Annotated in this window: 97 protein-coding genes, 1 other RNA gene, 3 pseudogenes and 1 riboswitch (2 of these 102 cut by a window edge); of the genes and pseudogenes, 27 read left to right on the plus strand and 74 right to left on the minus strand. The window is 52.8% G+C overall.

Annotated elements, in window-relative coordinates; translation table 11 throughout:
* The 7 genes from cobI to CHM34_RS03195 form a co-directional block, all read right to left on the minus strand.
* On the minus strand, positions 1-668 hold the 5' portion of the coding sequence (cobI, locus tag CHM34_RS03160; RefSeq protein WP_094263155.1) for a precorrin-2 C(20)-methyltransferase. It extends 103 nt beyond the left edge of the window; the window shows 668 of its 771 coding nt (coding positions 1-668); its start codon is at positions 666-668; the stop codon falls past the left edge of the window.
* A 5-nt stretch (positions 669-673) separates the two neighbouring features.
* Positions 674-1,930, minus strand: a complete 1,257-nt coding sequence (gene cbiE, locus CHM34_RS03165) for a precorrin-6y C5,15-methyltransferase (decarboxylating) subunit CbiE (RefSeq protein ID WP_169713560.1) — start codon at positions 1,928-1,930, stop codon at positions 674-676.
* A gap of 143 nt (positions 1,931-2,073) precedes the next feature.
* Entirely contained in the window at positions 2,074-2,724 is a 651-nt protein-coding gene (locus CHM34_RS03170) for a precorrin-8X methylmutase (RefSeq protein WP_094263157.1), read from the minus strand.
* Positions 2,724-3,377: an urease accessory protein UreH domain-containing protein gene (locus CHM34_RS03175; protein WP_094263158.1), complete on the minus strand. Its 654-nt coding sequence runs from the start codon at positions 3,375-3,377 to the stop codon at positions 2,724-2,726. Before CHM34_RS03175 ends, CHM34_RS03170 begins: the two co-directional genes overlap by 1 nt.
* Before the next feature lie 73 nt (positions 3,378-3,450).
* Complete coding sequence (locus CHM34_RS03180; protein ID WP_094263159.1) at positions 3,451-4,857, minus strand: cobyrinic acid a,c-diamide synthase CobB; 1,407 nt, start codon at positions 4,855-4,857, stop codon at positions 3,451-3,453.
* Entirely contained in the window at positions 4,854-5,756 is a 903-nt protein-coding gene (cobA, locus tag CHM34_RS03185; RefSeq protein ID WP_094263160.1) for a uroporphyrinogen-III C-methyltransferase, read from the minus strand. The genes CHM34_RS03180 and cobA overlap by 4 nt, the downstream gene beginning before the upstream one ends.
* A 362-nt stretch (positions 5,757-6,118) precedes the next feature.
* Positions 6,119-6,481, minus strand: coding sequence for a (2Fe-2S) ferredoxin domain-containing protein (locus CHM34_RS03195; RefSeq protein ID WP_094263162.1), 363 nt, complete (start codon positions 6,479-6,481; stop codon positions 6,119-6,121).
* 156 nt (positions 6,482-6,637) lie between these two features.
* A riboswitch (cobalamin riboswitch) is annotated at positions 6,638-6,828 on the minus strand.
* Positions 6,829-7,052: 224 nt separating this feature from the next.
* Here CHM34_RS03195 and CHM34_RS03200 point away from each other — a divergent pair.
* Positions 7,053-8,201: an aminotransferase class I/II-fold pyridoxal phosphate-dependent enzyme gene (locus tag CHM34_RS03200; protein WP_094263163.1), complete on the plus strand. Its 1,149-nt coding sequence runs from the start codon at positions 7,053-7,055 to the stop codon at positions 8,199-8,201.
* A 179-nt stretch (positions 8,202-8,380) separates the two neighbouring features.
* Here the strand turns inward: CHM34_RS03200 and CHM34_RS03210 are convergent.
* The 15 genes and pseudogenes from CHM34_RS03210 to CHM34_RS03280 all read right to left on the minus strand — a co-directional run bounded on the left by CHM34_RS03210 (position 8,381) and on the right by CHM34_RS03280 (position 28,797).
* A pseudogene (locus CHM34_RS03210) lies at positions 8,381-10,266 on the minus strand (fructose-specific PTS transporter subunit EIIC).
* A 16-nt stretch (positions 10,267-10,282) separates the two neighbouring features.
* A complete protein-coding gene (locus CHM34_RS03215; protein WP_094263166.1) occupies positions 10,283-12,241 on the minus strand; it encodes a BglG family transcription antiterminator in 1,959 nt (652 codons plus the stop codon).
* A 264-nt stretch (positions 12,242-12,505) separates the two neighbouring features.
* Entirely contained in the window at positions 12,506-12,817 is a 312-nt protein-coding gene (locus CHM34_RS03220) for a tyrosine-type recombinase/integrase (protein WP_240511848.1), read from the minus strand.
* A gap of 264 nt (positions 12,818-13,081) precedes the next feature.
* On the minus strand, positions 13,082-14,065 hold the full coding sequence (locus CHM34_RS03225) for a hypothetical protein (protein WP_141201623.1): 984 nt from the start codon (positions 14,063-14,065) through the stop codon (positions 13,082-13,084).
* 670 nt (positions 14,066-14,735) lie between these two features.
* Entirely contained in the window at positions 14,736-15,374 is a 639-nt protein-coding gene (locus CHM34_RS03230) for a tyrosine-type recombinase/integrase (protein ID WP_240511849.1), read from the minus strand.
* Positions 15,375-15,467: 93 nt separating this feature from the next.
* Positions 15,468-18,432 (minus strand): annotated as a pseudogene (locus tag CHM34_RS03235) (Tn3 family transposase).
* Between the two features lie 758 nt (positions 18,433-19,190).
* A complete protein-coding gene (locus tag CHM34_RS03240) occupies positions 19,191-19,379 on the minus strand; it encodes a hypothetical protein (RefSeq protein WP_094263168.1) in 189 nt (62 codons plus the stop codon).
* Positions 19,380-19,481: 102 nt separating this feature from the next.
* A complete protein-coding gene (locus tag CHM34_RS03245) occupies positions 19,482-20,486 on the minus strand; it encodes a sensor histidine kinase (protein WP_094263169.1) in 1,005 nt (334 codons plus the stop codon).
* Positions 20,483-21,184 (minus strand): response regulator transcription factor, encoded by a 702-nt coding sequence (locus CHM34_RS03250; RefSeq protein ID WP_094263170.1) that lies wholly within the window; start codon positions 21,182-21,184, stop codon positions 20,483-20,485. The genes CHM34_RS03245 and CHM34_RS03250 overlap by 4 nt, the downstream gene beginning before the upstream one ends.
* 229 nt (positions 21,185-21,413) lie before the next feature.
* Complete coding sequence (locus CHM34_RS03255) at positions 21,414-22,856, minus strand: aldehyde dehydrogenase family protein (protein WP_094263171.1); 1,443 nt, start codon at positions 22,854-22,856, stop codon at positions 21,414-21,416.
* A gap of 39 nt (positions 22,857-22,895) precedes the next feature.
* Complete coding sequence (locus CHM34_RS03260; RefSeq protein ID WP_094263502.1) at positions 22,896-23,933, minus strand: homoserine dehydrogenase; 1,038 nt, start codon at positions 23,931-23,933, stop codon at positions 22,896-22,898.
* On the minus strand, positions 23,930-25,099 hold the full coding sequence (locus tag CHM34_RS03265) for a M20 metallopeptidase family protein (protein ID WP_240511850.1): 1,170 nt from the start codon (positions 25,097-25,099) through the stop codon (positions 23,930-23,932). The genes CHM34_RS03260 and CHM34_RS03265 overlap by 4 nt, the downstream gene beginning before the upstream one ends.
* 272 nt (positions 25,100-25,371) lie before the next feature.
* Positions 25,372-26,592: a cystathionine gamma-synthase family protein gene (locus tag CHM34_RS03270; protein WP_094263172.1), complete on the minus strand. Its 1,221-nt coding sequence runs from the start codon at positions 26,590-26,592 to the stop codon at positions 25,372-25,374.
* A gap of 22 nt (positions 26,593-26,614) precedes the next feature.
* Positions 26,615-27,586 carry a cyclodeaminase gene (locus CHM34_RS03275; protein ID WP_094263173.1) on the minus strand — a complete coding sequence of 324 codons (972 nt, stop codon included), beginning with the start codon at positions 27,584-27,586 and terminating at the stop codon, positions 26,615-26,617.
* Between the two features lie 2 nt (positions 27,587-27,588).
* Positions 27,589-28,797: a M24 family metallopeptidase gene (locus CHM34_RS03280; RefSeq protein WP_094263504.1), complete on the minus strand. Its 1,209-nt coding sequence runs from the start codon at positions 28,795-28,797 to the stop codon at positions 27,589-27,591.
* 278 nt (positions 28,798-29,075) lie between these two features.
* On the opposite strand from CHM34_RS03280, the gene eutB reads away from it, so the two are divergent.
* Positions 29,076-30,077 (plus strand): hydroxyectoine utilization dehydratase EutB, encoded by a 1,002-nt coding sequence (gene eutB, locus CHM34_RS03285; RefSeq protein WP_240511851.1) that lies wholly within the window; start codon positions 29,076-29,078, stop codon positions 30,075-30,077.
* 22 nt (positions 30,078-30,099) lie between these two features.
* Complete coding sequence (locus CHM34_RS03290) at positions 30,100-31,755, plus strand: PucR family transcriptional regulator (protein ID WP_094263175.1); 1,656 nt, start codon at positions 30,100-30,102, stop codon at positions 31,753-31,755.
* Positions 31,756-31,800: 45 nt separating this feature from the next.
* On the opposite strand, the gene CHM34_RS03295 is transcribed toward CHM34_RS03290, so the two are convergent.
* From CHM34_RS03295 to ehuB, 5 genes are all read right to left on the minus strand, one after another.
* Complete coding sequence (locus CHM34_RS03295) at positions 31,801-32,973, minus strand: glycosyl hydrolase family 18 protein (protein WP_094263176.1); 1,173 nt, start codon at positions 32,971-32,973, stop codon at positions 31,801-31,803.
* A gap of 180 nt (positions 32,974-33,153) precedes the next feature.
* Positions 33,154-33,984, minus strand: a complete 831-nt coding sequence (ehuA, locus tag CHM34_RS03300; RefSeq protein WP_276207679.1) for an ectoine/hydroxyectoine ABC transporter ATP-binding protein EhuA — start codon at positions 33,982-33,984, stop codon at positions 33,154-33,156.
* A 54-nt stretch (positions 33,985-34,038) separates the two neighbouring features.
* Positions 34,039-34,701 (minus strand): ectoine/hydroxyectoine ABC transporter permease subunit EhuD, encoded by a 663-nt coding sequence (gene ehuD, locus CHM34_RS03305; protein WP_094263178.1) that lies wholly within the window; start codon positions 34,699-34,701, stop codon positions 34,039-34,041.
* A 3-nt stretch (positions 34,702-34,704) separates the two neighbouring features.
* The gene (ehuC, locus tag CHM34_RS03310; protein WP_240511852.1) at positions 34,705-35,364 is read right to left on the minus strand and encodes an ectoine/hydroxyectoine ABC transporter permease subunit EhuC; all 660 of its coding nucleotides are present in this window, start codon (positions 35,362-35,364) and stop codon (positions 34,705-34,707) included.
* Positions 35,365-35,440: 76 nt separating this feature from the next.
* The gene (gene ehuB, locus CHM34_RS03315) at positions 35,441-36,307 is read right to left on the minus strand and encodes an ectoine/hydroxyectoine ABC transporter substrate-binding protein EhuB (protein WP_240511853.1); all 867 of its coding nucleotides are present in this window, start codon (positions 36,305-36,307) and stop codon (positions 35,441-35,443) included.
* Positions 36,308-37,264: 957 nt separating this feature from the next.
* On the opposite strand from ehuB, the gene ectA reads away from it, so the two are divergent.
* The 4 genes from ectA (at position 37,265) to thpD (ending at position 40,431) form a co-directional block, all read left to right on the plus strand.
* Complete coding sequence (ectA, locus tag CHM34_RS03325) at positions 37,265-37,687, plus strand: diaminobutyrate acetyltransferase (protein WP_338048644.1); 423 nt, start codon at positions 37,265-37,267, stop codon at positions 37,685-37,687.
* A 62-nt stretch (positions 37,688-37,749) separates the two neighbouring features.
* Positions 37,750-39,009, plus strand: coding sequence for a diaminobutyrate--2-oxoglutarate transaminase (ectB, locus tag CHM34_RS03330; protein ID WP_094263507.1), 1,260 nt, complete (start codon positions 37,750-37,752; stop codon positions 39,007-39,009).
* A 39-nt stretch (positions 39,010-39,048) separates the two neighbouring features.
* The gene (locus tag CHM34_RS03335; RefSeq protein ID WP_094263181.1) at positions 39,049-39,435 is read left to right on the plus strand and encodes an ectoine synthase; all 387 of its coding nucleotides are present in this window, start codon (positions 39,049-39,051) and stop codon (positions 39,433-39,435) included.
* 99 nt (positions 39,436-39,534) lie between these two features.
* On the plus strand, positions 39,535-40,431 hold the full coding sequence (gene thpD / locus CHM34_RS03340) for an ectoine hydroxylase (protein ID WP_094263182.1): 897 nt from the start codon (positions 39,535-39,537) through the stop codon (positions 40,429-40,431).
* 76 nt (positions 40,432-40,507) lie between these two features.
* Here thpD and CHM34_RS03345 read toward each other — a convergent pair whose 3' ends face one another.
* Positions 40,508-42,289, minus strand: a complete 1,782-nt coding sequence (locus CHM34_RS03345; RefSeq protein ID WP_094263183.1) for a peptidoglycan D,D-transpeptidase FtsI family protein — start codon at positions 42,287-42,289, stop codon at positions 40,508-40,510.
* A gap of 143 nt (positions 42,290-42,432) precedes the next feature.
* Between CHM34_RS03345 and CHM34_RS03350 the strand changes: the two genes are divergently transcribed.
* Positions 42,433-43,011: a YitT family protein gene (locus CHM34_RS03350; protein ID WP_094263184.1), complete on the plus strand. Its 579-nt coding sequence runs from the start codon at positions 42,433-42,435 to the stop codon at positions 43,009-43,011.
* Positions 43,012-43,036: 25 nt separating this feature from the next.
* Here the strand turns inward: CHM34_RS03350 and CHM34_RS03355 are convergent, their stop codons facing one another.
* Together CHM34_RS03355 and CHM34_RS03360 are read right to left on the minus strand one after the other, a co-directional pair.
* Positions 43,037-43,249 carry a twin-arginine translocase TatA/TatE family subunit gene (locus tag CHM34_RS03355; RefSeq protein WP_094263185.1) on the minus strand — a complete coding sequence of 71 codons (213 nt, stop codon included), beginning with the start codon at positions 43,247-43,249 and terminating at the stop codon, positions 43,037-43,039.
* Positions 43,246-44,844, minus strand: coding sequence for a PhoX family protein (locus CHM34_RS03360; protein ID WP_094263186.1), 1,599 nt, complete (start codon positions 44,842-44,844; stop codon positions 43,246-43,248). Before CHM34_RS03360 ends, CHM34_RS03355 begins: the two co-directional genes overlap by 4 nt.
* 252 nt (positions 44,845-45,096) lie before the next feature.
* Here CHM34_RS03360 and CHM34_RS03365 point away from each other — a divergent pair, with 252 nt between their 5' ends.
* Positions 45,097-45,849 (plus strand): pyridoxamine 5'-phosphate oxidase family protein, encoded by a 753-nt coding sequence (locus tag CHM34_RS03365; RefSeq protein ID WP_094263187.1) that lies wholly within the window; start codon positions 45,097-45,099, stop codon positions 45,847-45,849.
* Between the two features lie 126 nt (positions 45,850-45,975).
* Here the strand turns inward: CHM34_RS03365 and mltG (CHM34_RS03370) are convergent, their stop codons facing one another.
* The 12 genes from mltG (CHM34_RS03370) to recD2 all read right to left on the minus strand — a co-directional run bounded on the left by mltG (CHM34_RS03370) (position 45,976) and on the right by recD2 (position 57,567).
* Positions 45,976-47,016, minus strand: coding sequence for an endolytic transglycosylase MltG (mltG, locus tag CHM34_RS03370; protein WP_094263188.1), 1,041 nt, complete (start codon positions 47,014-47,016; stop codon positions 45,976-45,978).
* A 171-nt stretch (positions 47,017-47,187) separates the two neighbouring features.
* A complete protein-coding gene (mltG, locus tag CHM34_RS03375) occupies positions 47,188-48,231 on the minus strand; it encodes an endolytic transglycosylase MltG (protein WP_169713561.1) in 1,044 nt (347 codons plus the stop codon).
* Between the two features lie 87 nt (positions 48,232-48,318).
* Complete coding sequence (locus CHM34_RS03380) at positions 48,319-48,624, minus strand: DUF1292 domain-containing protein (protein WP_169713562.1); 306 nt, start codon at positions 48,622-48,624, stop codon at positions 48,319-48,321.
* 2 nt (positions 48,625-48,626) lie between these two features.
* The gene (locus CHM34_RS03385) at positions 48,627-48,944 is read right to left on the minus strand and encodes a DUF1292 domain-containing protein (RefSeq protein WP_094263191.1); all 318 of its coding nucleotides are present in this window, start codon (positions 48,942-48,944) and stop codon (positions 48,627-48,629) included.
* Entirely contained in the window at positions 48,937-49,362 is a 426-nt protein-coding gene (gene ruvX / locus CHM34_RS03390) for a Holliday junction resolvase RuvX (RefSeq protein ID WP_094263192.1), read from the minus strand. The genes CHM34_RS03385 and ruvX overlap by 8 nt, the downstream gene beginning before the upstream one ends.
* Before the next feature lie 68 nt (positions 49,363-49,430).
* The gene (locus CHM34_RS03395) at positions 49,431-49,691 is read right to left on the minus strand and encodes an IreB family regulatory phosphoprotein (RefSeq protein ID WP_094263193.1); all 261 of its coding nucleotides are present in this window, start codon (positions 49,689-49,691) and stop codon (positions 49,431-49,433) included.
* Between the two features lie 93 nt (positions 49,692-49,784).
* Positions 49,785-52,418 (minus strand): alanine--tRNA ligase, encoded by a 2,634-nt coding sequence (gene alaS, locus CHM34_RS03400; RefSeq protein ID WP_094263508.1) that lies wholly within the window; start codon positions 52,416-52,418, stop codon positions 49,785-49,787.
* Positions 52,419-52,787: 369 nt separating this feature from the next.
* A complete protein-coding gene (locus CHM34_RS03405; RefSeq protein WP_094263194.1) occupies positions 52,788-53,855 on the minus strand; it encodes an AI-2E family transporter in 1,068 nt (355 codons plus the stop codon).
* Positions 53,856-54,269: 414 nt separating this feature from the next.
* Positions 54,270-54,503: a hypothetical protein gene (locus tag CHM34_RS03410; RefSeq protein WP_094263195.1), complete on the minus strand. Its 234-nt coding sequence runs from the start codon at positions 54,501-54,503 to the stop codon at positions 54,270-54,272.
* A 23-nt stretch (positions 54,504-54,526) separates the two neighbouring features.
* Positions 54,527-54,727: a YrzR-like zinc ribbon domain gene (locus CHM34_RS03415; protein WP_094263196.1), complete on the minus strand. Its 201-nt coding sequence runs from the start codon at positions 54,725-54,727 to the stop codon at positions 54,527-54,529.
* Between the two features lie 16 nt (positions 54,728-54,743).
* Positions 54,744-55,247 carry a PRC-barrel domain-containing protein gene (locus tag CHM34_RS03420; protein ID WP_094263197.1) on the minus strand — a complete coding sequence of 168 codons (504 nt, stop codon included), beginning with the start codon at positions 55,245-55,247 and terminating at the stop codon, positions 54,744-54,746.
* A gap of 64 nt (positions 55,248-55,311) precedes the next feature.
* A complete protein-coding gene (recD2, locus tag CHM34_RS03425; RefSeq protein WP_094263198.1) occupies positions 55,312-57,567 on the minus strand; it encodes an SF1B family DNA helicase RecD2 in 2,256 nt (751 codons plus the stop codon).
* A gap of 232 nt (positions 57,568-57,799) precedes the next feature.
* Between recD2 and CHM34_RS03430 the strand changes: the two genes are divergently transcribed.
* The 3 genes from CHM34_RS03430 (at position 57,800) to clpP (ending at position 59,346) form a co-directional block, all read left to right on the plus strand.
* Positions 57,800-58,411, plus strand: a complete 612-nt coding sequence (locus CHM34_RS03430; protein ID WP_094263199.1) for an ArsR/SmtB family transcription factor — start codon at positions 57,800-57,802, stop codon at positions 58,409-58,411.
* Positions 58,401-58,616, plus strand: a complete 216-nt coding sequence (locus CHM34_RS03435; protein ID WP_094263200.1) for a hypothetical protein — start codon at positions 58,401-58,403, stop codon at positions 58,614-58,616. The genes CHM34_RS03430 and CHM34_RS03435 overlap by 11 nt, the downstream gene beginning before the upstream one ends.
* Before the next feature lie 148 nt (positions 58,617-58,764).
* Positions 58,765-59,346 (plus strand): ATP-dependent Clp endopeptidase proteolytic subunit ClpP, encoded by a 582-nt coding sequence (gene clpP, locus CHM34_RS03440; protein WP_094263201.1) that lies wholly within the window; start codon positions 58,765-58,767, stop codon positions 59,344-59,346.
* A gap of 82 nt (positions 59,347-59,428) precedes the next feature.
* Here the strand turns inward: clpP and CHM34_RS03445 are convergent, their stop codons facing one another.
* From CHM34_RS03445 to CHM34_RS03465, 5 genes are all read right to left on the minus strand, one after another.
* Positions 59,429-60,298, minus strand: a complete 870-nt coding sequence (locus tag CHM34_RS03445; RefSeq protein WP_094263202.1) for a transglycosylase domain-containing protein — start codon at positions 60,296-60,298, stop codon at positions 59,429-59,431.
* A 231-nt stretch (positions 60,299-60,529) separates the two neighbouring features.
* Positions 60,530-61,669, minus strand: coding sequence for a cysteine desulfurase family protein (locus CHM34_RS03450; RefSeq protein WP_094263509.1), 1,140 nt, complete (start codon positions 61,667-61,669; stop codon positions 60,530-60,532).
* A gap of 15 nt (positions 61,670-61,684) precedes the next feature.
* Positions 61,685-62,104 carry a cysteine metabolism transcriptional regulator CymR gene (cymR, locus tag CHM34_RS03455; RefSeq protein ID WP_094263203.1) on the minus strand — a complete coding sequence of 140 codons (420 nt, stop codon included), beginning with the start codon at positions 62,102-62,104 and terminating at the stop codon, positions 61,685-61,687.
* Positions 62,034-62,786, minus strand: a complete 753-nt coding sequence (locus CHM34_RS03460; RefSeq protein WP_240511854.1) for a YczE/YyaS/YitT family protein — start codon at positions 62,784-62,786, stop codon at positions 62,034-62,036. Before CHM34_RS03460 ends, cymR begins: the two co-directional genes overlap by 71 nt.
* A 166-nt stretch (positions 62,787-62,952) precedes the next feature.
* A complete protein-coding gene (locus CHM34_RS03465) occupies positions 62,953-64,305 on the minus strand; it encodes a S8 family serine peptidase (protein WP_094263204.1) in 1,353 nt (450 codons plus the stop codon).
* A gap of 215 nt (positions 64,306-64,520) precedes the next feature.
* Between CHM34_RS03465 and CHM34_RS03470 the strand changes: the two genes are divergently transcribed.
* Positions 64,521-65,843: an AAA family ATPase gene (locus CHM34_RS03470; RefSeq protein ID WP_094263205.1), complete on the plus strand. Its 1,323-nt coding sequence runs from the start codon at positions 64,521-64,523 to the stop codon at positions 65,841-65,843.
* A 122-nt stretch (positions 65,844-65,965) separates the two neighbouring features.
* Here the strand turns inward: CHM34_RS03470 and CHM34_RS03475 are convergent, their stop codons facing one another.
* The 4 genes from CHM34_RS03475 to hisS form a co-directional block, all read right to left on the minus strand.
* Entirely contained in the window at positions 65,966-66,547 is a 582-nt protein-coding gene (locus CHM34_RS03475) for a 5' nucleotidase, NT5C type (protein WP_094263206.1), read from the minus strand.
* 94 nt (positions 66,548-66,641) lie between these two features.
* A non-coding RNA gene (ssrS, locus tag CHM34_RS03480) (6S RNA) lies at positions 66,642-66,818 on the minus strand.
* 74 nt (positions 66,819-66,892) lie between these two features.
* Positions 66,893-68,677 (minus strand): aspartate--tRNA ligase, encoded by a 1,785-nt coding sequence (gene aspS, locus CHM34_RS03485; protein WP_094263207.1) that lies wholly within the window; start codon positions 68,675-68,677, stop codon positions 66,893-66,895.
* A 10-nt stretch (positions 68,678-68,687) separates the two neighbouring features.
* Positions 68,688-69,947: a histidine--tRNA ligase gene (hisS, locus tag CHM34_RS03490; protein ID WP_094263208.1), complete on the minus strand. Its 1,260-nt coding sequence runs from the start codon at positions 69,945-69,947 to the stop codon at positions 68,688-68,690.
* Positions 69,948-70,018: 71 nt separating this feature from the next.
* Between hisS and CHM34_RS03495 the strand changes: the two genes are divergently transcribed.
* From CHM34_RS03495 to CHM34_RS03505, 4 genes and pseudogenes are all read left to right on the plus strand, one after another.
* A complete protein-coding gene (locus CHM34_RS03495; protein WP_094263209.1) occupies positions 70,019-70,225 on the plus strand; it encodes a hypothetical protein in 207 nt (68 codons plus the stop codon).
* A gap of 392 nt (positions 70,226-70,617) precedes the next feature.
* Positions 70,618-70,755, plus strand: coding sequence for a hypothetical protein (locus tag CHM34_RS19195; protein WP_169713563.1), 138 nt, complete (start codon positions 70,618-70,620; stop codon positions 70,753-70,755).
* A 178-nt stretch (positions 70,756-70,933) separates the two neighbouring features.
* Positions 70,934-71,294 (plus strand): annotated as a pseudogene (locus CHM34_RS03500) (aconitase family protein); the annotation flags it as partial.
* 156 nt (positions 71,295-71,450) lie between these two features.
* Positions 71,451-72,341, plus strand: a complete 891-nt coding sequence (locus CHM34_RS03505; RefSeq protein ID WP_240511855.1) for a glycerophosphodiester phosphodiesterase — start codon at positions 71,451-71,453, stop codon at positions 72,339-72,341.
* A gap of 516 nt (positions 72,342-72,857) precedes the next feature.
* On the opposite strand, the gene CHM34_RS03510 is transcribed toward CHM34_RS03505, so the two are convergent.
* Positions 72,858-74,015, minus strand: a complete 1,158-nt coding sequence (locus tag CHM34_RS03510) for a cation:proton antiporter (protein ID WP_240511881.1) — start codon at positions 74,013-74,015, stop codon at positions 72,858-72,860.
* 395 nt (positions 74,016-74,410) lie between these two features.
* Here CHM34_RS03510 and CHM34_RS03515 point away from each other — a divergent pair, with 395 nt between their 5' ends.
* Positions 74,411-74,884, plus strand: coding sequence for a macro domain-containing protein (locus CHM34_RS03515; protein WP_169713564.1), 474 nt, complete (start codon positions 74,411-74,413; stop codon positions 74,882-74,884).
* Positions 74,885-75,023: 139 nt separating this feature from the next.
* Here the strand turns inward: CHM34_RS03515 and CHM34_RS03520 are convergent, their stop codons facing one another.
* Together CHM34_RS03520 and CHM34_RS03525 are read right to left on the minus strand one after the other, a co-directional pair.
* Positions 75,024-76,523: a coproporphyrinogen III oxidase gene (locus tag CHM34_RS03520; RefSeq protein WP_094263212.1), complete on the minus strand. Its 1,500-nt coding sequence runs from the start codon at positions 76,521-76,523 to the stop codon at positions 75,024-75,026.
* Between the two features lie 62 nt (positions 76,524-76,585).
* Positions 76,586-76,768, minus strand: a complete 183-nt coding sequence (locus CHM34_RS03525) for a hypothetical protein (protein ID WP_094263213.1) — start codon at positions 76,766-76,768, stop codon at positions 76,586-76,588.
* Positions 76,769-76,873: 105 nt separating this feature from the next.
* Between CHM34_RS03525 and CHM34_RS19200 the strand changes: the two genes are divergently transcribed.
* The gene (locus CHM34_RS19200; protein ID WP_169713565.1) at positions 76,874-77,518 is read left to right on the plus strand and encodes a hypothetical protein; all 645 of its coding nucleotides are present in this window, start codon (positions 76,874-76,876) and stop codon (positions 77,516-77,518) included.
* A gap of 364 nt (positions 77,519-77,882) precedes the next feature.
* Positions 77,883-79,040 carry an LPXTG cell wall anchor domain-containing protein gene (locus CHM34_RS03535; protein ID WP_094263215.1) on the plus strand — a complete coding sequence of 386 codons (1,158 nt, stop codon included), beginning with the start codon at positions 77,883-77,885 and terminating at the stop codon, positions 79,038-79,040.
* Between the two features lie 89 nt (positions 79,041-79,129).
* Here CHM34_RS03535 and tkt read toward each other — a convergent pair whose 3' ends face one another.
* The 6 genes from tkt to CHM34_RS03570 all read right to left on the minus strand — a co-directional run bounded on the left by tkt (position 79,130) and on the right by CHM34_RS03570 (position 91,609).
* Complete coding sequence (gene tkt / locus CHM34_RS03540) at positions 79,130-81,148, minus strand: transketolase (protein WP_094263216.1); 2,019 nt, start codon at positions 81,146-81,148, stop codon at positions 79,130-79,132.
* Positions 81,149-81,258: 110 nt separating this feature from the next.
* Positions 81,259-81,699 (minus strand): D-aminoacyl-tRNA deacylase, encoded by a 441-nt coding sequence (gene dtd / locus CHM34_RS03545; protein ID WP_094263217.1) that lies wholly within the window; start codon positions 81,697-81,699, stop codon positions 81,259-81,261.
* Between the two features lie 16 nt (positions 81,700-81,715).
* Positions 81,716-83,872 carry a RelA/SpoT family protein gene (locus tag CHM34_RS03550; RefSeq protein WP_094263218.1) on the minus strand — a complete coding sequence of 719 codons (2,157 nt, stop codon included), beginning with the start codon at positions 83,870-83,872 and terminating at the stop codon, positions 81,716-81,718.
* A gap of 140 nt (positions 83,873-84,012) precedes the next feature.
* On the minus strand, positions 84,013-84,360 hold the full coding sequence (locus CHM34_RS03555) for a hypothetical protein (RefSeq protein WP_094263219.1): 348 nt from the start codon (positions 84,358-84,360) through the stop codon (positions 84,013-84,015).
* A gap of 361 nt (positions 84,361-84,721) precedes the next feature.
* A complete protein-coding gene (locus CHM34_RS03565; protein WP_094263221.1) occupies positions 84,722-88,315 on the minus strand; it encodes a UvrD-helicase domain-containing protein in 3,594 nt (1,197 codons plus the stop codon).
* 45 nt (positions 88,316-88,360) lie between these two features.
* Positions 88,361-91,609: a PD-(D/E)XK nuclease family protein gene (locus tag CHM34_RS03570; protein WP_094263222.1), complete on the minus strand. Its 3,249-nt coding sequence runs from the start codon at positions 91,607-91,609 to the stop codon at positions 88,361-88,363.
* Positions 91,610-91,708: 99 nt separating this feature from the next.
* On the opposite strand from CHM34_RS03570, the gene CHM34_RS03575 reads away from it, so the two are divergent.
* The 3 genes from CHM34_RS03575 to mnmH all read left to right on the plus strand — a co-directional run bounded on the left by CHM34_RS03575 (position 91,709) and on the right by mnmH (position 94,009).
* Complete coding sequence (locus CHM34_RS03575; protein ID WP_094263223.1) at positions 91,709-91,903, plus strand: hypothetical protein; 195 nt, start codon at positions 91,709-91,711, stop codon at positions 91,901-91,903.
* A gap of 425 nt (positions 91,904-92,328) precedes the next feature.
* Complete coding sequence (locus CHM34_RS03580; protein ID WP_169713566.1) at positions 92,329-92,694, plus strand: group I truncated hemoglobin; 366 nt, start codon at positions 92,329-92,331, stop codon at positions 92,692-92,694.
* Positions 92,695-92,932: 238 nt separating this feature from the next.
* Complete coding sequence (gene mnmH, locus CHM34_RS03590) at positions 92,933-94,009, plus strand: tRNA 2-selenouridine(34) synthase MnmH (protein ID WP_240511856.1); 1,077 nt, start codon at positions 92,933-92,935, stop codon at positions 94,007-94,009.
* Positions 94,010-94,020: 11 nt separating this feature from the next.
* On the opposite strand, the gene CHM34_RS03595 is transcribed toward mnmH, so the two are convergent.
* Genes CHM34_RS03595 through CHM34_RS03605 form a run of 3 tightly spaced genes read right to left on the minus strand, consistent with a single transcriptional unit; the run spans position 94,021 to position 98,559 of the window.
* Positions 94,021-94,455 carry an NUDIX hydrolase gene (locus CHM34_RS03595; protein ID WP_206093743.1) on the minus strand — a complete coding sequence of 145 codons (435 nt, stop codon included), beginning with the start codon at positions 94,453-94,455 and terminating at the stop codon, positions 94,021-94,023.
* Between the two features lie 52 nt (positions 94,456-94,507).
* A complete protein-coding gene (locus tag CHM34_RS03600; protein ID WP_094263226.1) occupies positions 94,508-97,426 on the minus strand; it encodes an AAA family ATPase in 2,919 nt (972 codons plus the stop codon).
* Positions 97,423-98,559, minus strand: a complete 1,137-nt coding sequence (locus CHM34_RS03605) for a metallophosphoesterase family protein (RefSeq protein ID WP_094263227.1) — start codon at positions 98,557-98,559, stop codon at positions 97,423-97,425. Before CHM34_RS03605 ends, CHM34_RS03600 begins: the two co-directional genes overlap by 4 nt.
* Positions 98,560-98,844: 285 nt before the next feature.
* On the opposite strand from CHM34_RS03605, the gene CHM34_RS03610 reads away from it, so the two are divergent.
* Entirely contained in the window at positions 98,845-99,324 is a 480-nt protein-coding gene (locus CHM34_RS03610) for a hypothetical protein (protein WP_094263228.1), read from the plus strand.
* Positions 99,325-99,370: 46 nt separating this feature from the next.
* On the opposite strand, the gene CHM34_RS03615 is transcribed toward CHM34_RS03610, so the two are convergent.
* The 4 genes from CHM34_RS03615 to greA all read right to left on the minus strand — a co-directional run bounded on the left by CHM34_RS03615 (position 99,371) and on the right by greA (position 102,636).
* Complete coding sequence (locus tag CHM34_RS03615) at positions 99,371-99,841, minus strand: hypothetical protein (protein WP_094263229.1); 471 nt, start codon at positions 99,839-99,841, stop codon at positions 99,371-99,373.
* 74 nt (positions 99,842-99,915) lie between these two features.
* The gene (locus CHM34_RS03620) at positions 99,916-101,289 is read right to left on the minus strand and encodes a vWA domain-containing protein (protein ID WP_169713567.1); all 1,374 of its coding nucleotides are present in this window, start codon (positions 101,287-101,289) and stop codon (positions 99,916-99,918) included.
* A 251-nt stretch (positions 101,290-101,540) separates the two neighbouring features.
* A complete protein-coding gene (locus CHM34_RS03625; RefSeq protein ID WP_094263231.1) occupies positions 101,541-101,930 on the minus strand; it encodes a hypothetical protein in 390 nt (129 codons plus the stop codon).
* A 226-nt stretch (positions 101,931-102,156) separates the two neighbouring features.
* Entirely contained in the window at positions 102,157-102,636 is a 480-nt protein-coding gene (greA, locus tag CHM34_RS03630; protein ID WP_094263232.1) for a transcription elongation factor GreA, read from the minus strand.
* Between the two features lie 511 nt (positions 102,637-103,147).
* Between greA and CHM34_RS03635 the strand changes: the two genes are divergently transcribed.
* Positions 103,148-103,957, plus strand: a complete 810-nt coding sequence (locus CHM34_RS03635) for a CPBP family intramembrane glutamic endopeptidase (RefSeq protein ID WP_094263233.1) — start codon at positions 103,148-103,150, stop codon at positions 103,955-103,957.
* On the opposite strand, the gene CHM34_RS03640 is transcribed toward CHM34_RS03635, so the two are convergent.
* The 5 genes from CHM34_RS03640 to asd all read right to left on the minus strand — a co-directional run bounded on the left by CHM34_RS03640 (position 103,954) and on the right by asd (position 110,434).
* On the minus strand, positions 103,954-104,940 hold the full coding sequence (locus tag CHM34_RS03640) for a 2-hydroxyacid dehydrogenase (protein WP_240511857.1): 987 nt from the start codon (positions 104,938-104,940) through the stop codon (positions 103,954-103,956). The two genes, CHM34_RS03635 and CHM34_RS03640, sit on opposite strands and share 4 nt — an antisense overlap.
* A 120-nt stretch (positions 104,941-105,060) precedes the next feature.
* Positions 105,061-107,400, minus strand: a complete 2,340-nt coding sequence (locus CHM34_RS03645) for a DUF2339 domain-containing protein (RefSeq protein WP_094263234.1) — start codon at positions 107,398-107,400, stop codon at positions 105,061-105,063.
* A 240-nt stretch (positions 107,401-107,640) separates the two neighbouring features.
* Positions 107,641-108,855: an MFS transporter gene (locus CHM34_RS03650; protein ID WP_094263235.1), complete on the minus strand. Its 1,215-nt coding sequence runs from the start codon at positions 108,853-108,855 to the stop codon at positions 107,641-107,643.
* 87 nt (positions 108,856-108,942) lie between these two features.
* The gene (locus tag CHM34_RS03655) at positions 108,943-109,542 is read right to left on the minus strand and encodes a rhomboid family intramembrane serine protease (RefSeq protein ID WP_094263236.1); all 600 of its coding nucleotides are present in this window, start codon (positions 109,540-109,542) and stop codon (positions 108,943-108,945) included.
* Complete coding sequence (gene asd, locus CHM34_RS03660; RefSeq protein WP_094263237.1) at positions 109,535-110,434, minus strand: archaetidylserine decarboxylase; 900 nt, start codon at positions 110,432-110,434, stop codon at positions 109,535-109,537. The genes CHM34_RS03655 and asd overlap by 8 nt, the downstream gene beginning before the upstream one ends.
* Before the next feature lie 87 nt (positions 110,435-110,521).
* Here asd and CHM34_RS03665 point away from each other — a divergent pair, with 87 nt between their 5' ends.
* Positions 110,522-110,905, plus strand: coding sequence for a gamma-type small acid-soluble spore protein (locus tag CHM34_RS03665; RefSeq protein WP_094263238.1), 384 nt, complete (start codon positions 110,522-110,524; stop codon positions 110,903-110,905).
* A gap of 52 nt (positions 110,906-110,957) precedes the next feature.
* Here the strand turns inward: CHM34_RS03665 and CHM34_RS03670 are convergent, their stop codons facing one another.
* On the minus strand, positions 110,958-112,898 hold the full coding sequence (locus CHM34_RS03670) for a peptidoglycan D,D-transpeptidase FtsI family protein (RefSeq protein ID WP_169713568.1): 1,941 nt from the start codon (positions 112,896-112,898) through the stop codon (positions 110,958-110,960).
* A gap of 248 nt (positions 112,899-113,146) precedes the next feature.
* Here CHM34_RS03670 and CHM34_RS03675 point away from each other — a divergent pair, with 248 nt between their 5' ends.
* Positions 113,147-114,448 carry a S8 family peptidase gene (locus CHM34_RS03675; protein WP_094263240.1) on the plus strand — a complete coding sequence of 434 codons (1,302 nt, stop codon included), beginning with the start codon at positions 113,147-113,149 and terminating at the stop codon, positions 114,446-114,448.
* On the opposite strand, the gene CHM34_RS03680 is transcribed toward CHM34_RS03675, so the two are convergent.
* Positions 114,438-115,343: the 3' portion of a S8 family peptidase gene (locus tag CHM34_RS03680; RefSeq protein ID WP_094263241.1), read on the minus strand. Its footprint extends 231 nt past the window's final position; 906 of the gene's 1,137 nt are visible here — the last part of the coding sequence; its start codon lies off the right edge, out of view; it ends in the stop codon at positions 114,438-114,440. The genes CHM34_RS03675 and CHM34_RS03680 overlap by 11 nt on opposite strands.

Consider the following 115,343-nt stretch of genomic DNA (forward strand, 5'->3'; position numbering starts at 1 on the left):
TTCAGTTCTGATAGATCGTGGCAAACCACCTCCTCCCGGGTGGAAACCCGGGTCATCACGCAGGCCTTTTCCAACCAGCCCTTCTGAGAAAGAACATCGATCAGAGAATCCAACACCTTGGCCACTTTCAATAAAACCACGGTATCATGGGTCCGCATCCACTCTTCCAGCTCTTCTGCCCGCGCCGGCGCCGGAAGGATCGCTATTTTTTCCTCCCCTTCAGCCAAGGGGAGTTGCAAACAGGCCGCCGCTCCGTGAACCGAAGAGACCCCGGGGATCACTCGAATCGGGACCTCTTCCCCTTGGGCTTTGATCCCCGTCATGACATGAATGAAAGTGCTGTACATCAACGGATCTCCCTCCGTGATAAAAGCAACATCCCTCCCCTCCCGGAGGGGTTGCCACAGACGGCGAGCGGCCTCTTCCCGAGCGGCGCGCCGGACGCTTTCCCCTCCGTCCATGGGAAAAAGCAGGGGGAGCTGTTCCTGTTGATCCGGGTCGATCCACTCCTTCACGATGTTCAAAGCATAGCTTTCCCGGTCCGGACGGCTTTTCGGATAAGCAATCACCGGGGTGGAGGTCAAAATCCGGTGCGCTTTAAATGTGATCCACTCCGGATCACCGGGGCCGACACCGATTCCATACAAGGTTCCTGTCGAGGTTTTCATCCGCTTCACTCCCCTTTTCTTTCCTTCACCGCAGTCAGAATGGTCACCGGGTTTAAAGCTTTGAATCGTGTTAATCCCTCAATCGCTTGGCTGCGGGAAACGTTCAGCTGGATCGCCTCCACTCGGAACCCGGCCTCTTTCAGCCTTCGCCACCCTTCGGATTGGTTTTCCACCGTCGCCGCATTCATGACCAGCCGTCCGCCGGCTTTCAGCCGCCGGCCGCACAAGGCCAAAACCGGGGCGAGACGCCCTCCCGATCCCCCGATAAACACGGCGTCCGGTTCTTCCAAATCCTCCAGCCCCTCCGGAGCCTCGGCATGAATCACCCGGATTTCACGGCCGAATGTGGCGGCATTTTTGCGGATATTCTCCACATCCTCGCAGTTTTTTTCCACAGCGTACACGATCCCGGAGGATCCGATCAGGCCCGCCGCCTCGAGTGCAACAGAACCGGAACCAGCACCGATATCCCATAAAACACTCCCTCGGTGAAGGTTCAACTGGGCCAGGCTGACGACCCGGACCTCTTTTTTCGTCAAAAGCCCCTGTTCAGGTTTTCGCTGAAAAAAGGCTTCATCCTCAATCCCCAGCCCCCAGCGCGCTTCCTCTCCACCGGCGGTCATCTCCGGCACCGAAGAACTCCCTTCCCGGAGAAGAATCACCACATTCAGGTCGGCGAAGTTCTGGTCCGCCGCCTCCGGCAATCGCCAGAAAGTGACCCGTTCCGCTTCCGTTCCCAGATGTTCCGCCACCGCCATCCGGCAGTCCCGGATCCCTTCCGAAATCAGGCGGCGGGCGATGGCCCCGGGATGATGAACACTGTCGGTGAGGAGAGCCACCTTAGGGTTACGCCGCACCCAATCCGCCACCCGGTCCGCCGATCGCCCGTGAACGCTGGCCAAAAAAGCGTCATGCCAGGATTCTTTGATCCGGGCGAAGGCCAGTTGTACACTGCTTAAGTGGGGAATCACCGTCAGGTATTCACGGCCCACATGACGGTATAAATAATCCGCGATACCGAAGAAGTTGGGATCCCCCGTCGCCAGAACCACCTGACGCCGGTCCCGATTGGATAAAAGGGATTCAGCCACCTCCTTCAGATTGGTCCCTACCGGGACCCTCCGCTCTCCGTTCTCCGGAAACAGCCGGAGCAGCCGGCGTCCGCCGTACAGGAAATCGCAGTCGGCAATCCGCCGCAAGGCCTCCGCGGAGAGTCCGGCAGGCCCTTCCGCTCCGACCCCGATAACAAAAATCCGGTGCACATCCGAACCCCCTTCCCTCCTAAAAAGCGTTGTAATTGAGTGCGTTCTTGGTCGGTCGGGATTGGGTTCCACACTCCGTTTCGTTGTTCTTACGAGCCAAAGGCACTTCGTATGGAACCCAACCCTCCCTAAAAGGGGCTTTTTCATCGGACTGCCGGACTGTCCACCATGGATGCCAGCGCGTTAACCACCGCCGACGCGGCGGAGCTTCCCCCTTTTCTCCCCCGATTGGTAATCGTGGGGATTTCCCGGAGGGACCACAACATCTCCTTCGATTCCGTCACCGAAACAAATCCCACGGGAAGCCCGACAATCAGGGCGGGGCGCAATCGATCCTCCCGCACCAACCGAACCAACTCGATCAAAGCGGTGGGGGCATTTCCCACCACTACGACCGCTCCCTGGGCGGCACCCGCGGCCAATCGCATAGCCGCCATGGATCGGGTAATCCCCTCCCGCCGGGCGATCTTCCCCGCTTTTTCCTCGCCGATCCGGCAGGTAATCCGGTTTCCCCAGCGGAGGAGCCTTTCGTTTTCCACTCCGGCCTGTACCATGCGGACATCGACAACTACGCCTTTTCCTTCTCCGATCGCCCGCCGTCCGGCATCCACCGCCTTCGGGTGAAAAAGCAGGCTTTTTCCCAGTTCAAAATCTGCCGTCGCGTGGATCACCCGCCGCACCACCGGCCACTGCTTTTCCGTAAAAGTGTGCTCTCCGATTTCTTCCTCGATCATGGAAAAACTGCGCTGATAAATGTCATCCGGCTTCAGAATCGGACGGAATCGCTCTTTCATCAAAAGAGAACCGCCTGGATGTAATAGAACCCAAACAGAAAGGAAACCGCTCCGGCCGCCATGCCGATCACCCGTTCCGCCTTTTGAAAACGTTTGGCCGCATAAGTGAACGAAAAACCGAGCAGGACAGCGAACATCCCCATTCCCAGAATCGTGCCGGAGCCAAACACCAGAATATACAAGACCGCCTCGGTCAAACTTTCCAGGGAGGTCATGGTGAGCAATACCAGTGCACCGCTTCCGGCCATTCCGTGAACCACACCGATCAGGAACGATTTGAGATTCGTTTTTTTATCCGAATCCCATTTTCCTTTCTCCGATTTGCCGGCTTCCTCAAAGTCCGGTGTCCGTCTTTGTTGAAAGGATCGAAAAGTGGTCCAGCCGAGGAGGACCAGCATCAAGCCGACGACGACCTCCATCGCCGTTTCCACCGTCGACGGAATCCCTGTCTTCAAAGCGATAAAGGGCATTCCGACGAGCAGCAGCGTCAAGGTATGGCCCAAACCCCAGTAAATCCCCGTAACAGTCGCCTTTAACACGTTCCCCGTCCGACTGGTAATCGTCGACACCGCGATAAAATGGTCCGGATCAAAGGCGTGACGAAACCCCAATAGCAGACCGATTCCCAATACGGACAACAATTCCCAAGGCATCTTCGATCCCCTTTCAAAAAGAGTCAGACTCACCGCAACCAAGCATTTTCTGCTATTTTCGCGGCCCCGTCTTTTAGCGATGATTCATATTCTTATCAATATTCCGGGTTGTTTTCTTCACATGGGACAGCCAACGTTCCACCATTCGAGGGTTGGAGGCAAAGTGAAGATGGGTGTAACCGGCCAGCAGATTTCCCTGGACAAAACCCGTTTCTCCCCTGCCGAAACGGCTCTTCTCCTCATAGGCAGGTACCCCCGGAGGCCCTTCCGCCAACACCGAATAGTGAAACTCGTGTCCCCTCGCCTTCTCCCCCTTCGTGAGCAGAAGTGTGTCCCGCAAGGCCGTCACTTCCCGGTACCCCAAAGCGGCCAGCCGGTCCGTCATCCGAACCGTCGCCGGGATCACTCCGGCCATGGGATGGCTTTTTCCCTTGCGGTCGATAATCCTTTGGCAGAGAAACATAAAACCGCCGCACTCGGCATAAGTGGGAAGTCCCTGTTGAATCCGCGAGCGGAGATCCCGACGGACTCTTTCCTGACAAGAGAGATCATCGACAAACTCTTCAGGAAACCCTCCCCCGATATAGAGCCCGTCCGCCTCTTCCGGAACCGGTTCCCCAGCCAGCGGACTGAATTCAAGGAGAGTAGCCCCGAACTGTTCCAACAACTCCAGATTTTCTGGATAGTAGAAGTGAAAAGCAGCATCCCGGGCTACGGCGATCCGGGGCGATGCATGCGGACGATCGCCATGGGAAGCAAACATCTGCCGTTCCGGAAGCGATAAAGGAGAGGCCTTTTGCGCTTGAGCCAGCACCGTTTTCAAATCCACTCCCTTTTCCACTGCTTCGGCTGCATGCCGGAACAGCTCATCGCATGCTCCCCGTTCCAAGGCGGGAATTAAGCCCAGATGACGTTCCTCCATTTCCAGCTTTTCATCCCGTTCCAGCCACCCGAGAACAGGAACGCCGCACTCCTGCTCGATGGCCTCCTTGACCAGCCGATAGTGCCCTTCACCGCCTGCCCGGTTGGCAATCACACCGGCTACGCGAACCGAAGGATTCAACGATTGATACCCCAACACCACGGCCGCCGCACTGCGGGCCATGCTTCGCACATCGACGATCAGGAGAACAGGACAGTCCAACCGGACAGCGATCTCCGCTGTACTCCCCCGGTCGCTTCGGGGATCTTGGCCGTCAAAGAGGCCCATCACCCCTTCCACGACGGAAATATCCGCCCCTTCGCCGCCGCGCAGGAAAATCTCCCGCATGGTATCTCCGGACATCATCCAGGTATCCAGGTTGCGGGAAGAGCGTCCGGTCACAGCTGTATGATAGCCTGGATCGATATAGTCAGGGCCCGCCTTAAAGCCCTGCACCTTCAATCCCCGTTGTTTTAGAGCCGCCATCAGCCCGAGGGTGACGGTTGTCTTGCCCACTCCGCTTTCGGTACCCGCAATCACAACCCGGGGACGCCTCATCCTTTCACCCGCTTTCCCGGTAAAAGTGGATCATGAACGTTTTCGACAGCCGGTAATCCGATTTCGTCTCCTTTCCATCCGAATCCGGGGACCGCTCCATGATCCTCAAACACCGTCACCGATCGGTCCTCTTCGGGGTGAGCGCCGAATTGTTGTTCATACCAGGCGATCGCTTCCCGCATGCGAACCACTTCCCCGACGACGATCACTGCCGGAGCCTTCCACCGGACCGACTCCTCCCCGTGAGCGATATCCGCCAGAGTCCCGGTCCAGGTCTCCTGCTCCCTCCGGCTTCCCCAGCGAATCAAGGCCACCGGTGTCTCCGGGCGTCGTCCGTGGCGAAGCAACTGGTCGCAAATTCGGGACAGATGCTTCACTCCCATCAGAATCACCAATGTCTCTGCCGCCTGGGCTAAATCCTTCCACTTGACCCTCGGTTCTTTTTTGTCCCGGCGTTCGTGCCCCGTGACCACGATGAAGGAAGAACTGTAGTCCCGGTGAGTGACAGGAATTCCAGCATAGGCGGGAACCGCCGTCGCCGACGGAATGCCGGGGATCACTTCATAGGGAATCCCCCGGCTTTTCAGAACCGCCGCTTCTTCACCGCCCCGTCCGAAGACAAAAGGATCCCCGCCTTTTAAACGAACCACCCGCTTCTGTTCCCGGGCTTTTTTCACCAACATTTCATTGATGGCGTCCTGGGTCATCCGGTGGCGGTCCGCCCGTTTCCCCACATCAATTTTTTCGCAATGCTCGGAAGTCTGTGACAGCAGACGCGGGTGAACCAGCCGGTCATACAGCAGTACATCGGCTCTGCGGAGAGCTTTCAACCCTTTGACCGTAATCAGTTCCGGATCTCCAGGTCCCGCTCCCACAATGTAGACCCTTCCGTCTTTCATGCACTCCACTCCTTCAGACTGATGACCATTTCAAAAGGACCTTTTTCCGTCCGGAACCAGTGAAATCGCACACAGCTACTTTCGGCGATTGACCAGCTCCCCCTTAAGTAGCCTGTCTAGTGCCCCATCTGGTATCCAAGTTGGGAGGGTGGTTGGCCGGCGTAGATCCTTTGCACTCAGGAGAGCACAAGTCTCGCCAAGGTCGCTCCGCTTCCCGGTCTCACTATGCGTTTTTTGCAAGAGATCGGAGACGGCCTGCCAGCCCGACCACCCCCGGCAAGGGATCAAACCGATCAAAGTTTCCTGAAGAGGCACTAGAAACCAAGTTGAGAGGATGGTTGGAGCAAACTCCGATTCTCTTCTCATTTTTTCGGGACTCCCTTTGGAGCATCGGAAACGGAGATCAATCCCTCCCGCCCGTAGCGGTAACTCACCCCGCAGGAAGGCGGCTTCCCCCCGACCAGGTCATCCATGACAATTTGGCGGCCGCTGTCGGGGGTCACCCCCCGATACCAGACTCCATCCGGATAAACAATGACGACACACCCGTCTTCACACCGGCCATTGCAACGGGTTCGGGTGGTGTGGATCCACGGATCCGCCCCGAAGGCGGCGATCTCCCCGCGAATGGCCCGGGTGACTTCCTCCGCCTGTTTCCGCATGCAACTGCCCCCGTTACAGATCAACACGTGGTGTCGAGTTCCATTCAAGTCCCAGGTTCCCATCCACTCCCTCCCTTGGATTCGTCCATCGGATCAGAACGGGAAATAAAAAACGCATCCCTTACAAAGGATGCGAAAATGGCGCACGTCGGGTCCACCGAACCGCGTCTTCTCGATACGGACGGTCTCAACGTCGCCCTCCCCATCCTCGTAGGTACCAACGGCGGCTGAGAACAGGCAGGTCTCCTGGCTGATGGTCATCGCTTCCTGCGCCTTCCCGTTCCCTCCGGAACAGTGGCATCGGGCAGGTTGCTCCCAAACACAGTGGCGGGACCGCGTCGGATTCGAACCGACTTCCCTTTTAAGCCGAACCGAATCATCGGATCAGCACCTGTTCTCACTGGATTTAATTTTCAGTCTATCTCTACTATAAATCTTTCCACCGAACCTGTCCAGTGAAAGAAAAAGAAATGGCCCATGACAGACATCCCCGATCGGATCAAAAGAGGACCCTCCCCGTACCCGCACCATCTTTTTTTCTTCTTGACACCTTGAACTTTCGTTCCTCGTTTTGATGGGAAAAGGTTTCGTCCCTTCTCTTCCATCAGACGAAAAACCAGGAGGTATCAGGCAGATGGACATCCAAGCTTCCAACCATATTCAACAGCTGCGCAGGGGGATTTTTAACGAGATCCTGGACGAAAAACGGCGGCTGGAAAAGGAAGGGAAGTCGCTGATCGACTTGAGTATCGGCAGTCCAGATCTTCCCCCTCCCGATTTTGTGACGGAAATCATCCAACATGCCTCCAAAGATTATTTTTATACGATGGGAGCAATCCCCACGTTTAACGGGAAAGTGGCCGATTTTTACAATGATCGCTATGATGTCAAGCTTCATCCGGAGTCGGAAGTTCTTCAGCTGATCGGTTCTCAGGATGGGCTGGCCCACTTGGCCACCGCAATGATCAATCCGGGGGACTATGTTTTAGTTCCGGATCCGGGATACCCCATTTTCGAAGTCGGGGTGCGGATTGCAGGCGGACAACCCTATCCCCTTCCACTGACAGAAGAAAACGACTACCTGCCCCGGTTGGACCGGGTTCCCCAGCATATTCTGAACCGGGCGAAAATGATGATCCTCAATTATCCGGCCAATCCGGTCACTGCCACCGCCGATCGTTCCTTTTTCAAAGAAGTCGTCCGATTCGCCCAAAAATACAATATCCTGGTCGTTCACGATTTCACCTACTCCGAACTGGTTTTCGACGGAAAGCGGGGAATCAGTCTCCTCTCCGTCCCGGGAGCCAAGGAAGTCGGGGTGGAATTCAACTCCTTTTCCAAAACCTTCAACATGGCGGGCTGCCGTATCGGTTACATGGCGGGGAACGAAAAGGTACTAAACATCATGGAAACGATGATGTCCCATACCCAATACGGAATCTTCTATCCGATTCAAAAAGCGGCGGAAGCGGCTTTAACCCGGGGATTCGATTTTATGGAACAACAGGTGAACACGTACCAGTCCCGGCGGGATGTACTGATGGACCGCCTGAACCAGGCAGGATGGCCCCTTTCCAAGCCTCCGGCCACCATGTATGTCTGGACCCGAACCCCCGGCGGCCGGGATTCTATGGATTTCACCTTCCGGCTGATGCGGGAGGCGGGGATTGTGGTCACTCCGGGAAAAGCCTTCGGCCCTGAGGGAGAAGGTTATGTCCGGATCAGTCTGGTCCAGCCGGAGGATCAGCTGGCAAAAGCCGCCGAACGCATTAACCGTTTTTGAAGCAGACCGGGAACCCTGCCCCGTCCACCGGGTGAATCCGTTAAAGCCAACGGGCCTCATTGAGACAGAAGGCGGCGACTCACCGTAAAAAGTGAGTCGCCGCCGGTGTTTTCGCCATATTTCTCGTGAACATAAAAAAGAGAGGCGGAACGCCTCTCCGGTTTTTCCGATTCGGTTCTTCACATCTCCCCGATCCGATCGAGGATCTCTTGCCCGGTTTTCGCTTCCATCAAGGCTTGACGGAAAGAGTCGTCGATCAGCTTGCGGGAAAGCGCCTGCAGAATCTTGAGATGCTCGTCCCCGGCTTGCTCCTCCGGGACAGCGATCATAAAGATCAGGTTTGCCGGTTCACCGTCCATGCTGTCCCAGTCCACCCCGTCCGGCTTGCGGCCAAAAGCGACACGGGGCTCTTTAACGCCGGCGGACTTGCCGTGGGGAATGGCAATGCCGAAACCGATCCCTGTGCTCCCATGCTTCTCCCGGGCGTAGAGATCGTTTTTAAACGTTTCCCTGTCGGACAAAACTCCGGCCCGGTCCAAACAGTCGATCAGTTCCTCCATGACGGCGTCCCGGTTCTCTCCCTGCAGTTCCATGACGATACAATCTTCCGTTAAAAGATCGGTCATTTTCAAAAACGTTCACCTCGTTAGACAGGTTTTTTCAACAAATTGACCATGAGTGCGGTGACAACCGTTCCGGCGGCGATGGCGGCGAAAAACATCGGTACATTGCCGATCGCCTGGAACACGGCGACGATCGGTCCCCCGTGAGGAACATTATCCGTCACCCCGGCTGTCATAGCGATCGCGGAAGCCGTCATCGAGCCGATCATGATGCTGGGAATCACCCGCAAAGGATCACCGGCGGCAAAGGGAATCGCCCCCTCGGTAATACCGACCAATCCCATGGCCAAAGCGGCTTTCCCGACTTCTTCCTCTTCCTTCTGATACTTGTGCTTGGCCAGCAGTGATGCCAGTCCCATACCCAGAGGCGGAGTGCAGATCGCGGCGGCCAAGGCCCCCATGATAAAGGTTTGCCCTTCACCGATCATCGCGGCACCGAAGAGAAACGCCACCTTGTTGACCGGGCCGCCCATATCAAAGGAGATCATCGCACCGAGAACCAAGGCGAGCAGGATTTTGCTCGACCCCTGCATCCCGTTGAGGAAAGCGGTTAAGCCCTCCATCAGCGAAGCAATGGGTGAGCCCAGGATATAGATGAAGGATACCGCAATCAAAATGGAGGCGGCCAGAGGGATCACCAGGATCGGCATGATCGGTTGGATGACTTGGGGTACGGGAATGGACTTGATTCCCTTGGCGATATATCCGGCGAGAAATCCGGCAATGATCCCGCCGATAAACCCGGCACCCGCTTCGCTTCCGTAAAAACTTCCCTCAGCCGCGATATATCCTCCGATCATTCCCGGGGCCAGACCCGGCCGATCCGCGATACTGACAGCGATAAAACCGGCCAAAATCGGGACCATAAACAAGAAGGCGGACTCACCCACTTGAAGAATCGGTGCCCAGAAGGAATCCTCGGGAACGACCAACCCCTCGGCAGTCGGTTCTCCGCCCAGTCCCAGGGACAAGGCGATGAGAAGACCTCCCACTACGACAAAGGGAATCATATAAGAAACTCCGTTCATCAACGAACGGTAAATCGGGTTTTGGGCCCGACTCTTCTTCCCTTCCCCGGTCTCCTTTTCCGGATCGGCCGTCTCCGCCGACTCCTCCTGCCGCTCCGACCGGTAAACCGGTACATTCCCCTCAGTAAACCGCTGGATCAACTGCTCGGGTTGGCGAATCGCTTCAGCAATCGGACATTCCACCACCCGCTTCCCCTCAAACCGGCTCCTGTCGATACTTTTATCAACCGCGAGGATAATCCCCTCCGCTGCCTGGATCTCTTCTGCAGTCAACTCGTTTTCCGCTCCGATGGAACCCTGGGTTTCCACCTTGATCTCGGCACCCATCTCCTCCGCTGTCTTGGCCAGCTTTTCGGCGGCCATGTACGTATGGGCGATGCCGTTGGGACAGGATGTGACTGCCAGCAGCTTCATCCGTCTTCACCTCTTCCTAAAAGGATTGAACCCACTCGCTCGGGTCCTGGATCGTTTTTAATCGTTTTAACTGCTCCGGATCATCCGTTAATTCAACCAGCTCCCGGAACAGTCGCTGTGTCATTTTTTTATCTTCGGGGGAGAAAGCCAGTATAAAGACCAGCCACACCGGCTCCCCTCCCCAGGAAATCGGCTGCTCCAAGGAAGCCACCGCCATCCCCGGTTTCTCCACATGCCGGGGATCTCCATGAGGAATGGCAATGCCTTCACCGATCGCCGTCGAAGAAAGGCGCTCACGCTCCAGCAGGCTGTCGGTATATGCTTCCGCCGTCAACCCCGCAGCGGCCAATTCTTTCCCCATTTTCCGAAGCAACTCTTCCCCGGTTTCCGACTTTACCCGGAGAAACACCCGCTCTTCATTGAGGAGGCTTCGGATGACCGGATACCGGCTCCCCGCTCCTGCCGAAACCGTTCTCTCCCCCAATGCGGAACGAATCCGCTCCTGTTCATTCTCAGTCAGGAGAGGGGAGACCCGAACGGTTGGAATTCCCGTTTCCGAAAGAGGAACGGTGCTGATGATCAGATCAGGACGGTTATTTTGAAGAAAGGGTGAAAGCTCATAAGTGGCCACCGTATCCATCACCCGAAGCTGAGGAAAAAGGCGGTTCAGCTTGGCCGTTAACAACTGGGAAGTACCCATCCCTGTCGTGCATACCAACAGAGCCTTCTTCTTTTCGGAACACCCATGAAGGCGTTCCAGAGCGGCCTGAAAATGAAGGGTGAGATAGGCCACTTCTTCTTCGTGAAACGATATCCCCCACTTCTCCTCCAGTTCCGGCAATACCGTCAGCAGGGTTTCAAACATCGTCCGGTAGTCCGCCTTAATCGGACGCAATAAGGGGTTATCCAGCCGCAACCCGTGTCGGATCCGATTGACGGCGGAATGAAGGTGAAGCGCCAAACCCAAGAGAAGGGTTTGGTCCTCCCGGAGTCCGCAGTCCAAAGCCTCTGAAACCCCGGCGATGAGGGAACGAGCCAACAACACCGCTTCCTTGTCTATTTTTTCTAGAGCGGACCGTAAATCGTCCCCGCTCCGGTCTGCGGGATCATTCCGACGCACCTTCGCCCCCAAGAGGTGCATGGCGATATAACCCACTTCCGCTTCGGGAATAGCGACAGCAAAGGCTCGGCTCAGTTGTTCGGCCAATCCTGCGGCCATCGCATACTCCGGCTCCTTCTTCAGCTTGGCGAGCTCTTCGTCGGGCAGCCGAATGGTCTGTCCTTGTTTAATACGCCGGATAGCGATCGCAATATGGGTAACCAGATTGGTCACAGCCTCTTCTGTAAAGGAGTAATCCAAAGAGCGCTCCAATCGGCGCACCGCCTCCCGGATGGCTGGAACATCCCCCGCAAAAAGACCCTGGGGTTTTTTCAAAGGAGGAGCGGATTCAGGGGCATTCAATTGTTCCGTGATTCGGGAGAGGGCCAACCGCCATGCCTTTTCATCCCCCTTCACCCGGACCCCCCAGTTCGGTTTTCGCACCAGTTGCAATCCCTGCTGATTCAACCATCCTTCCACTTGATCCAAATCCAGATGGATGGATGCTTTACTGATATACAGCCGATTCGCCAATTGACGGGCTGTCAGGGGACGGTCCGCCTCCAAAAGCGTCCGGATCAGCCTCCATTGGCGCCTTTCCGGATCCTGCGGAGACGGCGATTCCACCGAAATCCGCTTTAACTCCCGCAGCAGTCCCTTCTTTTCGACAACCGGGCCCTCGATCAAAACGCCGACACCCGGTTTTCGCAGCAACTGCAACGGTGCATGTTTCCTCACCCAACGTTCCGCTTTTTTCAAATCGTTGCGAACCGTCTTTTCCGAACAAGACAGATCTTGGGCCAATTCTCCCACGGAAATGGGGCGATCGGATTGAAGCAACCGATAAAGCAACTTTACTTGACGTTGATGAATCATGAGGGTCACCACCCGGATACAAGAAAACGGGAAAGCGTTTTCTTCTCTTTGATCTTAGCATGTGCGATTCTGCAGGTATTTCAATTCCATTACCGGATCATGCGGTAACGGTTGTTCCAATCATACCAAACACACAAAACCCCCGCCGCTTCAGAAAGCGACGGGGGTTTGGAGGGACTCTCAAGGGGGGTAGAGGGAGCGAACGCCGATTTTGGTATCATCTCTCCATTAAATGGGAAAATGACTTGAGAACCCTATGGGAACTCAAGTCATTTCGTGTTTATACAGGGAACTCAGGGATGAACGCTCATATTCATCCTGAGCATCGGTAATGGTCAATTTAGAATATACCTCAAGGGATTTACGGCTTGCATGTCCAGAATAAGGCTGGATGAGTGCATCGTCAATGCCTTGTTCCTTGAGCCATGTTAACAGAAAGTGACGCAACTTATGTGGTGAAATGGATTGGGCCATGCCAGCTTGATTCCGAATACTTCTTGATGATTTTCCGGAGCCACGCTCTGAAAGCGGTCCGCGTTGCCCTAAGAACAGGTGGCCTTCCGGCAAGCAGCCCACTCAGGCGGCTCCTGCCCCCGAAATCGGGTCCGCTGCTTCCATCGATCGCCAGCTGGCGGCGGTATAGAAGGTACTCCGGGAGCGGCTCGCGGGCTTCCACGACTAAGGGAATCTCCCGGTGCTTTAATCCTTTTCCTCAGTCCCTGGCATCTTCCACGTTTACGCCATCGAGATCGGATTCACTGCAAGCACCCGAATTCTGTCCTAAGTATAAGAAACTCCCTTGCCGCCAACAAGGGAGTTTCTTATACTAGAGTGTCTTTATTATAGATCCGGCCAGTTTCGCGTAATTACACCCGTATAACCATAGTTATCTGCTGACAGGTTCTTGTAAAAATAAACCCGATGACTGTGATCAAAATAAATGTTTCCCGTACTGTTGGTGACCCGGACACCCGGTTGAGTAACATAGGTATATTTTGAAACGTCTGTCCCCAAGGTTATATCACTGATCCATCTGCCATAATCAACGGTTAGATCCGAGGTATCCTGAATCTTTGAATCGTAGGTCTTAAAGGTCCACGCAAAAGTCGGAACTAGTCCAGTGAGGCTGACCTGGGCATCTGCACCATCAGGAGTTGTCTGGGGACCATAAGACTTAATCTGCTCCCCAGAACGGCCTTCCACGCTGGAGCGGGTAATTAATTCTCTCGTCTGCCAAAAATATCCGGCATAGGTCGGTCTCACAGTATTAAAGTACTTGACATCCCAAACAGAAACTTTTTTTCCGTCAGCATCGGTTGCTGTACCCTGCCTGTAATATTCTACATCACTTGTCATTGTGCCGGACAATTCACCGGTTTCCTCGTCATAGAATGACCACTCAAAACCGTCTGTGTAAGAAGGAGTATCCTCCATAGCACTAACAGTTTGACTCCTCTGAGCTGATTTTTTTTGTGCCCTTTGCTCTAACACGTCAAACGACATTTCACTTTTGTTCGTTAGAAAAAAGTCGGTATGTACTCTCCCGTTTTTCTTATAGAGTCCAACTCCTACGAGATCCGTTTTGTGGCCATTCTGCTCTTTAATCTTGAGGGAACCAGGGATCTTGTTATTAATTGCATCGGATACAAAAGCTTTGCCTTTGTTGTGGAGGAGTACATATTCTCCTTGACGTACTTCTGGTTGCCCCTTTTGATCACTTAAAGCGATTTCCTTAACATTGTCTTGGGCTGAGACCTGCAAAGGGAGAAACGCCATGGAAGTTGCTATGACCGACAATGCAACAGACATGATCTGTTTTTTCAACAATATTCACACTCCTTTTTATTTTTACTATAAAAATAATGCCAAAAAGAATACACAATTTCAAGTAGTATACAAAAAAAGTTGACACTCCCTTATTGGGGAGTGTCAGAAGCTTTGGAGGGGCTTCGAAAGGTTCCTCCCGAGGGCGATGTGAAAAAGCTAAAGGGAGAACAACAAACCTTTCGACTGCGCATTGGTACATACAGGGCCTTGTTCTCATTATCGCGACCAGAAACAAGTGATTATAAATATTATTGGTAAAAAAGTATATATATGTAAATAATAAAAATAATCCCTCCCGTCGGGGAGCGATTATTTATTGTCCGCTAATACTTATGGGGTTCTCTGTTCCATTGTTACACAGACCCCTAAGTCATTGCTTATCGTTCATAGACTCTAAGAGTTTTACCACTTTTCTTAACTGAAAAGTTATATCCCACAGTAAAAACGCGAAAAACACAGTAACCATAATACTTATCACTTCAATCATGAAAATCATCTCCTTACCTGTTACTCGGGATATACATATCCCTTCCCTCGCAACTTTCGGTCGTCCGCCTTCCGTCGTCCGACATTCGCGCCTTCGGCGCCCTTTCTCGCCTTCGGCTCGCCCTCCGTCGCTCCGCTCCGTCGTCTTCGCGGGTAGAGGGAGTATCGGCCGCAGGGGAACTCAAGTCATTTCGTGTTTATACAGGGAACTCAGGGATGAACGCTCATATTCATCCTGAGCATCGGTAATGGTCAATTTAGAATATACCTCAAGGGATTTACGGCTTGCATGTCCAGAATAAGGCTGGATGAGTGCATCGTCAATGCCTTGTTTTTTGAGCCATGTTAGCAGAAAGTGACGCAACTTATGTGGTGAAATGGATTGGACCATGCCAGCCTGATCGGAATACTTTTTGAGGATTTTACGGATGCCGCGGTCGGTGTATTTTTTCTTCCGGGACGATTCAAATAGGTAAACGGAACTCTTTTTCTCCGTGTTATCGGCATGCATGGCCAACAGTTCCTTGAAGGCGGTTGGGAAAGGCACGATCCGGTCCTTCTTTCCTTTCCCTTCGTTCACCCGGATCTGGCAGCGGTGAAAATCAATGTCGCTCAACTTGATGTTAATCAGTTCACTTACGCGGACACCCGTATACAGCAGGGTCTTTATGATCATCATGTCCTGGAAGTTCTTTGCCTTCCAGACGGCTTCATAATAGCGTTTAATCTCGTCTTCTGTGGGGACATAGGGCAGTTTCTTATTTGCCCGCGGTACATCGACTTCCAACTCAGTGCGCAGGTGCCGGAATACAGCTTTCAAGTAATCATAATCCGGTCGTTCTTCGCGAAGGTATTTGGCCAGTTCTCGTGCCTTCTTTTTTGGCGAAGTCCGGTTTTGAATGGCGATCGCCTCCTATATCGGTAGTCGCTTATCCAAATCGACGTTAAATTTGCCGTACGGCGTGATATGGTTGTAAATCAGCGGACTAAGCGCGCGCAAATCTTCGGTTGTCAGTCTGTTTAGCCATCCTTGCTCCTTGATGACATTCTGAATCTTGATGGTGTTGATATAGACCAAGCAATTTTGAAGCAAGTTAAGGCTCAACGCTGCGACCTCTTGCTCATCCACCTGATTCTTTTGGATTTCTCCGTTCCGGCCAAAGAAGATAAAGCTATTGGCTGAGTTCCAGTTCTCAACCACATTGAGGCCTTCGTGGATCTCGCGCCGGGTTTCCTCATGCTGTAGGTATTCGCACAGGAAGATCGTTTTGATCACACGGCCCAACTCACTCAATGCTTTGTACACGGGATGAGTTCGGTTTTTGCTGAATCGCTTGAGAATCGCTTCGGTTTCGGCGGTGTTGAACCGCAAGGCCGCGGCGTATTTCACCATTTGGTCGTACTGCTGACGGATCAGATCCCAGTTGATCGGATTCTTGGCCAGTACCGGTTGCAGGTTCGGATACGCATCCGTCATGCCGTGATCGGGCTTATACAGCTTTTGTGAGCTGATATTTTTGAATCGGGGCATCAGCTTAAAGCCAAGCAGATGGCAAAAGGTAAAGCCGACTTCGCTTTGACCATGGGTATCTACATAGTTCCGATCGACTTCCTTTTCGGTGGCATGCTGGAGCAGTCCCTCTATCATGGCGGCCACTTCCGAAGAGGTGCAGGTCTTTAATTGCGAGTGGATACATGCAGATTTGTTTTCGACGTGCCAATAGATCATGACGCCGGGACCGCGGTAGCGGGGATGCCACTCAGTCATCAGATTTTGATCCCAAGAGCCGAATTTCTTGGAATCTGATGCGCAGGACGTAGTGGCTTCTCCCCACACTTCGGCCAACCGTTCTTTCAAAATGGCGTTCACGACCTGGATATTGGCCGCTTTCAGGTTTTCGGGATGGATAAACTTCCGCTTGATGTATAGCAGGTTTTCATAGGTTATATCGATGTTACCGGTGGCCATCCTTTTTAAGCCCATGTTGGTGCCCAATCCATAAAGGCACAGAAGTAAACGTTTTTGGATTTCTTCACGAGTCAACTGTTCACGGATGCCCAGAGACTGAAAAGTATCCGTAAAGCCTGTACGGAGGTCAGCCTCCTTAAAGACATCGATTAATTCGATCATCCACCAACGCTTGGCTATTTCACTTTTTAGCTGAGCCAAACGATCGGGCTCCGGCTGTAGATCTAATGGCGTGACCGAAATCCAACCTCCCTTGTGGTTGGTGATCCTTACTTTTGGATTTTGCGGGATGGTCTGATTTAACTGATCCAACGCACGATGCAACGATTGCTTGAGATCGTTAATGACAGAACCTGCGTCCAGTCGCAGGCCAAGGGATTCATAATACTCTTCCCGCCGTTCCACAAAGTCGCTAGGCAAATCCTCGTCCGGATTGCGGTAGCGATTGGCACCCACAACCCATATCTCCTTGCATTTTAGCTTATCCCACAGGGAGTAAAGAACGGAAATCTCGTAGTTCATGCGGTTGACGCGCAAATCGCCGTTCTGGTCTGCCTCTACTACCACATTCTTGAATTTGGGTGGGATCACATCGTTAATCGGTACGTCATCGGCCACAGCGAAATACTTTTGCCTGGTCCCAATATGTTTTTGAATCAAGTCCAGCGCTTCAATAATGGGCTGATACTTGGAGTTGTTTGAACGGAACTCAAGAGTGTTGAGGAGCTCTCCGATCGCGGTACGGTATGTATTGCTGTAGGAGCTGCGCATTTTGTAATAAACCTTTTTGCGATATACCTCTTTGTTATGGGTCAATTCCCTTAACAGATCGCGCAATGTCTCTTCTTCGACCACAGAGAACACAGCGTCCTCAATTACGTTGTTCCGATTTTCCAACAACGTTTCCAGGAGGGAGACCAAGATATTGTTCTTTCCGCGGACTCTTTTGATCTCCTGCAATATTTCACGGTCTACCCTACGCTGGGCATGACCGTTAATGTTCAGGATAATGGTGATGAGCATCTCGACTAAGCTGTCCGTGATCTCCTGGTGCCGGGACCAGAAGAACGTAGACAGTAGCGTATAACGTACTTCTGGAGAATGGCGCCGAATCTCAACCAATTTCTCTGAAACGTAGCCGATACTTCCTCAAGATTTTTGGAGGGACATTCTTAAACAGATCGTGCGGTAACTCCAACATGCGTAATTCCTTGAGTTTTTTGATTTCGTCCTCCAAATTCTTTCTGTTGGCGCGACCAGGGCCCATATTGATCTTACGGAAGGTCATTCGTTCCGGTTCCTCTGACCCTTCTTCTTCTGTTACATCATCCTCGGCATCGGCCCAGTCATCGATCATCGCATCCATTCGAGAAATGGAGGTAGGGGAAAGGCTGTGGAACGTTTGAGCGAAAAATCTTTGTTCATGATTATGTAGAGCCGATCGAACCAACGTTTCCACCGTATTGTCCACGGGCGGCTCGATTTTCCGTTGCCGGAGTTCGGCATAAACACGCTCTTTCACTACGGCAATGTCGTGACTATGGCTTAATACTTTATCCGTCAGCCACCGGGAAATTGCTTGGAGATCATTTGCTGAGTGTTCTTGAAATCCAAAGAATTTCCTGATCTCAGAACGATGCCGTTTAATAGTAATTCCTTTCCAAGAATACTGGTCAAATTGATCTGTGCTTACCCGCAGATGTTTGGCCAAGAACTCAATGACAGGAGGAGGAACATCTTCAACACGGTTAGGAAACCGGGCCTCATGCTGAAAATATTTGAACAAAACAGCGAATCCCAACCGTGTCTCGAAGTTCTTCGTTTCAATTAGTTGCCTTTCTGGTTGCAGTAAACTAAAGTATTCAATAAGTTCTTCCTTTGTCCATTGTTGTTTCAACTTAGGTGTCAATCCTTTCTAAAGTTCCTAAAATAGCTGGAGTCGGTACTTTTCATCGGTCTGAGTATAGCGGGGATGGGTTGATTAAGCAAGAAAAAAACAAAAACACTCCGAAGTTCCATTACCAAAACAAAATTAGGAACTTCGGGAAAATTAGGAACTTCGGGTTTGTTGAAAGGAATAATCAATATGATACCTGAACCGGACTTGGCAACCGATTGATGAACTCCCTTCCCAATAGGCCCCCTCTGTTAAATCACCACCATACACCCTCGTAGCGAGCTTATACGGGCTTTAAATCCCTTTCTGAATCTTAGAGTACCCCGATGAAATTTATCTCTCTGAAAAGATCCGGTATAAATGGTTTTTGTGTTATTTATTTACATTTTCGATTCCGCATAAGTGAGGTTAAGACGATTTGCTGAAACAGTATTACAACAAGTATGATCATTTATCCACACTGTGAAAGCAATATCCATCGCACTAAATGGAAAAATGACTTGAACCCAAAAATGGATCTCAAGTCATTTTTCCATTTCATGGAGAGATGATACCAAAATCGCCGTTCGCTCCCTCTACCTCCAAGGGAGAGATCGACTAAGATGAATGAGGTTCATTCTTAACTTAAGTTTCCACAACACCATTGGATGTTCCAACATGCTCTCATCACTGGGTTTCCCAAACAAAGGCGATTGTTCCACCGTACCTATCCTGGGAGGAACAATCGCCTTTTATACGGTTCACTTGAACACCGGTATATTCAACCGGTTTTATGACACAAGGTTCCAGGCCGCTCTCACGGCCTTCTCCTTGACGGCCTCGGCTTTTTCCTCGATCGTATGGTCTTTCGGCGGCATTTCCCACCCGGGATGGACCGGACGGGCATTGGCGTTGTTTTGAATCCAGAACAAGAAAAGGGCGATTACAAAGGACAGCACCATCAACCGGGTTTTCAACAACCGAAACACCCTCTTTGCTTTTGAACAAAATTCCTCTTAATGATTGATTCGCAACCGGGGTTATTTTTTTGTCCATTTGTGCCCCTGTCATCCGGGCATTTTTTATCCCTTCGCTCCCGTGAGGGGGACGGGTTCATTGAAGATCAGCCGAACGGCGGTGCCCTCCCCCGGTTCCGAATCCAATTCGATCCGATGGTTGAGACGCTGACAAACCTCGCGGACCAGGTACAGTCCCATTCCCGTCGATTCCCGGTACCTTCTGCCGTTCTCCCCTGTAAAGTACGGCTCGAATACACGCCGGATATCTTCCTTCGGGATTCCGACGCCCCGATCCCGTACTTCCAATACCACATGGAGTCCCCGTCTCCAGGAAGAGAGTGTCACTTTCTCGCCGGTTCCCGCCGAATATCGTACCGAATTGGTCACCAGCTGACCCAGGACAAAGGTGAGCCACTTCTCATCGGACTCCACCATCAACGCCTCTTCCACTCGAACCTCCGGATAAACGCGATTCCGGATAAAAAGACGTTTGTTCTCGTGGATGACCTGATTGACTGTTTGATAGAGGCTTACCGGTTCCACATGGAAGTCCCGATCGAACACATCCAGCCGAGCAGTGTGCAGGACGGTCTCCAGCCCTTTTCCGATGCGATCCGCCTCCTCGCGGATGCTGTCAAAAACGGGACCGTCCTCATCCTGAATCGTGAGATGAATCACGGAAAGCGGGGTCTTCATCTGGTGCACCCACTGGTTGATAAAGGTGACATGATCCCGGATTTTCCGTTCGTACTCATCCAGTTCACTTTTATAATGTTGATATTGCGTTTTCAACAACTCGTCCATCGCCTCGGACAATGGTGAAAACTCCCGGTCTTGAATCGTTTCATCCAAGGTTTCGAGAGGCTGGGACAACCTTCTGTAAAGGGAGCGGAGACTGAAATAGCGAAAGACCAGGTAGACGGTCAAAAGGGAAATATTTAAAAACACAACATACAGAGCGACCCACTCGTCCTCAAAGCCCGCCAACCGGTAAATAAGGAGGGTTAGGATCAGTTGCAGTCCATAAACGATCATGAGCGGAGTCTGTTCCCGCAGGAGCAATTTCATCTTTCGTCCCTCCATGTCGGCTTCAGCCGATAGCCTGCCCCGCGCACTGTCTCCAAAGCCCCTTCGATTTCTAATTCCTTTAGCTTTTTTCGCACCCGGGTCACATAAACGTTCAAGGTGTTGTCATCGACGAACTGCCGGTCGTCCCACAGTTTCTCCAACAAACGCTCCCGGCTGACGACGAGCATGGGACGTTCCATCAAGGTTTCCAGGAGCAAAGACTCCTTTTTGACCAGTTCGACGCCCTTTCCGTTTAAGGTTAATTCCAGCCGCTCCGGATACAGGATGAGGCCGGAGAGTTCGATCGTGCGCTCCTTCACCCTTGGTGCGTAAGAACCGTAGGCCCGGCGCAGGTGGCTTCGAATTTTTGCGATGACCACCTCGGAATAGAAGGGTTTGGTCATATAGTCATCCGCTCCGTTTTCCAAAGCCATGACTTGATCCATTTTTCCTTCCCGAGCGGAGATGAACAAAATCGGGCAAGTGGAGACCACGCGGATTTGCCGGCACCAGTAAAATCCGTCGTATTTCGGCAGATTGACATCCAACAATACCAGATCCGGGCGATTCTCTCGAAACCGATCCATCACCCGTTCAAAATCCTCAATAAGGATCGTATCATATCCATACTTCTCCATATGGGTTTGAAGCAATCGGCAAATCTTGGGGTCATCTTCTACAATCATGATCGTTGTCATCGTATCCCTCCAAAATTCCTACCCTCAAAGGGAAGGGTACCCCTCTCGCATGGGAGAGATGATCATTCAAGACCCTCCCTATAGACCCCCCGACTTCTCTTCCTCTATAGAATGGTAGCAAAAAGAAGAAAGAGTGTTGAGCTCTCTCTTTGGGAAAATCGATCACACAAAAAACCGAAGAGGGTTCCTCCTCTTCGGTCCGTTCGAAAAACGTTTGGCCAAAATCTTTTCACGAATGCTTCAACCGGAAGCAGACGACTTTGGTTTCCGTCATCTCCCGAATCGCGAATCGGACACCTTCCCGGCCCAAGCCCGAGGACTTGACACCGCCGAAGGGCATGGCATCGATGCGGAAATCACTGCTGTCATTCACCATGACGCCGCCGGCTTCCAAACGCCGGATCACTTCAAAGGCTTTCTCCAGATCCCGGGTGAAAACGCCGGCCTGAAGTCCGTAGTCGTACCGGTTGGCTTCGCGGACGGCATCATCCATATTTTCCACCCGATACAGGGAAACCACAGGACCGAACACTTCTTCCCGGGCGATCCGGCAATCCGGGGGGACATCGATCAGGACGGTCGGGGCGTAAAAGGCGCCGTCCCGCTTGCCTCCGCACAAGAGGCGGGCTCCCCGATCCAGGGCTTCCTGAACCCAACTTTCCACCCGGATCGCCTCCCCTTCGGTAATGAGGGGGCCCATATCCGTCTTTTCATCCAACTTGTTACCGACGCGATAGGCCATGGTGTGCCGGAGAAAATGGTGAACGAACTCTTCATAGACTGGCGCCTCGATATAGGCGCGCTGGACACCGAGACAGTTCTGCCCCGCCGCCCAGAAGGCTCCGGAGGCGGTGGATTCCACCGCTTCCTCGACGTCCGCATCCTGCAACACCATGACCGGCGAATTGGAACCCAACTCCATGCTGATCTTCTTGAGACCTGCTTTACGGGTGATGGCTTCTCCCGCCTTCACTCCCCCGGTAAAGGAGAGCATGCGGACAGAGGGGTGCTGAACCAGAACGTCTCCCACTTCACCGCCATAGCCGGTCACTACGGTGTACAATCCTTCCGGCAACCCGGCTTCCGCCAAGGATTCCTTAAGCATCAATGCACTCAGGGGTGTCAGACTGGAGGGTTTGAGGATGATGGAATTGCCGGATGCGAGAGCGGGACCCACTTTGTGGGCGACCAGATTGAGCGGATCGTTAAAGGGGGTGATCGCCCCGATGAGGCCCACGGGAAAACGGTAATAATAGCCCAGCCTGCCTTCACCCCCCGGAGACTGATCGAAGGGGATCGTCTCCCCTTGCAGGCGCCTCGCTTCCTCGGCACTCAAGCGCAAGGTTTCCACACAGCGGGCCACCTCTTTCCGCGCCTCACGAATCGTCTTACTGCCTTCCCTGGCAATCGTGGCCGCAAATGTTTCCGAACGGGAACACACATCATCGGCCGCCCGATTGAGGATGGTGATCCGCTGATGAACGGGGATTTCCTCCGCTGTCCGGACCCCTTGGCTGGCCTCTTCAATCGCCTGATGCATCTCATGGGAACCGGCGGCAGGTACCCTTCGGATCAGACTGTCGTCCTGAGGATCGCGGACCTCGATCCACTTTCTTCGCGTAAGCACTCCCTCATCCGCTCCATATTTACGCTCCGCAGCTTCCGCGTTCATCAGTGAGCCCCCTTTCTCTCCTTCACCTATGAATTCTTTTCAGGGTCGTTCCTGCACCCTTTGAATCAGATCGGCCAGGAGAGCGAACCCGGTCTCTTTGCGGCCCGCCCCTGCCCCGACCAGTGTGATTGGACCAGCTAAGTCGCAGTCATAGGTAATTGCATTCATCGTGCCCCCCACTCCGGCGAGAGGATCGGTCAGAGAAAGACGAAGAGGCTGGACCGATGCTGTCACTCCGTCTCCTTCTCTTCGAATCCGTCCCAACAGCTTCCAGCACTTTCCTTCTTCCCGGGCCTGGCGGATATCCTCCGCCGTGATTCCCCGGATCCCTTCTCTGACCACCTCTTTGCGGTCAAGCGGAGTCTCCATTACCACCTGAGCCAGAATCATGACTTTGTACAAAACATCATAGCCCTCGATGTCGCTGGTGGGATCCGCTTCAGCGATTCCCCTGGATTGGGCTTCGGCCAAAGCTTCATCGAACGTCCACCCTTCCTCCATTTGAGTGAGGATGTAGTTGGTCGTACCGTTGAAGATGCCCCGGATTTCCGAAATTTCATTTCCCGCCAAAGAGGTCCGGGCCATGTGAAGAGCAGGGGTTCCGCTCATCACCGTTCCTTCGAAGTTCCAGCCAACCCGGTGTCTCCGGGCCAGCTCCGACAATTCCCGGTAGGCCAGTGCCACCGGCCCTTTGTTGGTCATAACCACATTTTTTCCGGTTTCAAAAGCGGTCCGGCAGTGGTCGATCGCCGGCTGTCCCGTCCGGACATCGGTGTAGGAAACCTCGACCACCGTATCCGCATTGCACTCCCGGATCGTTCGTCGGCTATCCCAACCTCTCACCAATCCGGGGACCTCCGGGTACCGATTCAGATCCCCTTCGCCCGCCGCCTGAAGCAGCCGATCGATATTCAGTCCCTCCGGATGATACAAAGACCCCTTCAAAAGATCCGAAACAGCGACCACCTCCGCCTCCATTCCCTCTTTCCGCCGCAATTCCTCCCCTTTTTCCCGCAGGATTTCGACCAGAGACTGGCCCACCGTTCCAAATCCGATCAGCGCCAGTTTGTGTGTCATCGCTTCCATTCCTCCCCTTCCTGCAAGGGCCTCTGCAACAGCCTCAGGGCTGATTCGGCCATAATCGCCGCACCAGCGGATAAGCACCGTTCGTCGATATCAAAATACGGAGTGTGTAAATCCCGAATACCATCGGGAAGAGCGCACCCCGGGAAAAACATGGATCCCGGAACGACCGCCGTCATGTGACTGAAGTCCTCCGCTCCCATTCCGAAGGGTCCCTGATGGATCTTACAGTCGGGAAAAAGAGTCCGAACGGCTTCGATCACCCGTCGGTTAACACGGGCATCATTTTTCAAAGCCGGTTCCCCCCGCTCCACTCGGAAACTGTAATCGCCCCCCAGGGAAGCGGCCAAGGAAAACGCCCGTTCCAGCTCCTCGATCAGCCCTTCTCGGATATCAGGGTCGTAGCTGCGGAACGTCCCCTCCACCTCGACTTCCGACGGGATCACATTGCTGGCCGTTCCGGCATGAATCCGTCCGACACTGACAACAGCAGGTTCCATGGGGGAAACCCTCCGGGCGACGATCCCGTGAAGGGCTTGCAAGACAGGGAGCAACAGCCAGGTAGGGTCCGTCCCCCGGTGTGGATAAGCCGCATGCCCTCCTGTTCCGGACAATGTACCCCGGAAAGTATCCAACCCAGCCATGGTGTACCCGTCGTTCACCTGTAAGGAACCGTGGGGCAATCCGGGATTCATATGCAAGGCGAGGACGGCATCCACCCCTTCAAGAGCCCCTTCCCGAATCATGCGAGGGGCTCCGGTCCTTCCGTCATCCCCGAAATCCTCCTCCGCCGGCTGAAAAAGAAACCGGACGGTTCCCGGCAACCCGCCTTCCGTCAACTCTTCTCCCAACAAGCGGGCCGTTCCCAGCAAAATCGCCGTATGGGCATCATGGCCGCAGGCATGCATCACCCCTGGACGGCGGGATCGGTAAGAGCACCGATTGGCTTCCGTAATCGGCAAGGCGTCCATATCAGCCCGCAGGGCAACACAGGGGCCCGGTCCCCCGGACAAAGTGCCAATCACACCGGTTCCACCCACTTCGGTCTGAACCTCCATAGCTTCGATGGCGCCTAATTCCTCCGCCACCAGCCGCGCCGTTGCAAACTCCTGAAAACTGAGTTCCGGATGAGCGTGGATGCGGCGGCGCCATTCAATCAACCGGGATAACATCCTTTCCGCCCGCTTCGCCATGTTTTCACCGGTCCGTCTCGTAGAGCATCCCCCTTTCCCAAGTCCCCGGCGGACTTCCATGCGATCAACGGATTCCTTTCACTAGAAGCGTTGTGATGAGTGCATTCTTGGTGGGTCGGGGGTTGGGTTCCACACTCCGTTTCGTTGTTCTTACGAGCCAAAGGCACTCCGTGTGGAACCCAACCCTCCCTGAAAGAGGCTTTTTTCACAATGCTTCTAGGCCGAACATCAATCCTGTCTTAAGAGGTCTTCGCCCGGATATTCTCCACCGCTTCCAAGGCCTGCTTCAGATCAAACAGGAGATCTTCCGTCTCCTCTACCCCGACGGAGTAGCGGATCAGCCCCTCGGGAATCCCCATCGCCTGCCGTTCTTTCTCGGTACATTCCACATGACTCGTCGTCCGGGGAGGACCCGCCACCGTCTCCACAGAGCCCAGGTTGGCGGCGAGATGGGCGTAACGGAGCCGAGGCAGGAACCGACGAACCGCTTCTAAACCGCCTTTCAGTGCAAAACTGAGCACTCCCCCGTATCCGTCCTTCATCTGCTTCCGGGCAATCACATGATGAACATGACCGGACAGTCCCGGATAGAAAACCGATTCCACAGCGGGATGTTCTTCCAGATAGCGGGCGATGGCAAGAGCACTTTGGTTTTGCTGGCGGATGCGAAGATGAAGGGTTTTCATCCCCCGAAGCAGAAGATAAGCGGACATGGGATGGAGGGTGGCCCCGTTGATCTCCCGGTAATGGTAGACCTGCTGAACCCGATGTTTGGATCCGCAAACCACACCACCCAGTGCATCAGCGTGTCCCCCGAGAAATTTGGTGGCACTGTGAATCACCAGATCAGCACCCAATTCCAGCGGTTTTTGGTTGACTGGAGTGGCGAAGGTGTTATCGACGACCACAATCGCCCCCACCCGTCGGGCGGCACGAGCCAACCTCTCCAAGTCCACCACCTTGAGAGTCGGATTGGTCGGTGTTTCCAGGTAGAGCACTCGACAGCCCCGGGCGATCTCCTTTTCCATAGCTTCGTGGTCCTGGGTATCGCACAACTGGACTTCCACCCGAAAGCGGGGGAGAAACTCGAGAAAGATTTTGTTCGTTCCACCATAGGTATCCTTAATCGACACAACCCGGTCCCCCGGGGAAAGAAGAGTGAACAAAACATTGCTGATGGCCGCCATCCCTGTGGAAAAACTGGTGGCCGCTTCCGCCCCTTCCAATAACCGCACCTTTTCCTCAAAGGCGTCGACGGTGGGATTGGAATTGCGTCCGTAAATGTGTCCCGTGCGTTCTCCCCGGGCTACATCATGCCAGGTGTCGATATCCTCGTAACCGAAGGAAACACTGTGTACCACCGGGACCTGTGTCGAACCCTGTACCAGGTATTCCTCCTCCCCGCCCCACACGGAGCGGGTACCGGCCAACGATTGGAGAGGAGTCCGCTCTTTCGTCATCAACGCTCACCCTTTCTCAAGGTTAAAACCGAAATCCACAACCCTGTTCCCGCAAAGCGTGCAAAGCCCGAATCGCAATCACCGTATCCTGAACACCGGTGCCGGTCAGATCGCAAACGGTAATTTCCTCCCGGCCGCGGCGGCCCGGACGTCCGTCAGCGACCAGTTCACCCAATTCCGACACATCATCCGGCTCCCGCTCGCTTCCGATCAGGGACCGCAACTCTCCGAGGCGGCGGGACTGGGCCTTCGAATCGCAGACCAGCCGGTCCGCCGCCTTCAAGACATCGGGGTCCAACTCCTGTTTCTGTTCAGCGTCGGAGCCCATCGCCGTGATATGGAGTCCGGGATGGAGCCACTCTCTCCGTACTACCGGCTGTTTGGCCGGCGTAGCGGTTATTAAAACCTGACAACTGCGAACCACCTCTTCTGGATCGCGAGCGGGAATCGCCTGCACCCCCAATTCCTCGCCCATTTCCTTACAGAATGCATTCCGGCGGGTAACCGTCGGCGAATAGACCCGCAGTTTGTCAAAGCTTCGGACCCGGGCCAACGCCCGAACCTGATACTGTGCCTGAGTCCCGGCTCCGATGACCCCCGCCGTTTTCACCTCTTCACCGCACAGATACTTGGCGGCGACAGCCCCTGCCGCAGCGGTCCGGAGATCCGTCAGGTAACCGTTATCCAAGAAAACAGCTTCCGGCACCCCGGTATCCGTACGAATCAACACCATCATCCCGTTGCCGCTGGGTAGACCCCGTTGTGGATTGCGGAAAAAACCGGAAGAGATTTTAACGGCGAAGGAATCCAAATGGGAAACAACCGCCGTTTTCACATCAACCTCACCATCGTGTTCCGGAATGTCGATACGCAGGATATCAGGCATTCTTACGGCTCCCTGCGCCAGAAAAGCAAATCCTTCCTCCACTGCAGCGATTGTCGATTCATCCACCTTCACTTGACGCCGGATCTCCTCTTCGCGAAAGATCCACATCTTTATGCACCGCTTTCTTCTAAAGGGTGAAAAATCCCGCCGACGGGACATTGAAACAACTCCCGAGGAAAAGAGGCCAACACTTCGCAACCCTTCTCCGTCACACGGAAAGTCTCACTCAATTCCACCCCGTAGCTGTCAAACCAGATTCCCGGAATCATATGAAAGGTCATGTCGGGTTCGAGAACGGTCCGGTCTCCAGCCCGCATACTGGCAGTGTGTTCTCCCCAGTCCGGCGGATAGTTGAGTCCTACAGAATAACCCAACCGGGAATCCTTTAAAAACCCTTTTCGCTCAATCGACTTCCGCCACACCTCCTCCACTTCTTCACAGGTCACCCCGGGTTTTACTGCTTCCAGAGCGGTATTCAAGCCCTCGATCACAACATCGGACAGATCCTGGACCAGGCTGGACGGAGGTCCGATCACCGCCGTCCGGGCCATCGGGCAGTGATAGCGGCGATAACAACCCGCCAGCTCCAGGATGACCGTATCCCCCGGTTTGTACTTTTGATCACTCCATGTCAAATGGGGAGTCGATGTTTTCTCACCGGAAGGCATCAAGGGGACAATCGCCGGATAATCCCCTCCGTATTCCGGAGTTCCGCTGATCTGGGCATGGTGAATGTTGGCGGCCACATCACACTCCCTCACACCGGCGGCGATGGAATCAATCCCCACCCGCATCGCCTGTTCCACAATCTTGGCGGCCTTCCTCATATAATCGATTTCCCGTTCCGACTTGATCATGCGAATTCGATTCACCAACAGCGTACTATCCTGAAAACGGGCATCAGGCAGCCCCTTTTTCAAACGCCCGAAAGCCTGCGCGGTAAAATAATAAGCATCCATCTCCACCCCGATCCGCCGGTTTCCTTGCCCGATCTGCTTCAAGATATCGGCAACAAAATCCATCGGATGCTTGGTTGGGGAATGAACATAATCATCGGGGTAAGGGATAATGTGGTCCGGGTGAAACCACACGGTCAACCGAGCCCCGTTCGCATCCTGCTTCCGGCCGATCCATAAGGGTTGTTCCTCTTCCAGTATCACGACCAAGACCTGGTGCACATAAAAAGACCACCCGTCATATCCCGAGAGGTAATACATGTTGGCGGGGTCCGTCAACAACAGGACATCGACCCCCTCCGCCTCCATGCGTTCCTTGGTCCTCAGGATCCGTTCCGTATATTCCGGTATCGAGAAGGGCAGAGTCCTCACCACCGATTCCCAACCCCCTTACACTCAAGCTTGTATTCATCGTATTCCTTTTGCCCTGTCCTGAACAATCGCAATATTGTATAAAAATAGAAGTGCTTTTTTCACCAATTTATCGAATGAACCCACACACTTGTCTTCTACGCAATCCTCCGAAGGATTTGGCCTGTCCAAGATATGGTTTATCTCACATCCGTCCATATAGGATTAATCGGGTTCAAAGGCGAATAAATTGTAAAACCGAGAGAGAACATCGACGGGAGGTGTCCCCTTTGAAGGAGCATCCCGAGAAGAAGGCAGACCGACAACCGGTGGAGATCGGTTCCATTTGGGAAGCGAAAGAGCGAATCGCTTCCCACATCCTTCAGACACCTTTGCTTCTTTCCCCCGCTTTATCAGAACACACAGGCGGCCCCGTCTATTTGAAGCTGGAAAACCTTCAGCCGACAGGTGCCTTTAAGATCCGGGGTGCCGCCAACAAAATTCTGAGCCTGTCTCCGGAACGCCAAAAGCGGGGTGTCACCACTTTTTCCACGGGCAACCACGGTCTGGCCGTCTCTTATATGGCCCGCCGGTTCGGTATTCCGGCGGTTGTCTGTGTTTCCCGCCGCGTCCCTCCGGAAAAAACCGATCCCATTCGACGTATGGGAGCCAAGCTGGTGGTTCACGGAAACGGGCAGGACGATGCAGAGTCCCAGTGTCACCGCCTGGAATGGGAAGAAGGACTCACCTTGATTCGCCCTTTTGACGATCCTGAAGTGATCGCCGGTCAAGGAACAATCGGTTTGGAACTGTTGGAACAAGTGCCCGACCTGGGTACGGTAATCGTCCCCCTTTCCGGGGGAGGACTCTTTTCGGGAATCGGTCTGGCCGTTAAAAGCAATCGCCCCGACGCCCGCATGATCGGGGTTTCCATGGAACATTCCGCTGTGATGCATCAGAGCCTGCTTCAGGGAAAACCCGTGACACTCCAGGAACAAGATACACTGGCGGACAGTCTGCTGGGCGGCATCGGCCTTGAGAACCGCTACACATTCTCCATGGTCCGTCGATGGGCCGATGAGACCCGATTGGTTTCTGAAAAAGAAATCGCCGAAGGGATGTCCTGGATGTTCCATCAGCATAAGATGGTAGTGGAAGGGGCGGCGGCCACCGGGTTGGGCGCTCTTCTCAGCGGACGAGTCCGTAGCGGATCCCAGCCCGTAGTCGTTACCATCAGCGGTTGCAACGTCGACCCGTCCGTACTGCTGAAGGCGATCGATGCGGGGGCATAAGCGGAGGTGGAGGTGAGTAACCTTGCTGACTGTCGAAAATATTCTTCAACTGGATGTGATGCATGGAGCCAACGTAAAAACCTCGGAAACTAAAGGGCTTCACAATCCGGTGGAACAGATCTCGGTGATTGAAGTCCCGGTGGAAAATTTCGTGAGAAAAAACGAGATGGTGCTGAGTACCGCTGTCGGCTGTGGCCATGATCCGCACTTGTTCTATGATTTTATTCAGGCACTGATCGAATCCGGCGCCGCCGCTCTGGTACTCGCCACGGGACATTACATCACAGAAATCCCTGAAGAAGCGATTCAGCTGGCTGAACAAAAGAAGATGCCTATAATCGAGATCCCGTGGAAAACCCGGTTCGCCGATATTGTCCATCGGGTGATCCGGGAGCTGGATCATCGCCAAGACCAAATGACCCATTTTTCCAAAGAAACTCAGGAAGAGTTGCTCCAATTGATCCTGCAGGGGGCCAATCTGACCAAACTAGCCGGAATCATTTTCCGCAAGCTGAGATATCCTGTGATCTTCGTGGATCAAAAAGGGAAAATCAAGGGAAACAGCCCCTCTTCCCAACCGTTGGTCCGTTTTTGGAGCGAGCGGTTCAAAGGGTTGGAAACTCCGGATACCAACCATATTCACGGTGAGTGGAAATGGTACGGTTTTGACGGGCGATCCTGTATCGAAATTCCGATCCGTTCTGCGCGAAAAGTGCAGGGATCCCTTTTCCTCCTGCTCCCTAAAGGAGCCGATTCTAAACCCCCTTTGGACCGGGCGGCACAGATCTATCTGGATCACGCCGCGACGGCGGCGGCCTTATGTTTTCTTCAGGAAAACGTCGCCGCGGAAACGGAGATGCGATTGCGCAGCGATTTCGTCTGGAGTCTGGCCAAGGGAGAAATCGGATCCGAGGAAGCCATCCGGAAGAAAGCTGACGCTCTGGGATACGATGCGAATCGACCCTATGTCTGCATCCTGGGTTTGATGGAGCAAAAAAACGACAGCGAAACATTCATCCGGGAACCCCCTTTACAGGAAATACTGGACGAAATCGCTTACACCAGTCGATCCATTCAGCGAAATATCATGACCACCCGACAACTGGATCAGTTCATCCTTTATTTGGAAACTCCCGAGCAACGGGTGATCGACACGGTTCAAACCTTCCTGGACATCCTGGAAGGACGCGTTTACGAACGTTTTCCGGAGTGGAGCATCTCCTGGGGGATCGGGGAGAGCCGTGCCGGAATCAACACCTTTCGGGAAAGCTACCTGGACGCGCGAACCGCTCTTGACATCGGCCGGCGTCAAAAAGGCCCGGGCCACCGGAATTTTTACATGGATACCGGACTCTACCGGGCCCTGCAACATTTATCGGAGCATCCGGATATGCGAGAGATCACCTGGTCCTCCATGGGGCGTCTTCTCGGCTACAGCAAGCAGCGGGGAATCGACCTGGTGGAAACCTTCACCTCCTACCTCCGCAACCAGTGCAACGTCAGCCAAACCGCCAGGGAGCTCAACCTTCACCGGCAATCTCTGCTGTACCGGCTGCGCAAAATCGAGTCCCTGACCGGACGCTCCCTCCTCAACCCGGACGATCTGTTTTTATTACAACTGAGCATCAAGTTGTGGTCCAGCAAAAAAGAAGACGAATACCGACCTTGGGGAAAATAGTGTCAAAAAATGCGAAACGGGCGCCCTTCGGCGCCCGTCTCTCATCTATCCGTGTTTACGGATTCGGAATTGCTTGTTCAGAAGCTGCCAGTTCTCCGGAAACTCATCCCCCAGCACCCAATAGCTGATGCCGCGGAGGTTGTATTTTTTGACCAGATCCAGCTTGGCCTGGACACTTTGTTTGTTTTCATACCAAACAATATGGTCGTTTCCATTGTCATCGGTGTATTTAAACCAGGGAGCCTGATCCTTTTGATCATAGTTGATGGTGGCTCCTCTTTTCTTCGCCAAAGCGGCGGCCTCAACGGGGCTGATCTTTTTCGCATTGGTTCCTTCCCGGTAAGGAAGCCTCCAGTCATAGCCGTAGAGCGGAGCCCCCATCATGATTTTATCCCGGGGGATGACGGAAGTGGCGTAATCCAAGACTTGACGAACCTTTGGTGTAGGAGCGACAGCCATCGGGGGACCGCCGGTCCAACCCCATTCATAGGTCATTAAAACCACGAAGTCGACAATTTTGCCGTGGGCGGCATAGTCATGGGCACCATGCCAGCCTCCGGTTTGTTTTGCGCTGGTTTTGGGAGCCAAGGCAGTGGAGACGGGATATCCGGCCTTTTTCACCCGGGGAGTGATTTCCCGCAAGAAGTCGTTGTATTTTTTCTTATCCTCCGGCCTGATATGCTCAAAGTCGATATTCAGAGCGTAAAAATCTTTTTTCTCCAAAGTGTTGAGTACATTTTTGATCAAGCGTTTCCGGGCCTTCGAATCATTGAAAATCGACCGGGGGATCTCCGGGGAAAAGGTCCCTTCCTCAAAGTTGGTAATCACCAGCATCGGAGAGGTCCGCCTCCGGTGGATCTCCTCCATAGCCGCCTCATCCTCGAGAGGGATCAGATCGCCATTCGGTTTGACACGATAGCTGAAAGGACTGATATAGGTCAAATATTTGGCCATCCGGTCAACTATGCGGCGATCCGTCTCAGAGGTGTTGGGCTGGAGATAACCGTTGGTTTCGATAACGGGGGAATTCCTGTTCCGCCCGGATCCCTTTTCGGGGTGGGTGATTTTTTCCGGCTGTGTAGGACCGGGATGTTGCCGGTTGGCTTGGGGCTCGGGGGAAGAATGGTTCGAACCTTGGTTCCCGTTCCCTCCCGTCCCGCAACCGGTAAAAACGAGAACTGTACACAGCAGTACATGAACGAATGTAGTTTTTCTCATCGTGGAATCTCCTTTTCGACTTTCTGGTATATGTACTGTTCCAACCGCCTCCCTTTTATGCGCTGAATGGATGGATCCTAGATCGGTCCTCGGTGATCCTCTTCGTCCATCGCCGCAAAACAGAAAAAGCTGTTGGCCTGGATCGGCCAACAGCTTTTTATCAAACGGATACCGATTTGGTTATTGCGAATTCTCTTCACCCAAATTGAACCGGCTCAGGAAACTCTGTAACCGTTCCGATTCCGGTTGCACAAACAATTTCGACGGAGGACCCTGCTCCTGGATGCATCCTTCATCAAAGAAAGCCACACGATCCGACACATCCCGGGCGAAACTCATCTCGTGGGTGATCAGCATCATCGCCATCTCCCCTTCGGCGGCGATCTCTTTGATCACATCCAGCACTTCCCCTACCGTTTCGGGGTCCAGTGCAGAAGTGGGCTCATCGAAGAGCATCACCTTGGGCCGCATCACCAGTGCCCGGGCAATAGCCACCCGTTGCTGTTGTCCACCGGAGAGGTTGGCGGGATACGCTTTTGCTTTATCGGTCAGACCCACCTTTTCCAGCATCCCCATCGCTCTCTCCCGAGCCTCTTCTTTGGACAGACCCAGCACTTTGACCGGAGCTTCCGTCAGATTGCGCAAAATCGTCATGTGGGGAAACAGATTGAAGTGCTGAAACACCATGCCGATATCTCCCCGCACTTCGTGCAAATGTTTTTCATTCGCTTCCACCAGTTTCCCCTTTACTTCCTTGTGCCACAATTGCCGTCCATCCACTTCGATCGTTCCGGACGTGGGTTTTTCCAGCGTCATCAACAACCGGGCCAACGTCGTCTTCCCGGAACCGCTGGGACCGATGATCGCGACCCGCTCTCCGGGCATCAGATCAAAGTCCACTTCTTTGAGTACTTGGTTTTCACCAAAGGATTTGCTCACCTTCCGATAGCGGACGATCGGCAGCGCTTCTTCCTTCTTTTCCGTTCCTTGCGTCTCCTCTTCCTTTTCCAGCGTAGCCGTCTGTGTCTCTTCGGCGCTCACATTATCACTTCCTTCCTTATATCCCTATTTTTTACTCAGGTCAAGGCGCATCTCCAGCCGTTGAAACAGCAGGGAAGCACCGTAGCTCATGATGAGGAAAAAGATCCCGACCAGCGTGATCGGCTCCACATAGCGGAATGTTTCGGAGCCGATGATCTGCGCCTTCCCCAACAGCTCCACCAACGTAATCGCTGACAAAATCGGCGTCTCCTTAAACATCACGATCAGATAATTGCCCATAACCGGAATGACGGGACGAATCGCCTGAGGTAAAATGATCGTTTTCCACTTCTGGACAGGCGAAAAATTAAGAGCCGTCGCCGCCTCCCACTGTCCTTTGGGGACGGATTCGATACCGGCGCGGTATACTTCCGACAGGAAGGTGCTATAATGAATCCCCAAACCGAGAACACCCGCAACAAAGGGGGTCAAGGCAATCCCGTACCTCGGCAATACATAAAAGATGAAAAACAGCTGAACCAAAGGCGGGGTCGTCCGGATAAACTGGACAAACCAATAAGCGGCCACTGATAAAGGTCTGAACTGGGACCGCCGGGCAAAAGCCAGAACCAATCCCCACACCATCGCTACCAGGTAAGCGACCAGGGTAGCGGAGATCGTGATATATACGACTTCCATCAATTGCGGTAAAACTTCATTGATTGTAAATTCCCAATCCCATGCCATCGATTATGACCTCCCCACTGAAAATCTGCGTTCGGCCCAACGGGTCAACAGAGAGAGAGGATAACCGATGATAAAGTAAAGGATCAACAATATACCAAATATTTGAAGAGTATATTCCTCCGCATTCGTCCGCATGGATTTCGCTTCAAAGGTCATATCGGGAATCGTGATCAGCGATACCAAGGCTGTCCCCTTCAACAATTCGATCAGCAGGTTGCCGAAAGAAGGCAACATCGTGCGGAAGGCCTGAGGCAGGATGATTAATCGCATGCGCTGACCGGGAGTCATATTGAGAGCGATTCCGGCCTCGGTCTGCCCTTGGGGAATCGACAGGATCGCACTGCGAACCACTTCCGAACCGTAAGCCCCATAGTTAATCCCCAGGGCTAAAATGCCCACCAACCCCGTCGGCAACTCCAGCCCCAGCAGAGGCAAAGCAAAATACAGCCAGAACAACTGAACCAACAACGATGTCCCGCGAAAAAATTCAACTAAAAATGCGGAAACGAAACGGATGATCCTAAATTTAGAAAGACGTCCAAAACCTCCGAGAAAGGAGAGGAAAAAGGCGAGAATAGCAGACAATACGGTGAGTTGAACCGTTACTGCGGCGCCGGGTAACAATCGGTCGAAAATATGGGCGATAACATCGATGGGTACCACATCCTTTCCGTTCGTCCTCGGTTGAACGGAAACAGGAGCCGAAAAAGGTACTTTCCCTCTTCGGCTCCCTCATCCGTTAAGAACCTTTACAAAGTTGCTCGGTGGTTTTGTCTCCCGGCAAATCATCCTCGGTAAAACCGAAGGGCTTGATCGTTTCCAACAACTCACCGGATTCCTTCAGCTTTTTCAGTTCTTTGTTGTAAGCATCCCTGAGTTCCTCGTCATCGGTGCGGAAAGCGGCCGCACCGGTGCCCCGGGGTTCAGGCGGCTGTTTAAAATCCTCCACGACCTCGATCTTCTTCGCGTTGGCGGACTCCAGCACCGCCTCCAAGGACGGACCCGTCATCGTGATCCCGTCCACCCGGCCGGATTGGAGTGCGGAAACAGCTGAAGGCTGGTTAGGTACAATTTTCATCTGATCCTTTTTGACGCCGGCATTCTCCATATAGGAAACTTCTATGGCGCCTTTCATTACAGCAATCTTCACATCGGGATTTTCAGCGACATCCTCATAACTCTTCAGGTTTTCGGGATTGCCTTCCTTCACGGCCAATGCCTCACTGATGCTGTATTCCGGTTCACCGAAAGCGACTTCCTTACACCGCTCCGGCGTGATATACATTCCTGCCGTAACGACGTCAAACCGTCCCGCTTTCAAACCGGGAATCAAAGAACCGAAATCGGTGACGACAGGCTCAATTTCATCGATCCCCATTCGCTTGAAAACCTTTCGAGCGATTTCAACGGCTTCCCCCGTCGGCTTTCCATCTTCATCCTTATAGGCGAAAGGCTTTTCGTCAGCGAAACCGACGGTAATCTTCCCCTCCTTTTTCGCCTTTTCCAGGGTAGACCCTTCCGAATCCGCCCCTAGATCCAGATTTCCACAACCGGCAATTGACGTGACCAAGACCACCATCAAAGACCAAAGGAACAACTTTTTCAAAACAACATCCCCCTTGAAATAAATGGTCGAGGCGCGGTTTCAACAAGGGCCCCGATAAACGGTCGGATAAAAAGGAATATTCCAAACAGTACACTCCCGTTTACTCACACCACCGATATGGAATGTACACCCAACCGGTATACCCATCAACGATATCGGCCGGGATGCCCTCCAACCGCCTCTTCAATGGAATGACAAAAAATCTGTGTGTCAAAGATTATCAGTCGAGATGAATAAAAGCAAATAGGCTCTTCCGCTCTTCATGGGGTTCAGGTCCACTTCAAACCTCTTGGACCAAGGGAAGACGGGATAACAACCGATTGAAGGAATATACGCACAAATCCTCTTTCCAGGAAACCCGCCTCTCTGTCCTATGACAACTATATTTGAACATACCTCCACCCATTCCTTCATTATCACCCTTCATATCCTTTTAAACTTCTTTTTCGTTCATTTCCTCGACCCCCTCCCCTTCAAAAGATAAAAAACAACTTTTCGCCCATCGAGGGATCCCCTCTCATTTTCTTCGAAACCGGCTCTTTAAGGGACTTTGTTTCTGTTTTTACTTAATAAAAACATTCACATCTTAGAAACCTCCCCCCTCTTAAGGGTGTATGTGGTCCATAGACACCGCATATTTTTAAGAAAGGGTTCTCGTTTTCTTTCAGCCCCTTTGAGCGGGTTTAAACTGGTTTAAAAGGAGTATAGTCCCTTGGACGACTGCGGCTGTTGGCGTTAGCATTAAAGACGGATTGTAAACGATCACCGATCCATTCAATCATTCACTAGGAGGGTGATGGCCAAATCGGTAAACAAGCGACCACTGTCGTAAAAGAGGACCAATCCGAGACACCGACCGGGGCAAACACCGGAATCGGCTACGCTGATCCGAAGCTCCGGTATTCCTTACGTTTTCGCAAGTCTGAAGACAAAGACGGTGCCGAAGTTTGGAATCTGATCAAACGAGCCGGAGTATTGGATCTTAATTCCTCTTACAGTTATTTGATGCTGTGCAAGTTTTTCTCTGAAACCTGCGTCATCGCCGAAGAAAACGACCGTATCGTCGGGTTTGTCTCGGCGTTTATTCCTCCCGAATCACAGGATACGGTATTTGTGTGGCAGGTGGCTGTAGATGCTTCACAGCGGGGAAAAGGGTTGGGTAAGACCTTGTTGAAAGAACTTCTCAACCGGAACGCTTGTGACGATGTTCGCTTTCTCGAAGCGACCGTTTCACCTTCCAACGTCCCGTCCCAATCCCTTTTCAAGAGCGTGGCGAAGGATCTTGACACCCAATGTCAAGTATTCGAGTGTTTCCCTGAAAATCTGTTCCCCGATGAACAGCATGAGTCAGAGTGGACCTATCGGATCGGTCCCTTTTAAGACGGAAAATACCGAGGAGGTATCTTAGACCCTTGCAAACTTCTGAAAAAACAGCTGTCGATATGAGTGTATTTGACCAGATGGAGTCGGAGGTGCGCAGTTACTGCCGCAGCTTTCCGACGGTTTTCGAAAAAGCGAACGGTTATAAACTTTGGGATACGCAAGGCCGCCAGTTCATCGACTTTTTCGCCGGAGCAGGCGCATTGAACTACGGTCATAACGATCCCGGCATAAAGCAAAAACTGTTGGATTACATTGCGGAAGACGGTGTCATCCACAGTCTGGATATGGCTACAACCAAAAAGGAAGAGTTTTTAAAGCGGTTCCGCGAAGTGATCCTCGAGCCTCGCCAACTGGATTACAAAGTGATGTTCCCCGGACCGACAGGAACCAACACCGTGGAAAGCGCCCTGAAACTGGCCCGTAAAATCACCGGTCGGGAAACGATCATCAGCTTTACCCAAGGCTTTCACGGAATGACCCTGGGAGCCTTGTCCGTCACGGGGAATTCCTTTAAACGGCACGGGGCAGGGGTTCCCTTGAACCACGCCGTCTCTATGCCCTATGACAATTTCTTGGGAGACGATATCGACTCGCTGACTCTGTTGGAGCGGTTCCTGGAAGACAAGGGAAGCGGTGTCTCTCTCCCTGCCGCCATCATCCTGGAAACCGTCCAAGGGGAAGGCGGTATCAACGTCGCCAGCCAGGAATGGCTCAAGCGGGTGGAAGAAATCTGCCGTCGCTGGGACATTCTCCTGATCATCGATGATGTCCAGGCGGGCTGCGGCCGAACCGGCCCCTTCTTCAGCTTCGAACCTTCCGGGATCCAGCCGGATATCGTCTGTCTATCCAAATCCATCGGCGGTTATGGACTTCCTTTTGCCATCACCCTGATCAAACCGGAGTTGGATGAGTGGGCTCCCGGCGAACACAACGGGACCTTCCGCGGTCACAACTTGGCCTTCGTAGCGGCGACGGAAGCCTTGCGCTTCTGGGAAACCGACGAATTCGCCAAGGAAACCATTCGCAAAGGGGAAAAAGTGAACCTCTTTTTGAAACAGCTCACCGAAAAATACCCCCAAGCCCAACTGGAAGCCCGGGGCCGCGGGTTGATGCAAGGTCTCGCTTTCGGTGTCGACGACCTGGCGGACAAAGTGTGCGAACTCGCCTTCGAACGGGGACTGATCGCCGAAACCTCGGGTTCCAAAGGGGAAGTGGCTAAAGTCATGCCTCCGCTCATCATCGACGATGAAGGATTGGATCAAGGACTATCCATTCTCGAAGATAGTATTATTGAAGCGACAAAAACGGTAAACAACTAAGCCCAGGACCATAACTTCAACACTGAAAGGAAGAAAGCCATGATCGTCAAACAGCTTGAAGATCTCATCAATACCGAAGACGAAGTAAAAGGTGAAACCTGGACCAGCCGCCGTCTTCTCCTGAAGAAGGACAATGTAGGTTTTTCCCTTCACGACACCATTATCAAAGCCGGTACCGTTACCGATATGTGGTATAAAAATCACATCGAAGCAGTATATTGCGTTCAGGGCGAAGGTGAAGTGGAAACCGTGGAAGACGGAACCGTCTATCCGATCAAAAACGGTACCCTTTACACTTTGAACGGCCATGAAAAACATCAACTGCGGGCCAAAACGGAAATGCGTATGATTTGCGTGTTCAACCCGCCGGTCACGGGTCGCGAAACCCACGACGAAGAAGGAGCCTACCCCTTACTGGAGGATTAAACCCACTCGTTAACAACTGAAAAGCTGTACAAAAGCCGCTTGTCGGCACTTCGGTATGCATGAAACAGATACTAAAACATCATACAGGAGTGATTTACGATGACGGACCTCTATCCTTCCCGAGTGAGTGACAAGCCGATGATCTTGGACCGGAAAGATCCGGTCATCCATAGCGGGCCGCAGGGGTTGCATGACGGACCTCTTCATATGGATCAACTCGATTTTTACGAGAAGAACGGTTTTCTGCTGTTGAAGAACTTCTTCAACGAGGAAGAAGTCAAGAAGATGCGCGGAGAGCTGGACCGGCTCTGGGACGAAAACCGGTACAACCACTCTCCGGAGGTCATCCGGGAACTGGAAAGCAACGAAATCCGTTCGATCTTCGACGCCCATCGGAAAAACGAGATGTTTGGCCGATTGGCTGAAGACCCTCGAATCACCGACATGATCCAACAGCTCTTGGGCAGCGATGTCTACGTCCATCAATTCCGGATCAACTTCAAACCCGGATTCAAGGGCAAGGAGTTCTATTGGCACTCCGATTTTGAAACCTGGCACGTGGAGGACGGAATGCCCCGGATGAGGGCCGTCAGCTGTTCCATCCTGCTGACGGATAACTACTCCTATAACGGACCGTTATTGTTGATCCCCGGTTCCCACAAGCACTACATCTCCTGCGTCGGGGAAACCCCGGAGGACAATTACAAGTCCTCGCTGAAAAAGCAGGAGTTGGGGGTTCCGGATCACGACAGTCTTTCCCGGTTGTTCGAACAGGGCGGCATCACCTCCGCCACCGGCCCTGCCGGATCCCTTCTGTTGTTCGAATGCAATGTCATGCACGGGTCCAGCGGGAACATCTCTCCTTTGCCCCGGAGTAATGTTTTCTTCGTCTTCAACAGTGTGGAAAACACGTTGGTGGAACCTTTCTCCGGATTGAAACCCCGTCCGGATTTCATCGCCAACCGGCGGATGAAATCCCCGGCCTTGCAGGAATAATATGTATTGAACGTATGGAAGCCGCCACTAGGGCGGCTTTTTTTTATGGTCCCACCGGTTCAAAGCCGGTTCAGGTTCATGATGACTGTGTTAAATCTTCCATCACCCGCTGAAACAACTGTTTCGCTCGCTGATCTTTACTGTCGGAAACGTCACGGATCAGGACAGCGACGGAATAGCGGGGCTGGTCCACCGGTCCGTAACCCACCATCCACTTGTTGTATGTCGACGGGGATTCTCCCCTCTCGGCGGTCCCGGTTTTTCCCGCCAAAGGGGCGGAAGCCTGTTTCATCGATTGCGCCGTTCCCTGAGTAACGACCAGCCGTATCATCTGGCGAATCCGGGAAAGTGTCTCAGGCTGAATCGGCTGTTCATTCTTCAGGACATGACGTTGAAAACGAAAGTGTGTTTTTCCATCCGGGCGCCGGATCTCCTTAACGATGCGGGGATTCATGGTCTTCCCTCCGTGGAAGAGAGCCGTCACCATATTGACCGCCTGCACCGGCGTCATCCGTACATCCCGCTGGCCGATCCCGGTTTGGACCATGGCCCCCGGATCTTTGCGGGAGGTCGATTCCGCGAAGATCAGGCCGGACTGTTCCCCCGGCAGTTGTCGGAATTCGGTCCCCCCGGGTCCTTCTCCCGACCACAAAACCTTTTGTCCCAGTCCCAGCTTCCGGGCATACTCTTCCATGGTTTTTCCTCCGACCTTTTCAGCCACTTGAGCGAATACCACATTACAGGAATTGGCGTAAGCCTCGGCCAGCGTCTGTTTTCCGTGGCGATGGGGACACGTTAATCCATGACTCCCCCGTTCTCCGTTGCAATGAAAGGTATCGGAAGGGCTCACCTTACCCGTGTCGAGAGCGGCCGCCGCCGCCACGGTTTTAAAAATGGACCCGGGGGTGGTCGCCATTAGAGCGCGATTATGCCAAGGATTCTGATCTTCCTCCGCTGTGTCCGAATCGGGTCGGCTCGCCATAGCCAGGAGATCCCCGGATTGGAGATCTTGAACCACGATGGCCCCTTCCCGAACCCCGGCCCGATCCATGGCCCCTTCCACCCTGCGTTGGATTCCTTGATCCAGAGTGGTCACCAGCTGAAACGGCGGACGAGGACTTCCTTCTTCCTGTGAAGCGACATGAACTCCGTTAAGTGGACGTCCTCTTCCATCCGTCGCATAAGTGAGAAAATGCTCTTCTCCACCCCGCAAAAAGGGTTCAAAGGCCGCTTCCAATCCGGACAACCCAATCGGCGATTGGGCATCGTACACTCCCTTCTTCCACTCCTCGGGGTATTTCTTCTGAATCAAAAAAGGATTGCGTCCCAAATGGCCGATCACCTGCTGGGCCACCCGATCAGAGGCAAAGCGATTATCCGATTCAAAAGCGTAAATCCCCGGTATGTCCAAGGAGCGAACCTTTTGGACTTGAGAGTTTGTCAATATCATTTCTCCGCCCTTGGCGTCAGTTAAGGCGACAGGCCGTTGCAAGGAAGTGACTTTCTTCAACAGCTTTGAGTAAGGATAATCGATGAGTTTCGCCAAGGTTCGCAGTTGATCCTCATGGGCTTCCAACTGGTTTTCTCCCATGGGAAAGGTGATGAGGCGCAGTCCCCTTTTCCCCGTCATCCTCTTTCCGTTCCGGTCCAAAATCATCCCGCGTCCACTGTCCACCGTGAAAATCCGACTTTGCTGTTCCTGGGCCCGGGTGATCAGATCCGCCTTTTCATCGGCAAAAGAGCGGGCGGCCACCACCTGGATCCAATACAACCGCAAAAGAATACTGCAAAAGAAAACGACCAACACCCCGGCGACAATCCAGGACCTCCGTTTCTTCCTTTGCCCTATTTCCCTCATGTTCAAGGCCCCCTGTACTGTCCATCTTAGGCATCACAGACGGCCGCTAAACAAAACTTCCCCGAATCGGCAGAGCCGGCTACATAACCATCCCGCAAAATACACACGCTATTTAGGCAAACCCATCGGAGGAAGGATATCTCATGATTCGCTATCTCACCGTTGGATGCGGCGGTTTGCTGATTAGTCTCGGAGTGAATCTGTTTCTCACTCCTCACCGCCTATTGGACGGAGGCATTCTCGGCTTGGCCTTAATCCTGCGATATCTGTGGGGGGTTAAGATGAGCCTGTCCATCGTTTTACTCAGCTTTCCCCTGTTTTTGATCGTCTGGTCCTACGATCGAAAGCTCCTTTTCAACAGTTGTTACGGGATGTTGGTCTCTTCTCTTCTGATTGACGGGTTGTCTCCCTTGCGGGGATTCGTGCAGACCCCGATGCTTTCCAGCGCTCTGCTGGGCGGTTTATTGGTGGGAAGCGGGGTTGGCATCATGCTGCGGCAGCGCACCAGCACCGGAGGAACCGATCTGATCGCCCAATACATCGCTGAAAAACTGAACTGGAACACCGGTGTTCTTATCTTCCTCATCGATGCCCTGATCATTGCCCTTGGTAGCTTGATCCTGGAACCGGTCCGTCTGTTTCACACCTTCCTGGTCATTATCGCTGTCGGTTTCACCACTTCCCTATGGATTCAAGGAGTGGAGAGCCGTGCCCCTTCATAAATACAAAAACAGGAAGCCCGGCCAATTAGGGCTTCCTGTTTTGATCCTTATCTTCGCCGGAATGCGCTTCCGGCTTTTTTTCCTCATCCCCTAAGATTCCCCGGGTCGATTCCTTAAACTCGGAAATCGTACGACCAAAGGCGCGCCCCATCTGCGGCAATCGGCTCGGACCAAATAAAATGAGAGCGACGAGGAAAATGATGACCAGACCCGGAATACCAATCGTACTCAAACTCATCTCCCCTTAAATCCCCGGACAGCTACAACGGAGGAACGGGGTTTGTCCTTCCGCGGCCAGCGGCTGGTCGGTGAGGCCGGATCCTCCGATCCTTCCCCCGGGTGTTGTACCGCGAAAAACAGTGTCTTCTCATCCGGAGTAAACCAAGGACCTGTCATCTCGCACCCGACCGGCCCGGAGGCGAATTGAAACGCTTGACCCCGATTCTTACCTGCAGTGGGAATCATAAAGGCACCATTGTTTTTAAAGGTTTCATAAACACCTTCCTGATTCAACTGACTCGAGGAAATATCACAGAACACCCAGAGGTTTCCTTGTCGATCGAAATGAAGATTGTCGGGGCAGGCAAAGCCGGTCTGCGGACCGCCGACGGCAAAAACCTCGAAACTGAACTCCAGGGAACCCGCATCATTTCCGTCCTCTATGAAACGAAGGATCTGTCCGTAGTAATTCCCGTGACTTTTGTTATTGGTCAGAGCCAGGTAGACGGAATCGTCGGCGGGATGGACTTCAACATCCTCCGGACGATCCAGAGGAGTCGCCCCGACCATTTTGGCCGCTTCCCGGGTACGAACCATCACATCGCCCTGGGATCGGAAATTTTCCTTTAATTCCGGGGATTTCTCCCGATCGAGAGGGAGCCATTTTCCCTTTTCCAAATCCGCGGCATACAGAGTCCCCTTTTCTAAAAGCTTGCTGTTTAGCTTCCCGTTCTCCCGTCGGTATACCCCGTCACTGATATATTTATAGAAGTGCTGATTCCCGGCATCGTCCCCCATATAAACGACGAGGCGACCGTCAGCGGACAGTGTCATCGCTGTATTTTCATGAGAGAAACGGCCGAGAGCGGTATGTTTTTTCGGCTTCGATTCGGGTTGGAAAGGATCCACTTCCACGACCCAGCCGTAATGGGTCAGATCCCGCCCCCAGCGTTTCGCATCGGAATCGAAATTTTCTTCACAGCTGAGCACGGTATCCCACAGGGTGCGCCCCCCGGAACAGTTAGCGAATGTACCTTTCACTTCCGCCGCTCGATTCACCGCCGCGTCCCCTTTCGCTGGACCGGTCAGGTCAATCATCGTATTGGCGGTAATGCGACGAGTGTATCGGGAGGACTTGTCCAGCGTCCATTTCCCCTTTTCCTTCCGAACCTCGATGACACTGCCTCCCAGATTGTATTGTTCGATTTCATGCTTTTTCGTCTCGGAGGTATGCGGAGGATAAAGAAAGATCCTGCCTGAACCCGTATATTCGTGATTGACCCAGAGAAGGCCGTGTTCCGAGGACTCATCGATGGGAAAATAAACAGTCAAATCACAGTTAAATCCGAAAGTTTCCCCGCTCCCGATATCGTCTTCCCAGGCTGCGACCACATCGTACTCGAACCCCCGGGGAAGAACCAACTCATCCTTGGAGGAAGGACGAATCGGCTGAAAAGGAACCTTTCCTCCCCCTTTCATCCTTCCCTTCTCGACATTCTTCTTGGCCTTTCCTGCCGCTTCCGCCACATGGTTAACTCCGGTGGCGGATCCGACCAACGCGGCGGTCCCGACCCCCATATAAGTCATAAATTGTCGCCGTGTCACTTTATCCATCCCCTCAATCTCCTTCCTGGTCCTGGCCTTTCATTCACTTTGAATGTAATCCTTTACTATTAACCAAATTTTAATTTCGATATAAGTTTCAGTGAAACCAGTTATCGACTGCCCTTGACAAAATTCCTGAAAAAACAGGTATAATAAAGAGTCTGAGTATAAACAGTCCAGAAAATATAAAATGTTTCGTCGAATTTTGGCATCATCGGCTGAACATTGAGCGGACAACTCGGTAGAGAGGATGGCCACGCAATGCTAACCAGCTTCTATAACCGTTTGATGCGAAAAGTAAAGCGGATCAAAAGCGACATGAAAGATCGGGTCTACACAGTGAACGGGGAAAGCCCCGCCGATACGGACCGGCCCCCGCTTCCCGGCTCCCAGGGCGAACACACCCTGCAGAAAGCCGACGGAACTGAAAAACGAGCGCTCAACTTCTACAACTATCAAATGTTGGACCGTTTGAATACAGTCATGCAGGAGTATATTGCCCGCATGGAAATGGTTTTTATCTCCACCGCCGACTCCAAAGGAGAATGCGACTGTTCCTTCCGGGCCGGTTCTCCCGGTTTTGTTCAGGTATTGGATGACCGTCACCTGATCTATCCGGAATACCGAGGGAACGGAGTGATGGCCAGTCTGGGCAATATTCTGGAAAACGACCATATCGGACTCCTGTTCGTTGATTTCTTTGAAACAGCGGTGGGACTACATGTCAATGGAAAAGCACGAATCGCCGAAAACGAAGAGCTCCTCAGTCAACCCGACCTTCCCCATACCCTTCGCAGGGAGATAGAGGTCCAAGGAGGAAAAAAGCCTGAGCGATGGGTCCTGATCCAAGTCGAGGAAGCGTATATCCACTGCTCCAAACACATTCCCCTTTTGTCCAAACAAAGCAAATCCATCGACTGGGGCACCGATAATACCGCGAAAAAGGGAGGGGACTTTTTTAAGGCAAAACATGAAGAACGCCCTTGGTCTCCTAAACTGGAATCCACTCGCTGATCACCAAACAAACACGAAATAGACACTCCCGCCGAGCGGCTCTGAACCTCAAGACAGGTCAGAGCCGCTTCCTCCATTGAGGAAACAAAAAAAGCGCCCCGTGAAAAACGGGTGCGCTGTGAATCCTCAGTCGTCGGACTGGGCCGCCTCTCTTTCGCTTCGGGCAATATTGCGTTTATGCTGCGCTTCGGTTCGGGCGAAATAATGTCTTCCACTGCCATCTTTTCGGGTGACATAAAAAAGGTAATCATGTTCCTCCGGTTCCAGGACGGCCTGGAGCGCATCCTTGCCGGGATTGGCGATCGGTCCGGGAGGTAAACCTTGAATTCGGTACGTGTTATAGGGACTCTTCACTTTTAAATCTTTAAAGTAGACACGTTCCTTCTGTTCCCCAAGAGCATACAGCACTGTGGCATCCACTTGCAACTTTTTCCCTATTTCTAACCGGTTATCAATCACACCGGCGATCCGCGGCAACTCGTCCCGGACCAGACCCTCCCGTTCCACAATGGACGCGATGGTCACCCATTCATTGACAGTCAAATTCCGCTCCTTCAATTTTTCTTTTACATCGTTCTTTTGAAGCCGCTTTTGAAACTGACCCAGCATCTTGTCCACCAGTACTTCCGGACGTGTCCCCTTTGGTACGTTATAGGTGGTCGGATAGAGATACCCTTCCAGGCGATATCTTCTCTTACTGTCAACGGGTATTTTCTTGGCAAAGGGGTATTGGGAATAAGTCTGGCGGTTGACCGCCCGCAGGAATTCCTTTCGGTCTACGCCCTTTTTTTCCAACCGGTCCGCAATGCGTTTTACCGTAAATCCTTCCGGCACCGTCAGCCGCATGACATTTTCCTTTCCTTCGGAAAGAATATCCAGGATGTCCTTGGCGCTTGAATCCCGAGGAATAACGTAAACCCCCGCTTTCAGCCCCTTTGCCTTCCCGTGCAGAAAGCCGTAAGTAGCGAATAAAAACTGATTATGGATCAGATCTTTTTGTTCCAGCAACCGGCCCACTTCCAAAATAGACGAACCCGACGCAACTTCCAACTCCACCGGCTCATCGGAAGTCGGTGCCGTTAACATGTGATTCATATACCAATAGCCTCCCACCGAAAAACCGGAAAAAAGGAGGAGAATCAATAAAAGACGAAACAGCCATTTCATGGATGATTTTCCCTCTCTTGGTGCTTTTCATGCGTTAGAGTCGTATGATCCGCCGGGTTGGTATACACACACGACCCGCAGATCGCAGCACCTGATTTGGCTCGTTGATTATAAAACGAGAACCCGGGATTTTTCGTTTCAATACACCCATCCGATTACACGACATAGATATCATCCTCCGCTGTTTTGGGCCCGGGTCTTCTTGCTTTTTTCGATATTGGCCCGATGCTCATCATAACTCTCCGCAAAATAGTGCTCACCGGAACCGTCTTTTTTCGTCACATAATAAAGATAATGATGCCGATCCGGGTTTAAGGCGGCTTTCAGCGCCGTCTCCCCGGGATTGGAGATCGAACTGGGAGGAAGTCCCTTGTGAAGATAGGTATTGTAGGGACTTTGTCGCTTCAGATCCTTGTAAAGAAGGCGACCCTTCGGCTCCCCCAGGGCATATTGGATACTAGCGTCCACTTGAAGCTTCATTCCCTTGTTCAACCGGTTATAGATCACCCCGGCGATCTTAGGAAACTCTCCCTTCGCCTGCCCCTCCCTTTCTACAAGGGAAGCCACTATCACCCAATCATCCAGACTGATGTTTTTCTTCTTAAGTTGGGCCAGGCCCCCTTGTTCCTTCAGACGCTGTTCAAACTGGCCCAGCATCATATTGACAATGTACTTGGCATCGGCATTTTTGGGGACATTGTATGTGGCGGGAAATAAATACCCCTCCAGACGATGTCGGCGATCTTTTTCTTTCGGGATCTTCTCCAAAAAGTCATAATCGTAATCAACGGTGTCCACAGCTCTGATAAAATCCGATTTACTGATTTTCCCCTGTTTAGCAACGGTTTCAGCGATCTGTTCCACGGTATACCCTTCCGGGATGGTCAATCTGTATGTATTTTGTCGACCCTGGGTGATCATGGCCAAAATACCGTCGATGTCCATTCCCGGAGGAACTTCATACACTCCGGCTTTCAACCCTTTAGCCTTTCCAGTCAAAAAAGAATAGATTGTAAAAAGCCAGTCATTTCGAACCAAGTTGTGCTCCTTCAACATATGGCCGATATCCATGGTGGAATCGCCTTTTTTGATCTCAAGTTGCACAGGAGCCGTGCGCTTGGGAGAACCGAGAGAATGTTCGAAGTAAAAATAACCGAGAACCGACCAGGCTGCAAGCAAGACCAGAGTAAAAAAGATTCGCATCAGCCATCTCATCCGACGTGCTCCTTCTACTGCGGGTTTCGCCTTCTTCATGTTATCATATGTGCATAAAAAAATAACGGGGAAACCCCCCGTGTTTCGTCATGTTTCGTCAAAATAGAGCATTTCGTCTATGGCCTCGGCAACTTGGTCCCATTCGGTGTCATCTTCAATATGTTCGATACGGCAGTTTTCTCCGGCACCCGTCACACGGAACACGTAAGCTTCCGGCTCCGTCACATCCGCCGCTTGTAAAACGGCATAATGCTTTCCGCCTAAATCCAACTCCCTAAGAATCCGGTAGCGGGTGTCGCGGTCGACGCCCTCCTCGTCCACAAGGATGATTTCCGCCCCCAGCTCCCGCTCAAGACGATCTAATTGTTTCGCCAACCGCTGATCCCGCTCCATCATCAACCCTCCGTTTTGTCTGCTTCGTCCATCTCCGTTTCCAGTGTTTGCAGAACCTCTTCAATCATATCCCATTCGCTTTCTTCCTCGATCGGAATGAGTGTGATATTTTCCCCTTCCTCTTCGTAGCGAAAAGGATAAACCTCCTGCTCGTAGACTTCCTCCCCGTCCCCTTCCGGAATGTTCTCCAGAGGGGTTAATAGGATATATTTCTGACCTTGATCCTGTTCGAAAGTATACAGAACCTCAAAGGTCTCCTGTTCCCCTTCGTCGTTACTGATTGTAATCGTTTCACGTGTAGATTGATCCTGTTCAGCCATCTGTATTCCTCCTTTGTGCATCCAGATATCCTTGCAGAATCCAGGATGCCGCCATCTGATCGACAACCCTTCGCCGCTTTTTACGGCTCATATCCGCGGCGATCAGAGTCCGTTCCACCGCGACTGTAGACAGACGCTCATCCCAGAGTATCACAGGAAGATCAAAACGCTTCCGAATTTCTTCGGATAAAGCTTGACATGCTTTTCCACGGTCCCCGACGGAGCCGTCCATATTGCGGGGGAAGCCAATCACAATCGAATCCACTTCATATTTCTCGATCAGCTCTTCCAAACGGTCCATCCAATGGGAGTCCGTTCCGCGGGGGATCATCTCGATCCCCTGAGCGGTCCAGCCCATGGGGTCGCTGACGGCCACTCCGATCCTTTTTTCCCCTGCATCCAGTCCGATTACGCGCATCGCTTCAACTCCTGCCCCCGGTTTCCCGTTCGTTCCCGGCCGTGCTTAGGGCGTAACTCAAACACACCTTAATCGCGTTTTGAATCCAGAAATGTTCTCACCAGTTCCTCCAGCAATTCGTCCCGTTCGCACTTTCGAATGAGAGCGCGTGCATTATTGTGCCGTGGAATATAAGCAGGGTCTCCTGACTGGAGGTACCCGACCAGTTGATTGATCGGGTTGTACCCTTTTTCTTTCAGGGCATCACAGACAGTGAAAAGCACTTTCCGGGGACTGATTTCCTGCTCCTCTCCGCGAAAATTGAACTTCATCGTCTTATCCGAGGTCATGGTAAACACCTCTTTTCTATCTTTTGACCACTCTTTTCAACATCATTCGCTCTAGAAGGAATCATTCCCTCTATTTGTGGAATGACCGCGTGATTACTGACTCGCCCCTTGATTCTTTACCGTTTCAAAAACGGACTGAAGCGCTTCTTCCAGCTTCTCTGGTTTTTTACCGCCGGCCTGAGCCATGTCGGGACGGCCCCCTCCTCCTCCTCCGCAACGGGAAGCGGCCTCTTTAACCAGTTTACCGGCATGTAGCCCTTTTTGAACATATGACTCGGAAACACTGGCTACCAGTTGAACTTTTTCACCATGAGCCGTACCGAGAACAATCACCCCTTCCGGAATCCGGTTCTTGAGATCATCCATCATCCGGCGCAGACTGTCCATATCCGGTGCATCCACCTGGGTGGCCAACACGGGAATTCCATCGACTTCTTCCACCTGTTCCGCCAAGCTCTGTCCTTCCAAGCGATTAATTCTGGAACGGAGGGAATCATTTTCCCGGGCAAGATCCTTGATCCGGGATTGCAACCCGTCAATGCGTTCCGCCACTTCAGCGGGTCGCGTTTTTAAACGGTCGGCAATCCCTTGTAAGAGGTCGAGCTGCTCCTCTAAATAGCGGTAAGCGTGCCTTCCGGTAACCGCTTCAATACGGCGAATCCCGGATCCGATCCCGCTTTCGCCGACGATTTTAAACAAGCCGATTTCACTGGTTTGGTGAACATGGGTACCTCCACACAATTCCAGACTATAGTCCCCGATCTGTACCACCCGGACATAATCGCTGTATTTCTCCCCGAAAAGAGCCATGGCTCCCATAGCCTTCGCTTCCGCCAAGGGTTTTACAAAGGTTTCCACTTCCGGATTGGACCAGATTTGGTGGTTGACCTTTTCCTCCACCTCCCGCTTCTGTTCCTCCGTCAGCGGTTCAATATGGGTAAAGTCAAAGCGGAGGCGTTCCGGCGCCACCAAAGAACCCGCCTGGTTGGCATGATCTCCGATCACTTCCTTCAACGCTTTATGCAGGAGGTGGGTCGCCGTGTGGTTTTTAACCACATCCTCCCGGATGGACTTGTCGATGAAGGCTTTCGCTTCATCTCCCTTGCGAATACTGCCCTCCTCCACTTTAACCGTATGGACATGTTCCCCCCGCGGTCCTTTTTGAACATCCTGTACCCGCAACTCTCCTCGGGGGGTTGTGATCGTCCCCCGGTCCGCTACCTGTCCGCCGCTTTCCGCATAAAAAGGGGTCTCTTCCAGCAGAAGCAGGCAGGTTTCACCTTCACTCACCATATCGACCGGCTGATCTTGGTGAACCAAGGCGGCGATACGGGTATCGACGCTCCATGTAGTATACCCGACAAAACGGGTTTCTACGCCGAGGTCAGCAAGAGCTCCCCCTTGAACTTTCATACTGTCGACTTCCTGCCGGGCCCCCCGTGCTCGCTCCCGCTGTCGGGCCATAGCTTGATCAAATCCTTGCCGGTCCACAGTCAAACCGTTTTCTTTGGCAAAATCCTCCGTCAGATCCAGAGGAAACCCATAGGTATCATAAAGCGTAAATGCATCCTGACCGGGGATTCGCTCCCGGCCTTCCGCCTTGAGTCGGTTGACCAGTTCCTCCAAGATGGAAAGCCCTTCGGACAACGTTTCCAAAAAGCGTTCCTCTTCCCCTTGAATCACCTTTTGAATAAAATTTTTTCTCTGAGCCGGCTCCGGATAGAATTCCTTCATGATATCCGCCACCACTCCGGTCAGCCGATACAGAAATGCCCGTTCAATCCCCAGGATTTGAGCGTAACGGACGGCCCGACGCAACAGCCGTCGCAGAACATAGCCCCGTCCTTCGTTGGAAGGAACAACCCCGTCGCCGATGGCGAAGACAAGCGTACGGACGTGATCAGCGATCACTTTCAAGGCGATATCGGTCTCCCGGTCTTCCCCGTAACGAACGCCCGCTTCCTTACAGGTCGCCTCGATGATCGGCCGGAACAAGTCCGTATCAAAGTTGGTCGCCACATCCTGCATCACCGACGCCATTCGTTCCAGGCCCATCCCGGTATCGATGTTCTTTTCAGGCAAGGGTGTGTAGGAACCGTCGGGATTGTGATTATACTGCGAGAAAACCAGATTCCAGATTTCCAGGTAGCGCTCGTTTTCCCCTCCGGGATAACATTCCGGATCGGAGGGATCGCAGAGGTGTTTTCCGCGGTCGTAAAAAATCTCCGTGTTGGGCCCGCTGGGTCCCTCGCCGATATCCCAGAAGTTCTCCTCCAATTTGATAATCCGGTCTTCGGGGATTCCGACCTGCTCGTGCCAGATACGATAAGCTTCATCATCTTCCGGATGAACCGTCACCGAGAGGCGCTCCGGGTTCATCCCCATCCAATCGGGATGAGTCAGAAACTCCCAGGCCCAAAGGATCGCCTCCTCCTTGAAATAATCCCCGATGGAGAAGTTGCCCAACATCTCGAAAAAAGTCTGGTGCCGGGCGGTATAGCCTACATTTTCAATATCGTTGGTGCGAATCGACTTTTGAGCATTCACAATACGCGGGTTATCCGGTTTGACCCGCCCGTCGAAATACTTTTTCAGGGTGGCCACCCCGCTGTTAATCCACAATAGCGTGGGGTCATCCACCGGGACCAGCGAGGCACTCGGCTCGATCCGGTGTCCCTTTCCTTTGAAAAAATCCAAGTACTTTTGCCGTATCTCGTTTCCTTTCACACTGATCCTCCCCTTATCGGTCACTTTTCCTTCCAAACAAAAAACCCTTCCTTGCCCCTTCCAGGGACGAGAAAGGTTCCCGCGGTACCACCCCAGTTACCCTTCGCTAACCGTAAATCCGGTCGGCCGAAGGGTCACTTCGTCTGCATAACGGGGACATTCCCCGGCGGGCTCTTCACCCGCACTCAGAAACTGGCTTTCCACCGGCTGTATCCGTGAAAGGCCTTTCAGCCCGGGGGCCTGACTCTCTGTCGGGAGCCGGTGTACTTCGGTTTCCTCATCGTGTTTTTTTATGGGGACAATCGGTTTTCTTCGGTATTCGTTATTATACTACGAATCCGGCAGGGTTTAAACCTTTGGTTGCCACGGTTAGGTCTTCCGGATGTAATGACGTAGTGCGTGTTCCATAATCACCTTGGCTGCTGCAAAAAAGGGCACTGCCAGGATCAACCCCAGGATCCCGCCCAGTTCGCCTCCGACCAACAGCGCAAAAATGATGAACAGAGGATGCATATGCAGGGTTCGACCGACGATCTGAGGCGATAATATATTTCCCTCCACGACTTGAACCACCATGTTAACCAGAATCACCGCAATCACCATCTGCTTGGAAATCGACAAAGCGACCAAAACAGCAGGGATGGCTCCGAAAAAGGGTCCCAGATACGGAATGACATTGAATATACCGACCAGAGCGGCAAGGAGAAAAGCATAGGGCAGACCGATGATCAAATAGCCGATATAAGCTAAAATCCCGACCGCGAGACAGACCAAAAGCTGCCCCCGTATATAGTTGCCCAGTGCTTCATCCACATCCCGAAACATACGGAGCACTTCTTTGCGGCGTCTGACGGGCAATAGAGTGATCAATGTTTTCTCGATCACATGAACATCTTTCAGCATGTAAAAAGCCAGAAAAGGAACGATGACTGCCACAAAAAGCTGATTTAAAGTGGACCCCAATGTACTCATCAAGTTCCCGACTCCGTCGGTCACCGTTGTCTCCATCCGGTCCAATGATTTCTCGATACCCTCCCGGACACTCGGCGGCAAGGAGTCCTTGTTGTCGTTATACTGTTCGATCCAGGATTGAACTCGTTCGTTCCACTGCGGAAAATGTTCGGATAGTTCCTCCAGTTGGGTGTGAAACAGCGGAACCAAATTAATCAAAACAATAGTGATCGCAGTGATGAAAAGCGTATAAATCAGCAAAACGGCGAGGGATCGAGGTACGGAATGGTTGCTCAGCAAAGTAACGATGGGATTGAGCAGGTACGAGATAATCACAGCCACTAAAAACGGACCCAGAACCGCTTTAAAAAATAAAAACAACGTTCGTAGCAGCGGTTCGATCTGAACCAGTAAGAACAGAATTCCCAAGAGAATGAGGATCAACAATGCCCCGCTCAGCAGCCTATTTTGCGTCAGCCGCTCCATCGATCCCACCTCCCCCGGGAGCTTGTCACTGTCAGTATATGTACGTTGAACGACCTTTAGCCGATAAAAATCAATTTTTGCAGAGTTCTCATCTTGACAGACTTGACATTCGGTAAGCATAATTTACGATACTTGAACTTTTTTAAACCAATTATTTGTAATCGTTTCCCTTTTTATTTTGAAACGACAGTGATCCTTGGAGGGGCCATATGAACCGGGTAGTTACCATCGCCTGTCGTTGCGGAAATGTATTTCTGATTTCCGAAGACCTCTATTTTCACAAACCGGAATATCATCTTTGTCCATCATGCAAAAGACCCATTCAACAACCCGAATGAAACAACCCATTCCCCGGGCCGGAGCCCGGGAAATGGGTCTTGGGGAAATGGGTACGGCTTTCGGAAATCAAACGGGTCAGCGCACCAAGCGGCGGATCAATCTCCGTCCAAAAGCCATGGAAGCGATACGACCCAAAGTCAAGTGGAGTCCGGCTTTCCTCATCCACCGCGGCTGTTTGATCCGCCCTGCGGCTCTCCCGGCCATCAACCGGTTCAGCCAAGTTCGGGTCCCGCGGCGGTTGCGGCTTAGCAGCCAAGCGACGGCGGAACCGACAAGCAGCAGGATGGAAACGGTCGATCTTCGTTTCAAGGGCATTTCCCCCTTCACAGATATCACATGGATATCGAATCGCGGCCTTGATCCAAAAACAGATCGTCTAAAGAACTCAGGCTGCCATCTTCCTCCACTTGATACACGGAGGATATATGGCCGTCGGAGGTAATCGACAGCTCAATAAAACAACCCCAGCAGTAATACTGGTTGGTACCTACTTTACCCAAGTCATGGGTGTTACAGTTGGGACAGCGAAGCATCGTCTCTTCCCTACCTTTATCTGACGTCCTGGATGAACTCTCCCTCGGAAGGAGCGATCAGCACATCTTCCCCCCAGTTCAACGGAGAAAGCGGGTGGTACACTTTCCGACCCTGTCGCAGATCATTAAAAAATCCTTCGGAGAGCTCGTACCCCATCAGGATTCCCATTTTTTCCATGAAATAGACGTCTTCGACCATCCCCAACTCCCGACCGTCGGACATCATGACCGGACGTCCCTTCAATCTCCGGCGGCCGGTTAACAAACCAGTCCATCGGCTTTGTTCGTCATTCAGGGAAAGGACGTCTTCTTCGCTGTCCAGGATAATGGCATCTTCACCCATGGATCGAATCCGTTCGTACGGAACATACCGCCCGCGCCGCACCCATCCCCCATTTTCCAGCAAGACGCCGCGAAAGCGCTGCCGGTCGTCAAACAGGAGGTCACGTACTCTGCCCAACTGTTTGCCCGTCTTAACATGAATCACCGGAAGGCCGATCAGGTCCTGTGACTTGCGCAAGGAACATCACTCCTTCCGCTTCCCTTAGTATGGGCTTCGTATCGTCCTCCATCCTGGGGGATCCTTACCATTCAGCCTGGATCAGGTCCACCAGTTGACTATTGCGTTCCTCCCGTTCCTTCCTTTTCATTCCGAATTCCAGCGCTTCCTCTTCACCACAAAGGATCAGATAGGACTGGCTTCGGGTAATCCCGGTATAGATCAGATTTTTCTGCAGCATCCGGCGATACGCCATCAACAAAGGAAAAATGACGATCGCGAACTCAGAGCCCTGGGCCTTATGTACGGAACAGGCGTAGGCCAAGGATATCTGATTCAGTTGATTCCGTTTATAGGGTACCTCCCGGCGATCGAACTGTACCCAGAGAACCGGCTCGTCCTTGTGAGCATCCTCATCGATCGCGACGATTTGCCCCATGTCGCCGTTGTATATCGGATGTTCGGTATGGTTGACCAACTGCAATACTTTATCCTTCAGCCGAAAAGTCGTTTCGCCGAAGGAGATCTCTTTTTGATCCGGTCGGGAAGGATTAACCGCCTTCTGAATCTCCTCATTGATCCGATGTACCCCGGCAGGCCCTTTATAGATCGGTGCCAGCACTTGTATGTCAAACAGGGTATACCCCCGATTCAATGCGTTGGTCACCGTCTGAAGAATAACACTGATTGCTTGATCCCGCTTACAGGAGAAAAAACGGCGGTCGGTTTTCGGTTCTTTCAAGTCCTGCGGCAGTTCTCCGCTTTTCAGAGAATGGGCCAATTGAATTATGGAAGAACCTTCTTCCTGGCGAAAGATATTGGTCAATTCCACTCTCGGAATCGACTTCACTTGAAGCAGATGATGAAGCACCTTACCCGGCCCGACAGAGGGCAGTTGATCGTCATCACCCACCAGGATCACCTGCATTCCTCTGGGTACTGCCCGAAACAGCTGATTGGCCAGCCAGATGTCCAACATGGATACCTCATCCACGATCAGAAGCGATCCCTCGATCGGATGGTCCGTATCCCGTTCGAAAAAATCCCCTTTCCATCCCAGCAAACGGTGAATCGTCGTTGCCGGCATGCCCGTCGCCTCGGACATCCGTTTGGCCGCTCGCCCGGTCGGTGCCGCCAGGCGAATGGGATACGGTTTTTCCGATGCTTCGTAAGCCGCCGGATCCAGGGAACACTCATTCAGTTTGGCAAAAAGGTGACAAATTCCCTGGATAACTGTCGTTTTTCCCGTTCCCGGTCCCCCGGTCAAAATCATCACCGGGGAATCGATGGCCTTCGTCATCGCTTCCCGCTGCCGTTCGGCATAAGCCACCTGAAGCTCTTCCTCCACTTCCCCCACCGCTTTGTACAGCTCGTGAGCGGGAGTCGGGTCCACTTCCCAATCCAACCATTGCCTTACGCGGACCGCTACACCGTATTCCGCGTAATAAAGGGAAGGAAGGTAATACTTTCCGTGATCCTCGATTAAACGTTCCTCCAAAACCATCTGTTCCAGATATTCCTCCCGCTGATCGCTGGGGAAAAGATCCTCAGACTCGGTTTGAAGCAGGGCATTCACCTGTTGATGAAGCTCCTCCGCTGTCACGTAAACGTGCCCCTGAGACAGAGAAGCCTCCCGCACAGCAAATAAAGCCGCCGCTTGATACCGTTCCGGTGCATCCGGCTCAATTCCCGATTTTCTCGCGATTTCATCGGCTCGCCGAAATCCGACTCCCTCCACTTCATCGATTAATCGATAAGGGTTTTCCCGGATCACATCCATCGTCGCATCCTTGTACGCTTGGACCACTTTCAAGGCGATCGCCGGTCCCAAGCCGAACTGATACAAAAAGACCATGGCCTGTTCCAAGGCTCGATGTTCTTGCAAGCTGTCGGCGATCGTCTGAGCCCGCGCCTCGTTGACTCCCGGCACTTCCGCCAGCAGCCCGGGATCCCGCGATGCTTTCCATAGCGCATCGGGCCCCAGGTGATCCACGATTTTCTCCGCCGTTTTCTTTCCTACGCCGGGGAAGAGACCGCTGGAAAGATATTTGGCCACCGCTTCCCGGGACCGGGGCAACTCTTTTTTCACATGATGGACTCGGTATTGTTTCCCATAGCGGGGATGCTCCTTCCACTCCCCATAACAGACCACCCATTCGTCGGGGTGGGGGCGCAACATATTCCCCACCACCACCACTTCATCCGTATCCAGGGTCTCGCTGGACTCCGACACCTGCATCAGAAAAACACCGAACTGGTTTTCTTCGTTATAAAAAATCTCCTGAACGAAGGACCCTTTTAAATAACCTTCGTCAAAGAGGTTCAGACCGGGTTGTTCCATCTGCTAAGCACCTCTACCGATCCTGTGTTCTCCTCTCAGTATAGACGCAAATGAAAATCAACGCCAGATGAAACCACCGTCATCGGAAAAATCCTCCCCTGAAAGCTGTCGAGGCTCCTCTCCAACACACTTATCCCGCGATTTTTAAAAATACGGGCCCAATCATTTGACAACAGAACTTGAACGTAATAATATATTTTTACGAAACATATCAGTTGTATGGAGTGTCTTGATGAGCAATGAATCCATTCAGGAAACTTACCGCGTGGAATCCCTCGACCAGGCGGCGGCTCTTCTCAACCCCCTTCGGGGGGAAATTCTGACCCGATTGCAGGATCCGGCTTCCGCGGCAGAGGTGGCTCGGGAGCTGGGAGAAGCTCCCCAACGAATCAATTACCATCTGAAGGCGCTGGAGAAGGTGGGATTGGTCCAACGGGTAAAGAACCGACGGGTTAAAAACCTGGTTGAAGTTCTCTACCGTTCGGTGGCTCGTTCCTTTCTTCTGGCAGACACGTTGGGGATGAGCCCCCAATCACTGCAACGCCTGAAAGATCAAAGCTCCCTGGCGCATCTGATCCGGATCGCTGAGTCGGTAAAAACCGATGCTGTCCGCCTGATGGAACGCTCCGACGCCGATGAGAAAATCCCCAGCGCCACCCTGCAAACGGAGATCTCACTCCACAATGAGGAAGAACGTCAATCCTTCGTCGAGGAGTATGTGGAACTCGTGCAACAGCTTGCAGCTAAATACCGCGGGAAAGCTCCCCGAGAGGAGAGCGCTTCCTATCGATTGACACTGGCCGTTTATCCCCAACCCGGAAAGGATGATTCAAATGAGCCGTAAACAGAACCGTGTGATCTCTTGGAAACCTTCATCCGATGTCGGCCCGGAAAAGAAGTCCGGTTCATCCGACGTCGAACCGGTCGTCTCCGTCTGGACCGTGGAACCGAAACCGGGAGACAAACCCCTTCGAATCACCCAAGTATCTTCCGGATTCCCACGCACAAAAGCCGGGTATCAAAAGCCGACCATGGGATTGGCCGCCTAGAAGCATAGTGAAAAAGTCCCCTGTTCGGGAGGGTGGGGTTCCACACGGAGTGCCTTTGGCTCATCAGAACAACGAAACGGAGTGTGGACCCCACCCCGACCCACCAAGGACGTGTTCATCACCTGATGATAAAGGAGTGTCCCCAGAGATGAATTTGGTACCTACCGTCATCGAACAGACCCACCGGGGAGAACGATCCTATGATATCTACTCCCGCCTTCTCAAAGACCGGATTATTTTCCTCGGCGGTTCCCTGGATGATTCCATCGCCAATGCCGTCATCGCCCAAATGCTTTTTCTCGCCTCCGACGATCCCGATAAGGATATCCATCTTTATATCAACTCCCCCGGCGGATCCACCACGGCAGGGATGGCGATCTATGATACGATGCAACACGTTCGCCCTGACATTTCCACCATCTGTGTCGGTATGGCCGCTTCCATGGGTGCCGTCCTCCTGGCCTCCGGCGCTCCCGGTAAGCGCTTGGCCCTGCCCAACGCCGAAGTGATGATTCATCAACCCTGGGGCGGGACCCAGGGGCAAGCCTCGGATATTCAGATCCGGGCCAAATGGATGTTGAAGACAAAAGCGACCATCAACCGGATTCTGGCGGATCGCACCGGCCAGCCCCTGCGCAAAGTAGAGGAAGATTCCGATCGGGATTTTTTCCTGTCGGCATCGGAGGCCAAAGACTATGGGTTGATCGATCAAGTGGTGGCCAACCAATAAAAAAACCGGCTTGCTGCCGGTCATGGGACGCCCTTTAACGGGCGTCTTTTTTATCGTTTTGTCAAAAGACAGATGGAAAAGCTTATCCGGCCTTTGGTTCAGCCTCCGGATCAGAGAACCCATCCGATACGACTGACAAGTCCTTCTCCATTGCCGTTTCCATTTCTTCGTGGGTGATCATCCTCAGCTCCGCCATCCGTTTTAACACGAGATTTCGTCGTTGAAGCGCTTTTTCCGGGTTTTTAATCGGCGAATAGAGTTCCGGAGATTTAGGAAGTGCCGCCAGCATGGCGGCTTCGCTCAAACTGATCGTTTTCTGCCTTCCATGGTGGGCACGGATCGTTTTTCCGAAATAGAGGTGGGCCGCTTTCTCAATCCCGTACTCTCCGTGGCCGAAGTAAATGTTATTCAGATAGATCCCCAGAATTTCCGCCTTGGAATAACGACGCTCAAGGTTGATTGCGATGATCATTTCTTTCAACTTGCGGTTCATCGTTTTTTCATGGGTCAAAAACCCGTTTCGCGCTAGTTGCATGGTGATCGTACTCCCGCCCTGAACCATCTTCCCCGCTCGGAGATCCACCAATAAGGCCCGTACCAATGAGAGAGGGTCGATTCCGAAATGAGACGAAAAACGGTGATCTTCGATGGCGATAAAAGCTTGCCGGACATAATCCGGCATATCGCGGACAGCCACATACTCCTCATCCTCGGTTGTCAATAATGGACCCTTCCCGGGGAGGGAATCCGGTTGTCGCGGCGACAGTGCTTTTCTTTCACTCATCAGAGCATTACCGGCAGAAATGACGGCAACTCCGCCCGTAACAAACAATAAGGATAAGACCATAAAGAGTGCAAAAAACGGTTTTAATCGGACGATCAACCTCTTTTTATCCATAGCGCCCGGCGGCCGGTTTGTTCCCCTGTCGACAGAGAACTTCGTTTTGTTCATGACACCTTAACACCTCCTTTCAACGGGGGTGATTGATCGCCAGCGTTTCATATTCGTCAGGAAACTTACTTTATACAATAAAGCATCTCCCGCGTTCTTTCCATGGAAAAACATTTACAGATCCTTTCTTTTTTGTAAGATGATTTTTCATTACAAAAAGCCTGGGCTAACAGAGGCCCAGGCCTAAATATCCAGGAGAAACGGTTTATAAGCCCTTTCCAGGATCAATTTTTATTTTTGAAACCTCTTCACCACGTCCGCTATGGTCCGGGCGGCTTCCTGCACTTGCTCCTCAGTGTTCCCCTGTCCGAAACTGAATCGGATAGCCGAACGGGTCTCTTCCTCGGGAAGACGCATCGCCTGGAGAACATGGGAAGTCTCCAGTGTGCCGGAAGTACAAGCGGAGCCGCTGGCACAGGCGATTCCTTCGATATCCAGGTTCATCAACATTACTTCCGTTTCCGTTCCGGGGAAACTCAGGTTGAGAATATGGGGCAACACATCCTGGGACGGGCTGTTCACCGTAAAACAGACACCGGATATTTTCAACCCTTCCAATAGAGCGTTCCGACAGCGGACAGCCTGCTCCCGGTGTTCTTTGCGTGCCGTGTTGACGATCTCCGCAGCTTCGCCGAAACCGACAATTCCCGGAACATTTTCCGTCCCAGCCCGACGCCGCTTCTCTTGGACCCCGCCGTACATCTGCGGGAACAGGACAACATCCCGGTTCATATAGAGCGCTCCCGCCCCTTTGGGACCGTTAATCTTGTGACTGGATACGGTCAACAGGTCGACGGGCAGCTTTTGCAGATCAATCGCTTCCATTCCGAAAGCTTGTACCGCGTCTGTATGAAAATAGACGCCCTTTTCCCGGGCGACACCACCCAGTTCCTGAATCGGCTGTAACGTTCCCACTTCGTTGTTTCCGTACATGATACTGACGAGACAAGTGCGTTCGTCCAAAGCATTTTCCAGGTCCTTCACATCCACCCTGCCCGCGGCATCCACCGGAAGATAAGTGACCCGAAACCCGAGCCGTTCCAAATAACCGGCGGTATCCAGGACTGCATGGTGTTCTACCCGGGAGACGATAATATGATCCTTATCCCGTTCCCGGGCCGCCAGAGCCACTCCGGTCAATGCCAAATTATCCGCTTCCGTACCGCCGCTGGTAAACACCAGCCTGCCGGGATCAGCGTTCAGACTCCGGGCTACCTGATCCCGCGCCCGATCCAGAGCATGGCGGACCACCCGGCCGAACCTGTGAACGCTGGAAGGGTTTCCAAACTGTTGGTCCAGGTAAGGGTGCATCGCTTCCCTCACCCGGGGATGAATGGGTGTTGTTGCCGCATGATCCAAATAGATGGCCATTTTCTTCACCTGCAATCAGATATAGAACATGTATGCATCTTGATTCCCTTTTGTAGAGTAGTTATTCAAATCCTCCAGTGTGGTGTGATCCAGCACCTCGGCGATGGAATCCCGGATTCGCCGCCACAGCTCCCGGCGGCCGGGATCGTCCTCTTCTGTAAACTCAACCGGACTGATCGGCCCCTCCAACACGCGTATCACATCACCGGCGGTAACCTCCTCCGGGGAACGGGACAACTTATATCCGCCATAAGCCCCCCGTACGCTCCGGACCAGTCCCGCGTTTCTCAGCGGTGCGATCAACTGTTCCAGATAGTGTTCGGACAAGTTGTGCCGCTCGGCGATGCTTTTCAGCGATGTCGGTTTATCCCCGTATCTTGCCGCTAAATCCATCATGATGGTAAGACCGTAACGTCCTTTGGTTGATATTTTCAACAGGAACACCTCTTCCCAGCCACTGATCAATCTGTCTTTCCCAAAATTGTATCGAAGTTTGCATCATGGGTCCAATCGATACGGAAAATAACAGGGTACCGATAAAAACCGGTCCGCCCAGGAGCCACCCCATGATCAGCACACTGATCTCCATCACTGCCCGAACCCTGCGGATCGGTTGACTCAGACGTTCCGACAGGACGATGACCAGACCGTCCCTCGGTCCTGCGCCCAATCGGGGGGCGATATAGAGACCGTTTCCGATGCCCATCACCAACAATCCAACCAAGAGCAATACAATTTTCGCCCAGATCGGATCCGGGGTCGGAATCCAACCCGCACCCAGTAAAAGGTCGACAAAAAAACCGACCAGGATCATGTTGAGAACGGCTCCAGGTCCGGGAAGCTTCTTGCTCAACAACGATGCCAGAGAAACCAGAATGAAGCCGACGATCTGCAACCACATCCCCACTGTCAAAGGGGAGATATTGGCCAAACCCATGTGAAATACATCCCAGGGAGCCAGCCCCATCTCCGCTTGAATCATCATGACAATCCCCAGCGCCATCACCCAGATGCCCACCATAAAGGCTCCCCAACGAATCATCCAATCGCGCCAGAGCCGGTTTCTCCTTTTCTGATCCACTCCTGCTCTTCTCTCTAAGCTTTCCTCTGTCTGCAAGGTTCAACCCTTCTTTTTTTCCAGGTGCGCGACTGCGTGAATGGTCGCCGAAAATAGTGTAACACACGGATTTCTCACCGAAAATATTCCACCGAGCCCGAATGCCTGTTCATGAAAAAACCCCCGCAGATGCGAGAGTCCTCCGCCTTCCGACTTCCGACAGAGTTTACCGGTGTTGCAAGGCACTGACGGCATCCACCAGACCGAAGCCGGATTCGGCATCATAGCCCTTTTTGTAGATATCTTCAGCGGATTGCTGGATGATCGCTTTCACTTGAGAGGGTTTCAACTCGTTTTTACCGTGCTTGGCGATAATCACACCGGCGACGCCGGCCACTTTCGGAGCGGCCATCGATGTACCCGCTTTCCAACCGTAGGTGTGGCCGATCACCTCACCGTTTTCATCCAATTGCGGAACGGTACTCAGACAGAGGTACGTATCGTCCCTCCCGGTTCCGGTCTCCGGATCGTAGTCGGGACCCAAATCACCTCCCGGCGCCATCACGTCAATTTTTCCGACCCCGTAATTAGAATAAAACGCCCGTTCTTTGCCCTTGTTTCCAGCAGAAACCCGGATCAACAGATTGCTGGCGGGATCCCGTTTCGTGGCTCCATTCTCGTCAAACAGGTAGCGGCTGAGGGGACCCGGACGGGTGATATCCGCATCAGCGTTCCCTGCGGAACCGACTACGGTCACCCCGTTCTGGTGAGCGTAAGCAATCGCTTTTTTAAATAAGTTGATTTCAGCGGTGATATCGCTGGTTTTCCTTTCTTCATCCTGCAAAAGCTCATAACTGCCCAAACTCATGTTGATCACGTCGTAATCCTGGTCCGCTGCATAATGGATCGCCTCGGCAATTGTCGAAACGGCGGCTCCTCCGCTCTCGGGGAATACCTTGAGTCCGGCGATACCGAGTTCGGGACCGACTCCCAATACCTTGCCGTTGGCGGCGATGGAACCGGCGACATGGGTACCGTGCCCATGGACATCCTGAGCGGATTCACCGGGAACAAAGGATTTCGCATCCACGATATTTTCCTTTAAATCGGGATGCTCACGATCAATCCCTGTATCGATCACCGCTACAACGACATCCTTGGTGCCTTTTCCCCGGGGTTGATCAAAGCTTTCCCCGTTTCGGGTCACCTGTTGGATATCCCACTGGTATTGTTCATAGAGCGGATGATCCGTCTTTCCCTGAAACGCTTGCGATTCGGCGGTCTCTTGAACGACTTTCAGTTCCCGGCCTGCGTCGGACACTTTTTTGTATTCCCGGATCCGCTTTAAAAACCGGGGATCGTCGGAAGATGCTTTTATATAAGACAGGTCCGGATTTGTTTTTACAACCGAACCCCCGGCCTCCTCCACCCAGGAGCGAGCCTGATCCGGCAAGCCGTTCCCCTTGAAATTGATGATGTAAGCGGTGTTTTCCCCGGCCTGTGCTGTTACCGTTCCCTCGGGCAGTGAAAATGCCAACACCATCGCCGCCGCTGAAATCATCACCAGTGCTTTTTTCATAAAAAACCTCCTGGAAGAAAAAATGAGTGAACCCTTATACTATTTTGTAAAACGGATAAAAACTCCTGCATGGACATCCCGATTTTTCATCAACCGATGGAAGAAAAACCGGTAACCATCGACCCCTATAAAGAGCGATCAGACAGACTCTGACGCATCTGTTACAATGGGGAGAAAGGATTTAATTTGGAACGGAAACGAAAAGGAGATGCAACATGAACCTTTTTGACTACGGGCAAGAACAGGAAAAGGAAAAAAAAGGGCCGCTGGCGGCCCGGATGCGCCCCCGAACACTGGATCAGATCACCGGACAATCCCATATTCTCGGAAAAGGGAAGCTCCTGCGCCGCTCCATCGAGGCGGATCAACTCTCTTCCATTATTCTGTACGGTCCTCCGGGAACCGGGAAAACGACACTGGCTAAAGTGATCGCCGGGAGCACCCAGGCGCATTTCGAACAGCTGAATGCGGTCACGGCGGGAGTATCGGACATCCGCCGCTTAACCAAGGAGGCCAAGGAGCGACTCGGGATGTACGGTCAGCGCACTCTCCTGTTTATCGACGAAATTCATCGGTTTAATAAATCGCAACAGGATGCGTTGCTTCCCTATGTAGAGGATGGAACGATCATCCTGATCGGGGCGACGACGGAGAATCCTTCCTTCGAGGTGAACTCCGCCCTTCTCTCCCGCTCTCGGCTGTTCCAACTTCATCCCCTGTCGGAAGAGGAGTTGAAACAGCTGGCCCGCAGGGCCCTGGATGACCGGGAACGGGGATTGGGGGAATACCGTACCCGGATCGAGGAAGAAGCTTTGGAACATGTCGTCCGTATGGCCGGAGGCGACGCCCGCAATGTCTTAAACGCCCTGGAATTGGCGGTGGTGACGACACCTCCCGACGCGGAGGGGGTCCGTCGGATCACAGTGGATGTCGCGGAAGAATCGATTCAACGGAAGGTGATCCGCTACGATAAAAGCGGAGACAACCATTACGATACCATCTCCGCCTTTATCAAGTCGATGCGGGGCTCCGACCCCGACGCGGCCCTTTATTACCTGGCCAAAATGATCCGTGCGGGTGAAGATCCCCGCTTTATCGCTCGCCGCGTAACCATCCACGCGGCGGAGGATGTGGGTATGGCCGATCCCCGTGCCCTTCTGATCGCCTCCTCCGCCGCCCAGGCGGTGGAATATATCGGTCTGCCGGAAGCGCAAATCCCGCTTGCCCAAGCGGTTATCTACATTGCGACTGCTCCGAAGAGCAACGCCGTCATCCAGGGAATCAATCAAGCGATGAGCGCCGTTGATAAGGAGGCCCGGGGGGATGTTCCGCCTCACCTGAGGGACACCCACTTCCGAGGAGCCCGGGAACAGGGGCGGGGGAGAGGATATCTCTACCCCCACGACTATCCCCGCGGATATGTCGATCAACAGTACCTCCCCGACGAGCACCGAGGCAAAACCTTCTACCATCCGACGGATATCGGTTACGAGAAAAAACTGAAGGAATTCATCTCCTGGGTGAAGGGAGATAAATAATCAAAACATCCCTGGATCGACGAGTTCTTTAAACCGGTCGAGCCGGGGATGTTTCCATTCAAAGTCAAACCGCAAAGCTCACGGTTTCATCGCATAAAAAAACCGTACCCTGTTTTCCCAGGTTACGGTTGACGGCTTTGCTCTTGATATTTTTCTACATATTCATATCCTTCCGCCCAGCTCGAGATCCGGGGCAAAGAGTAAGCAACATCCCGGTTATAAGCGGCATCCATGATCACCGTGGGAATCCCGGAAGCTACCAATTTATCCAAGTGTTGAGGGGCGTCCTCAAAAAACAGATCGACACCGACCTTCCGGGCGACACGGGCTTTATCTTGTGCCCCCATGACCAGATTGGTTCCATCGTAGGGAAATCCGTGTTTGTTAAGCCACTCCTCCGTAACGCGCAAAATCCGCTTCATCCCCGGTCGGGCTGTAATAAACACAATCCGGTGTCCTTCTTCCTTCAGCCTTTGCAGGGTAGCGGCGGCATTTTTCATCGGAACCGCCAAGGTGTAAATTTGGGGTTCCAGCTTCCGCCACAACGTCCTCCCCTCTTTTCGCGTCAACCCGAAGGCTTTATCCAAGTGAAATTCCTTGATGTCTTCACAGCGCACCGTCCGATCCAGCTCATCGTTAAAACATCGGACCGCAGCCTCCTGGGTATGCTTGATGGTTCCATCGATGTCCACACCGATGATCATGTTTTCCTCCCCGCTTCCATCCTCAGTATGTCATTGTCATTTATGTTTCCACAAGCGCTTTCATGTTAAAACTCAAAAGATCATTCAAAAATAAAAGAGCCCCGTTATGCCGTGGCTCTCCTCAGTTTTGAACCTGCTCTCGGCAGGTGGGTGCCCTGCACCCGTGTTAACGAGTCCCTCACGGGCATTCGCGCTCACAGGTGACCTCAGGCTCCCTTTGTAATGGTGTTGGCTCAAAACTATCGGTGGTTCACGCACATCGCAGGGCTCTCATTTGTTTTCTTATAGTACCATAAGGGAGTTCTCATGATCAAGCGAAACGTTGGATTCATTCGTTCCATTTTTTTATTTTTTTACCGAATTTTCTTTGCGTAAGGCAATATGCAGTTCATCCAGCTGACGGTCTGTTACGGGAGAAGGAGCTTCGGTCATCAGGCAGCTGGCGCTTGCGGTCTTGGGGAAAGCGATACAATCCCGGAGATTGGACCGTCCTGCCAGGAGCATAATGATCCGGTCAAGTCCAAAGGCGATTCCCCCGTGGGGAGGTGCTCCGTATTCGAAAGCTTCCAGCAGAAATCCGAATTTCTCCCGAGCCTCCTCGATCGTGAAACCGAGGGCTTCAAACATCGCCTCCTGCACTTCCCGGCGGTGGATGCGCTGACTGCCGCCCCCGATTTCGTAACCGTTCAGCACCATGTCATAGGCTTTCGCCCGCACTCGCCCGGGATCCGTTTTCAAAAGGGGGATATCCTCCTCCAGCGGACTGGTAAAAGGATGATGCTCCGCATAATAACGCCCTTCCCCTTCATCGTAGGAAAACAGAGGAAAGTCGGTCACCCAGGCGAACCGGTAAACCCCCTCAGGGATCAGGTTGAGTTCCTGAGCCAGCCGCAGGCGGAGTTCGCCCAGCACATCGGCGACTACCCGGGGCTGATCCGCTACGAAGAACAAGAGATCTCCCGTTTCCGCTCCGGTGGCTTCACGCACCCGTTCCCACTCGGCATCACTCAGGAATTTGGCGACAGGCCCTTTGTTGCCTCCTTCCCGAAGAGCCATCCAAGCCAGCCCTTTGGCTCCGAGCTCCTTGGAGACGGCTTCCCAACCATCAATCTCCTTGCGGCTCCAACCGGCCTGTCCCTTTACATTGATCGCTTTTACCTGCCCACCGGAAGCCACCGTGGAGGCAAACACTTTAAAGGAACTATCCTTTGCGATTTCCGACAGATCGACCAATTCCATGCCGAAACGCAGATCGGGGCGATCAGATCCGTATTTCTCCATCGCTTCCCGATAAGTCAGTCGGGGGAAGGGGCGGGGGACCTCTACGTCGATCGTTTCCCGGAAAATCTCCGCAATCATCTCTTCCATCATCGACAGGAAAGCTTCCGTTTCCAAAAAGGAGACCTCAATGTCGATTTGGGTGAAATCCGGCTGTCGGTCCGCCCGCAAATCTTCGTCCCGAAAACAGCGGACGATCTGGAAATAACGCTCCATTCCGGACACCATCAACAATTGCTTAAAAATCTGAGGCGATTGAGGTAAAGCATAAAATTGCCCCGGGTGTACCCGGCTCGGAACCAGATAATCCCTCGCTCCCTCCGGTGTCGACTTGGTCAACATCGGGGTCTCCACTTCGATATAGTCCCGTTGGTCCAAAAATCGGCGGGCTACCTGCATCGCCCGGTGGCGAAGCATCAGGGTGCGTTGCATTACGGGCCGGCGCAGATCGATATACCGGTATTTCAGGCGGACGGGCTCCTCTACGTCCGTATCGTCCTCGATCAGGAACGGCGGTGTCTTGGCTTCGTTCAAGATGTTCAGTTCCTCCGCCTGAATCTCGATTTCCCCGGTTTTCATCTTCGGGTTGACCGTTCCTTCGGCACGGGCAACCACCTTCCCCTTGATCGCGAGTACATATTCGCCGCGTACCCGGTCCGCGAACGCCGCCGCTTCCGCCGACACCTCCGGATTGCAGACCACCTGAACCATCCCGGATCGATCGCGCAAATCGAGAAAGATAAGGCCGCCCAGATCCCGTCTTTTTTGCACCCAGCCGTTCAATACCACCTCACGGCCGACGTCCTCTCGATCCAACTCTCCACACGGGTGTGTCCGATAATAGGTTTCCATTTCCAACCTCCTAATCTTTGCGGCCCTGTCGTATATAATCCGCTAGCCGGTCCAGCTGAATCGTTTCCTGGTTTCCAGTGGCCAATTCCTTGACTTTGATCCGATTTTCTTTCAGCTCGTTCTCTCCCAGAATCGCCGCATAACGGGCCCCCATACGATCCGCCGCCTTCATTTGCCCTTTCATCTTCCGGTCGAGATAATCCCGATCAGCAGAGCAACCGACTTCCCGAAGCTCCTTCAACAAAGAAATCGCCCGTTTTTTTGCATCATCTCCCAAGGCGATTACATAGCAATCCACCCCGTAACGGGCGGGTAATTCCAAGCCCTGCTCCTCCAGAGCCAGCAGAGTCCGTTCTAACCCCAGACCGAAACCGATGCCGGGCATTTCGGGACCTCCGATCTCTTCGACCAGACCGTTGTAACGGCCACCGCCCCCGAGAGAGCCGGCACCACCCTCGATGACAAATTCAAAGGCGGTCTGGGTATAGTAATCCAATCCTCGAACCATCTGGGTGTTCAATACATAAGGCACATCCAGCAGTTGCAAGTTCTCCTGTACTTCTTCAAAGTGGGACTTGCAATCGTCGCACAGATGATCCACCATCCGGGGGGCCTTTTCCGTCACCTCCCGGCAACTCTCGTTCTTGCAATCCAGAATCCGCATCGGATTGCGATCAAGCCGGGAAAGACAATCCTTACACAACTCCTCTTTACGCGGAGTGAGGTATTCGATCAGCTTTTCCCGATGGATGGGCCGGCACCGGGGACATCCCACGCTGTTCAACTCCACTTTCACCCCGTCCAGACCGAGGGTGCGGTAAAACTGAAAACCCAGATCGATCACTTCCGCATCCATACCGGGGGCCGTCGTTCCGAAAACCTCCACACCGAACTGATGGAACTGGCGCTGCCGTCCCGCCTGAGGACGCTCGTACCGGTACATGGGGCCGATGTAATACCATTTTGTCGGCTGAGGCTCACCATAAACCTTTTTCTCCACGAAAGAACGTACAATGGAGGCCGTCCCCTCCGGGCGAAGCGTCAAACTGCGCCCGCCCTGATCGGTAAAGGTATACATCTCTTTTTCCACAATATCCGTTGTCTCGCCGACCCCCCGCCGAAAAAGCTCCGTCTGTTCAAACAGGGGAGTTCGTACCTCGGAAAAGTGATATCGGCGACACAAATCCCGTGCTTTCTCTTCGATATACTGCCATTTCTCCACTTCGCCGGGCATCAGATCCATCGTGCCCCGGGGAATGCGAAAGTCCACTTCACCCGCCTCCTTTTTGGTCTAAAATAAAAAATCCCCCGCCACTGACCTGGATTGTCAGGGACGAGAGATTGGTCTCACAAATCACCCGCGGTGCCACCCTAGTTCGGAGACGAAGGGACGCCTCCCTCATTGAAGCCGGGTATCGTCCGGCTGACGTCCGGGTCTACTGTCCCGCTTTGGCGGGAGTTCGCTCCGAAACCTCCGGGTGTCCTTCCCCGAACCGCAACGGAGAAGCGCTCGCAGCCGAAGACGCTTCCTCTCTGACCGCCCGGTGAACGGGTACTCTTCCCTTCATCAGCTGATTATGATCGTGTAAACGCTGTTAGCATAGAAGTGTACGGGAGTGATGGACAAAAGTCAAGAAAAAGTTTATATCTTTGCGAGCGAGAAAACCCCTAGCTTCAGCTATGGGGATGAGAGCGAGCGTCAGGCGAGGGAGGGGGTTGGTTTTCCTCCTCTCGCAAGCCTGACCATCTTTTGCTCTCTTTTTTTGCGCCTGTTTAATTAGATATCTTGAATCTATCTGTCAAAAACATTCAATTTCAATACACAAGGAAGATGATTTCGGTTCCATAACGACCTTCAAAATTTGTACTAATACAATGTTTACAAATTCAATTCTGTTATAATATAATGTGTACTAATACAGCAACCGGGAGGGAGTCCCATGGAGAGACAGACTGAACGCCAACAAGACGTTTGCCGGGAATGCGGAACCCGTATCGAAGAATCCCGGGAATCGGTCCTCAAAGAGTGTTGTTCCGACCAGTGGATCAAACAGCAGATCGACCATTGTTACTTCTAAGGTCTCTCTGGTCAATCCGTTGCCAAGTGTCCAGCTGGTACGGCCGGATAAAAAACGGAAGACATGTGAACAGCCCTCTGCGGGCTTTTTCTTTTTGTTTTACAACAGATCCCTCGTTTGATTGACTCCAAATTCGGAAAAAACGTCTCTGAGACCTTATCCAAAGGAGGGAACCCCCTTGGCTTTCAACGTTGCACAGCAGTTGATCCAAAATCACCTCGTGTCAGGAGCGATGAAGCCCGGTGAGGAAATCGGCCTGGCGATCGATCAGACTTTGACCCAAGACGCGACAGGGACGATGGTGATGCTGGAGCTGGAAGCCATGGGAGTGAAACGGGTTTAGACGGAACTTTCCGCCCAATACGTGGATTTTAATTTGTTACAGGAAGACCATAAAAACCCTGGCGATCATCTGTTTTTACAGAGTGCGTCCCGACGGTTCGGAGTACGGGGACAGCCGACCGGGAAACGGGGTCAGCCACCCGGTGCATATGGAACACTTCGGCCGACCGGGAAAAACATTGCTCGGTTCGGAGACCGCTTTGAAATATTTAAAACGCCCGGCTTTTCCTCTTCTGAAGATCGCTTGTACTAACCAAAATCATATTTGCATAAAATTTTCGTGTATTTCAAACTTCCTTTACAAAGATTGGCTACAATGGGTGTCGATCAAAAGATGAGGGAGAGGATACATAGTGAAAAGTGTGGGAAAAACCGGGTTCATCCTTACATGTCTGGTAACCGTACTGGCACTTCCTCTGACAACAGGAATCCTACCCCAAACAGCGACTGCAGTGAACAACAGCGATTCCCGGGAAGGAACGCAGATCAAAGGGCAACCGGTAAACTCCGGACACTTTTTAAATGTCGCCCATCGGGGAGCTTCGGGATACGCCCCCGAAAACACCATGGCCGCATTTGAAAAAGCGGTTGAAATGAAATCCGATTATTTCGAACTGGATGTCCAGCGAAGCCGGGATGGGAAACTGGTGGTCATGCACGATACCACGGTAGACCGGACCACGGACGGAACCGGCCAAGTGAGAGATCTCACCCTGAAACAACTGAAGAGTCTGGATGCCGGAAGCTGGTTTTCTCCGGAATTCAGAGGCGAGCGGATTCCCACTCTGGAAGAAGTCCTGGACCGTTTTCGGGGAACGAGAGCGGGTATTTTGATCGAACTGAAGAGTCCGGAGCTCTATCCCGGGATCGAAGCACAAGTGGCCCATTTGTTAAAAAAGAAACGGATGCACAAACGCCATGGAAAGGTGATCGTCCAGTCTTTTAACCATCAGTCGATGAAACGATATCATCGGCTTCAGCCGACTGTTCCCGTCGGGGTACTGGTCAGCTATACCCAGTACAAGGACGGGATCACCGATGAAGAATTGAAAGAATTCACCGCTTACGCCGATTATGTGAACCCCAACAAGGCCCTGGTCGACTCTGAATTAGTCGACCGAATCCACCGACGCAACATGAAAATCCTCCCTTACACCGTTCGCAATCAGGAGTCAGCCGATCAGTTGATCCAAGCCGGAGTGGATGGTATCATCACCGATTTTCCGGAACTGGGCTACCGCTGATCCCATTACAAAACCCGGAGAACAGGGAATCTCCCTGCTCCGGGTTTTTTCAGCTCCGTATCCACTCATCGTGTCAGCCTTCTCAGCAAAAAAGACCTTCATCGTCTGCATCCAGGCGAGAAAAGATTCCAGCACCTCTTTTTCACAACCTTCTCATCCGTTATCATAGATTATAGAAAACTAGTTCCACATACTAAAAAGCGGGTACAACAGCAATTTTTTCAATCCGGCCAGTATTACCGGGAAACGCGAAGGGCCGTGACCTGCCGTGGATCATGAAGAAATCGATCAGCGCATTTCCGATCCTTTACTGGCCCTGGACGTCGCGACTGGAACGGGTCATACCGCACTCGGGTTTGAGTCCGAAGCAAGGAAACCCCAGTTAATCCTCCGAAAAGGAATGTGGGTTTGTCAGAAGGAAAAGGAAGCGAATTCATGAATCCCGACTTTTTCAATAATCAACGAAAGCCCGGTCTTTGACCGGGCTTTTCGTCCATGCTTTTCGAGGAAAAGGGTTCAGGCGGATTCCTTCACTTCCTCCTTTTTCTCACCCAAAATGATCTTCAGCAAGGGCGGTGTCACCAACGTTGTCAGAATAATAACGATGACGACAGAAGTGAAATACTCCGGAGCCAACAGCTGGGATTCCAGACCGATAGCCGCAAAGATCAGAGCTACTTCTCCCCGGGAAACCATACCGGATCCGATCCCGAGAGAAGATCGCCGAGAAAATCCGGTTAACCGCGCTCCGAGGCCGCTTCCAGCCAATTTCGTCAAGATGGCGATCAGAGTCGTCAAGAGAATAAACCCGACTTGGTTACCCAACCCTTCGAAAGACACATTCAAACCGATACTGACAAAGAAAACGGGGACGAAGATCGCATAGGCGATCGGTTCAACCTTATGCTCCACTTCTTTCTTATAAGCGGTATTGGAAAGGGACACCCCGGCTGCGAATGCGCCGATAATCCCGGCCACTCCCAATTCTTCCGCCATATAGGCGAAGAAAAAGCAGACGATCAAAGCCGCGCTGATTACCGATTCAGTGACCCGCAACGGAGCGAGCTTCTTCATCACCCACGGGACTAACTTCCAGCCCAAAAGGATGACCGCCGCGAAGAAAAACACTTTTTTCCCGATCACCAGGCCCAGAGAAACATCCCCGGTACCCATGAGACTCATCATAAACGCCAGCAGGATCACGACCAGGATATCGTCAACCACAGCGGCCCCCAGGATCGTTACACTTTCCCGGCTTTTCAGTTGGCCCAAGTCCTTCAGTGTCTGAACCGAGATGCTAACGGAAGTCGCAGAGAGCAAAAGACCGAGGAAAAGCGCATTTTGAGTGTCCAAACCGAATATCAGACCCCCGAAATATCCCCCGGCCAGAGGAAGGATGATCCCCCCGACAGCGACAGCGATTGATGAGTTCCGATTCCGGTTCAGTTCCTGCATATCCGTTTCCAAACCGGCTATAAACATCAACAACAAGACCCCGATCTGACTTAACTCTTCGATCATCGCGGACGTTTCGATCCAACCCAGAAAAGCGGGGCCGATCACAATCCCCACAATCAACTTGCCGAGAACCGAGGGCTGACCCAATCGGACACTCAGATCCCCGGCCAGTTTGGTACTGAACAAAATAAGCAACAGTTTGGCGAAAAACAGCAAACATTTCACCTGCCTTAAACACGTTTTTTCTTCGCCTTTCTTACCCCATCGGACGGAACTTTCCATCCCTTCCCGGAAAGAGATCACACTTCAGCTAATGCTCCAAGATTCATAATACAATAGACCTAGTTCTATTTACTCTGTCAATGATTGAGGATTTTGTTACAAATCAATATCCATTAGTAAGGATTGCTATTTTTTGATTAGAATAGGATCTCCGATGGCCATTCCGTTTTTTATTAGGGGTATAAGCAGACCCGGTGGATGATCCGGGATTGCTTCCCATTCGCATCTTCCCCCTGTATACTGTACATAGTCTCCCTTCTTTAAAACGAAACCATTCCTTATAACCGGATGGGGCTATATAAAAGCCAATGCCGGAAGGAGGAACTTTTATGATTTTTTATGAAACAGGCAGTATCCTGAATGCCAAAAGCGAAGCCATCGTCAACCCGATCAACTGTATGGGCGGGTTGGAAAACGGTCCCATGCTTCTACTGAAACAGGCTTATCCCGAAAACTTCATCGCCTTCCGGAGAGCATGTCGCCTGCGCAAAGTGAAACTGGGACGGATGTTAGTAATCCCCCTTTCTCCCCGGGAAGGCCGTGGATCCGATCCTCGATATATCATCAATTTTCCGGTAAAAAAACATTGGCGCCACCACCCGAAGATGAATCATATTCGAGAAGGGCTGAAAGACTTGGCCCGAACCTGTGCTCAGTTCCGGCTCCATTCCGTCGCGATTCCGGCACTGGGGTGCGAACCCGGAGGACCAGAATGGAAAGAGGTGCAGGAAGGGATCATGGACACTTTCAGAAATGCCAATCCCATCCGAATCCACCTGTTCCCGCCGCCGGACGTCCAATGAAGAAATCATCGCCGTCCACGGGAAAAAGCATATCCTCGAACCCTTCTATAAAAAGGCGATCATCGGTATTTCCCGCATCCGATGATCGCCTTTTTTGCGCCTTGCCTTATTCCTTTGTGTACCCTTTCCAATCCTCTTTTTAAAAACCGTAGGCTTCATCCAGAGCCGCAACTTTATCCTCAATGTGTCGGCGGTAGTTATCGATATAAGCCTGGGGCTCCTTCGGGTTGGGCAAGCGGCGGATCCGCCCCGTCCCCGGGGGAATAATCTTGCTGACAGCGCCGCAACCCAATCCGATAATCGTCTGCCGCTCCTCCATGATGATGATGTTATACAAGCTTTCTTCACCGGGAAAGGCGTATCCGACATTTTCTTGATTGCCCAAAATATTTTTCTGACGGTAGAGGTAATAGGGGGCATAACCCTGTTTCCGGGTCCACTCCCGGGCTGTCTGGACCATCTCTCCGATCTCATTCCGACCCGCTACCCTATATTTTTCCTTATTCCGGCTCATATGGGATCCCCGTTTAAAGGAAAGGGTATGAACGGTTAAAGATTCCGGTTTCAGTTCCTCCATCATCTGCAGGGACTGGCGGAAAGTATCCACCCCTTCCCCCGGCAATCCGATAATCAGATCCATGTTAATGTGATGAAGGCCCATCCGACGAGCGAGCTCGTATTTTTCCAGGGTTTCCTTCACTGTATGGTGACGCCCGATCAGCTTCAGTGTGCTCTCTTCGAAGCTTTGGGGGTTGATGCTGATCCGGTCCACCTTCCATCTTTTCAACAGATCCAACTTTTCTTCATCAAGAGTATCCGGACGGCCCGCTTCCACGGTCCATTCCCGAACTCCCCCATAGGACGGGATGGAATTCTTCATCTTCATGAAGAGAGCCTCCATCTGCTCGGCTGTAATCGAGGTAGGTGTTCCGCCTCCAAAGTAGATGGTAGTCACCGGCAATTGGCGACGGTGGAGCCAATCCCCCACCGCTTCAATCTCCTGATGCAGTCCGCTGAGAAACTCCTTCACCGAACCGTTCCGCCCCTGGATAGCGTAAGCGGGGAAAGTACAGTAGGCACATTTCGTCGGACAAAAGGGAATACCGATGTATAGGCTGACCTCTTGATCCAACTCGTACAAATCCGGCAACACCGCAGTCTGGCGATGGACGATGTCTTTCATCAGTTCGATTTTGTAGGGCATGAGCCGGTAATCCCTCTCCAACACCGCCGATGCTTCCTCCTCCGACAACCCTTCCAACAACATTTTGTGCAAGAGCTTGGTCGGCCGTACGCCAGTCAAGATCCCCCAGGGTTGGCGAACCCCTGTCGCTTCCTGAAGCAACTGAAGAAGGGCGTGGTGAACCACCTGTTTGACCTGTCTGCGATGCTCTTTTCCTGTAACTCTCTCCCCTCTTTCGCGGCGATGGAACGCATGCCAGGTTTGATCCCGGCCCGAATCACTCAAGGTGGCCTTCACCTCGATCGGTCCCTGATCATCCACAGCAAAATGGACAAAAGCCTCCGGTTCTGCTCCCCGTTGATCCATCACTTTCACTTGAGGAAAAAAAAGTCCGGCAATCCGTTCGATATCCCGATAAAAGGCCGGGTCCACCCCGGACACTCCTAAATGTCTCATCTGATTGCGGCAAACACCGCACGTTCCCCCTTTGATGTTCCGTGTGAATTTCACTCCACAGTTTATCGGACTCCCCCGGGGAAATCAACGGAGGAACGAGGACCCGGAATACGCTGTTCCGGCGGGGAATGATCCGGTTTTTTCCCCACCGGTCCCTCTTCCACTTCCCGGCTGTCCCGGGGATCGACTGAACCATAAAGGACTGTCTGTATAGCCCATTCCCGTTGTTTTTTGGCCCGTTGCATCCTCTCACCCTCCTTCGCCGGCAACTTTATTCTTCCCGCCTGTTCCCGTCCGGCATACCCGATCCCTTTACATTAAAAAGAGACCCCTCCCGGAGGGGTCTCTCAATGGGATCACTCACTTGTTACCAATGGTGGCGACGACGGCGTCTCTTCTTTTTACAAAAACACTTTTTCTTGCATTTACAAAACTTCTTTTTACATCTTTTGATACAACGTTTCTTTCTGCGACCATGCCTTTTCTTCGGACATTTCCGGACTTTTTTAACGACTTTCTTTTTAACCACTTTCTTTTTGACGACCACTTTGGCAACCGCTACAGCGGCGGCAGCGGCGGAAGAAGCAGCAGCGGCAGCAGCGGCGGCGGCACCGTTTCCGGAAGCAGCAGCGGCAGAAGCGGCAGAAGCGGACCTCCTGGCCGAAGCGGCAGCAGCGGCAGCGGCGGCCTGTTTACCGGCGGCGGCAGCGGCGGCGGCAGCAGAAGCTGAACGGGCGGCGGCAGCGGCGGCGGCGGCAGCGGAACCTCCTCCCGAAGCAGAAGCGGCAGCGGCGGCAGCGGCGGCAGACCTACCGGCAGAAGCGGCAGCGGCGGCAGCGGCAGCCGAATCACCGGAAGAGGCAGCGGCAGCGGCGGCGGAAGCCGAACGGCTGGCGGCGGCTGCAGCAGCAGCGGCACTTGATCTTTTAGACAATGCTTTTCCTCCCCTCATAGAATCTACTTCATCCTATGAGGAAAGGGGGATTGGCGATTGAGGCAAGTAGCTTATGAGACGCAACCATTTTACTTTTAGAAAAGAAAGGCACTATAAACCCTTGATAGAAACATAGTATTACCTTCATCCGTGTGTTGAGTTATTCAAGTTTCCGGACAGACCGCAAAAACCGGTGTAGATCTTCGTACACAGGAAAGCACAAGCTCGTCCGGATCGCCTCCCCGGTACTCACTATACGTTTTTGACAAGAGAACGGAGACAGCCAAACCGCGCCGGACATCCGGCTATGGATGGACCAGGCCAGCCCTAAACGATTCGTATTAAGAAAAAACACACCGGACGCCCTATAGGATCATCGCTGACATTTCGATATGATTTGTATAGTCATTGGAAGGAGGATTATTGTGAAACGTCATTTTTTGATTGCATTCATGCTGGTTTTTGGACTGATGATGGTGAGTCCGGGTCTGGCTTCAGCCGACAGCACCGCTTCCGGGGACCTCAAATTTAAGCAACTGATTTACCACTATAACCCGGCTAAGGAGAACCACAGCCTCAAGGTAAAACTGGACGCGAAAGCCGATGATGTGGAAGGAAACTTCAAGCTGGTTCATGGCGGAGAAACAGTGGGCTCCGTAGACGGGAACAACGAAGTCACCTTTGATGAGCTTCCCTTTGAACTGGGCAAAAAAGAAAGCCTGGTCGTGATCTTCGACGGAAAGTTGAAGGGTCAGGACGTTCACCTGCAAATCTGCCTTGATTTAGTGGCTAAGGTATCCAACTCCGGAAACATTCTGGCCAATGGGAAAGCCCAAATCGGTCAATGCTCCGACGAAGGAAACGATGACGACAACGGTAACAACAATGACGGCGATGACAACAATGGTGACAACAACGACGGCGACAACAATGACGGCGATGGCAACAACGGGGATAACAACGACGGAGACAACAATGATGGCGATAACAACAACGGGGATAACAACGACGGTAACGACGGGCAAACTCCGGAACAATGCAAGGAATTCGACCCTGCAAAAGTATCTCCGGAAGACATCCATGAAGTCAATGTAGAACAACAAGAAGATGGCGATCAGATCAAAGTGACTGCACAGTTGAAAGATGCCAAAAAAGCGGAAGGAAAATGGGAACTGATGGCCGGTCTCGCCACTGCCGAAAATCCTGCGGTTCATAAAACGCAAAACGGTGGAACTTCCGCCACCTTCACCCTCGATAAGAGCGAGTTTACCAAAGAAGGGCAATATGGCATCGCCGTTCTTTTCTCCGGCACCATCGATGAAGAGGATTGTCAATGGGGCGTTGGTGTCAATCTGTTCAATCTGAAACCCGGAGACAACAACAACGATGACGAAATCACTACTCCGGAAAAGCAACCTGAACAGCCCAAGTCTCCGGAAGATGTGAAAGAAATCGTAGATGATGTAAAAGGCGGCAAAATGCCGGACACCTCAAGCCATGCGGTTAACAGCATGCTGTTGGGAACCCTGCTCCTGACTGCCGGTGCCGGAATCCTGTTCTTCCGCAGAAAGCAACTGAACTAAGCCGCGATCGATACCTATAAAAAACCCCCCGAGCATAAAACTCGGGGGGTTTTTGAGGGCGAAAATTCCGCCGGGGCTTAGCTCTCGACTTACCGATTGAACACCTGTTTGACGTGTTGAATAACGTTATCGGTGTTGAAGCCGTATTTCTCCATCACCAGGCCGCCGGGGGCGGAGGCTCCAAAGGTGTCGATGCCAATCACTGTCCCCTGTTCACCCACATATTTTTCCCAACCGGAAGGATGGGCCGCTTCGATGGCAACACGGGCTTTGACTCCCGAGGGGAGAACCGATTCCCGGTAGTCCTCCGGCTGTTCGTCAAACTGTTCGCGACAGGGCATGCTGACGACTCGAACCCGGATGCCCTCTTCCTTCAGTTTTTGCTGACTTTCAACAGCCAAGCTGACTTCAGAACCAGTGGCGATCAGGATGACGTCAGGCTGGCCTCCTTCAGCGTCCGAAAGGACATAGGCCCCCCGGGCGGCACCTTCTTCGGCTTTTTCCGCCGTACCTTCCAAGATCGGCAATCCTTGCCGGGAAAGAACGAAGGCGACGGGCTCTTCCTTGCGAGTCAGAGCATAACGGTAAGCACCTACCGTCTCGTTGGCGTCGCCGGGGCGGAACACCTTCAGGTGGGGAATCAGGCGCAATGCCGGCAGTTGTTCCACCGGCTCATGAGTCGGACCGTCTTCACCGACAGCGATGCTGTCGTGGGTGAAAACGTAGATGACCGGCAGTTTGGAAAGAGCGGCCAACCGGATCGAAGGGCGCAAATAGTCGGAGAACACGAGGAAGGTAGCTCCGAAGGCCCGCAAGCCGCCGTGAAGCATCATTCCGTTCAGGGCTGCCCCCATGGCATGTTCCCGCACCCCGAACCAGACATTGCGGCCGGTGTAATCCTCGGCGTGAAACACCTCTTCCTCTTTCAAAGTGGTCTTATTGGAGGAAGCCAAATCCGCAGACCCGCCGAATAGAGTGGGCACGGTTGAAGCCAAGGCGTTCAAAGCCTCACCGGAGGCGGCCCGAGTGGCCATCGCTTTATCGCCCGTTTGATAGACCGGAAGCTCAGCGTCCCAGTCCTCCGGCAGCTCACCCTGAATCGCCCGTTCCAACTGACGCCCCTGTTCGGGAAACTCTTTTTTATACTGCTCAAAGAGTTCGTTCCACTCTTTTTCCGAGCGAACGCCTTGTTCTTTCAAGGCGGCAAAGTGTTCCCGCACTTCCGGCGGTACATAGAAGGGCTCCTCCCAGTTCCAGCCGTAGGCTTTGCGAACTTCCGCCGCCTCTTCCGGTCCCATCGGCGCCCCGTGGATCTTATGAGTTCCCGCCAGATTCGGGCTGCCGTATCCGATCGTGGTTTTCACCTCGATCAGAGTCGGCCGTCCGGACTCGGCCTGTGCCTCTCGAACCGCCGCTTCGATGGCTTCCAGATTGTTTTCCTCTTCAACCCGGATCACCTGCCAACCATAGGCCTCAAACCGCTTCTGCACATCTTCCGTGAAAGCGGCGGCGGTTTGGCCGTCCAGGGAGATATTGTTCGAGTCATAAAGAGCGATCAGTTTGCCCAACTGCAAATGACCCGCCAGAGAAGCCGCTTCCGCCGAAACGCCTTCCATCAGATCTCCGTCACTGCAGATCGTGTAGGTATAGTGATCGACGACCGGATAACCCTCCCGGTTGTAAACGGCGGCCAAATGACGTTCCGCCATCGCCATCCCGACGGCGTTGGAAATCCCTTGTCCCAGGGGGCCCGTCGTCGCCTCCACACCGGGAGTTCCGTGATTGGCCTCCGGATGCCCCGGTGTCTTACTGCCCCACTGCCGGAAGTTTTTCAACTCTTCCATAGGCAAGTCGTATCCGCTCAAGTGAAGCAGGCTGTACAACAACATAGATCCGTGGCCGGCCGACAATACAAACCGGTCCCGATTGAACCAATCCGGATTATCCGGGTTATGACGCATCAAACGGGACCACAGCACATAAGCCATGGGAGCTGTTCCCATCGGCATACCCGGGTGGCCGGATTTGGCATTTTCAACAGCGTCAATCGTCAGCATACGAATGGTATTGACAGCCAATTGTTCGACGGGCTGGTTGGTTTCAGACATCAATGGTCGTCCTCCTTATACTCGGAAATGGATTCTTCCTTCTTTTCAAATCCCAGGTTATGATTGCCCGGTTGAAACGTCTCACCCCGGAAGATACAACATCCAAATCCCTACCGACTCTCTAGTATCAGGGTTACCGGTCCGTCATTGGTGAGGGAAACATCCATCATCGCCCCGAACACACCGGTTTCCACCGGAATTCCATAGCTGAGCAGTCTTTCATTGAACCTCGCGTATAATTCTTGCGCCTGGTCGGGCTTTGCCGCCGCCATGAAATTGGGACGCCTCCCCTTGCGACAGTCCCCGTACAGAGTAAATTGGGAGACGGACAAAATCTCCCCGCCGACATCGAGGAGAGAACGGTTCATCCGGCCGTTTTCATCTTCGAAAATGCGAAGGTGGACCGTTTTCTCCGCTAGATATTGAATATCTTCGTCATCGTCCCCATCGGTGAACCCGACGAGAAGAACCAGACCGTGCCGGATTTTTCCGGTGGTTTTTCCATCGACAGTGACACAGGCATCTTTTGCCCGCTGGATGACAAGACGCACAATCTTCCCCCTTTGATTACTGCATAATCCGGCGGACGCTGTAAATGTCCCGAACGCTCTTGATTTTATCCACCACCGATTGCAGGTGGCTGACATTCCGGATAGAGATACTCATATGAATGGTAGCCATCCCCCGCCGGTCCGCCTTGCCGCTGACAGCGGAGAGATTGACCCGTGTCTCGGACACCGCGTGCAGCACTTCGTTTAACAAGCCGTTGCGATCCAGTCCGGACACTTCGAGGTCCACGTTGTAGAAGTGGTCGGCGACTCCCTCCCACTCTACCGGAACCATCCGCCCCTCTTCGACGGTGGAGAGATTGGGACAATCCGCCCGATGAACCGATACCCCGCGACCCTGTGTCACAAAACCTCTGATCTCGTCTCCCGGAACCGGGTTACAACAGCGGGACAATCGCACCAGCAGATTGTCCACCCCCTTGACCCGGACCCCGTAGCCCGGCTTCTTACGCCGTTTCGGCATCGCCTTGACATCAGGCAGAACGAGGGGTTTCTCTTCATCAGTGCGCATCCCTTCCGTCAACCGGTTGACCACCTGGGAGGCGGAGATGCCACCATAGCCGACGGCAGCGAACATGTCTGTCTCATCGGGGAAATTAAATTTGTTGGCCACTTCCTTCACCCGGTCACCGTTCAAGATGTTTCCCGGATCGAAATCCTGTTTTTTCAGAGCGGACTCGATCATCTCCTGTCCCTTGGACACGCTTTCCTCTCGGCGCTCCTTTTTAAACCAGTTGCGGATCTTGTTGCGGGCCTGGGAGGATTTGACCAGATTCAGCCAGTCCCGGCTGGGACCATAACTGTGTTTCGAGGTGAGGATTTCTACGATGTCTCCGGTCTTCAATTGGTGGTCCAAAGGAACGATTTTGTTATTCACCTTGGCACCGATGCACCGGTTTCCCACTTCCGTGTGGATGCGGTAGGCAAAATCCAGAGGCACGGAGCCGGAAGGCAGTTCCAACACGTCTCCTTTCGGGGTAAAAACAAAGACCGCGTCGGAAAACCAATCCATCTTCAGATTTTCCACAAACTCCTGAGCATCGTTGGTGTCCTGTTGCAACTCCAGTATTTCCCTGAAAAACTTCAATTTATCATTAAAGGAGGATCTTTCCGATTGGGAAGAGCCCTCCTTATACGCCCAATGGGCGGCGATTCCGTATTCAGCAATACGGTGCATCTCCGACGTGCGGATCTGCACTTCGATCGGTTCTCCTTTGGGGCCGATCACAGTCGTGTGCAAGGATTGATACATATTGGTTTTCGGCATCGCGATATAGTCTTTAAATCGACCCGGCATCGGTTTCCAGATCGTATGAATAATCCCCAGTACGGCGTAACAGTCCCGGATCGAATGGACAATCACCCGTACCGCCAACAGATCGTAAATCTCGTTAAACTGCTTATGATCTTTGACCATCTTGCGGTAGATACTGTAGATGTGCTTAGGACGGCCGGAGATTTCCGCTTTCAGATTCATCTGTTCCAACCGCTCCTGCAGGGTGGCGATCACTTCGTCCAGGTACTGTTCCCTTTCCGCCCGTTTCTTTTTCATCAGGTTGACGATCCGGTAGTACTGTTGGGGATTAAGATTGCGCAATGCGACATCCTCCAGCTCCCATTTGATCCTGGAGATGCCCAACCGGTGAGCCAAGGGGGCGAAAATTTCCAGGGTTTCCTGGGCGATGCGCCGCCGCTTCGACTCCGGCAGATACTTCAGCGTACGCATATTATGAAGCCGGTCCGCCAACTTAATTAAAATGACCCGGATATCCTGGGCCATGGCGACAAACATCTTGCGATGGTTTTCCGCTTGGTGTTCGGCAGTCGATTTATATTTCATTCGTTTTTTCAGCTTCGTCAATCCGTCTACAATCTGGGCGACTGTATCACCAAAGGCCTTGGACACATCTTCCAGGGTGACACCGGTATCCTCCACCACATCATGAAGAATCGCGGCGGTCAACGTCGTGGCATCCATCTGCAGATCGGCCAGAATTCCGGCCACCGCCACCGGATGGAAGATATATTCCTCTCCCGATTTGCGGGTCTGCCCTTGATGGGCTTCTTCGGCGAAAAGATACGCCTCTTCCACCAAGTCGATCTCTTCTTTTTTCAGATATCGGCCTGCTTTTTCAAGCAATTCATCGATCGGCATATCTCATTCACCTATACATTCAAGTTTAAAAATATTTTTTCCTTATATTATCTCGAATCTTTCCTTGAAAGTAAAGGGGAAGGATAAAAACGAAAAACCCGGCTGATGGATCCGGGTTTCCCTGGTCGACAAAGCTGATTTTACTGCTTTTTCCGGAAGCCGAATCTTCCGGTGGCGATCCGGATTTTCAAAAAAACAGCAGATGCCAGGAGCGCCAGACCCATCACCACGCCGTAACGAAGATACTCCTCGCTCCTGTTCATCAGGAACGGAGCTGCAATCACACCACCATAAGCGGTGATTTCAAAAGAAAATAGAAACATTTTCCAAACACGGTACAAGTAGCTGCGAATCCGGATATCTCCCGGGGTAAACAGCTCTCTAAAAAAAAGAAAGACAATAAAAATCATCCACACAATGAATCCAGCCGTTACCAAACGGGCAAATCCGCCCACCAACTCAGAAAAAAAATCTTGGAACACTTCCACTTAAAGGCTCTCTCCTTTTTGCCAAACCATCGGTTGGGCCAAGCATTCGCATAACCATTTGTACCAAAACTTTCTCGGCTTGTACACCCGGGAGTGGGAATAAAAAGTCGGTTACAGTGATCCCTATTCCTCCGGCTTTTCTCCCACTCATCGGTCTGCTTTCTGGAACCGTTTCTTCCATCAGCAAACAGAGAACAGCCCTCTTTTGAGCCTGTTTCCAAAAGAATTCTCCTTTACTCAGGCCCGGCGTCAACTCCGGCCTCGCCTCTCCATAGAAAAAGACTGATGCCGAAACCCGGCCGACAGACCCGGGAGAATAGCCATTTTTTCATCATACCATAAAAGCGGAAACCGTCCACCATTAACCCTTGAACGCTTCTTTACAAATGCTTTGGAAACCGCAATAACCGCACCGTTTTCCGGGACGGGGGACAAAGTCCTTCAGACTCGTTCCCTGCCGCAGAAGGCGGATGGAACGGTCGATGGCCCGTTTCGCCTCCTGTTTCCACCGGTCGGTGATCCAAAACACCTTTTTCCGGTTCGGCTTCAGGAAGAAAAGGACGGCCCGATCCACGTCGACCCCCCATTCCTCCTGCGCCGCCGCCACGTATAACTGAAGTTGAGGCAAATATTCCTCCGCAACTTGCTCCAGGTCGGCGGGGTCCACATCATTCGTCTTGTAATCGATCAGCTCCCACTCTCCGGACCAGGTACAATGAAGCCGGTCGATAATCCCTGCCACTTCTATGCCGTCCATCCGCTGTACAAAACGGGCCTCCTTCCGGATGCCGGCCTGTTCCGAAGTTAGGAGATAAATGTCGCTGTTTAAAAAGGATTCCCACAGCGGGCGGATTTCGGCGATCGCCCGGGGCCGATCCGAGGCTGATATGCGCCATTCATCCATTACCTGTTGAAGCAGGATTCCCATCTCTTCCTCGGAAGGTCGGGAATCGGGGGTGATCTCCGTCAATCGGTGAACGATATCCCCTTTCGTTCGAGGAGAGAGAAACCCTTCTCGCTTTTGATCCCTGCTTTCCGCGATTTCCTCCGCCAGATGCAGTTCCCCTTCCTCAACCGAAAAGGGTTGATCCAGGGACGGTAAATTCAGGATCCGGTCGTAATAATACTGACGGGGACAGTTGGCCAACCGGACTAAATCGGTCACTCCCATTTCCTGCCGATCCTCCGATCTCCAACCCCGGGGTTCGGATAGATCTTCCGGAACGGGAACCGTTTCGGCAAAGGGGGACGGATCATCCAACCAGATGTCCAACCCGGTCTGATCCGAACCTGAGGAGGCTTTCTTTTCCCCTTCCCAACGCTGAACGGTCAAGGTCGGGCCTCCCCTCTTAAAGGACCAAATGCGCCGATCCCAATCAATGCGTCTGTAACCCAGTACACCGTCCATCCATCGACTCCAAGTGGCGGCAGAAAGAATCGGCTCCCCCTTTTCCAGACCCTTATGTTCCTGAGGGCGTCCACTCAAGATCAATCGATCCTCCGCCCGGGTCACCGCCACATAGAAGAGGCGGGCCGACTCCTCCCGGGCCAGGCGCTTTTCCCTTTCTTTCACTTCCCGCCAGCGATAGGTTTCCCATTTTTCACCGTCCCGTCCGGCCAAACAGGTGACCAAACCCGATTGGCAATCGATACTGAGATCAGATATGTCCTCCACCGGTTGACGGGAAAGGTCCGGCACAAAAACCACGGGAAATTCCAATCCTTTGGACTGGTGAACCGTCATCAGTTGCACACTGTCCTCTTCATCCCCTTCCACCGGAGCCTCGGTTTCATCCATTTCCTCCTGAAGGAGGCGATCGATCGAACGCAAAGCCGCATCCAGGGAAAAGGAAGCGGCCCCTTGCCATGTTCGGGAAATCCGCAAGAACTTGTCCAGATTGGCTTGAGCCTGTCTCGCACCGGGAATCGCCCACAAGGCATGTCGATATCCCGTCTCTTCCAAAAGTCGCTCCAACAGGTCAGATACCGGAATCCGTCCCGTCAGACGGACCAAACGATGAAAGGTGTTTAAAAAGCTTTCCAGTTTCCAACGCTCTCCATCGGGCAGACCTTCCTGCCGGAGCCAGGACTCTTTGTCCCGAGACCACCCTTTTACCCGGGTCAGACGAAAAAGGGTATCATCGGAAATCCCGCAAAAAGGGGAGCGGAGTACACCGGCCAAAGCCAACGTATGGTCGGGATCGGACAGGCTGCGCATGAAATGAATCACATCCAGCACCTCCTGCCGATGATAAAAACCGCGCCCCTTGACAACCCGGAAAGGAATATCCCTCCGGATCAGGGCCTGTTCATACTGCTTCACATGGGTCATCGCCTGGAAGAGAACGGCGATTCCCGCCGCCGGAACTCCTTCGTCGATCAATTCCCCGATCCGGCGGGCGATCCATTCCGCCTCCATTTCCCGGAGATCCGTCCCGGAACTCTTCTCCTCCGGATCGGGCAGTGGCATAAACTCCACCCGGGGACTTTCCCCGAAATCCCGGTTGGCCCTTACTTTCCGGTAATGGTTAGGCTCATCGGGAGCTCCGGTCATAAGGTTCGGGAACAGAGCATTGACAAAGGCGACCAGACCGGCATCGGATCGAAAATTGTCGATCAGATCAACCTCCCGCCCCCCTTCGGACCGAATTTCCGCCCTCGTTTTTCCGAAGACAGAAACATCCGCCCCGCGGAAACGGTATATGGATTGTTTCGGATCGCCGACGACGAACAGACGACCCGGAACCCGGCCGCCGCCGGGGCCGATACACAGCTGATCGATCAACCGCTTTTGGGCTTCATTCGTATCTTGGTATTCATCCACCATCAAGTAGCGGATGTGCCGGTTCAAACGGCGGCGAACATCGGGATGATTCTCGAGAAGCTGGACAGCCCGGAACTGCAGTTCGTCGAAGTCAAGGGCCGCCCGCTCCCGTTTTTTTCGAATATATGCTTCATGGATGTTTCGGAGCCCCTGTAACAGTCCTTCCACCGTGGTTTCCTCATCATCCAGAAGAACTCGCCCTTCCACTGCCTGCAACAATTTTTGAAGGGCCGCTTTCATCCGATCGCGGGGATTAACGATCTCCTCTTTCCGGCCCCAATGACCGGAGAGAAGTTTCTCCGCCCGTTCCAGCGGAGGAATCAGTTTTTCCGGTTCGTCACTATCGCTCAACTCCGCCGCCAAAGAAGGCCAAGCCTCCTGAAAGGCGGTCACTCTTTTTCCGCCCCGAAGATTAAGGAGTTCCGCTCCCAACTGCAATACTTGAAACTTCCCCTCACTCTGCTCCGCCGCCATTCGGGAGACGGCATCGGAAAAACCATCTTGAGTCAGCCGGGCCGTCTCCTCCGGACTCCACCCGTTACCCGCCATTTGCCGATAGGCATTCATCAAGCGAAAAACCGTTCCCCGTACTCCCCAAACGGTGATCAACTGTTCCATCGGCGAAAGGAAGTCACCGGCCTTTGTATCGGACACCCCTTCAAACCATGTCGGGAGAACTTCCTCCACTGTCTCCCGCAGTAACATCCGGGATTCTATATCATCCAGGACGGTAAACTGCGGGTCCACATCAGCTTCCACAGGAAAATCTCGAAGCAGACCGGCACAAAAGGAGTGAATCGTTGTGATTCGAGCCCGTGCCGCATCGGAGAGAATCCGGTACCATCCCTCTGCATCCCGGGTCCGCCCCTCTTTCCGGGCGGTTTCCATCCGCTGAGTAATCCCCTTCCGGATCCGATTCTTCATCTCCGTGGCCGCTTTTTCGGTAAAGGTGATGGCGACGACGGCATCCAGAGGACTCTCCGTTTCCAGTTCTCTCTCCAAAATATGTAGAAACCGCTCTACCAATACTCTCGTTTTTCCGGAACCGGCTCCGGCGGATACAATACAATCCTGATCCAGAGACTCCACCGCCTGCCGTTGTTCCGGAGTCATCATCAATCCTTCGACCAATCTTTCCCCTCCTTTCTCGGACTCGGGCCTGTCTGATCAAGATGGTCAGTACTCTTTTCCGTCCATCCGATGGGGATCGATCCGGCAAATCCCTCGATGGGGACAGTGGGTTGGACATTCCCAGGATGGGTCCACGGCAAAATCCCCCCGCTCCGCCCGATCCAACCGATCAGCGACCCAATGCCGCAGTCCCGCATGAATCTCCGACCACTCCTCATCCGGCATCAATCCCTTGACCCGGCCGATCCCGACCTGATCCGCCAGTTCTTTTCTCCACAACCCTTGATTCCGGTTATCCGTCGGGGCCTCTCCATTTCGTCGGGAACCGGCGGTATAAAAAGCGGCTCCCACGGCCTTATACGGATCCAGCCCATATTCCGACTGAAGTGCCCACAGATAAAGAGGAAGTTGAAGATGCGCCCCCGCCATGACCTCCTCTGTTCGCGGTGCACCGCCGGATTTGTAATCATAAAGCACATAATAACCTTCTTGGTCCACATCCACCCGATCCACTTTCCCCCGAAGGCGAATCGATCGGGAACCGGTCAAGGAAAGCCGGGCGGGCTGTTCTCTCGTTTCCGGATCAATCTCCCTCCGTTCCACCATGGATGGGTCTCTGCCCAGTCCGAAGGAAAGCTCCAGATAGAGAGGACGAACGTCTTCATCCGCCCCCCGTTTCCGCCGCCAAGCCAACTCGTGATCCAACATGGACAGTAATCGCCCTCTTAATCGGTTTTTCGCAATGCGTACCGCGAAGGGATTCCGCTCATCTCCCTGCTCCTCGATAAACTGGCGAAAAACCGCCTCTGTCACGGCCCGGAGGTGTTCCTCCGCCTCTTCTCCCTCCGTCGGATCCAGCCCCCGTTCCCGATATCGGTCCCAGAAACGGCAGAGGATCCGATGCATCAATTCTCCTCGTTCCAAGGGAGATAATCCTTCCTCCCTCTCTTCCGGGGCACGAACCTCCAGAATACGCCCCGCGAAAAAATGGAACCGGCATTGGGCGAGATCATTCAGCAAAGTGGCGCTCCAAATGCGGTTCGCCAGTTCCCTGCCCATTTCCCGGGTGAGGGGAGTCGGTGACAGTACACCGTCAAAGGAGGTATACTCCTTTCCCCACCGAAGACGCTCCACCCGGATCCGTTCCGCCAGGATCCGGTGAAAATAAGGATTCCTTCGCTTCAGCTTCTCCAGAACGTAAAGGGCACGGTTCGCCTCCGAATTCCTCTGTATCCCCCGATCTCCCTTTTTCGACCTCAGCGTGACGATCGCCCGTTCCAAACTCCGGGAAAGAGAGAGGGCATCCTCCCAGGCCGTGGGAAGGGTATCCGCTATGCTCAGGGATTTTCGGGGAACACGCTCCGAATCGAAAACCCGCAGCACTTCCTCCAAATACGGCGATGGTAGACATTCCTTTCCGTCCGGGGTTGCGGAAGGATAAGAGAAAACCAACTGTTCCGTCGCTGCCTGGATACAGTGAAAGAAAGGAGTGATTTGTGCGTTTCGCTGCTCGGATGATAAGGCCAGCCCGACTCCTTCTTCCCGTAACCGCCTCCTCTCCTCATCCGTTACCAGCCAATCCTCGCGGATCGGACGGGGCCACTCCCCTTCGGCACAACCCAGGAGAAAGACCGCCCGGTATCGATCGCCCCGGACCTGGTTGGGTTCCAACAGACGAATTCCCCCTCTCCGTCCGGGAATCTTCTCCACCTTTTTCAGATCCGCCGCCTGTTCGAAAGCTTCAGAGAAAGCGGCGGCGTCACAGGGTCTTTCTCCCAGTCCGGTCCGGGTAAAGACTTCCTGCCACTCCCGAATGATCGAGCAAAGGCCTTCCCATGCCTTAACCTCCTCCGCCATCAGGGGTAAGAGTTCCGAATCCTGCCCCATCTCCATCCAGTCTGTACGGCGGTTTAACGGCTTCAGCCAGCGGACAAACCATTCCGTCCACTCCCTCCAGGAGTGATCCAAGGGAGCATCCTCCAGCCATTGATACAATTGAACCAAGCGATCCAACTCTTCATGAGAGGGATTTTCATTCTCCGGTTGGGGTTGGAACCCCTCCCGGATCCGGCGGAGTAACTCCTCTGACTGTCGTGGATGGCCCCATTGTCGATATACAGACAACCAACGGCTGCGTTCCCCTTGCCCGTCAGCCCAGGGAAGATACGGACTCTCCAGCAAAACCGGTCGAAGTTCTTCCCGGCCCCTTTTTACAGCCAAAGCGGCCAAAACCACCTGCATCAGCGGATGCTCCTTGAGCGGACGGGTAAAGGATTGGTGGCAGAAAAGACCTGCCGCTTTCATCTGAGGAAACAGCCGGGGATGATACGTATCGGGATCCTCTGTCATCACCGCCACATCGGATAGCGCAGCCCCCGTCTCCCGGAGCCACCGCTTGATCCGAATGACCACCTGCTCCGTCTCCTTGTCCACACCAGGAGCGGCGATCACCTCGACGGCGCCCTCCGCATCCCGCACCCGGGGAGTGCTTCGAAAGGCTTGCTCCTCCACATGCCGTAGAGAGGAAGTTTTACGGGAATCCCTTTCCGAATCGGATACATAGCGAAGGGTAAACCCTCGTTGTTTTAACCGCTCCACCGACCGGGCCGTTTCCTGAAACAGGCGGGGGCGATCTTGATCCCCGATCCAATGAAGAATCACCTCAACCCCTGCCGTCACCAACTGAATTAAAAGCTCCTCCTGAAGAAAGGACAAACCTGCAAAGTGTTCAACAATGACGCGCTCCGGGACATGAACTTCACTGCTACGGATACGATCGATCAACCGCCGATAAGGCTCTTCATGATCCCATAAATCATACCAATCAAGGAGGGAATCATAAATCCGATACACGTCGGCCAGTTCCCGGTACCGATCTTCTCCGTGGCGCCATAATTCCCCCAGGCGTTCCGGGGTTACACCTGCCCGCTTCAGCTCCCCGATCCGCGCCTCCACCAGATCTCTCCACCCTCTGCGATCCGTCATTCCCTGAAAGTAACGCAACCCTTCTTTCTTCACTTGATCCACCGCTTGCCGAACCAACAGTTCCTGTTCTACTGGCTTCATCAGGCGGCCCGGATCCGGAAGCAAGTCTCGTACGAACCGGTCGAAGGTTTGTACCGTTACCCGTTCTTCATCGACAGCAAAACGATGCAACAGACGCCGGTATTCACTAACCATCCGGGAGGCGGGGACCAGATAAGTGGTCCGAACCGGCTCCGTGGGGTGAATACTTCCGAGACCGATTCCCTTTTCCGCCTGAGCAACCGGGTGTAAATAAATCCATCCAGGCAACGGAAAGCCTCCTCTCTCATGTGTATAAGGACCCTTCTTCGGGGAAATCCTTTATGTACCCGCCATCCATTATCGATTATCAACAGGGGAGTGTATTCCATGAAGCCGAAAGACAAACGCGTCCATCCCCGGATGGAGCCGGAGAACCTGATCAACTTTCCCGGAGAAGAGAACCCCGCCACTCGCGTCACCGGATCGATTCAAGAAGTATGGGGGCCCTCACCGGAAGAGCAGGATGCTGTCCATCAGGAAAAACGTTCCTTGGAAGACCTGGGATATCGGCGGCAACAATAACACGAATCGTGTTTAAAAAGACTCTTCATAGGAACGAAAAACAGGCTCTCCCATCCCTGTTCGGGAGGTTTTCAGCTGTCAGCCGTCCTCCAGCGGGGACGGGTTTTTTATTTGCCAATTGTCACGATTTAGCTTAAAATTCTATACGAAACTACCCCTCATCGGCTTCTATTTCGTACATACTCCTTGGAATCAGCCGCCGAGAAACAGGTTCCGGCTGTGTCGGGTTCATCCCTACCCCGGACAGGAGTCCGGTTTTTCTCCGCTTCCTCCCATATAACGGCCAATCCTCCCCTGAAAACCGGACCCTATCTTTGATCAGCAAGCCCTGACAACACTCCCCTTTTATATTAAATGGAACTCAAGGGGAAGAACAAGTTTGGTTGGGGCAAAGCTCTCATTTTTCGACTAAGGAGGAACCGTCCTTGGGCTATAAATCGCTTTATGATGAACTCGGTGGTGAAAAAGCGATCACTGCCGTTGTCAATGAGTTCTATGACCGAATGATCGATGACGACCGGGTTCGCCATTATTTTGTCCATACGAATACGGACCGGCTTCGAAAACATCAAATCTCATTTTTTGTCAGTCACCTGCTAGGAGGACCCAAGGAATATAAGGGAAGTACGCTTCGCATGGCGCACCAGGGGCTGAACATCACCTTCGACGCCTACGAAATCGCGATTAAGCATTTAAACCGATCCCTCATCAAATATAATGTTCCTTTGGATATCCGGGTCAAAGTGGAAGCCTTTTTACGTACCATGAAGCCTCATATCATTAATAAGTAATCTTATTTTTCCAAAAAACGCCGTCGGCAGTTGCCGGCGGCGTTTTTTCGTTCTGCGGATCTCTCCAATCATATCCCAGGAATAGAGAAGGAACGCCTTCCTTTTTGGTTGCCGATAAGGGTGTGATATAATAGATGGATGAAAATCGATTTATAATCCGAAAAAACCAGATAATAAAGTAAAGACCCACTTTGGAAAAGAAGTTCCCTTTTCCCTTTTAACGGAGGGAGGTATATCATTGGTACGGGATATCGATATCAAAACGGCACTGGATCAAAACAACATCCAATGGATCGACGTCCGCTCCCCGGGTGAGTTCCTGACCGCCACCATTCCCGGAGCAATCAATGTACCTCTGTTCAACAACGAGGAAAGAGCCCGGGTCGGAACCGTCTATAAACAGAAGGGACGGGAAGAAGCGATCCAGTTGGGTATGGAACTGGTTTCTCCCAAAATTCCGGAACTGGTCCGCCAAGTACGGGAGTCTTCCCGGGACCGAACGCCCCTGTTCTTCTGCTGGCGGGGTGGTATGCGCAGCCAAGCGATGGCCACCTTCCAGGATCTGATGCAGTTGCCGGCTCTGCGGCTCACCGGCGGTTACCGGGCTTATCGGCAATATATCACCTCTCACCTGGAACATGGCCGGTTACAGTCGAAATTGATCGTTCTTCACGGATTGACCGGGGTCGGGAAAACCGCTGTCCTTCACGGTCTGGAGAAATGCGGGGCACCGGTGCTGGACCTGGAGGGAATGGCCGGACACCGGGGATCCGCCTTTGGCGATCTGGGAGAAATCCAACCCCACAACCAACGCACCTTCGACTCCCTCTTGTTCCATAAGCTGGAACGCCTGAAGAACGAACCCTATATTTTTATGGAAGCCGAAAGCAAGCGAATCGGCCGGGTTCAGATGCCCCCCTTTTTGGTTCGAGCCAAGGAAGAGGGGATCCCGGTTCTGCTGGAGGCATCGCTGTCCTCTCGGGTACAGCAGATCCTGGACACTTACCTCGAGGGTCCAGAGGACCCGGAAAGTTTCCGGGGTCATGTCATCGGCGCCATTTCCCGGATTGAACGGAAGTTGTCCCCGGACAAGCGCAAACAGCTTTATCGCCTGGCGGAAGAGCGAGACTACGGGCCCTTGGTTCAAATTCTGCTTCAGAGTTACTATGACCCTCTGTACCGGCATTCCCAAAACCGGTACCAGGAAAAAATCCGCTACCGCGTAATCTCTGACGACATTAAAGAAGCAGTAGCCGCCTGCCACAACCTGTGGCTGCGTTTAAAAAAGGAAAAACCGGCGCCGTCCTCCGTTTAAGAGGATGCCGGTTATTTTGCTTCAGGGGTCAAAAAGCTGCGGACAAAAGGCGTCTTCCGGTCAGCCAGCGCATCCTCCAACCGGATGCGGATCCGTTCCCGTTCGATCTTATTCAAGGCATCATCGGCGGAAAAAAAGCCTGCGGCCACCGTCTCTTCGGAAGGGCGCAACACCCCTCCTACCGCCCGGCAGAGAAACACCAGACTCACCACATGAAACCCGCGCCTTCCCACTGTCTTGTATACGCCTGTCAGACGGATCACCTCCGCATCCACCCCGCTCTCCTCCTTGACTTCCCGGACAACCGCCGCTTCCAACCCGTCTTCCAGTTCCACCACCCCTCCAGGGGGCTCCCAGTGCATATTATCCGCTCGACGGATCAATAACACATCCTCGTTTTCGTTTAACACGATACCGGCAGCAGCCACATAATGCTTGGGGAGCATCAAGATGGTGCCTCCTCTCGGAGAACTTCCCATACCGGGATTCCCACCGTTTTTACAGTTGCTGGCGGACAAAGGAAATTCCTTCTTCTTCGAGAACCCTTCTCTCCCGAGGTTGGCAGGTACAGAGAATAATCTGATGGTCTCGAGCCAATTCTCCCAGAATCCGAAGCGATTCCCGCATGCGGTCTTCATCGAAATGGACCAGGCTGTCATCCAGTATTAGAGGCAGCGGCGAAGAACCGGACCTGGAGAAGAAACGGATCAAGGCCAGACGCAATGCGAAGTACATCTGATCCACCGTCCCCCGGCTCAATCGTTCAACGGGCTGCCGTTCCCCGGTTTCCGGGACGAAAACACTCATCCGCAGCCCATCGACAGGATCGATCAGCAGATCCTCATATCGACCGACCGTCACCTTCCGGATCCAGCGGGAAGCATAAGGTCTCAACTTCGGAGCGATGTCTTCCTGAACCTCCCTGAGAGCCTCCTGAAGCACTTCCCGGGCCGTTTCCAGAGCGGATCGTTCAAATTCCAGCTCTTGAACCTCGTTCCGGGCTTCCTGGAGCAGGGTTTCCCGATCCCCCAACCCGGGCAAACGGTCAAACCGGGTTTTCAGTTGCTCTTCCAGCTTGAGCACCGCTACCTCTTTGTCGTAACAGGCCTGTTCCTGCTGATCGAGATCGGCCTCCGCCTCCTGAAGAAGGAGGTGCAACGTTTCCGCATCACCGGATTCTTCATCGGGAAAATCGCTTTTTTCGGCCGCCAATTCCGCTTCGACCGCCTGAAGCTGTCCAGTCCAGTCTTCTTCCTTTCTCTGCCGCTCCTGCTCCTCCCGTTCCTCCATCGCTTCCTTCAACTGATCATCGATACGGCGAACCTGTTCACTGCACCGGATCCACTCCAGCCACTGATCGATATCATCTGTGCCCAGCCGGGCCTTCCATCGTGCCATCTCCTGCTCTATTCGATGGATTCGATCCCGGGAATGTTCCACTTCTTTTTTCAGGGAAGCGGATTCCAGCTTCAGCCGTTGCAACACTTCCTTTGCTTGACGGGCTTCTGCTCCGATTTCGCTCAGATCCTCCAGCCAACGGGAGGAATCCCAGGACCCCAGCCGTTCTGCAAATGGAGCGGCCCATTCCTGCACATCCCGCCGGATCTCCTCGATCCGGGCCCGCTTCTCTTCATCGGCGCTCCGGGCCGCTTCCCGCTCCCGAACCTTTTGTCGCTGACTGTCCACGACCCGGTGCAGATCGGCGGCAGAAGAGGCTCCCCAGCGATCCAGAATCGACTCCTGCTCCTGCATCAGCCGCGCCAGTTCATCATAGACGGAACGAAGCTCCTCCTTTTCCCGATCCAGGGCCGCCTTGGCCGCTTCCGGATCGGTCTCCTCTCCCTCTTTTTCATCCTCTTCCCGTTCCCGACGCAAGCGATCCCAATCCTTGCGCAACGCCTGCTGCCGTTCTTCCCATTCCTTTCGGACCTGGCGGTCGACCCTCCGCAGGCGGTCAAACCGATAAAGGGCAAATCCGGCGATGAGAAAGGTGACCAACCCGATGCCTGGAATCTGCTGAAAGATGAGAAGGGACAGAAGCGCCGACAGGCCTGCGGTCCATACCCAGACCGAACTTGACCGACCCGGGGGAATTTGTGTATCAACCAGCTGAGAAAGGAATTTTTCCCGTTCGATCCGATCCAGGCGGCGATGCAGACGGCCGACGCGATCTTCCCTTTCCCCTTTCCGCCGTCGACACTGTTCTTCCCGCTCTTGTAAATCGATCAGGCGGTAATACTCTTTTTCCAACTGCATCGCCCGCACTTTCTCATCGACTGTCTCCCGGGCATCTGAAGCAAGGAGTTCCCTCTCCAACTGCCGGACTTCCTCCAGACGGTGCAGCTGGCGCTGTAATAACGCTTCGTCCACACCGAGCCATGTTGATTTCTTCTCCTGCCACTCAATAATCTCTTCATCCAGATCCTCGATGCGTTCCTCCCATTCATTCACTTTAGATGCCGGGGATTGATACTGTTCGATCAGCCGGGACAGCTCCTCCACTTCCGATGCATTCAACCAATGCGGAGGAAGCGCCTCTTCCCGTTCCTTCTGCAGTCGGTTCACTCTTTTTTCCGTTTCTTCCCACTGGGATTGGCGGTATTGGAGATGTTTCTTTTTCTCTATCAAGGCTTCTCTTCGTTCAGCGATCCGGACTTGTTGTCTTATAAGGGATACTTTCTCCCGGGCGGATGCCCGCTCCGCCTTTACCTTTTGCCACTCCGAGTCGAGTTGAGCCAGTCGGGCCTGATCCTCCCGCAACTCCTGGTAAAGATTTTTAAGCTGGATCACTTCCCGTTCCAGCTGCTCCGCCCGATGAACAGCGGTACCGTAAGGTTTACTCCGGGCGAGGGACGTCTTGCCGATCCGCTGGATTTCACCTTCCAGAAAGGCGAGCACCGGTTCCAAATCCGTTTCCTCCCCTTGGGTCATCCATTGGCGAATCTTTTCTACCACTTGACGGTCCCCGGCCAAGGACTGGGAGGAAAGAAAAACAACCCGTTGAAACAAGTCCCGGGATAACCCGATTAACCCTTCCATAAACCGGCGATCCTTACGCCGATCCATACTGTATAACCCCGTCAAATCCCGTCCGGTCTTGAGATCCACCAGCTGTTCCCGATCATCGTCCCAGGTCAGAGAACGCACCAGCCGGTAGCTCCGATCTCCGACGGAAAAATCGACTTCTCCGCCGTATTCCTGCCCGGTCCAGGGACGATACTGATCATACCAGCTTTCCTTTTGGCGGCGGGAAATGCCTTCCTTTTTCGCCCCGTAGAGAAGAGAAGTCACTCCCTGAAGCAATGTTGTTTTCCCCGATTCGTTGGGGGCCTCTACCAGATTAAGTCCTTGACCGAAAGTGAAAGAACGATCCACCCAGCGGCCAAACCCCCGAAAATAAACTCGCTCCAGCTTCATCGCCCCTTCACCTCCCGCAGGAGAAGGGCGTCCAAGCCCTTATACAGAGCCCGCTCCAAAAGCTTCTTTTCCTCTCCATCCGCTTTCGCCGCCCGTTCATCCATCCGGCGGATGAAGGTTCCCACCAAACCGTCTTCAGCACGAAGACGGTCCAGGTCAAAATCCGGAACCGTCTCGTCGAGGCATTCCACATACAAAAAACCTTCCTTAACCAATTGCAGTGAAATCCATTCCCCGTTCAAAGATAAGTCGCGCGGGCACCTTCCCTTGAGATGGAGACGCCGATAAACGGAACGCGCCGATGGTTCCGGAAAACGATTCAAGATTCGGCGAACCGCCTCCTCCGGTGTCCTGCACCCGGTCATATCCACGAAGTCCACTTCATAGCGGCGGGTTTGAACGGCTTCCGTCTCCAGATGAACCCCCTTTTCATCAAAGGTGACAAGACTGACGGTTCGTTCCCCGGTTTCTTTCCACCGCAACGCTTCCGGCGATCCCGGGTATCGGACCAGTGTCCGCCGCTGATTATCCAGACGATCCGTCGAAGGTTGATGGATATGACCCAAGGCGACATAATCCATTTCCAAAGGGTGAATTTCTTCCCGGGACAAAGGGAAATAGGAACTTTTCTCCGTACGTGGGCCGTAAGTGGCATGAGCCACCATCACCCGCCGCTCATCGGCGGGATCAACCCCCGGCAGACGGGATTCCCTCTCTTCAAAATCGGCAAAGCCTTTACCGTAAACGCGCAGATTGTAGTCGGGGAAGTAATGATCCTCCCATCGACCCGAAAAGATATGAACATGTTCCGGCCACGGTACCGATTGATAAAAAGAGTCACTTCGATAGGGATCATGGTTTCCCGGAGCGATGAGCACCCGGGTATCGGGAATTCGGCGAAACTCCTCGATTACCCATTCCACCGTGGGACGGCTGACCGTATCGTGCTCCAGAAAATCGCCGGCGATGAGGAGAAAGGCGGCTTCCCGCCGCTTTGCCAGCTCCAGGATCCGAGAAAAGGTGCGCCGGTATTCGTCCCGCCGTACCATTAATTGCTCCTCGCTTCCCTTCCATCCCGAGACAGGTAAATCCAGATGGAGATCGGCTGTATGTATGAGAGTAAAAGGTTTCATATCCCTACCACCTTCGCTGTCCGATTTCTCTTCTCAGTTAAGGGTTTTTGGTCGAATCGAGCCACATTCATCATCCGGAAATCGGTCTCCACCTATGCTTGAATTGAAAGATACCAACCATCGGTATGCCGTCTCCGACTCATATTTTACCATAAGAAAAACCCGATGTTCTCCGGAAGGATATCGGCCGGGAAGGACCGAGACCCCGTTTTCGGATACGAAAGCGTATGTTATCTCCCAACTTCGATAAACTAAATAATAAAAGACACGAAAGGAGAAAGATCGATGCGCCATGCATTGATCCTGACGGCCTGTTGTTTTGTTCTCTTCGGATGGATCTCTCCGAGCGTAGAAGCGTCTGTACACCCGCCGGCGCGGATTTCTAAAGTTGAGGCTTATCGCATCCATTATCGCGAGCACACCTCCTTTCACGTCACCCGGACGACCCACGCTGAATTGGAACAAGTTCTCGGCAGCATCCACCAAATGGCTGGAATGCGTTCATACAGTCTTCCCAAGAAATATATCCTTTTCCGTTTCCCTTCCCCGGTCACCTTAACCGGTACTCCCGTTGTCCACCCGATCCGGGAAGTGATCGTCACTCCTCCCCGCTCCTCCGGCATCCCGCCCCGACTGTTAGTTAAAAACCCGCAACAACAATGGGTGGAGTACAAAACCTCCCGCCCCCTCGCTCCTCTGCTCGATCAGATCCAAGCAGGAGAAAAACCGTCGATCGAAACGGTTTCCCTTCCGCCCAACCGATAAAAAGAGACTCCCGGTTCCATTCGGGAGCCTCTTTTCCATTAAGCTCTTAATCCACAATCTCGAATTTCCCTTCCGCCAGCAGCTCTTTCCCACGGTAGATTTGAAGCTTATACTTTCCCGTTTCATAAAACCCGTTGAAATCCATATCGTCAGTAAATTCCCACCGGTGTCCCTTCCAGTCCGGTTCAACCTCATGATTCCACTCCTGCAACAATCTATTTCCCTTTTCTTTGATAATCTTGACCTTGATTCGGGTCGTATCAAAGGTCTGTCCCTTCGGCAGATCATATCGCAGGGCAAAATCTTCATCCTTCCCGAAATGACCCCGTTCATTGAGCACACCTTTGACACCGTCATCCGAGGGAAGATCACCGAAGGTTATTTTCTCTACTTCAGGTTCTTTTTTCTCCTTGGCGGTATCGGCTTGGGATTCATCCTGTTTTGAGAACATCCCGCATCCCGTACCCGCGACCATCAGTCCCGCGACAAGGACGGCCATCAACGATTTTCTTAACAATGAATCCAACCTCCCAGAAAAAAGTGCCGATCTTTAGTTTAATACAAAAATCGGGGCAAATCTTCATTTTGGAGCTAGTTATTTTTTTGATCGAGAATTTCATCCTGTTTCGATCGTCTCTTATTCGTCACTTGATCTTGAATTTCTCTGCGGTTATCACTCACTTCTTCTTGTAACGACCGTCTGGAGTCGGAGGTATAACCCTGAATCGCTTTTTTGCGGTCATAGATGGAAGATTTCACATCGCTGATGACGTTATACTCATAATCTCTTTCTTCCTTCAGGTAATTGACCGCGTCATACAGGTGTTTACTCTCCATTTGAGCCAAATGGTACAAATCGCTTCCTCTGCTTTGTAACTCGTCATATTTGTTAGACCCGATCACTTGGGCTTTATCGTAATGATCGCTCGCCCATTCTCCCCACTCGTCGTAGAGACGGCTGTATTCCGCTTCGAAATACTCCGCCAGACCCACCTCGGAATCGACGGTTTTGTAGGAACCACCCCCGGCGTCCGCTACGTTTTTCAAAGCCTTTTGTCCCTCATCATCCACATCAAAGCCGATCATATTCACCACAGCCTTGATATTGGATTCATGAAGATTTTCCGCCGCCTGGACCGGGTCTCCGTCACAAGTTTCGACTCCGTCGCTGACGACGTAAATGATATTTTGAACGTGATCCCCCTGGTGCGACTCCAAGGTTTGTTTCGCCTTTTCCATCGACGCGGCCAGCGGAGTCCATCCCGCCGGTTTGACCGGTTTCAAGGCTTTCTTAAAGGCCTTTTCTTTATACTCTCCCAAAGGATAGATCTCTTCGGTACTCTCGCAGGAAATCTTTTTATCCTTTTTGCTGTTTGATCCTTTATGTCCGTAGACCTGCAGCGAAACATTGGCTCCTTGAGGCATATTGGAGACAAAATCCCGAACAGATTCCTTCGCCAAGTCCATCTTTTTGCCGCCCTTGACTTTCGCCGCCATACTCCCGCTGGAGTCCAACAAAACGACAATGTTGACTTCCTCTTCCTTCGGTACTTGCAGATTGCGAATCTCCCCCGGTCCGTCCTCAATATCGATAATGGAGGGGTCATAATTCTCAAAGAAATGAACAGAAGGCCGGTAATCCTCTGCCATCAGTTTGAGTAACCGCTGAAAAAGTTCCTCGGAAGACAAGTCTTTTGGGAGCTTGTCCAATGCCGGGCGAATGTTGTTCAGATCGTACTGTTTTCCTCCATACTTCCCCGCCCCTTCACGAATCCGGAGATCTTCCAGTTGGGAGGGAATCTCCAGATTTGCAAAGCTTTCTTTTTCCTCATCGCTGTTTGACTCCGATGTCTTCTGTTCCTTTTTCGACGGATCTTCTCCTTGACTCTGCTGAATGAGTCCGGAACAACCGCTGGTCAGGATGAGACACCCCGAAAACAAAGCAGCCAAAAATGCTCGGTTCATCCAATTCATCCTTCCCTTCACTGTTTCAAGGTGATCATTGAGTCATTTTCGTTATCGGTTCATCGCGTCATCACCCGGTACAATTCATAACATTAGGTTAAAAGGAAATGGCAGGAACAACAATACGACTTCTTTCGTATATTAAGGGTTCGAGGAAGGCGGATAACCACCGGATCTTCCGCAAAAAGACGATGATCGGTCGCCCTGTCGCAACCAACCATCGCCCGATTTTCGGAAACCGAACGGTTCTTCTATCCCTTCACCTGGATATCCAGGGACCCCGCAGGCAGTGTCAGAGAGGATTGCGGTTGAACGACACCGCCTGTGGAAAACATCAGGAGAACGCGGTTCACCTGTTGAAAATAAGACATGAAAATCTGCCACATTTCATCTTTCCACACCACTCCTTCACAGAGGGTGGATGGCGGTTCATGGGTATAGACCGTTACAGACAAATCACCTTCCGGAATGGAACGAATCCGAATCCGCACATTTTCAGAGGACCAATGCTCCTCAACCCGGGCATGCGCCTCTTCTGCCGATTTTCGATCAGGAAAATCGATCGCCACAAAGGGATTCGGCTGACTTTCATTCTCTTCATATCCACCGATCAAGATCCCTGCCGATGAAAATGGAACCATGAATCAGACCTCCTTTTTTCCTTTTTCTCAGAATATCGTGAACCTCTTTCCATTCCAACCTCATGGGACAAAAAAACGGAAGTCCTTTTCCAGCGTTGAGGACTTCCGCTTCTCATTTCATATGATAACCTGAATCTTTTCGTCGGATGAGGACAGGGTGAAGGCCTTCCCCCTCCGGTCACACTTTCTACCCATGGATAAAACCGTCAGTACCACACAGTCGGGGTCAGTGAATTTCAACGATCTTAAATTCAATCGTCCCCGAAGGAGCCGGCACCTTCACAATCTCTCCCTCGCGCTTTCCGATCAGTTCCGCTCCGATCGGAGACTCGTTGGAGATCTTCCCGGATACCGGATCAGACTCCGCACTCCCGACGATGGTATAAGTCTCCTCATCCCCTTCCGGAACTTCCTGGATGGTCACTTTGGCTCCAATACTGACAAAGTTTTTATTCTCCGTATCCTGGTTGATGATTTTGGCGTTGCGGATCATATTTTCCAGAGTGACGATGCGGGACTCAATAAAAGCTTGTTCTTCCTTGGCGGCGTCATATTCCGCGTTTTCGCTCAAGTCGCCCTGGGCAATCGCTTCTTTCAACCGTTGGGCCACATCCTGACGTTTTTTGGATTTAAACAACTCCAGCTCTTCTTTTACCTTGGCCAAACCTTCTTCAGTCAGAAGTACTTCTTTGTTTTGCTGTGTCATACCGATTCCTCCTTGCAAACAAGCCCTGTTCCAGCATAATTTTATCGCCGTTTTTTGTAAGCCTTTTCACAGCTCTAGCTGCAAAAAAGCCCTTTCTTTGTGTTCATTCTCTTGAACAACCGTCCCTGGTTGATGTTATGCACCAACAGACGGATCCATCACTGAGAAACGTTGTAAAAAGCATCCGCATGACCTCTTTTCCCGGTATGCTATGCACTCCGGGGAGTAGAAGTCCCGCCCGGGGATACCGCCTCGGGAGAATCAAAGCTCCGCTCCTGAGCAGTGCGCTCGGCAAGCGAATGTCACAACGCCTCCACCGATGCCGATCGAATCATGTCCACCTTTCGCGCCTTTGACTTTCTCCCATTACGGGCATCCCAAAGGGTTGAAATGCGAACTGAATGATATCTTATCACAAATACTTCCACCGTAAAAGGGAGTCCGCCTTTTTTGCAACCCTGTATTCCCCAAGGTATACTGAAGGAAAGTTGGACCGGAAGGAGGCTTGCATATGAAATGGATCGCCCTGTCGGCCCAAGTGATCGTCACGATCATCCTGGCTTTCGCAGGAGTTCTCCTGTTCAGCCTCGCTCTGTCTCCCTGGTTTCCCCTCGGACGATCCACCATCCCCTTGATTTTCGCCCAAAATACAGCCTTCATAGGTGCCGCTTTGGTTTCTTGGCGATGGTTTGAAAAACGGCCGATGGCAGAGATGGGATTTCGGGATCCCGCTCCTTTCTATGCTTTTCTTCGCGGAAGCGGAATCGGCCTTCTCTTGATCGGTGGTCTCTTTCTCTTTCTATGGATGACTCCCTGGATGGAGGTGACGGGATGGAGATTGGACTCGGCCACCCTCTCTTCCCTGATCTATGCGGGAATCGCTTTCCTGGCCGTAGCTATCGGGGAAGAGGTGTTTACCCGGGGATATCTGCAAACGCTCCTGACCACTCATGGAGGAACGATTGCGGGCATTGTACTCTCCTCCCTTGTCTTTTCCGCCCTTCACCTGCAAAACCCCCACACGGCAACCCTTCCCATGATCAACCTGTTTGTCGCCGGCATCTTCCTGGGAACAGCCCGTTGGATCAGCGGCAGTTTGTGGCTTCCCATCGGACTTCACTTCACTTGGAACTGGACACAGGAAACCTTGTCACTGCCGGTTTCAGGGCTTCATCTGACTTCGTCTCCACCGGTTTCGGCCAAGGAAACGGGGCCGGACTGGATAACCGGAGGTCCTTTCGGCTTGGAAGGCGGCGTCATGATTCTATTGGTGATGGCGGCTGTGATCGGCTGGTGGGTGTGGAGTGTCCGGAAATCTTAATCCCGATCCGGATCGTTGATCCGGTAATCGCTAGGCCCTCCCCTTAGTTCGTCGATCAGATTTTGCGCCGCCATTTCCGCCATACGGCCACGGGTTTCACGGGTGGCACTCCCCAGATGAGGAGCCAAGACCACCCGGTCGGATTCCTTTAATCCTTCAGCCAAGCGGGGTTCCTTTTCGTAAACATCCAAACCGGCACCGGCGATCTCCTCCTGGGATAGAGCCTTTACCAATGCCTTTTCATCCACCAAGTCCCCCCGGGCGGTATTGATCAGATAAGCCGAGGATTTCATCGCACTCAATTCCTTACGACCGATCATCCCCCGGGTCTCCGGGGTGGAAGGAGCATGAAGGCTTACGAAATCCGCTTCTCTGAGAAGCTCATGTAATTCTCTATACTCCACACCCCATTGTTTTTCCTCCTCCCTGGAGAGACGGGTCCGGGAGTGATACAGGATCTGCATGTTGAACCCTCGAGCACGCTTGGCAACTGCCTTCCCAATCCGTCCCAAGCCGATGATTCCCAAGGTGGAACCTGTTACTTCTTTTCCCAACATAAACATCGGAGCCCATTCGCGCCAACCTCCGGAACGATTGACCCGATCCCCCTCCGTCACCCGGCGGGCGATATCCATCAGTAAAGCCCAGGTCATATCCGCAGTCGCATCCGTCAGAACGCCGGGAGTATTGGTGACAGCGATGCCTCGCCGACTCGCTTCCTCTACATCGATGTTGTCATATCCGACGGCATAATTGCTGATCACTTTCAGCTGCGGGTTGGCATCCATCACTTCTGCATCCACTCGATCCGTGATCATGGAAAGCAACCCTTGTTTCCCCCGGACGCCTTCCAACAGTTCCGTCCGGGTGATGACCCGGTCCTCCACCGCCAGCTGGACATCGCAATAACGATAAAGCAGGTTCATTCCTTCTTTCGGCAGCCTGCGGGAGACTAACACCTTGGGACGGTTTTCCGTATCCACCGGATTCCCTCCTTTTTTCCTCTAACAATCAAGGTCCCCGCGCCGGACAGAGCGGGAACCCCTCGGTGTTGTATTCGGGTCTTTTCGCATTTCTCCATGTTTTGATTTTACCACTGAAATCTAAATCCTAAACCTGTGTTTGTATTTCTGATAAAGATAGGAAACTCCGAGTAAAACCAGTCCCAAGCCGATAAATGAGAAGATCCGGTATAGAGTATCTAAGAAAGACAGGTCAAAAATAAATATTTTTAAGATGGTCATCCCAAACAGCAGGATCGACATCCAGCGAAGGATCTGCAGTTTTTTCCAAATGCCGGCCCCCATCAGGGCCAGAGAGTAAAAGAGCCACACCCCGGACAGGGTCAACCGCTGCATATTGCTTAAAGCACGGAGGGTTTCCTGATCCGCTCCCTCCGTCGACCATCCGAGAATCATCCGGTCGAATAAGTCCCGTGTCTCCGCTGTTATCAAACATAAAAGGACTACAGCTCCGGTTAGATGAAGAAAAAGCCTCACCCCGGCGATCCAGCGGTCTTGACTGTCTGTTTCACCGGCGGACAGGCGAAAGTGGATAAAGACAACGACCAGTAGGAAAAGAAGCGCGCCGGCGCGCAGGTTTAACAAAGGGACGAATTCCTCGATCGCCATGTAGGGGATCCATCCCCACACTCCCCCTGTCACAGCTGCCAATCCCAGGGAAACCCAGGAGGCGATCCTCAGCACCTTCAGGCGGAAGCGTCCTCCCGCCCAAGCCAGGAACAGGGAATACAAAGCCCAAGCGATCACCAGACAGAAGGGAAACAGGCTTGACTCCGCCATCCCCGGCCCCGTAGATGCCGAAGAACCGAAATAAAGGCGGTCCGTCTCCCCTGTCAACAGGATCCACAGGAGGATGCTCCAACCGATATGCAATCCGTTTCTATACCTTTGCGCCTCTTGATCCTCCGCTCGTTGGTCAAACCAGCGGGCGGCGATCACCACGGCAACCGCCAAGGTGAAGTAATCCAACCCCCGAAGGTTGAAAAAGGGGATCACCGCCGAGAGGGAGATCGTTTGGGCAAGATCCGCTGCCAGCAGTACCGCTCCGTTGACTCCGAACAGGATCAACCCCGCGGCGATAAGAGGTCGTTTGCCGCGAAAAAGGCCGTACCCCGTCAAAAGGAGGGCTTCCAAGGACCACAAAGGCAGAGTGGCTTCAAGAGAAAACTGGATCGCCGTACCGACGGCGATTAGCGCCGCCGCCGTCAGCTCGTATTGAACAGCCATGGAGCGAGCGGTCGGTGCCAACCGGCGTTGGAGGAGGATATATGGAAGAGCCGCCGCCCATACCGCCAGACCGCTCCATTCCCAAACCGCGTACATGCCGATGACGAAAGCGGCAGAGTTGAACCCCGCTGCCCACTGCCTCATCCATCGATGATCAACCTCTTTTCGCCGTGAAAAAGCCCGGCTGTCCAAAGCTAAAAACATTCCCCAATACAAGGTGAGAAAAAGGGACGCCACACCCCCTTCCTCAGACAAAGAGGCCGCTACCGACCAGACGAAATAAACTCCGAGAAAGGTAAGGATATAAAGGGGAATCCAGCGCTCCCTCCGAATGAACACCCACAAAAGACCCAGGGCAATCACTGTGGTATAGAGGTAGACTCCCACTTCCCCGGTATTCTCAGCCCGGAGCAGGAAAGGCGTCAGAAAACCGCCCGCCCACCCCAGGACGGAGACAGCCAGGGAATCGAATTGAAGAGCCTGTCGGATCGCCAGCCCGGTGACGGCCGTCATGAGCAGGAGTGCGGGGAAGGCAGATATCAACCCGTAAAATTGGTGGGCAGCGTAGACGGAAACATAAAGGATGGCGATGCCGCCTCCGATCAACCCCTGGGAAAAAACCTTCATCCCCTTCCTGTGGAAACGGACCCCAAAAAAGAGAAGCAACCCACCGGCGGCTCCCCCGAGACAGACGCGTACCGTCTCATGGATCCACTCCCGGTCGAAGGCGTATTTCAGGAAAAAAGCCACTCCGAGAAAAAGGGCAAGGGCTCCGATCCGGTTCAGCAGCTTACCCCCGATAAACATCTCCCATCCTTCCTTCAAAACAGAAGGCGCGGGATCCTCCCGTCCGGAGAAAGAAGGGGGACGGTCAGCAGATGAGGAAGGTCGGGCCGAAGGTGAGGCACTCTGTTCCTCCTGCGCTGTATGCGGCGAAACCCGATTTACCTCCTCGCCGGCTGAAGACTGGGAATGGGAAAACAACTCCCCCGTCGCAACCGGCACTTCTGTGCTACTGTGCCGGGCCGAGGATCGGCCTCCATGCTCCTGCCGTTTCGGAACATGATCCACCCCTTGTTGTTCCAGAAGTTCCACCCGGCGCGTCAGCCGGTAAATCATCACCCCCAGCACAGTCAGGGTGATCAGGCTTCCAAAGAACAACAAAAAAATAAGGACGATCAGAAAAGTAACCATTCAAAATCCTCCTGTACCAGACAGACGCTAGAAGCGTTGTGATTTTAGCACATCCTTGGTGGGTCGGGGTGGGGTTCCACACTCCGTTTCGTTGTTCTGACGAGCCAAAGGCACTCCGTGTGGAACCCCACCCTCCCGAAAACGGACTTTTTCGCAACACTTCTAGCTGTACAATCTTTTTCCATATCAAAAAGGAAGCGGTTATCATACCCGCTTCCTTCCTTTCTCTGTTCCCTGTCATCATTCCTGCTCCAACAACGGAATCCGCCGAATCGTCAGCCAGGCGAAAATCTGTACAAACCCCACAGCCAACACCAGCCATTTCACTTCCGACGGATCCGGCATCCGCCGAATCCACCACAGAAAAACTCCCACACTCAGAATCCGGCCTGTATTGAGGGATAATTCCCGAGCAACCACATATTCCACCCGCAATCGGGCCGTTCGCTGGTTTTCACCGATCACGTCGAACACGACAGAAGTTAAAGGGACCATGTACACCGGGTAAAATAGAGCCGCCCCCACTCCCAGGATGATCAGTGTCCAAGTGTTAACTTCCCACATCAGGGGGAGTACTACCACCCCCATCATGACCGCTCCGAAAAGAATACTTTCATTCCGCCAACTCATTCGCATCCATCGCCCTACTAAAAAGTAGGATATCAGAGCCACGGCGGAAGAGACAGTCAGGTATCCACCCAGGGCCAATTCACTCCCTGTGGCCACATATACCAACAGGCTGATTAAAAAAGCGAATAAACCTTCGCGGACTCCTTGGGCAATCATGGCCAGATTCACCCAATACCAGTGGCTTTCCCGATTGAAAGTAAGACGTAAAATGTCCCGCAGCCGGTAAATGCCCCGGGCACTGCGCCGTTTCAGCATAAAACTGATCACCACGGCAACCAGAAAGACGGATAAGGAAAGGGAAAAAATGACCCGATAACCGGTCAGCTGATCCACTCGGGTAATGACCAGCCCGGATACGGCCGGGGCGACAATTCCGGCTACGGAGGTCAAAAGGCCATTGATCCCGTTGTAAATATCCCGGTTATACCGTTCAGTGATCTCAAAATACAGGACATTGTACGCCAGCCAGAAAAAGCCGGAACCGACGCCGATGAACATTCCCAGCAGGGTGACATAGCGAGGGGCGCTCGTACCCAACCACAATACCGCCAGATAAAAAAAAGCCTGCAACGCCACCCCTAAACGGATGGCGATCACCCGGTCCACTCGTTTCGCCATACGGCCCGCCCCGATAAAAGTAATGGCCATGGCGGCATAGTTGACCAGATTATACCGGCCGATCAGAGCAAAATCCTTCTTTAATTTCCACAGATACACATTGACAAAGGTGTTGGACAGCGCGGTGGAAAGTGCAAACAGTCCGCTGATGATCAGCAACAGCCATGCCGCTTTATCAAGCCGGTTCGTTTCTCCGAGTAAGCGCATAATTTCTCACCAAGCATAGCTTAACCAAGTCCGCCTGGATTTACTGTGAAAACCTCGGATCCAGCTTTTTGACTTTGAACGGCTGTCTTATCCTCTTTTCATCCGGAGTAAGGGGCCTGCCAACAGCATGCCGGCTAAAAGTCCCCCGAGATGGGCGACTAAATTGATCCGCGGATCGAAAAGGCTGAACACGATATTGATCGCCAACAAAACCATCAACCCTTTTCCGGTTTCGGGATCGATCGATCCCCGGCGAAACAAGTACAGATAAACATAAACACCAAACAAGCCGTAAATGGCCCCGGAAGCCCCGGCGCTGATGACGGCGGCCTTCATCCAAACCGTGGCCAGATTACCGACGACTCCTGTCAAGAGATAAAAAAGAAGAAAGCTTCCCTTCCCGAACAACCACTCCAACTGGGGACCCAACAGATAAAGGGCGAAACTGTTAAAAAGAAAATGAAGAGCCCCGATGTGAAGGAAAATGGGAACGATCAACCGCCACCACTCCCCTGCGGCCAACAGGTTTCCCTCTAGAGCGCCATATCGAATCAGAACTTCCGGGTTGGTGGAACCGCCGCTGATGGTCATCAGCAAAAAGAGGAGTGTCTGAAGGGCCAAAATACCCGTGATCACAGGAAAATAAGAACGAAAGCGCCTTAAAGGCAACTGTGTATGGTTAAACATCCCTCTGTTCTCCTTCCTTCAGGGGTGGCGGTTCTTCTGCGGGAGCATGGTTGGGCACCTGTCCGACCGGTTGTCCCATCTTTAGGATCGATCCCGGGGCCATCCCCTCATTCCATTGGATACACTCCGGTTGAAAAAGGAGGATGACCGTCGAACCGAATTCAAACCGACCCAGCTCCGCCCCTTTTTCCAAAACCTTCTTCGATGGATAGGCTCGTTTTTCCACTTGCTTCCCGCGACGGCGGTTGGTGGTGACCTCCGGATCGTAGTTCACTTTGATGCTGCCGACATTGGTCGCCCCAACTTTAACAACAGCGACTCGACCGCACGTTCCTTCCATATAAGTGATTAAACGTTCATTTTTAGCAAAAAGACCCGGGATTTTCCGAACACCAAAGGCGTTAACAGGAAATAGCGTACCCGGAATATAGGTCAAGCTAGTCACACGTCCCTGAATCGGGGTATGGATTCTGTGATAATCCCGAGGGCTGAGATAAATCGTGAGGAACCAACCTCCTTGAAAATCCCGTACCTTCTCTTTATCACCGCCCAGGAGAGCCTCCAGGGAATACGATACCCCTTTGGCCTGCAGTAGTGTACCGTTATCAATACTCCCGATCTGAGAAATGGTACCATCCACAGGACTGGTCACGGATTCCGGATCGGAATGCACGGGCCGGGCTCCTTCTTGAAGCCCCCGTACGAAAAAATCCAATAATGATCCATACTCGGAAACCGGTCGACTGATTTGGGAAAGATCAACATCAAAACGCCGGATATAATAAGGGATCAACCGCCGACTAAAAGAAGTTCGGGCAAGACGCCCCATCCAGCGGGAGACGGTTTTTTTGGGAATCATTTGAAGCAGGGTTAAGAACAATCGTTCCTTCATGGAGCGCCTCCTAGGCAAGAAATAGTTCCATATCCAACGAGTGATTTACTGTTTTCAGGACACAATACTAACCACGGAGGTGATAAAATGGCTTTCCAACCCAAAGGGGCCCAAAACCGGCAGGCTGCTAACAAACAGTTCCAAAACGAGTTTGCTTCCGAGACGAATGCTCAACAGGTTCGTCAACAAAACCAGCAAGCGGCTCAAAATCAAGCGGCCCGAGCCGGTCAACAGGCTGGCCAAGCTGGTCAACAACGTTTCCAAACGGAATTCGCTGCTGAGACGAACGCCCAGCGAGTTCGTCAGCAAAACCAGCAAGCAGCTCAACGCCAAGCCGGTCAAGCCGGTCAACAAGCTGCTCAGGCTGGCCAACAGCGCTTCCAGACGGAGTTCGCTTCCGAGACGAATGCTCAACAAATTCGTCAAAAGAACCAGCAATCCCAAGCCAAAAAGCAGCAAAACCAGCAGTAACGACATGATAAGGATCGATCCCATCCTGCCGGAAAGGCGGGATGGGATCTTTTTATGATTCTGTCATGAACTCCTGATAATAAAGCTCTAACATCTTTTCAGCGATCGGACCGGCGGCCTTGCCTCCATACCCTCCTTCAGGGACGATGGCGGCGATGGCAACCTCAGGATCGTCCGCCGGTGCATAACAGATAAAAACTGAATTCTCCACCCGGCCGCGGCCCGGAATATCCTGTTCCGAGGTACCCGTCTTGGCCGCGACTTTAAAGGGAAAATCCTTAAAAAGATGGGAGGCAGTACCCCCGGGCTGGGTAACCTGGACCATGCCCTTTTGAACGGTATCGAAGAATTTGGGATCGATTTCGGAACGGTTAAGTACTTCCGGCTCCACACGATCTACGGTATCACCATCCTTATCCACTACCTTTTCAACCAATTGAGGGCGCATCCGCTTGCCCTCGTTAGCCAATGTGGCCGTGTATTGAGCCAATTGCATGGCGGTGTACCGTTGAGCCTGGCCGAAGGAGCCTAAAACCATCGCCCCGATACCCGATCGCTCGGAGATGGAGACATAGCCCTCCGTCCCATCCTGCTCCCCTTTCAAGGGAACACCGGTTTTTACACCGAGACCAAACTGGTGCGTATAATCCTGAAACTGTTTGATACTCTTTTTTCCTTCTTTCCGGTACCATTGGCTGCCTGTCCAGGCGAAAAAAGTGTTCGCCGACTTCATCAGCGCCTTCCGGACATCTAACGTTCCGTAATTGTGGTTGCCGGAATTGTTGATCGGAGGGGTTCCCGGAGCGTAATAATAAGTACCGGGATCCCGGAAGGTGGTATAGGGCCCAATCAAGCCTTGATCCAAGGCCATTAGAGCCGTCATCGGCTTAAATGTAGACCCCGGCGGCAATACCGAAAAGGGATGACGGGGATACTCCTTTTCCGGGTTCGCCGTATGGCGGGCGTCATAGGGTGCCTCCCGGATCGTTCCATTTCGGATGACGGGAGTCAGATCCTTATAATCCTCCGCCGATACCGGCCCGTTCCAGATGTTAGGGTCATAATCGGGGTAACTGACCATGGTCCGAATATTGCCGGTTTTCACTTCCATCGCCACCGCGTAGGCGTTTCGAGCGTAGGGAGCCCGATGGCGTCCAGGTGCTTGGGTTCGAAGATAACTGAGGTGCTTTTTAATAAATGCTTCTGTTTCCAGTTGCATTTTTTCGTCCAAAGTCGTATACAAATCATTGCCCGGCTTTGGATGAATCTCTTTGATCACATCCACCAGCTTTCCCGAAGAGTTGACCCGGACCACCCGATATCCGTTTTGCCCCCTCAACTCGTCCTGGTAACTGTATTCGATTCCATCCATACCGACCTGTTCCCAGTCAAGATAGCCTCCTTCTTCAGGCTGATCCTGGGCTTTTTTATATTTGTTTAACGAAGCTTTAGCACCGGCAAAAGGACGTACATACCCGATGGTCTGCACGGCGAAAGTATCATCCCGGTAGTCCCGCAGCGGTTCCAGGGTGATATTGACTCCCTTGAACTGTTTGGGATGTTCGGAAATCCGTACAACTTCTTTTTCCGACAAACGATCTTTGATCTTTTTGGGATAGTAAGGAGGCTGTTTCCGGGGAACGGCATCCCCGTCGGCATTCAATCCCACATCCATCTTTTCGAGAACTTCGTCCAGGGGCATTTTCAAAGCTTTGGACAACCGTTTGGCCGTCGCTAGTTTTTCTTTTTCCGATTCGTCCGTCTCCAGATAAATGGCGGTAAACAGCGACTCGTTACCTACCAACTTCTCCCCGCTGTGGTCATAGATATTCCCCCGGGGGGCCACGACAGGGATTTGTTTGAAATTATTCTCCGCCGCTTGCTTTTGATATTTTTCCCCCCCTCCCAGCTGAACCCAACTCAGCCGGAGAATCAACGTCACAAAAAGTAAAAAAACAATCAACCATAAAACGTGAAGACGATGGTACGTCATCTCTTGGTGTCCTACATGGCGATGCCGGAACCTGAACATGATGGATTGATTCAACCTCTCTTGTTTTCCGACCGATTTACCACTTCAGTTTAACACAAAAAAACCGCAGAAATCAGGACTTCATACCGGGTCAATTTTTCGACAAACATGGATCTTGACTCCGGTTGGGACACCGTCCGTGTCTACCTCCATCTATAAAACATAAATTACAAGAAAAATAGAGTTTTATAGATAGGAGTTGGATTCCAATGTCCCCAACCCCCTACCGATGGATTCGCGAATACGGCTGCCGGATGGACTCGGATCTGAGAAGTTGTCTCATCCGGCGGCTGCATGTACTCCGCTGGATCCCCTGCGTCCTCCACCGCGCCGCCATTCGGACTTTGCACCACTTCCGGCGAATCCGCGTACTCGTCCAACTGGAAGATGGCACATTGACCGCCAGCAACCATCTGGAAAGCGCCCTTTATAAACTCAACACTCCATCCCCTCAATATTTCAACAGTATCCGTACCTACAGTCTTAAGCTGTCCATGGATCAACTTCAGGAAGTGATTGAACTACCCGGTGTCAAACGGGTTTACCTTGATCGTAAAGTTTACGCTCTGCTGGATACCGCAACCAAAACCACGAAAGCGCCCATCGCCTGGTCCAAAGGAAACGAGGGGGAAGGAGCCAACATCGCAGTCATCGATACCGGCATCCATCCCCACTCTGATCTGACACGGCCGCAAAACCGAATCATCGCTTTTAAAGATTTCGTTAAAGGAAAAAAGTCCCCCTACGATGATAACGGACACGGAACCCACTGTGCGGGAGACGCCGCCGGAAACGGTTTCTCCTCGCAGGGAAAATACCGGGGACCGGCATCCAAGGCCTCTCTCATCGGTGTCAAAGTACTGGGAAAAACGGGATCCGGTAATTTGTCCGATGTGATCTCCGGTATTCAGTGGTGTATCGACCACAAAGACGAATACAACATCCGGGTTCTTTCCATTTCTCTCGGCAGCCAAAGCCACACTTCTTACCGTGATGATCCCATTGCACAGATTGTGGGACAGGCATGGAAACAAGGAATTGTCGTCGTTGCCGCCGCCGGTAACGACGGACCGGATGCCGGTACGATTTCCAGTCCCGGTATTCATCCCCGGATCATTACCGTAGGTGCCACAGATGACCGAAAGACTCCGGACCTCTCCGACGACAGGATCGCCTCCTTTTCCAGCCGGGGGCCGACTACGGACGGTGTGATAAAACCGGATATCGTGGCTCCGGGAAGCCAAGTCACTTCCCTGCGGGCACCCGGCTCCTATATCGACAAAATGTCCTACGAAAGCCGTGTCGACCAACATTACAGCGTGATGTCCGGCACCTCGATGGCCACGCCCATCGTCGCTGGAATCGCCGCCATTTTATTGACGGAACATCCGGAATGGACACCGGACCAAGTGAAACGGAACCTGATGAAAACAGCGGCGGATATGGGACTGGATTCCCAGGCGCAAGGTTCCGGTCAGGTTCAGATCCGCCGATCCCAATTCACGGAATAAGCCGTCCCAAGTACCGTGCCAACATCTGCACCGAACGGTAGGCATTCAGGGAGGTTAAGCCCGAGCCTCCGATCACCGGTGTATTCACACGGGTCAGCAGATGGCGAATCTGATTCGGATTCAAGTCGGGCTTCAAAAACATCAAGAGTGCCGCTGCACCCGTCACATGGGGCACCGCCATCGAAGTTCCGCTCATCTCTTTGCTCGATCCATTCAACCAAGCGGAAATGATTTTATCCCCCGGAGCGGCCAGATCGACGCCTTCTCCCGTATTACTGAAGGATGCCAGTTTTCCGTTCCGATTCGTCGCCGTCACTCCCATCGTCTCAAAAAAACGGGCTGGAAAATCAACATTACCCGAGGTGCCCTGATTACCGGAGGCCGCGACCATCACGATCCCCTTTTGGTAAGCGGTGTGAATCGCCCGGCGCAGCGTATCACTCACCTTTACCATCCCGAAACTCATATTGATCACCTGCATCTTATTCTCGATGCACCAGTTGATCGCACTGAGCAAATCGGATAGATTGGCGCTTCCCCTCCGGTTGAAGGCTTTAACTGCATAGAGATGAACCCGGGGAGCGACTCCGACGACCCCCAATTCTTCTTCCCTTCCGGCCACGGTTCCCGCAACATGCGTTCCGTGGCCGTTATAATCGTAAGGCGAAAACATCGGAGACAGGATATTGACACCGCCCTTGTAGTTTTTACGGACAGCCGGGTGATCGCTGGCGATCCCGGTATCGACCACCGCCACTTTCACCCCGCGACCCCGGGTATATCTCCAAATTTTAGGAGCTTCTACCTGTCGCACTCCCCAGGGAAGGGAAGCGGAACGGTCCGATACTTCCCCGACATACGGATCCGTAATCGTAACCCTGAGATCCGGTTCCCA

Source organism: Paludifilum halophilum (assembly GCF_002245355.1).
Classification (GTDB): domain Bacteria; phylum Bacillota; class Bacilli; order Thermoactinomycetales; family DSM-45169; genus Paludifilum; species Paludifilum halophilum.

What these genes read in the sequence shown, in the direction of transcription:
- CHM34_RS03170 (WP_094263157.1), bottom strand. Translation starts at nt 2,724, where the DNA reads ATGAAAGAGCGATTCCGTCCGATTCTGAAGCCGGATGACATTTATCAG.
- CHM34_RS03175 (WP_094263158.1), bottom strand. Translation starts at nt 3,377, where the DNA reads ATGCCTTGGGAATTGTTGTCCGTATTGGGAATCGGTCTGCTATTGGGG.
- CHM34_RS03180 (WP_094263159.1), bottom strand. Translation starts at nt 4,857, where the DNA reads ATGAGGCGTCCCCGGGTTGTGATTGCGGGTACCGAAAGCGGAGTGGGC.
- cobA (WP_094263160.1), bottom strand. Translation starts at nt 5,756, where the DNA reads ATGAAAGACGGAAGGGTCTACATTGTGGGAGCGGGACCTGGAGATCCG.
- CHM34_RS03195 (WP_094263162.1), bottom strand. Translation starts at nt 6,481, where the DNA reads ATGGGAACCTGGGACTTGAATGGAACTCGACACCACGTGTTGATCTGT.
- CHM34_RS03200 (WP_094263163.1), top strand. Translation starts at nt 7,053, where the DNA reads ATGGACATCCAAGCTTCCAACCATATTCAACAGCTGCGCAGGGGGATT.
- CHM34_RS03215 (WP_094263166.1), bottom strand. Translation starts at nt 12,241, where the DNA reads ATGATTCATCAACGTCAAGTAAAGTTGCTTTATCGGTTGCTTCAATCC.
- CHM34_RS03245 (WP_094263169.1), bottom strand. Translation starts at nt 20,486, where the DNA reads ATGAAATTGCTCCTGCGGGAACAGACTCCGCTCATGATCGTTTATGGA.
- CHM34_RS03250 (WP_094263170.1), bottom strand. Translation starts at nt 21,184, where the DNA reads ATGACAACGATCATGATTGTAGAAGATGACCCCAAGATTTGCCGATTG.
- CHM34_RS03255 (WP_094263171.1), bottom strand. Translation starts at nt 22,856, where the DNA reads ATGAACGCGGAAGCTGCGGAGCGTAAATATGGAGCGGATGAGGGAGTG.
- CHM34_RS03260 (WP_094263502.1), bottom strand. Translation starts at nt 23,933, where the DNA reads ATGACACACAAACTGGCGCTGATCGGATTTGGAACGGTGGGCCAGTCT.
- CHM34_RS03270 (WP_094263172.1), bottom strand. Translation starts at nt 26,592, where the DNA reads ATGACGAAAGAGCGGACTCCTCTCCAATCGTTGGCCGGTACCCGCTCC.
- CHM34_RS03275 (WP_094263173.1), bottom strand. Translation starts at nt 27,586, where the DNA reads ATGTGGATCTTTCGCGAAGAGGAGATCCGGCGTCAAGTGAAGGTGGAT.
- CHM34_RS03295 (WP_094263176.1), bottom strand. Translation starts at nt 32,973, where the DNA reads ATGAGAAAAACTACATTCGTTCATGTACTGCTGTGTACAGTTCTCGTT.
- ehuD (WP_094263178.1), bottom strand. Translation starts at nt 34,701, where the DNA reads ATGGCATGGGATTGGGAATTTACAATCAATGAAGTTTTACCGCAATTG.
- ectB (WP_094263507.1), top strand. Translation starts at nt 37,750, where the DNA reads ATGAGTGTATTTGACCAGATGGAGTCGGAGGTGCGCAGTTACTGCCGC.
- CHM34_RS03335 (WP_094263181.1), top strand. Translation starts at nt 39,049, where the DNA reads ATGATCGTCAAACAGCTTGAAGATCTCATCAATACCGAAGACGAAGTA.
- thpD (WP_094263182.1), top strand. Translation starts at nt 39,535, where the DNA reads ATGACGGACCTCTATCCTTCCCGAGTGAGTGACAAGCCGATGATCTTG.
- CHM34_RS03345 (WP_094263183.1), bottom strand. Translation starts at nt 42,289, where the DNA reads ATGAGGGAAATAGGGCAAAGGAAGAAACGGAGGTCCTGGATTGTCGCC.
- CHM34_RS03350 (WP_094263184.1), top strand. Translation starts at nt 42,433, where the DNA reads ATGATTCGCTATCTCACCGTTGGATGCGGCGGTTTGCTGATTAGTCTC.
- CHM34_RS03355 (WP_094263185.1), bottom strand. Translation starts at nt 43,249, where the DNA reads ATGAGTTTGAGTACGATTGGTATTCCGGGTCTGGTCATCATTTTCCTC.
- CHM34_RS03360 (WP_094263186.1), bottom strand. Translation starts at nt 44,844, where the DNA reads ATGGATAAAGTGACACGGCGACAATTTATGACTTATATGGGGGTCGGG.
- CHM34_RS03365 (WP_094263187.1), top strand. Translation starts at nt 45,097, where the DNA reads ATGCTAACCAGCTTCTATAACCGTTTGATGCGAAAAGTAAAGCGGATC.
- mltG (WP_094263188.1), bottom strand. Translation starts at nt 47,016, where the DNA reads ATGAAATGGCTGTTTCGTCTTTTATTGATTCTCCTCCTTTTTTCCGGT.
- mltG (WP_169713561.1), bottom strand. Translation starts at nt 48,231, where the DNA reads ATGAGATGGCTGATGCGAATCTTTTTTACTCTGGTCTTGCTTGCAGCC.
- CHM34_RS03380 (WP_169713562.1), bottom strand. Translation starts at nt 48,624, where the DNA reads ATGGAGCGGGATCAGCGGTTGGCGAAACAATTAGATCGTCTTGAGCGG.
- CHM34_RS03385 (WP_094263191.1), bottom strand. Translation starts at nt 48,944, where the DNA reads ATGGCTGAACAGGATCAATCTACACGTGAAACGATTACAATCAGTAAC.
- ruvX (WP_094263192.1), bottom strand. Translation starts at nt 49,362, where the DNA reads ATGCGCGTAATCGGACTGGATGCAGGGGAAAAAAGGATCGGAGTGGCC.
- CHM34_RS03395 (WP_094263193.1), bottom strand. Translation starts at nt 49,691, where the DNA reads ATGACCTCGGATAAGACGATGAAGTTCAATTTTCGCGGAGAGGAGCAG.
- CHM34_RS03405 (WP_094263194.1), bottom strand. Translation starts at nt 53,855, where the DNA reads ATGGAGCGGCTGACGCAAAATAGGCTGCTGAGCGGGGCATTGTTGATC.
- CHM34_RS03415 (WP_094263196.1), bottom strand. Translation starts at nt 54,727, where the DNA reads ATGCTTCGCTGTCCCAACTGTAACACCCATGACTTGGGTAAAGTAGGT.
- recD2 (WP_094263198.1), bottom strand. Translation starts at nt 57,567, where the DNA reads ATGGAACAACCCGGTCTGAACCTCTTTGACGAAGGTTATTTAAAAGGG.
- CHM34_RS03430 (WP_094263199.1), top strand. Translation starts at nt 57,800, where the DNA reads ATGAGCAATGAATCCATTCAGGAAACTTACCGCGTGGAATCCCTCGAC.
- CHM34_RS03435 (WP_094263200.1), top strand. Translation starts at nt 58,401, where the DNA reads ATGAGCCGTAAACAGAACCGTGTGATCTCTTGGAAACCTTCATCCGAT.
- clpP (WP_094263201.1), top strand. Translation starts at nt 58,765, where the DNA reads ATGAATTTGGTACCTACCGTCATCGAACAGACCCACCGGGGAGAACGA.
- CHM34_RS03445 (WP_094263202.1), bottom strand. Translation starts at nt 60,298, where the DNA reads ATGAACAAAACGAAGTTCTCTGTCGACAGGGGAACAAACCGGCCGCCG.
- CHM34_RS03450 (WP_094263509.1), bottom strand. Translation starts at nt 61,669, where the DNA reads ATGGCCATCTATTTGGATCATGCGGCAACAACACCCATTCATCCCCGG.
- CHM34_RS03465 (WP_094263204.1), bottom strand. Translation starts at nt 64,305, where the DNA reads ATGAAAAAAGCACTGGTGATGATTTCAGCGGCGGCGATGGTGTTGGCA.
- CHM34_RS03470 (WP_094263205.1), top strand. Translation starts at nt 64,521, where the DNA reads ATGAACCTTTTTGACTACGGGCAAGAACAGGAAAAGGAAAAAAAAGGG.
- CHM34_RS03475 (WP_094263206.1), bottom strand. Translation starts at nt 66,547, where the DNA reads ATGATCATCGGTGTGGACATCGATGGAACCATCAAGCATACCCAGGAG.
- aspS (WP_094263207.1), bottom strand. Translation starts at nt 68,677, where the DNA reads ATGGAAACCTATTATCGGACACACCCGTGTGGAGAGTTGGATCGAGAG.
- CHM34_RS19195 (WP_169713563.1), top strand. Translation starts at nt 70,618, where the DNA reads ATGGAGAGACAGACTGAACGCCAACAAGACGTTTGCCGGGAATGCGGA.
- CHM34_RS03515 (WP_169713564.1), top strand. Translation starts at nt 74,411, where the DNA reads ATGATTTTTTATGAAACAGGCAGTATCCTGAATGCCAAAAGCGAAGCC.
- CHM34_RS03520 (WP_094263212.1), bottom strand. Translation starts at nt 76,523, where the DNA reads ATGAGACATTTAGGAGTGTCCGGGGTGGACCCGGCCTTTTATCGGGAT.
- CHM34_RS03525 (WP_094263213.1), bottom strand. Translation starts at nt 76,768, where the DNA reads ATGCAACGGGCCAAAAAACAACGGGAATGGGCTATACAGACAGTCCTT.
- CHM34_RS19200 (WP_169713565.1), top strand. Translation starts at nt 76,874, where the DNA reads ATGGGATCACTCACTTGTTACCAATGGTGGCGACGACGGCGTCTCTTC.
- tkt (WP_094263216.1), bottom strand. Translation starts at nt 81,148, where the DNA reads ATGTCTGAAACCAACCAGCCCGTCGAACAATTGGCTGTCAATACCATT.
- CHM34_RS03550 (WP_094263218.1), bottom strand. Translation starts at nt 83,872, where the DNA reads ATGCCGATCGATGAATTGCTTGAAAAAGCAGGCCGATATCTGAAAAAA.
- CHM34_RS03575 (WP_094263223.1), top strand. Translation starts at nt 91,709, where the DNA reads ATGAAGCCGAAAGACAAACGCGTCCATCCCCGGATGGAGCCGGAGAAC.
- CHM34_RS03595 (WP_206093743.1), bottom strand. Translation starts at nt 94,455, where the DNA reads ATGCTCCCCAAGCATTATGTGGCTGCTGCCGGTATCGTGTTAAACGAA.
- CHM34_RS03600 (WP_094263226.1), bottom strand. Translation starts at nt 97,426, where the DNA reads ATGAAGCTGGAGCGAGTTTATTTTCGGGGGTTTGGCCGCTGGGTGGAT.
- CHM34_RS03605 (WP_094263227.1), bottom strand. Translation starts at nt 98,559, where the DNA reads ATGAAACCTTTTACTCTCATACATACAGCCGATCTCCATCTGGATTTA.
- CHM34_RS03610 (WP_094263228.1), top strand. Translation starts at nt 98,845, where the DNA reads ATGCGCCATGCATTGATCCTGACGGCCTGTTGTTTTGTTCTCTTCGGA.
- CHM34_RS03620 (WP_169713567.1), bottom strand. Translation starts at nt 101,289, where the DNA reads ATGAACCGAGCATTTTTGGCTGCTTTGTTTTCGGGGTGTCTCATCCTG.
- CHM34_RS03625 (WP_094263231.1), bottom strand. Translation starts at nt 101,930, where the DNA reads ATGGTTCCATTTTCATCGGCAGGGATCTTGATCGGTGGATATGAAGAG.
- greA (WP_094263232.1), bottom strand. Translation starts at nt 102,636, where the DNA reads ATGACACAGCAAAACAAAGAAGTACTTCTGACTGAAGAAGGTTTGGCC.
- CHM34_RS03635 (WP_094263233.1), top strand. Translation starts at nt 103,148, where the DNA reads ATGAAATGGATCGCCCTGTCGGCCCAAGTGATCGTCACGATCATCCTG.
- CHM34_RS03645 (WP_094263234.1), bottom strand. Translation starts at nt 107,400, where the DNA reads ATGGTTACTTTTCTGATCGTCCTTATTTTTTTGTTGTTCTTTGGAAGC.
- CHM34_RS03650 (WP_094263235.1), bottom strand. Translation starts at nt 108,855, where the DNA reads ATGCGCTTACTCGGAGAAACGAACCGGCTTGATAAAGCGGCATGGCTG.
- CHM34_RS03655 (WP_094263236.1), bottom strand. Translation starts at nt 109,542, where the DNA reads ATGTTTAACCATACACAGTTGCCTTTAAGGCGCTTTCGTTCTTATTTT.
- asd (WP_094263237.1), bottom strand. Translation starts at nt 110,434, where the DNA reads ATGAAGGAACGATTGTTCTTAACCCTGCTTCAAATGATTCCCAAAAAA.
- CHM34_RS03665 (WP_094263238.1), top strand. Translation starts at nt 110,522, where the DNA reads ATGGCTTTCCAACCCAAAGGGGCCCAAAACCGGCAGGCTGCTAACAAA.
- CHM34_RS03670 (WP_169713568.1), bottom strand. Translation starts at nt 112,898, where the DNA reads ATGACGTACCATCGTCTTCACGTTTTATGGTTGATTGTTTTTTTACTT.
- CHM34_RS03675 (WP_094263240.1), top strand. Translation starts at nt 113,147, where the DNA reads ATGTCCCCAACCCCCTACCGATGGATTCGCGAATACGGCTGCCGGATG.